Source organism: Larkinella soli (genome assembly GCF_003703975.1).
In the GTDB taxonomy this organism is placed as follows: domain Bacteria; phylum Bacteroidota; class Bacteroidia; order Cytophagales; family Spirosomataceae; genus Larkinella; species Larkinella soli.
Genome location: NZ_QTJY01000001.1, coordinates 1 through 115,343 on the forward strand (window position 1 = coordinate 1; position 115,343 = coordinate 115,343).

At 56.5% G+C, this 115,343-nt stretch carries 92 protein-coding genes, 1 tRNA gene and 1 riboswitch (1 of these 94 running past the window's edge); of the genes, 42 read left to right on the top strand and 51 right to left on the bottom strand.

Features of this window, described 5'->3' with window-relative positions; genetic code table 11:
- The first annotated feature begins 239 nt into the window (after positions 1–239).
- On the top strand, positions 240–629 hold the full coding sequence (locus DX909_RS01865) for a response regulator (protein ID WP_128543354.1): 390 nt from the start codon (positions 240–242) through the stop codon (positions 627–629).
- A gap of 269 nt (positions 630–898) precedes the next feature.
- Here the strand turns inward: DX909_RS01865 and DX909_RS01870 are convergent, their stop codons facing one another.
- Entirely contained in the window at positions 899–2,041 is a 1,143-nt protein-coding gene (locus tag DX909_RS01870) for a sensor histidine kinase (RefSeq protein ID WP_229310913.1), read from the bottom strand.
- Positions 2,042–2,344: 303 nt separating this feature from the next.
- Here DX909_RS01870 and DX909_RS01875 point away from each other — a divergent pair, with 303 nt between their 5' ends.
- Positions 2,345–2,740 (top strand): response regulator, encoded by a 396-nt coding sequence (locus DX909_RS01875; protein ID WP_128543356.1) that lies wholly within the window; start codon positions 2,345–2,347, stop codon positions 2,738–2,740.
- Between the two features lie 25 nt (positions 2,741–2,765).
- Here the strand turns inward: DX909_RS01875 and DX909_RS01880 are convergent, their stop codons facing one another.
- Positions 2,766–3,245 carry a response regulator gene (locus DX909_RS01880; protein ID WP_128543357.1) on the bottom strand — a complete coding sequence of 160 codons (480 nt, stop codon included), beginning with the start codon at positions 3,243–3,245 and terminating at the stop codon, positions 2,766–2,768.
- Between the two features lie 864 nt (positions 3,246–4,109).
- Between DX909_RS01880 and DX909_RS01885 the strand changes: the two genes are divergently transcribed.
- Complete coding sequence (locus DX909_RS01885) at positions 4,110–5,252, top strand: FAD-dependent monooxygenase (protein ID WP_128543358.1); 1,143 nt, start codon at positions 4,110–4,112, stop codon at positions 5,250–5,252.
- A 196-nt stretch (positions 5,253–5,448) separates the two neighbouring features.
- Here DX909_RS01885 and DX909_RS01890 read toward each other — a convergent pair whose 3' ends face one another.
- The 3 genes from DX909_RS01890 to DX909_RS01900 form a co-directional block, all read right to left on the bottom strand.
- A complete protein-coding gene (locus DX909_RS01890; protein ID WP_128543359.1) occupies positions 5,449–5,946 on the bottom strand; it encodes a hypothetical protein in 498 nt (165 codons plus the stop codon).
- Between the two features lie 47 nt (positions 5,947–5,993).
- Positions 5,994–6,269, bottom strand: a complete 276-nt coding sequence (locus DX909_RS01895; RefSeq protein ID WP_128543360.1) for a hypothetical protein — start codon at positions 6,267–6,269, stop codon at positions 5,994–5,996.
- Positions 6,270–6,493: 224 nt separating this feature from the next.
- On the bottom strand, positions 6,494–6,793 hold the full coding sequence (locus DX909_RS01900; protein ID WP_128543361.1) for a hypothetical protein: 300 nt from the start codon (positions 6,791–6,793) through the stop codon (positions 6,494–6,496).
- Between the two features lie 530 nt (positions 6,794–7,323).
- On the opposite strand from DX909_RS01900, the gene DX909_RS01905 reads away from it, so the two are divergent.
- From DX909_RS01905 to DX909_RS01915, 3 genes are read left to right on the top strand one after another with little or no spacing between them, the layout of a single operon-like run.
- Positions 7,324–7,653, top strand: coding sequence for a winged helix-turn-helix transcriptional regulator (locus DX909_RS01905; RefSeq protein WP_128543362.1), 330 nt, complete (start codon positions 7,324–7,326; stop codon positions 7,651–7,653).
- A gap of 9 nt (positions 7,654–7,662) precedes the next feature.
- Complete coding sequence (locus tag DX909_RS01910; protein WP_128543363.1) at positions 7,663–8,745, top strand: fatty acid desaturase family protein; 1,083 nt, start codon at positions 7,663–7,665, stop codon at positions 8,743–8,745.
- Positions 8,746–8,770: 25 nt separating this feature from the next.
- Positions 8,771–9,673, top strand: a complete 903-nt coding sequence (locus DX909_RS01915) for an SAM-dependent methyltransferase (protein WP_128543364.1) — start codon at positions 8,771–8,773, stop codon at positions 9,671–9,673.
- Positions 9,674–9,726: 53 nt separating this feature from the next.
- Here the strand turns inward: DX909_RS01915 and DX909_RS01920 are convergent, their stop codons facing one another.
- Entirely contained in the window at positions 9,727–10,221 is a 495-nt protein-coding gene (locus DX909_RS01920) for a lipocalin-like domain-containing protein (protein ID WP_128543365.1), read from the bottom strand.
- A gap of 389 nt (positions 10,222–10,610) precedes the next feature.
- On the opposite strand from DX909_RS01920, the gene DX909_RS01925 reads away from it, so the two are divergent.
- From DX909_RS01925 to DX909_RS01935, 3 genes are all read left to right on the top strand, one after another.
- Positions 10,611–12,896: a PAS domain-containing protein gene (locus DX909_RS01925; RefSeq protein ID WP_164851176.1), complete on the top strand. Its 2,286-nt coding sequence runs from the start codon at positions 10,611–10,613 to the stop codon at positions 12,894–12,896.
- Between the two features lie 115 nt (positions 12,897–13,011).
- Positions 13,012–13,587 carry a hypothetical protein gene (locus tag DX909_RS01930; protein WP_128543367.1) on the top strand — a complete coding sequence of 192 codons (576 nt, stop codon included), beginning with the start codon at positions 13,012–13,014 and terminating at the stop codon, positions 13,585–13,587.
- Between the two features lie 12 nt (positions 13,588–13,599).
- Positions 13,600–14,805, top strand: coding sequence for a hypothetical protein (locus tag DX909_RS01935; RefSeq protein ID WP_128543368.1), 1,206 nt, complete (start codon positions 13,600–13,602; stop codon positions 14,803–14,805).
- 111 nt (positions 14,806–14,916) lie between these two features.
- Here DX909_RS01935 and DX909_RS01940 read toward each other — a convergent pair whose 3' ends face one another.
- The 3 genes from DX909_RS01940 to DX909_RS01950 all read right to left on the bottom strand — a co-directional run bounded on the left by DX909_RS01940 (position 14,917) and on the right by DX909_RS01950 (position 18,458).
- Positions 14,917–15,312 carry a response regulator gene (locus tag DX909_RS01940; protein WP_128543369.1) on the bottom strand — a complete coding sequence of 132 codons (396 nt, stop codon included), beginning with the start codon at positions 15,310–15,312 and terminating at the stop codon, positions 14,917–14,919.
- 95 nt (positions 15,313–15,407) lie between these two features.
- Positions 15,408–16,340, bottom strand: coding sequence for a zinc metalloprotease (locus tag DX909_RS01945; RefSeq protein ID WP_164851177.1), 933 nt, complete (start codon positions 16,338–16,340; stop codon positions 15,408–15,410).
- Between the two features lie 144 nt (positions 16,341–16,484).
- Positions 16,485–18,458 carry a KUP/HAK/KT family potassium transporter gene (locus DX909_RS01950; RefSeq protein ID WP_128543371.1) on the bottom strand — a complete coding sequence of 658 codons (1,974 nt, stop codon included), beginning with the start codon at positions 18,456–18,458 and terminating at the stop codon, positions 16,485–16,487.
- A 398-nt stretch (positions 18,459–18,856) separates the two neighbouring features.
- Between DX909_RS01950 and DX909_RS01955 the strand changes: the two genes are divergently transcribed.
- From DX909_RS01955 to DX909_RS01975, 5 genes are all read left to right on the top strand, one after another.
- Positions 18,857–19,831: a dienelactone hydrolase family protein gene (locus DX909_RS01955; RefSeq protein ID WP_229310914.1), complete on the top strand. Its 975-nt coding sequence runs from the start codon at positions 18,857–18,859 to the stop codon at positions 19,829–19,831.
- A 111-nt stretch (positions 19,832–19,942) separates the two neighbouring features.
- Complete coding sequence (locus DX909_RS01960; protein ID WP_128543373.1) at positions 19,943–21,538, top strand: sensor histidine kinase; 1,596 nt, start codon at positions 19,943–19,945, stop codon at positions 21,536–21,538.
- 130 nt (positions 21,539–21,668) lie between these two features.
- Positions 21,669–22,907, top strand: a complete 1,239-nt coding sequence (locus DX909_RS01965) for a sialidase family protein (protein WP_128543374.1) — start codon at positions 21,669–21,671, stop codon at positions 22,905–22,907.
- Between the two features lie 153 nt (positions 22,908–23,060).
- Positions 23,061–23,330 (top strand): hypothetical protein, encoded by a 270-nt coding sequence (locus tag DX909_RS01970; protein WP_128543375.1) that lies wholly within the window; start codon positions 23,061–23,063, stop codon positions 23,328–23,330.
- A gap of 106 nt (positions 23,331–23,436) precedes the next feature.
- On the top strand, positions 23,437–24,756 hold the full coding sequence (locus DX909_RS01975) for a hypothetical protein (RefSeq protein ID WP_128543376.1): 1,320 nt from the start codon (positions 23,437–23,439) through the stop codon (positions 24,754–24,756).
- A 320-nt stretch (positions 24,757–25,076) separates the two neighbouring features.
- Here the strand turns inward: DX909_RS01975 and DX909_RS01980 are convergent, their stop codons facing one another.
- On the bottom strand, positions 25,077–25,385 hold the full coding sequence (locus DX909_RS01980) for a hypothetical protein (RefSeq protein ID WP_128543377.1): 309 nt from the start codon (positions 25,383–25,385) through the stop codon (positions 25,077–25,079).
- A 31-nt stretch (positions 25,386–25,416) separates the two neighbouring features.
- Between DX909_RS01980 and DX909_RS01985 the strand changes: the two genes are divergently transcribed.
- A complete protein-coding gene (locus DX909_RS01985) occupies positions 25,417–25,644 on the top strand; it encodes a hypothetical protein (protein WP_128543378.1) in 228 nt (75 codons plus the stop codon).
- Between the two features lie 270 nt (positions 25,645–25,914).
- Here the strand turns inward: DX909_RS01985 and DX909_RS01990 are convergent, their stop codons facing one another.
- Together DX909_RS01990 and DX909_RS01995 are read right to left on the bottom strand one after the other, a co-directional pair.
- Positions 25,915–26,289: an SPW repeat domain-containing protein gene (locus tag DX909_RS01990; RefSeq protein WP_128543379.1), complete on the bottom strand. Its 375-nt coding sequence runs from the start codon at positions 26,287–26,289 to the stop codon at positions 25,915–25,917.
- Positions 26,290–26,309: 20 nt separating this feature from the next.
- Entirely contained in the window at positions 26,310–27,188 is an 879-nt protein-coding gene (locus tag DX909_RS01995) for an SDR family oxidoreductase (protein WP_128543380.1), read from the bottom strand.
- 309 nt (positions 27,189–27,497) lie between these two features.
- Here DX909_RS01995 and DX909_RS02000 point away from each other — a divergent pair, with 309 nt between their 5' ends.
- Positions 27,498–28,502, top strand: a complete 1,005-nt coding sequence (locus tag DX909_RS02000) for an SDR family oxidoreductase (protein ID WP_128543381.1) — start codon at positions 27,498–27,500, stop codon at positions 28,500–28,502.
- 85 nt (positions 28,503–28,587) lie between these two features.
- Positions 28,588–29,076, top strand: coding sequence for a YciE/YciF ferroxidase family protein (locus tag DX909_RS02005; RefSeq protein WP_128543382.1), 489 nt, complete (start codon positions 28,588–28,590; stop codon positions 29,074–29,076).
- 170 nt (positions 29,077–29,246) lie between these two features.
- On the opposite strand, the gene DX909_RS02010 is transcribed toward DX909_RS02005, so the two are convergent.
- Both DX909_RS02010 and DX909_RS02015 read right to left on the bottom strand, forming a co-directional pair.
- On the bottom strand, positions 29,247–30,107 hold the full coding sequence (locus tag DX909_RS02010; protein WP_128543383.1) for a manganese catalase family protein: 861 nt from the start codon (positions 30,105–30,107) through the stop codon (positions 29,247–29,249).
- 102 nt (positions 30,108–30,209) lie between these two features.
- Positions 30,210–30,701, bottom strand: a complete 492-nt coding sequence (locus tag DX909_RS02015; RefSeq protein WP_128543384.1) for an Lrp/AsnC family transcriptional regulator — start codon at positions 30,699–30,701, stop codon at positions 30,210–30,212.
- 126 nt (positions 30,702–30,827) lie between these two features.
- Between DX909_RS02015 and DX909_RS02020 the strand changes: the two genes are divergently transcribed.
- Positions 30,828–32,255 carry an MFS transporter gene (locus DX909_RS02020; RefSeq protein WP_164851178.1) on the top strand — a complete coding sequence of 476 codons (1,428 nt, stop codon included), beginning with the start codon at positions 30,828–30,830 and terminating at the stop codon, positions 32,253–32,255.
- On the opposite strand, the gene DX909_RS02025 is transcribed toward DX909_RS02020, so the two are convergent.
- The gene (locus DX909_RS02025; protein WP_128543386.1) at positions 32,194–34,032 is read right to left on the bottom strand and encodes a serine hydrolase domain-containing protein; all 1,839 of its coding nucleotides are present in this window, start codon (positions 34,030–34,032) and stop codon (positions 32,194–32,196) included. The genes DX909_RS02020 and DX909_RS02025 overlap by 62 nt on opposite strands.
- A gap of 141 nt (positions 34,033–34,173) precedes the next feature.
- Between DX909_RS02025 and DX909_RS02030 the strand changes: the two genes are divergently transcribed.
- From DX909_RS02030 to DX909_RS02040, 3 genes are all read left to right on the top strand, one after another.
- Positions 34,174–35,799 (top strand): Na+/H+ antiporter, encoded by a 1,626-nt coding sequence (locus tag DX909_RS02030; protein ID WP_128543387.1) that lies wholly within the window; start codon positions 34,174–34,176, stop codon positions 35,797–35,799.
- A 492-nt stretch (positions 35,800–36,291) separates the two neighbouring features.
- Positions 36,292–37,566, top strand: coding sequence for an exo-alpha-sialidase (locus DX909_RS02035; RefSeq protein WP_128543388.1), 1,275 nt, complete (start codon positions 36,292–36,294; stop codon positions 37,564–37,566).
- A gap of 8 nt (positions 37,567–37,574) precedes the next feature.
- Positions 37,575–38,786 (top strand): GDSL-type esterase/lipase family protein, encoded by a 1,212-nt coding sequence (locus DX909_RS02040; RefSeq protein ID WP_128543389.1) that lies wholly within the window; start codon positions 37,575–37,577, stop codon positions 38,784–38,786.
- Between the two features lie 4 nt (positions 38,787–38,790).
- On the opposite strand, the gene DX909_RS02045 is transcribed toward DX909_RS02040, so the two are convergent.
- Positions 38,791–39,138 (bottom strand): hypothetical protein, encoded by a 348-nt coding sequence (locus tag DX909_RS02045; protein WP_128543390.1) that lies wholly within the window; start codon positions 39,136–39,138, stop codon positions 38,791–38,793.
- Between the two features lie 211 nt (positions 39,139–39,349).
- Between DX909_RS02045 and DX909_RS02050 the strand changes: the two genes are divergently transcribed.
- Complete coding sequence (locus DX909_RS02050; RefSeq protein WP_128543391.1) at positions 39,350–42,865, top strand: PAS domain S-box protein; 3,516 nt, start codon at positions 39,350–39,352, stop codon at positions 42,863–42,865.
- A gap of 34 nt (positions 42,866–42,899) precedes the next feature.
- On the opposite strand, the gene DX909_RS02055 is transcribed toward DX909_RS02050, so the two are convergent.
- Positions 42,900–43,877 (bottom strand): nitrilase family protein, encoded by a 978-nt coding sequence (locus tag DX909_RS02055; RefSeq protein ID WP_128543392.1) that lies wholly within the window; start codon positions 43,875–43,877, stop codon positions 42,900–42,902.
- A 101-nt stretch (positions 43,878–43,978) separates the two neighbouring features.
- Between DX909_RS02055 and DX909_RS02060 the strand changes: the two genes are divergently transcribed.
- From DX909_RS02060 to DX909_RS02075, 4 genes are all read left to right on the top strand, one after another.
- Positions 43,979–46,003, top strand: a complete 2,025-nt coding sequence (locus DX909_RS02060) for a PAS domain-containing protein (protein ID WP_128543393.1) — start codon at positions 43,979–43,981, stop codon at positions 46,001–46,003.
- A gap of 39 nt (positions 46,004–46,042) precedes the next feature.
- The gene (locus DX909_RS02065) at positions 46,043–46,792 is read left to right on the top strand and encodes an NUDIX hydrolase (protein WP_310589815.1); all 750 of its coding nucleotides are present in this window, start codon (positions 46,043–46,045) and stop codon (positions 46,790–46,792) included.
- Between the two features lie 128 nt (positions 46,793–46,920).
- Complete coding sequence (locus tag DX909_RS02070) at positions 46,921–47,391, top strand: hypothetical protein (RefSeq protein WP_128543394.1); 471 nt, start codon at positions 46,921–46,923, stop codon at positions 47,389–47,391.
- Positions 47,392–47,481: 90 nt separating this feature from the next.
- Complete coding sequence (locus DX909_RS02075) at positions 47,482–47,727, top strand: hypothetical protein (RefSeq protein ID WP_128543395.1); 246 nt, start codon at positions 47,482–47,484, stop codon at positions 47,725–47,727.
- A 20-nt stretch (positions 47,728–47,747) separates the two neighbouring features.
- Here the strand turns inward: DX909_RS02075 and DX909_RS02080 are convergent, their stop codons facing one another.
- Entirely contained in the window at positions 47,748–47,966 is a 219-nt protein-coding gene (locus DX909_RS02080; RefSeq protein WP_128543396.1) for a hypothetical protein, read from the bottom strand.
- A gap of 82 nt (positions 47,967–48,048) precedes the next feature.
- Positions 48,049–50,355, bottom strand: a complete 2,307-nt coding sequence (locus DX909_RS02085) for an efflux RND transporter permease subunit (RefSeq protein WP_128543397.1) — start codon at positions 50,353–50,355, stop codon at positions 48,049–48,051.
- Between the two features lie 219 nt (positions 50,356–50,574).
- Between DX909_RS02085 and DX909_RS02090 the strand changes: the two genes are divergently transcribed.
- The 6 genes from DX909_RS02090 to DX909_RS02115 are packed head-to-tail and all read left to right on the top strand — an operon-like array spanning position 50,575 to position 57,352.
- A complete protein-coding gene (locus DX909_RS02090) occupies positions 50,575–51,957 on the top strand; it encodes a glycoside hydrolase family 88 protein (RefSeq protein ID WP_128543398.1) in 1,383 nt (460 codons plus the stop codon).
- Positions 51,954–52,802: a sugar phosphate isomerase/epimerase family protein gene (locus DX909_RS02095; protein ID WP_128543399.1), complete on the top strand. Its 849-nt coding sequence runs from the start codon at positions 51,954–51,956 to the stop codon at positions 52,800–52,802. The genes DX909_RS02090 and DX909_RS02095 overlap by 4 nt, the downstream gene beginning before the upstream one ends.
- A gap of 3 nt (positions 52,803–52,805) precedes the next feature.
- Entirely contained in the window at positions 52,806–53,957 is a 1,152-nt protein-coding gene (locus DX909_RS02100) for a Gfo/Idh/MocA family protein (protein ID WP_128543400.1), read from the top strand.
- Positions 53,954–54,724 (top strand): 3-ketoacyl-ACP reductase, encoded by a 771-nt coding sequence (locus DX909_RS02105; RefSeq protein WP_128543401.1) that lies wholly within the window; start codon positions 53,954–53,956, stop codon positions 54,722–54,724. Before DX909_RS02100 ends, DX909_RS02105 begins: the two co-directional genes overlap by 4 nt.
- 54 nt (positions 54,725–54,778) lie before the next feature.
- Positions 54,779–56,083 carry a Gfo/Idh/MocA family protein gene (locus DX909_RS02110; protein ID WP_128543402.1) on the top strand — a complete coding sequence of 435 codons (1,305 nt, stop codon included), beginning with the start codon at positions 54,779–54,781 and terminating at the stop codon, positions 56,081–56,083.
- A 24-nt stretch (positions 56,084–56,107) separates the two neighbouring features.
- Complete coding sequence (locus DX909_RS02115; protein ID WP_128543403.1) at positions 56,108–57,352, top strand: MFS transporter; 1,245 nt, start codon at positions 56,108–56,110, stop codon at positions 57,350–57,352.
- A gap of 406 nt (positions 57,353–57,758) precedes the next feature.
- On the opposite strand, the gene DX909_RS02120 is transcribed toward DX909_RS02115, so the two are convergent.
- From DX909_RS02120 to DX909_RS02135, 4 genes are all read right to left on the bottom strand, one after another.
- A complete protein-coding gene (locus tag DX909_RS02120; RefSeq protein ID WP_128543404.1) occupies positions 57,759–58,217 on the bottom strand; it encodes a cold-shock protein in 459 nt (152 codons plus the stop codon).
- Between the two features lie 56 nt (positions 58,218–58,273).
- The gene (locus DX909_RS02125) at positions 58,274–58,555 is read right to left on the bottom strand and encodes a hypothetical protein (RefSeq protein ID WP_128543405.1); all 282 of its coding nucleotides are present in this window, start codon (positions 58,553–58,555) and stop codon (positions 58,274–58,276) included.
- A gap of 544 nt (positions 58,556–59,099) precedes the next feature.
- Positions 59,100–60,302 carry a glycine C-acetyltransferase gene (gene kbl / locus DX909_RS02130; protein ID WP_128543406.1) on the bottom strand — a complete coding sequence of 401 codons (1,203 nt, stop codon included), beginning with the start codon at positions 60,300–60,302 and terminating at the stop codon, positions 59,100–59,102.
- A gap of 5 nt (positions 60,303–60,307) precedes the next feature.
- The gene (locus DX909_RS02135) at positions 60,308–61,270 is read right to left on the bottom strand and encodes an NAD-dependent epimerase/dehydratase family protein (protein ID WP_128543407.1); all 963 of its coding nucleotides are present in this window, start codon (positions 61,268–61,270) and stop codon (positions 60,308–60,310) included.
- Positions 61,271–61,478: 208 nt separating this feature from the next.
- On the opposite strand from DX909_RS02135, the gene DX909_RS02140 reads away from it, so the two are divergent.
- Both DX909_RS02140 and DX909_RS02145 read left to right on the top strand, forming a co-directional pair.
- Entirely contained in the window at positions 61,479–61,943 is a 465-nt protein-coding gene (locus tag DX909_RS02140) for an Lrp/AsnC family transcriptional regulator (RefSeq protein ID WP_128543408.1), read from the top strand.
- A 252-nt stretch (positions 61,944–62,195) separates the two neighbouring features.
- A complete protein-coding gene (locus tag DX909_RS02145) occupies positions 62,196–63,233 on the top strand; it encodes a sugar phosphate isomerase/epimerase family protein (protein ID WP_128543409.1) in 1,038 nt (345 codons plus the stop codon).
- Between the two features lie 36 nt (positions 63,234–63,269).
- Here DX909_RS02145 and DX909_RS02150 read toward each other — a convergent pair whose 3' ends face one another.
- From DX909_RS02150 to DX909_RS02185, 8 genes are all read right to left on the bottom strand, one after another.
- Entirely contained in the window at positions 63,270–65,744 is a 2,475-nt protein-coding gene (locus DX909_RS02150) for an ATP-binding protein (protein ID WP_128543410.1), read from the bottom strand.
- A 175-nt stretch (positions 65,745–65,919) separates the two neighbouring features.
- Positions 65,920–66,693: a 3-keto-disaccharide hydrolase gene (locus tag DX909_RS02155; RefSeq protein WP_128543411.1), complete on the bottom strand. Its 774-nt coding sequence runs from the start codon at positions 66,691–66,693 to the stop codon at positions 65,920–65,922.
- Between the two features lie 59 nt (positions 66,694–66,752).
- Positions 66,753–69,092, bottom strand: coding sequence for a glycoside hydrolase family 3 protein (locus tag DX909_RS02160; protein ID WP_128543412.1), 2,340 nt, complete (start codon positions 69,090–69,092; stop codon positions 66,753–66,755).
- 247 nt (positions 69,093–69,339) lie between these two features.
- Positions 69,340–69,777, bottom strand: coding sequence for a response regulator (locus DX909_RS02165; protein WP_164851179.1), 438 nt, complete (start codon positions 69,775–69,777; stop codon positions 69,340–69,342).
- 701 nt (positions 69,778–70,478) lie between these two features.
- Entirely contained in the window at positions 70,479–72,038 is a 1,560-nt protein-coding gene (locus DX909_RS02170) for a carboxylesterase/lipase family protein (protein ID WP_128543414.1), read from the bottom strand.
- A gap of 7 nt (positions 72,039–72,045) precedes the next feature.
- Positions 72,046–72,921: an alpha/beta hydrolase gene (locus DX909_RS02175; RefSeq protein ID WP_128543415.1), complete on the bottom strand. Its 876-nt coding sequence runs from the start codon at positions 72,919–72,921 to the stop codon at positions 72,046–72,048.
- 84 nt (positions 72,922–73,005) lie between these two features.
- Complete coding sequence (locus DX909_RS02180) at positions 73,006–74,568, bottom strand: sensor histidine kinase (protein WP_128543416.1); 1,563 nt, start codon at positions 74,566–74,568, stop codon at positions 73,006–73,008.
- 65 nt (positions 74,569–74,633) lie between these two features.
- On the bottom strand, positions 74,634–76,160 hold the full coding sequence (locus tag DX909_RS02185) for a PAS domain-containing sensor histidine kinase (protein WP_128543417.1): 1,527 nt from the start codon (positions 76,158–76,160) through the stop codon (positions 74,634–74,636).
- A gap of 731 nt (positions 76,161–76,891) precedes the next feature.
- On the opposite strand from DX909_RS02185, the gene gyrA reads away from it, so the two are divergent.
- Together gyrA and DX909_RS02195 are read left to right on the top strand one after the other, a co-directional pair.
- A complete protein-coding gene (gene gyrA, locus DX909_RS02190; protein ID WP_128543418.1) occupies positions 76,892–79,444 on the top strand; it encodes a DNA gyrase subunit A in 2,553 nt (850 codons plus the stop codon).
- Positions 79,445–79,516: 72 nt separating this feature from the next.
- Positions 79,517–80,953 carry a tetratricopeptide repeat protein gene (locus DX909_RS02195; protein ID WP_128543419.1) on the top strand — a complete coding sequence of 479 codons (1,437 nt, stop codon included), beginning with the start codon at positions 79,517–79,519 and terminating at the stop codon, positions 80,951–80,953.
- 312 nt (positions 80,954–81,265) lie between these two features.
- Here DX909_RS02195 and DX909_RS02200 read toward each other — a convergent pair whose 3' ends face one another.
- The 5 genes from DX909_RS02200 to DX909_RS02220 form a co-directional block, all read right to left on the bottom strand.
- A complete protein-coding gene (locus DX909_RS02200) occupies positions 81,266–82,003 on the bottom strand; it encodes a Dph6-related ATP pyrophosphatase (RefSeq protein WP_128543420.1) in 738 nt (245 codons plus the stop codon).
- Between the two features lie 6 nt (positions 82,004–82,009).
- Complete coding sequence (locus DX909_RS02205) at positions 82,010–83,116, bottom strand: DUF5074 domain-containing protein (RefSeq protein ID WP_128543421.1); 1,107 nt, start codon at positions 83,114–83,116, stop codon at positions 82,010–82,012.
- Positions 83,113–85,032: a TonB-dependent receptor plug domain-containing protein gene (locus tag DX909_RS02210; protein WP_128543422.1), complete on the bottom strand. Its 1,920-nt coding sequence runs from the start codon at positions 85,030–85,032 to the stop codon at positions 83,113–83,115. The genes DX909_RS02205 and DX909_RS02210 overlap by 4 nt, the downstream gene beginning before the upstream one ends.
- Before the next feature lie 58 nt (positions 85,033–85,090).
- A riboswitch (cobalamin riboswitch) is annotated at positions 85,091–85,311 on the bottom strand.
- Between the two features lie 28 nt (positions 85,312–85,339).
- The gene (locus DX909_RS02215) at positions 85,340–85,747 is read right to left on the bottom strand and encodes a helix-turn-helix domain-containing protein (RefSeq protein ID WP_128544251.1); all 408 of its coding nucleotides are present in this window, start codon (positions 85,745–85,747) and stop codon (positions 85,340–85,342) included.
- 164 nt (positions 85,748–85,911) lie between these two features.
- The gene (locus DX909_RS02220; RefSeq protein ID WP_128543423.1) at positions 85,912–86,730 is read right to left on the bottom strand and encodes a 2,3,4,5-tetrahydropyridine-2,6-dicarboxylate N-succinyltransferase; all 819 of its coding nucleotides are present in this window, start codon (positions 86,728–86,730) and stop codon (positions 85,912–85,914) included.
- 1,010 nt (positions 86,731–87,740) lie between these two features.
- On the opposite strand from DX909_RS02220, the gene gap reads away from it, so the two are divergent.
- Positions 87,741–88,733, top strand: a complete 993-nt coding sequence (gene gap / locus DX909_RS02225; protein WP_128543424.1) for a type I glyceraldehyde-3-phosphate dehydrogenase — start codon at positions 87,741–87,743, stop codon at positions 88,731–88,733.
- Between the two features lie 36 nt (positions 88,734–88,769).
- Here gap and trmB read toward each other — a convergent pair whose 3' ends face one another.
- From trmB to DX909_RS02255, 6 genes are all read right to left on the bottom strand, one after another.
- Positions 88,770–89,429 (bottom strand): tRNA (guanosine(46)-N7)-methyltransferase TrmB, encoded by a 660-nt coding sequence (trmB, locus tag DX909_RS02230; protein ID WP_128543425.1) that lies wholly within the window; start codon positions 89,427–89,429, stop codon positions 88,770–88,772.
- Between the two features lies 1 nt (position 89,430).
- On the bottom strand, positions 89,431–90,720 hold the full coding sequence (locus DX909_RS02235) for a bifunctional folylpolyglutamate synthase/dihydrofolate synthase (protein WP_128543426.1): 1,290 nt from the start codon (positions 90,718–90,720) through the stop codon (positions 89,431–89,433).
- 8 nt (positions 90,721–90,728) lie between these two features.
- Complete coding sequence (locus DX909_RS02240; RefSeq protein ID WP_128543427.1) at positions 90,729–91,664, bottom strand: hypothetical protein; 936 nt, start codon at positions 91,662–91,664, stop codon at positions 90,729–90,731.
- 145 nt (positions 91,665–91,809) lie between these two features.
- Positions 91,810–92,904, bottom strand: coding sequence for an HU domain-containing protein (locus DX909_RS02245; protein WP_128543428.1), 1,095 nt, complete (start codon positions 92,902–92,904; stop codon positions 91,810–91,812).
- Positions 92,905–92,927: 23 nt separating this feature from the next.
- Positions 92,928–94,631 (bottom strand): TonB-dependent receptor, encoded by a 1,704-nt coding sequence (locus DX909_RS02250; RefSeq protein WP_229310916.1) that lies wholly within the window; start codon positions 94,629–94,631, stop codon positions 92,928–92,930.
- Between the two features lie 19 nt (positions 94,632–94,650).
- Positions 94,651–97,680 carry a tetratricopeptide repeat protein gene (locus tag DX909_RS02255; protein ID WP_128543429.1) on the bottom strand — a complete coding sequence of 1,010 codons (3,030 nt, stop codon included), beginning with the start codon at positions 97,678–97,680 and terminating at the stop codon, positions 94,651–94,653.
- A gap of 106 nt (positions 97,681–97,786) precedes the next feature.
- Between DX909_RS02255 and DX909_RS02260 the strand changes: the two genes are divergently transcribed.
- Positions 97,787–99,640, top strand: coding sequence for a M61 family metallopeptidase (locus DX909_RS02260; RefSeq protein ID WP_128543430.1), 1,854 nt, complete (start codon positions 97,787–97,789; stop codon positions 99,638–99,640).
- 18 nt (positions 99,641–99,658) lie between these two features.
- Here the strand turns inward: DX909_RS02260 and DX909_RS30020 are convergent, their stop codons facing one another.
- The gene (locus DX909_RS30020) at positions 99,659–99,790 is read right to left on the bottom strand and encodes a hypothetical protein (protein ID WP_310589817.1); all 132 of its coding nucleotides are present in this window, start codon (positions 99,788–99,790) and stop codon (positions 99,659–99,661) included.
- A gap of 174 nt (positions 99,791–99,964) precedes the next feature.
- Between DX909_RS30020 and DX909_RS02270 the strand changes: the two genes are divergently transcribed.
- Positions 99,965–101,011, top strand: a complete 1,047-nt coding sequence (locus tag DX909_RS02270) for a tetratricopeptide repeat protein (RefSeq protein ID WP_128543432.1) — start codon at positions 99,965–99,967, stop codon at positions 101,009–101,011.
- Here DX909_RS02270 and menD read toward each other — a convergent pair.
- From menD to DX909_RS02300, 6 genes are all read right to left on the bottom strand, one after another.
- Complete coding sequence (gene menD / locus DX909_RS02275; protein ID WP_128543433.1) at positions 101,008–102,753, bottom strand: 2-succinyl-5-enolpyruvyl-6-hydroxy-3-cyclohexene-1-carboxylic-acid synthase; 1,746 nt, start codon at positions 102,751–102,753, stop codon at positions 101,008–101,010. The two genes, DX909_RS02270 and menD, sit on opposite strands and share 4 nt — an antisense overlap.
- A 106-nt stretch (positions 102,754–102,859) precedes the next feature.
- Positions 102,860–103,723, bottom strand: coding sequence for a sigma-70 family RNA polymerase sigma factor (locus DX909_RS02280; RefSeq protein WP_038118528.1), 864 nt, complete (start codon positions 103,721–103,723; stop codon positions 102,860–102,862).
- A gap of 120 nt (positions 103,724–103,843) precedes the next feature.
- The gene (gene pnp, locus DX909_RS02285) at positions 103,844–105,988 is read right to left on the bottom strand and encodes a polyribonucleotide nucleotidyltransferase (RefSeq protein WP_128543434.1); all 2,145 of its coding nucleotides are present in this window, start codon (positions 105,986–105,988) and stop codon (positions 103,844–103,846) included.
- A 164-nt stretch (positions 105,989–106,152) separates the two neighbouring features.
- On the bottom strand, positions 106,153–106,428 hold the full coding sequence (rpsO, locus tag DX909_RS02290) for a 30S ribosomal protein S15 (protein WP_128543435.1): 276 nt from the start codon (positions 106,426–106,428) through the stop codon (positions 106,153–106,155).
- 91 nt (positions 106,429–106,519) lie between these two features.
- Complete coding sequence (locus DX909_RS02295) at positions 106,520–108,022, bottom strand: LptF/LptG family permease (protein WP_128543436.1); 1,503 nt, start codon at positions 108,020–108,022, stop codon at positions 106,520–106,522.
- Between the two features lie 13 nt (positions 108,023–108,035).
- Positions 108,036–108,428, bottom strand: coding sequence for an START-like domain-containing protein (locus tag DX909_RS02300; protein ID WP_128543437.1), 393 nt, complete (start codon positions 108,426–108,428; stop codon positions 108,036–108,038).
- 110 nt (positions 108,429–108,538) lie between these two features.
- Here DX909_RS02300 and DX909_RS02305 point away from each other — a divergent pair.
- From DX909_RS02305 to DX909_RS02315, 3 genes are all read left to right on the top strand, one after another.
- Positions 108,539–108,615 (top strand) — tRNA-Met (locus tag DX909_RS02305).
- A gap of 78 nt (positions 108,616–108,693) precedes the next feature.
- Positions 108,694–109,875 (top strand): acyltransferase family protein, encoded by a 1,182-nt coding sequence (locus DX909_RS02310; RefSeq protein ID WP_128543438.1) that lies wholly within the window; start codon positions 108,694–108,696, stop codon positions 109,873–109,875.
- A 184-nt stretch (positions 109,876–110,059) separates the two neighbouring features.
- A complete protein-coding gene (locus DX909_RS02315) occupies positions 110,060–114,232 on the top strand; it encodes a hybrid sensor histidine kinase/response regulator (RefSeq protein ID WP_229310917.1) in 4,173 nt (1,390 codons plus the stop codon).
- A gap of 11 nt (positions 114,233–114,243) precedes the next feature.
- On the opposite strand, the gene holA is transcribed toward DX909_RS02315, so the two are convergent.
- Both holA and DX909_RS02325 read right to left on the bottom strand, forming a co-directional pair.
- On the bottom strand, positions 114,244–115,263 hold the full coding sequence (holA, locus tag DX909_RS02320; protein WP_128543440.1) for a DNA polymerase III subunit delta: 1,020 nt from the start codon (positions 115,261–115,263) through the stop codon (positions 114,244–114,246).
- 48 nt (positions 115,264–115,311) lie between these two features.
- Positions 115,312–115,343, bottom strand: the 3' end of a protein-coding gene (locus tag DX909_RS02325; protein ID WP_128543441.1) for an acyl carrier protein phosphodiesterase. Its footprint extends 565 nt past the window's final position; 32 of the gene's 597 nt are visible here — the last part of the coding sequence; the start codon falls outside the window, past its right edge; its stop codon occupies positions 115,312–115,314.

Genomic DNA, 115,343 nt, shown 5'->3' on the forward strand with positions numbered 1-115,343 from the left:
AAGAACTGATCACTTAGTAGGGTATAGCACAAATTCAGGTAAATCACATAGAATACCCAGCTAAGGAAAAGCTGATTCAGTCCATAGAAAGCTCTCTTCCTTCGTAAAGAAGCCGAATCAACAAGATTTCGGATGAGAGCAGTGTTTGTCATTCTGGCAGGTAGGAGGCCGCTATAACTTAATCCCACCAATTTGGTTTTACAAACAGGTGGCTCATTTGGTTTGCTACCCCCTTCCTCATGAATAAAAGTGGACCCATTATTGTCATCGAAGACGACGATGACGATCAATTACTGCTCCAGCTCGTCTTTAAAAAGCTTGGGCATCCCAACAAAGTGATCTTTTTCTCAGATGGGGAGGTTGCCCTGGATTACCTGAATCAGATGCACGATGTGCCGTTTTTAATCCTTTCGGACATCAATATGCCCAAATTGGATGGGTTTGCATTGCGAAATAAAATCCATACCGACAGCCAGTTAAGCATAAAGTGTATCCCGTATTTATTCTTTTCGACAGCCGCCGATCAACGCATGGTCGTTGACGCCTATAGCTTATCCGCACAGGGCTTTTTCATTAAGCAAACCAATTATAAGGAACTGGAAGAAACCATGTCGATTATCATTGAATAATGGAAACGATGTGCGGCTCCCAATAGCTTTTAATCTCACCTACGTCGGCATGGGAGAAATGACACCTTTGAAGTTAACCGGAAGGACGAGCAAAATTTTCCTTCTCATTTTAAAAAGTTTGTCACCATTGAATTTCGGATCAATATCTGACCGGGAGAGGATATTGAAAAAGATTCAATTGTCTTACGGACCTGGAAAGCCCGACTTAGGGCTCGAGTTTAATACAATTGAGGGTTAAATCAGGTCCGGGTTCAAAGGATTCTCGTTCCCTACCCCGGAAGATAGATGACGAACGTAGCGCCTTCCCCCGGGTTGCTGTAGGCCGTGATGCCTCCCCCGTGATTTTCAACCACTTGCCGGCAGATCGCCAGGCCGACTCCCGTGCCGGGGAACTCGTTCTGGCTATGCAGACGATGGAACACCTGAAAAATCCGGTCCCGGAATCTCATGTCGAAACCGACGCCCTGGTCGCTGATACTAATCTGGTGATAGAAGGGAACGGATCTGTTCGGGCGAATTTCCGGGGGCAGTTCGCCGGGCTTCCGCTGATCATACCGGATCTGAATCAGGGGAACCTGATGCACCGGCGTGAACTTGACGGCATTGCTGATCAGGTTCTGAAACAACTGAGCCAGTTGTGACTTATCGCCATTGATCTGGGGGAGTTCATCCAGAATAATCCGGGCTTTGCGCTGTTCAATGTCGAGCGACAGATTGTCCAGAACACCCGCCACCACTGCCCCTAACGAAAGAGGCTCGAACGCTTGTTGCCGGATGGAAGCCCGGGAGTACACCAGGAGGTCCCTGATCAGACTTGACATACGGGCGCTGGCGCCGGTAATCCGGTTCAGGTAATCCCGGGCCGACTCATTGAGCTGGTCTTTGAACTGTTCGCTGAGCAGCGTACTGAACGCCTGAATTTTACGAAGGGGCTCCTGCAGGTCATGGCTGGCCACATAAGCAAATTGCTGCAGATTCTGATTGGAACGCAGCAGGTCCGCATTGGCCGTCGCTAATTCTTCTGTACGTTGCTGCAGGTGCTGGGCCGTAACAACTTTCTGGGTGGTCTCGTGGACAATGGCCAGGATACCGCCCACCTCCCCGGCTTCGTCGAGAACGGGCAGGTACGTATAGGTCCAGTAGGCCTCCTCCTCCCGGCCATTCCGGTAGATAGGCACCAGCTGATCTTCACTGAAGACGGATTCGCCGGACCGGCGAATCTGGTCAAACAGCGGCTGAGCAAAGGTATACCAGATCTCCGGCCAGCACGCGGGGCCGGCCTTTCCCAGGGCGTTCGGATGTTTGCCTTCCTGACCCAGGCTTGGCCGGTAGGCGTCGTTGTAGAATTGAATATATTCCGGACCCCAGAAGAGGACCATCGGGAATTTCGACCTGAGAACGATGTTCACCATCGAACGCAGGGACTGAGGCCATTGCCGGGGCGGGCCTAACGGGGTCTGTTGCCAATCATATCCTCTAATTCGTTCGCCCATCTCACCACCACCGGCCAGGAAAGCAAACTCGGAAGGAACCGCAGATGCATGCATCGTTAAATTTAGATATAAACTAAAGGAGGCCAAGGCCCGGCGTACTATTTTTACTGTAGAGGCCGGCCGCTCCTTACTTAATCTCGTAACCTTTACTTCTTCTTCACCTCCAGCAAAGAGACCTCAAAACGGGTTGTTAAGCAGGAATGTTTCCGTTTACCTGCTGAGATGAAGCCCCTTGTGTTGGTTGCGGATGATGAGGAGGAGGTGTGGCTGATCGAGCGGGCGCTGGCGGATCTGGAATGGCCGTGCCTGATTCAGACTTTTTTGGACGGAGCTTCCGTCATGACCTATGTGCGGTCCTTACGGGAACCGCCGGCGATGGTGATCCCGGATCAACTCATGCCGGATCTGGAAGGGCTACAGGGGCTGAAACGTTTTCGGTGCCTGCCGCTTTGCCGGAACACCTGGATCGTCGTGATGAGCGGGACGCTGGACCCGGACCAGTCGGCTCACGTGTTTAAAGGCAGGAGGGAACGCCTTCCTGACCAGCCATCGGTTTTTCTGGAATGGAAGGCAGCCATGCACCGGATGGTAAGCAGTATTGCCCCCGAGTTTCGTTGATCGGAACACGATTACCTCTATACGATCAACCCGGGAAGCAGGACTGGGAATCGGGAAGCATCACGGCCTGCCACCAATATTCCCGGAGCGTTTGAAAATAGGCCATCCAGTCATCCTGATTCAGTGGTTTGGCAATGTAGGAATTAGCACCCAGATCATAAGCCTCCCGGATATCCACCGGACTGTCGGAGTGACTGAGAACCACAACCGGGCATTGCCTGGCCGGGTTGGTCATTCGTCGGATGGTGCCCAGCATGTTCAGGCCCGTCTCCCTTTCGGGTAGGTAGAGGTCCAGCAGAATCAGTTGCGGGTAACTGCCGGCATCGGCACACTCTTCCAGAAAGGTGGTGGCCGCGGGTGCGCTCGACTTCCAGATGGCCTGAACTTCGGGGAATTGACTTTCAAGAGCCTGCAGGATCAGGGTCCACTGATCCGTCTGATCCTCGATAACCAGGATTCGGGCATTCTTTCTGTTCTTCCTGTATTTGTTCTGGGGAAAAGCCATACGCTGACTGGGTTGAGGGTCGGATTGGGAATCGCTCTTAACCCGCGGCCGGTTCGTGACAGGAAGAAACGGCCGGACGCCGGAATTCCTGATTGCCCTACCGGTCCGAATGGAACGTAGTTCCGTCAGATTCCTGCCCGGGGGTCTGACCTCCCGGTGGAATCGAAAAAATCAATAGATGTTGCTTTTTTAATCAAAGATAAGCCGTGATCCGATTAGTCGGAAGAGAAGCAGCCGATTGTAAGGCAATGGCCCCACCGGCTTTGACGATTAAAATTGAAAAAGATGGTGTGGGCCGGTTTTAGATAACTTCCTGAATGTTAAAAAAATACCGAGTTTTATAGATTCTATTTTCCTTTCTTTCAATGTAACCGGTTACGACACCGGGAGGAATTCCGGCCGCGGCATCAATCCAATCCCTCTAACCGCCGGATCAACCGCATTTCCGGTGACCGTTCGTCCATCCTGCCCGGGCCATAATCAGCGGTAACCGGGGAGAGCGAAAGGTTCGGATGGAGCATGCCAAGCTGACTCCGGAGAATCATCGGCCGGAAGATTTCACCCTTAATAATTCTCAGAAGGGTGATCTGAGAAGCTTTAAGAAACGCCGGAAAGCCGGAGCTTCGAGTGGTTGTCATTTCGTTTTTGGGTTGAAAAGTAAATGAAAAGCCAGGTCGGGAAGGGAATGCCTGCCTGTTGGCCTGGTGAAAACGGATTCCTATGCCATGTGGACAGGGGAGATCAGGTGAACTTCCGGGGAAAGATACCTGAGTACCGAAACCGTTGGAAGGGAAGCAGACTTTAAATTAACGCCAATACCGCGGAATAGTTATCTTTAAGAGAAATATATTTTCCTGACCCGATATGAATCCCATACCAACCTACGACGCCATCATAGTGGGTGGCGGCCCGGCCGGAAGTACCTGCGCTGCCCTTCTGGTCCGGGCGGGTCTGCGTTGCCTTGTCCTCGACGGCGCTCGGTTTCCCCGCGTCAAACTGTGTGCGGGCTGGGTTTCCGCCCCGGTCTGGGACATCCTCGGCATTTCACCCCGGGAGTATTCCGGGGGCCTCTGGGAGTGGGACCGGGTGCATTTTAGGTTTCGGGGCAAAAACTATACCGTAAAATCCAGGGGATATTTCGTGCGTCGCTATGAGTTCGATGATTTTCTGCTCAGACGCAGCAACGTGGAGGTCCGGGAGGACTTTTTTGTCCGGCAGCTCGAACGGGACAGCGAGGGGTTCTGGGTGGTCGATCAGCAATACCGGGCCAGGTTCCTCATCGGGGCCGGGGGCAGCCATTGCCCCGTAGCCCGATTATTGTTTCCCAAACCGGACAATATACCCTGCGGAACCCAGGAAAGGGAATTCGAAGGAAACCTGGAAGAAATAGCCTCCTGCCGGGCCGGAGAGGACGGCGAACCGGAAATTCTGCTGCACGACGATATGAAAGGATATTCGTGGAATGTGCCTAAAGGGAACTGGCTGAATGTCGGCTCCGGTACCACGGTCGCCCGGGAGGTCCTGCCGGCCTGGCGCAAAGCCCGGGCGTTCTTCGAAGGAGACGGACAAACCGGAACCATCCCGGTTTCCTCCCGCCCGATGCTGGATAAAATGAAAGGGCACGGCTATAGTGCTTTCCATCCGAACCGCCTGGCCATTTGCCAGAAGGACAATGTTTTTCTGGTAGGGGATGCCCTGGGGCTTGCGCAGCCCATGACCGGGGAGGGCATCCTGCCCGCCGTGCTCTCGGGAAGATGCTGCGCTGCGGCCATTGCCGCAGGAACACCGGAACGATATCGGGAAAGCCTGACCTCCGATCCGATGATCAGTGATTACCGGGTGCTGCATTTCCTGCAGACGCAGATAAAAAAAATACTGAACCGAAACGGGTCGGGCCTTCAACTGAAATCCCGGCTTTTGGACAAGCTGATCGTGTCCATTTTCGCCTATCTGTTTTCCGGAAAATCCATCCCCGGAGGCCGTCTTATTGCCAAAATGAGAAAATAAAATAAGCTTATCTCTGAAAGCCGTTGACGGGCAGCCTGACGGGATTCATGCGGAAAGAAGCTCCTTATTTGAAAGGGATAATGACGGGTTGAAAAGGGAAGGGAGGGGTCCGGCGGTCCGGCGATCCGGCCCGTTCGGTTCGGGCATGGTCCGGAAAGCGCTCCGGACCGGATGCAATGGGCAGTGGTGACGGCTGTCACCTGGAAAGAAGTGGGTAGAGTTTCTGTAAATTCAGATATACTTCGCCCACCGCTCTTTTGATGTGACGTTCGAGGTAAATTCTCAGGTTGTCGACAAAAAAGGCCGTTTCCCCTTCGTAGTCGCAGGCGAAAAACGCCCCATTGGTAAAATAACCGGCTCCCCGGTCCTGGTACCGATGAAAGCGGGGATCGGAAAAAGGGGTCGTCTGCTTCCCGGAAAATTCTGAAATCTTTTGGCGAACTTCGGCCACCAGAGCGGTAATGTCCTGGATCCTGCCTTCCACGCCGACCTCCTCGAAAAAATTGACCCGGTACCCCATCCGGTCGGACTGGCGGAGTAAATCATCCAGGTGATCAATGACTTCTACAAAGGCCGTTTCCAGGCCATCTTCCGGGCTGTTCGGGGCATCGAGAACCCCGGAATCGAGGATCGTGCGAATCCGCCCAAGGCGCAATTTAATTTCCGGTTCGGTAAAATTCAGCGGTGCGTTCATGGTAGGGCCGAGTCAGGGTAAGGACCGGAGTTCTTTAAAAGAATGCCTCAGGATTCATCGGATAGGGTCCTCGCCGATCCCGGTTCGGCAGCGATCGGGTGAGCGCCGGACAAATGATCTTCACCGAAGGAATCGTTCTCTTCGGAAAGGGGGCCGAAAATTTTACGGAGAATCGTTTCGGCGTTCATACCCTCAATAACGCGGGTAAATTTCGAAAGCAGGCTGGTGTGTGCGTTTTGCATACTGGTTCTTGGATAAAAGGAAAAGGTTACCTCAGACTGGCAGGACAGAATGCTTCGGCGGGTTGCCGATAACGCGTTCATGAAAGCAAGGCGGATTAACGAGCGGTCTCGAGGAATGGCCCCGGACAGGAAACAAGAGCCGTTAAAGGAGAGGCATGTAGAAGTATAACGGTTTCCTGCCCGAAAAGTTGCCCCGCCGAAAAACTTATTTACCTGGCGGATCAAAGGCTCGAAAAGGAGGAGCGAAGCGGGATTGACAATTAAAGTTTTCCATATATTAGGGCTCCCAAAGGCCTGTAAAGGGGTTACCAGCCCGGCCCGCGGTCTTCATAGGGAAACACTTCGTAGATCATGGCTGTCGAGGTACCGTCCGGAAAGCTGATCGATTTCAGAAGCCGCAGAACTCCCTGGGAGTAATCGGTTGGCCCCGAGTTGAAGGCTAGATAAAACTGCCGGACCAGGAATGTTTCTTCCGGATCAGTTTCAAATACAAGACTGACCTCATACCCATCGGTTTCAACCCCCGATAATCGGGCATCCTGAGGCAGGGACACTTCATTGAATCCCGGAAATAGCACGACGGTCATGGAGGACTCGGAAGACATGGACGAAAAATCCCGGTTTTCTGACGAGATCTATTCATTGTAACTTTTTTCCGACGATTCTGGTCAAAAACTGAGGGATTTGAGTAAAATAATTTTCATTTCTCCGGATGGAAGGAAGGCGGGCTTCGGGCGCCTGAATCGGAAATTCTCCACAGATGGTCAATGTAAAATCTGTTGATATCTAAATTTGCGTCACTTTAAAAAAATTTATTTGCACTTGTTCGTAACTTACACAACAGTTAGTCAGTTACAATTATGATAGTCTTTATGTCCATTTTTTTGTACCATTCAAATGCACCTGTTCCATCCCTTGCGGGCGAAGATCGCCTGCCGGTTTCACGTCTTACCTTCCAATTATTTTCGGAATTTCTAACCTATTTCCTGGTTTCTTTTCCATCCCGGGCCGATTTTATTCTCAGGAGGACCCGGCCAATCGAAACGTATTGTCCGGCGACTTTCTTTTCCGACTTCTCTGCTGCTCATGCCGGGTGATTCCCCGAATCGACTTCCATTGATCAATCCCCATTTTGATGCAGAAAGAAGAAAGTACTTCCTTCACTCAACCGGATTATACGCTGATCCGCAAAGCTCTGGAAATCGTTTCCGGCAAATGGCGGCTGTATATCATCCTGTTGGTAGGGGAGGAAACCTGGCGGTATAGCCAGATCAGCGACCGGATGCCTGCGGTTAGTGAAAAAGTGCTGGCCGGTGAACTGAAAGCACTGGTGGCCCTCGGCGTAATGGACCGCAAGGTATATGCCCAGATTCCGCCCCGGGTCGAATATTCCCTTACCGCCAAAGGGCTTCAGGCCTTACCGATTCTGGAAAAACTCGAGAAACTTGGTCAGCTTTTTATTTAAACATTAAGAATTCAGATGCAACTCAAATTCGTCAATATAAATAAGTCTTCCTTCCATGCAGAGGTGCGCCGTCGGGTCGATGCCTATTTCAGGGATCAGAAAATTTCTCCGCATGCCAACCGGGCCATGTGGTTCAAGGCCTTTTTTTTCCTGGGAGGGTATGTGCTTCTCTACGTCCTGCTGATGTCCAACCAGTTCGGTCTCTGGACCATGCTCGGAATGGCGATCGGCCTGGGTTTATTTGCGGCCTTCATCGGCTTCAACGTATCGCATGACGCCCTGCATGGCGCTTTTTCGGACCGCCCGTGGGTGAACCGGCTGTTGGGCGACACGTTTTATCTGCTGGGGGCGAACCCGTATGTCTGGAAAATAAGCCATAACGTCGTTCATCATACGTACACGAACATCCCGGGCCACGACGAAGATCTGGAAATCGCACCGGGTCTGATCCGGGTCCACGACGACGAACCCCATCGTCCCTGGCAGCGGTTTCAGCAGTGGTACGCCTTTCCGCTGTATGGCCTGGCCTCGCTTTCCTGGGTGTTCCGGAAGGATTACGTCAAATTTTTCAATTCGAGGATCGGCCAGCATGCCAACACCGGCCATCCGCGGAAAGAATACTATAACCTCTTCATCAGTAAGGCGCTTTACTATTTCTTTTTTCTGGTATTACCGTACCTGGTGCTGGACGTGACCATCTGGCAACTACTTATAGGTTTCGTGTCTATGCACCTCGTGGAAGGGCTGGTGCTGGGGCTGGTCTTTCAGCTGGCCCACGTCGTGGATGGAACCACCTTCCCGGCGCCCGAAAACGGGGTTTCCATTCAGGAAGCCTGGGCGGTTCACCAGTTGTGCACCACGGCTAATTTTGCTCCCCGGTCGGCCACGGCGGCCTTCTTCTGCGGTGGCCTCAATCGCCAGATCGAACACCACCTTTTTCCCCGGATTTGTCACATCCATTACCCCGCCCTGACGACGATCGTCCGTCAGACGGCCGATGAGCATGGGCTTCCTTATCTGGAAAATCCAACCTTTTTGACCGCGCTGCATTCTCATTACCGACTTCTGAAAAAAATGGGTAAAGCCTCCTAAGCGACCGCCCTTAACCTTAACTGCCATGGCATCACAGCAAGACCTGGAGTTTACCTACTCCACCATCGACCAAATCTTTCGCCTGAGTGTCGGCCCAACGGGAGACTATAGCGGAGCCATGTACAACGGAAACTTTGCGCTGACGCTGGAACAGGCCCAGCGTCAGAAACATCGCTTCATCGCCGAGAGTCTGGGCATCACCAAAGGCTCCCGGGTGCTGGATATGGGCTGCGGGTGGGGGCCTTTTCTGACCTATATCAAGGAAAAGGGAGCCATTGGCCGCGGGGTGACGCTGTCTTCGGCCCAGGCCGCAGCCTGCCGGGAAAACGGCCTTGAGGTGGAGGTAAAAGACTGTCGGCAGATTACCCCCGCCGACTACGGGACCTTCGATGCGGTCACCTGCATCGGGGGGATGGAACATTTTTGTTCCATCGAGGAATACCGGGCCGGCCGGCAGGACGAAATTTATGCCGAGTTTTTCAGGAAAGTAGCCGACCTGCTGCCGGTGGGCGGCCGGTATTATATGCAGACGATGGTATTCGGAAAGAACATGATTCCCCTGGAAGAGATCAGCCTGAAGGCCCCCAAAGGTTCGCCCGCTTACGCCCTGGCCCTGATGATCGCCCAGTTTCCCGGCTCCTGGCTTCCCTATGGTTACGAGCAGGTGGTCCGGAACGCCAAGCCGTATTTCAAACTGATTTCAAAGAGCAGCGGCCGGCTCGACTACATTGAAACCATCGGCCAGTGGCGCAAGCGGTTCCGGGCCTTCCATCTGAAAAAATATGCCCTGTATGCCTCCCTGCTGCCTCGTATCATGACTAAAAAGGAATTCCGGGACCTGGTCGCGGTGTTCCGGGTGAGCCCGAACCGGGTCTGTTTCCAGCAGGAGACGATGGACCATTTCCGCCTGGTTTTCGAAAAAGTATAGTCCGGACGCCGTCCGGAAAGCCGAATGCAGACCCTCTGCCCGACAGGCGTATCCTACAGCTTGTTGAAGGTCGAGGTATACGTATGCCCGTCGATCACCGTTTCGAGGGTCATCTGCGTGTCCTTCTTTCCGGCCACACCGGGTTTGTAGGTATAGGTAAACTCCTGTTTTCCCCCGGCTCCGGATACCGTCAGCTTGTTTCCGTTCACCGACCAGGTATTGAACTCCTCCTCGATGTCCACTGTTTTCCGGCCGTTGCAGTTCATTTCCGTCCAGGTCTTAAAGGTCCGGTTCTCGTACAGCTCGTAATAAAAATTGATGTCGGAGCAATTGAACATGTACAGCTGGCGCAGGTAGGCCAGCAGATCCGCGATCCCGTTCTCGGGCGGGGAAACGATGTAACTGACCATTTCCCAGCGGCCCACCAGTTGGCCCTGGGGCGTTGGGGCATCCGATTTATTCTCTTTTTTGGGGCAGCCGGTCAGCAGAACCGGGACAGACAGCAGGAGAAACAGCCGTAGCATTCGGGAAGGCAGAGAAGGTTTCATGGCTTGAAAGGGAAGATTTATGATGAATTGAAAATTTGTAACTTGCTGACTACGAGCATATTTTACGTTGGATGAATCAAACGGGTAGTTAAAAAATTTTGGGAAGGTATCCCGGAAAAGTTTTTGCACCGGGCTGACTTTTTATTTCCCGTTGGCAATCTATCGCGGCTCCAACGGCACCGGGTGCCCCCGAATCTTCAAACACAGCCGGGGAACGCCCCCTTTCTCCACCGGGTTGGATTCGGCGTCCGGCCGGTTCCAGAGTAAGAAAATGAGGCACTGGTATTTTTTCCCGCAAATCGTTTCTAAATTGCCGGATTCCGGACCGGTTTCAGAGGTTCGGTAGCCTTGTCGCTTTGCTTGCCGGTATGCATTCATCCTCGACCGAAGTGTCTGGTTCCTTACTCAGGGCCCTCCTGGATCGTTCTCCCTCGCCGGTCTGTGCGGCAGAAGCCGTGCGGGATCCGGCCACCGGGACTTTCCTGGATTTACGAATTTTATACGGGAACCGGTGTTTCCGGGATCTGGTGGCCCGGGTGCGGCCTTCCGCCGATACCGGTTCCCTCCGGGCGATCCTGGCCGGCCCGGACCCAACTCCGCTCACAAGACTGTTCGGCGTGATGGAAACCGGGACCCCGTTTCGGGGTATTCAGGAATGGGATGGAGCGGAGGGGCGCGTCCGGTTCGAAATATGGGCGGAAAAGGTTGAAAACACCCTAATCCTCAGCCTGACCGAACTCGGCCCGACCCAGGACCTGACGGATGCCCTGGCGTTGTTGACGGGAGTGCTGGACGCTTCCCAAAGCATGGTGACCTATTGTCAGGCCGTCCGCGGCCCCTCCGGCACCGACGGCCGCGGGCCGATCATCGATTTTCAGTACCGCTTCGCCAACGAGAATGTGGCCCGGCTGATCGGCGCTCCCCTGGCCGAGATTCTGAATAACCGCATGACCCGGTTTTTCCCTTCGGTAAAGGAAATCGGCTTGTTCGACCTGTATGTGCAGGTGGTGGAATCTGGAAACCCGCAATCGTTTGAATTTCCTTATCGGCAGGATGGCTACGACGGCTGGTATCTCATTCAGGCACAGCCGCTTGGCGACGGGTTCGTGCTTTCCTTCATCGATATTACCCGGCGGAAACGGACGGAACTTGAACTTCAGCAGGCCAACAGCATTCTCAATGCCGTACTGAACGCAACGGCCGTGGCCGTAACCGCCTTTCGGGCGGTCCGGGAAGCCGGGGGCCGCATCAGCGACTTCGACTGCGTATCCGCCAATGAACGGGCCAGCCAGATTCTGAACCGGCCCGTGGATGAACTAACCCGGTTTTCCCTTCTCACCCTGTATCCGGCCTTACGGGAGCGGGGGGATTTCGATCAGTTTGTGGAGGTGGTCGAAACGGGCCGAACCCTGCGGTACGAGACGCTGTACCAGGCCGACGGGCTGGATGCCTGGTTCGACGTGACGGTCACCCGGCAGGACGACGGTTTCGTGCTGACCTATCTGGACATCAGCGACCGGAAAAAGGCCGAACTTGCCATCGGCCGGCACGCCCAGCAACTCCAGGCCATGCTCGATGCCTCCATCAGCAGTATTCTCGTGATGACGGCCATCCGGGGTCCGGGTAACGGCACGGAAACCGGACCGATCATCGATTTCCGGATGGACCTTGCCAACCGCTCCGTGGAGCGAAGTCTGGGTAAAACCCCCGCAGAACTCGAAGGCCGGACCCTCCTGGAAGTGTTTCCCGGGAATGTGGAAAACGGTTTCTTCGACCTCTATGCCAAGGCCGCCGATACCGGTATTTCGCAGCAGGCCACCCTTCATTATACCGACATTAACGGCTTTGAAGGCTGGTTTGAAATATCGGCCGTTCAGATGGCCAAAGACCAGATCGTGCTGACGTTCATGAACGTTACCCAGACCAAGCAGACGGAACAGCAGCTGCGGGAGTCCAACGCCAGCCTCGACCAGTTTGCCACGGTCGCCAGCCATGACCTTCAGGAGCCGCTTCGGAAAATAAAGTCGTTCGGTGACCTCCTGGCGGCCCAGTACGGCCCGGTACTGGGCGACGGAGTGATGCTGCTCGAACGCATGCAGTCGGCCTCCAGCCGGATGCAGACCCTCATCCGCGACCTCCTGGCGTATTCAAGGCTTTCTACCCAGCGGCCGCTCGCCTTCCAGCCGGTGGATCTGAACCGGGTCGTTGCCGAAGTGCTGGTGGATCTCGATCTGGCGGTGTCCGAAAAAGGAGCCACGGTGGAGGTGGGTCGGCTGCCCACCCTTCAGGGCGAACCGCTACAAATTCGGCAGGCGTTCCAGAATCTGCTGAGTAATGCCCTCAAGTTCTCCGAACCCGGCCGACCCCCGGTCATCACCGTGAAAAGCCGCCTGGTCAGACGCGCCGATCTTCCGGCCGCCGTCAAACTCTACGGCACGAAGTACTGGGAGGTTCAGGTGGCCGACAACGGCATCGGTTTTGAGGAAGCCTACCGGGAACGCATCTTCGGGGCTTTCGAACGGCTGCACGGCAAAAACAGCCGATACCTCGGCTCCGGCATCGGTCTCGCCATCGTGCGCCGGGTAATGGATAACCACCAAGGCGCCGTGTCGGCCCAGGGTGAAGTGGGTATCGGCTCCGCCTTCAGTCTGTTTTTCCCGGTCCACCTCTCCTGATGCCGTTTTTCCGGCATCAGAAACGGCAGTGATTCCAGCGAATAATTCGCGTACTTCTACTCTAAAATACTAATTCTTAGGGTTTTAATTTCGGTATATCTGTCCGCTGCCGATTATGAAACCTTCCCTCCATTGCTGGAGCCTGTTGTTGTTCTTGCTGTCCGCGCCGGGTGGATTGCAGGCCCAGGATTCGCTCCTGATTCCGCTCCCGAAAGATCTCCGCCAGGCCGTAACCCTCGATCTGGGCGGCCCGGTGCCGGTATTCGGAGCAAGTTACCGGCACCGGATCATCCGTTTCCAGAGTGCGGACCGGCGCCTTTCCGGAGGATTTGAACTGAGCGCCGGACTGGGGGTGGTCCCCACGATTTGCCTGTTTTCCAGATGTCCCCCCACCATCTCCACCCACCATGCTCTTCTGTTCCTGTACGGAAACCGCTTGCAGGGGGAATTCGGGTATCACGGTACCTATGTCAAATCTTACTTTTTATTCTCCGACGTAGAGGGCTATCTCCCCGGGGCGGGAATCGGACTGCGCTACCATACCACCCGGCGCTGGTTATTCCGCCTTTCCGTTTCCGGCTGGATTTACGACTCCCGGGATTTCGGAGCCAACGCAACCGGGGATCTGGTCTGGAGAAAAACGAGGTATCTGGTTTTTCTGCCCGGTATTTCGGTAGGCCGACCATTTTAACCCCTGGCACCCATGAAATCGCTGCTCCGGCTCCTCCCGCTTCTGGTCCTGCTTTCCGGTTGTGTGAACCGGATCGAACTCCAGTCGGTGGAGACCCCCGTGGAAGACCGGGACCTTCCCTTCAAAACGCTCCGGAACATCGGCGGCTTTGGTGTGTCGGCCGATGGGGGGGTAGGCATCGCACTGGTCCGGACTGCTTCGAGCCGGAACCCCGGTTCGACCGATTACAGCCGGCCCTTTCTGTCGCGTTCCGAAGTGCTGGTGGTGAAAACCGACTCCCAGGGGAGGACGCTCTGGCGGAAGGTGGTTCTGACGGCCCTGGACCTGAACGAGAACGTGCCGCTGGTTCACCCGGTTACCGACGGCGGATTTCTGGTATTTATTTCCACCGATGTACCCCAGCCCAAAAGGTTCCTCCTTCAGCTCGACGGCCGGGGCGAGGTGGTGTGGAAGCGGGAAGTACAGACCCCGGAAGTGAAAGGCCCCCTGCTTTCGCCCGCGATCTATTCGGTCCCCGGCCAGGGCTTTGCGGTCGTCGGGCGGACCGTTACCACCGAAGGAACCGGGTATTCGATGGCGCTCCTGCGGTTCGATGACCGGGGAACGCTTTTGTGGAATCACGCTTACCCGCTGGATCATACAATCTTCGAACTGGCAGGAGTCGCTCCGGCACCGGATGGCGGGCTGGTGCTGTCCTGGTTTTCGAACAACAGTCCCGACGTTTCCTGGCTGATGAAAACGGATGCCTCCGGCCACCGGAAGTGGCTACGACGCTATGCACTGTTCTCGGCCCGCTGGGTGCAGCCTACCCCGGAAGGAGGATTTGCGCTGATGGCGTTCATGACGACCAGCCGGCAGAACGTTCTCTTTTACAGGCTCAGCGATGCCGGTGATATCCAGCAGGTTCGGTCTTTTTTACCGGCAGAAAACGAATCGGTAGCCGGCCTGCTGGGTTTCTTTCCCGTTCCATCCGGTTTTATCCTGAACGTCAATACCTACCCCGCCGGAATCCGGCAGGTCATGATCGACTTCAGCGGCAGGGAAACCGGCCGGCACCTCCTTGAAACCCCTTCTACCTTTTCACCCACGGCCGTTTTGAACGGGCCGGACCGGTCCACCTTCGTGCTGGGCCGGGGTTCTTCAGGTTCCGTTTCCCTGATGCGGGTCGGCCCGGAAGGCGTCCGGCAATGGCTGACCGATATTCCTGTCGGTGACTGACTTCCCCGGCGAAATCTTTTTTGGCCGAATCCGGACGTTGCCGATGTCCGGGCCGCAGGCGACCGCAATCCTTAAACGATCAGGACCAACGAGGAAGATAGCCGCTGGGGTTCAGGCGGCCAGAGCCTTCACGATGCCGCGGAGTCGCTCGACCAGTTTGTCAAAGTGTTTTTCGGCCGGGAGAACCAGACCGTAGCCGGCTTCGAGGCATTGTTTCTCATCGACGGACGGTTTTTCGCGGTCGATGATGATGACCGGGATGTGCTGCCACGCAGGGGACCGGCTCAGGATTTGAAGCAGCTGATAGCCCTTTCGGGCGGCCATGTCCCAATCGAGCAGGATCAGAGACGGGTCGGGATAAACGGGACCTTCCAGCGCCGGAAGCAGTTCTCCTTTTTCGGCAAAGAAGTACAGGACGGCCGTCGGCCAGGCTTCCTGAAATGCCTGCCGGTAGGTAAACGAGTCGTTCGGCTCGTCACTGGCCACATAAATCACCACCGGGTCCATGGCCGTAGGGGTAAGTTGATCCGCTCCTGCTCTCCCTGGAGCAGGGCTTTCAGAGGCAACATCGATCGGTAAACAGTTGTTTTTTCTGGTTAGGATCAGTTCCCGGCGGCCCGGACCGACCGGTAGAGAGCGTGTCGTCCGCCGGCGGGAGCAAAAACGGCCCGCATCCGGTCCCGCTGGCCTTTGGTAAAGAGGTGCATGGCGCCGTCGTCGACCAGTTCCATGAAATTCATGAACATACTGCCGGTTCCGCAGGACTGCTGCGGGTAGGAGGGCGTTCCGGTATAGGGTTCGCTCGTGGGGGGCGTATCCGGCACCAGGTCGGCATCCCGGCACTGGCCGGTTCCGTCATACAGGTGCAGCAGGTTCAGCCAGTGGCCGATTTCGTGGGTGGCCGTCCGGCCTCCGGAGTGTTCGGAAGCCAGCGGAGGCAGGGTGCCGAACACGCGGGGGTCGATCACCACCCCGTCGATGCGGGCATCCGAGCCGGGGAAATGGGCATAACCGGCGAGGGCAAGGTTACCCTCCCGGTCGGACAGTTCGGCTACCCAGATGTTCAGGTACCGATCGGTTGGCCAGGCGTCGTGGCCGCCTTTGCCGGTAAAGTAAAGCGGAAGGTCTTCTACCGGCACCCGGCCGGTCAGGTCCCGGCCGGCAAAGCCGTCGACCGGGCTGAAAGTCCGGGTGATACCGGTCGTCGGGTGGCCCTGCGGGTCAACTTTTGCGAGTTCAAATTCGATGCCGGTGTCGGCCGCCAGGCCGGCAAACTCCTCCGGAATGCGGCTGCGGTCCGGATTCCGGTTTCGGAAATCCTGGTTCAAAACCACGATCTGCGAAGTGATTTTAGCATCACTAACGTTGAAGTCGATCCGGCTGTAAAGCACATGAACGACCACCGGAATCCGGATGATTTCGGCTGAGGCCGGGTCGGAGGCAGGAATCGTCCGGTCCTGACGGCACTGGCTGAGGGTGACCCAGACCAGCAGCCCGCGGGCCATGGTCTGAACGGTGTTGAGAAATCCGGGCATGAGACGGAAATGGAACGATCCGGTGCGGAAGGTTACGGATGGATGACCCGGCGGCCGGGGGCGGGGTTGGAACCGTTCCATCAAACCCAAAGAAGCCCGCAGGCGGCTGTGAACGGCCTGCGGGCTTCTTTGGGTTCCGGGCCGTCAGGGCAAATGGGCCGCTTTCGCGGCCGGGTGGGAGTCGATCCGGGTAAGTTTGACGTTCTCGACCGGGCGGATCACCAGCGGCACTTTTTCGATTTTCACCGAGCTGCTGTCCAGTCCGAACCAGCGGTCTTCGGAGGTGGTGAAGCTCTTGACGAAAAAATAGATGTTCATGATGATCCGTTCCCGGAAAGGAAGGTCGTTTTCAAACGACAGGAATTTTTCCATCACCACAAAGCGGAAGTCGCCGATGACGTTCTGACGGTTGAGCGATTCGTAGCGGCTGGTGATGTCCACTTCCTTGTTTTTTACCATGTCTTCCAGCACTTTCCGGAAGAACAGGTTGATCCGTTGTTCGACCCGGAACCCGAGCCGGAAGGTGATCTTGTAACAATCGTCCACGGCCAGGGTATTGACCTTGTATTCCATCGTGTAGGGGTCGTCGGTGGTATCGACGTGAATGAACCAGTAGATGTCGGCGCGTTTGGGCCGCTTCTGGAAAATGGAATAGATGGTTTTCGTCTCGATCTCCGACTGCCGGGCGGCATTGCTCATAAAGACCAGGTGGGTGGCGTATTTCGGAATGCTGATGTCCCGGCTGAGTTCCTTGAAAGCCGTCAGATACTGGTCGATGCGCACGTATTCGGTCAGCCGCATCTTGATGACGTAAGCCTCCAGCCAGACGTACATCACCCCGGCGATGAGCGATCCGATTACCAGCGATACCCAGCCGCCGTGCATGAACTTAACGAGGTTGGCAACCAGAAAAGCCCCTTCGATACCGAGATATACCACCAGGAACAGCACGATGCCCCAGGTCGGAAACTTCTTGATGAAGAGGTAATAGGCCATCAGCATCGTGGTCATCAGCATGGTCAGGGTGATGGCCAGGCCGTAGGCACCCTCCATGTTGGACGCTTCGCGGAAGTACAGCACCACCCCGACGCAGCCGAGCCACAACAGGAAGTTCAGACTCGGTACATACAGCTGCCCCTTATGAAGGGACGGAAAACGAAGCTGCACCTTCGGCCAGAAATTGAGCCGGATGGCCTCGCTGATGAGGGTAAACGACCCGGTAATCAGGGCCTGGCTGGCGATGACCGTCGCAGCCGTGGCGACGATGATCCCGGGCAGCAGAAACCATTCGGGCATCAGACTGTAAAACGGTTTGCGGTCGCCCAGCGCCTGGCCCTGGATGGTCAGCAACCAGGCGCCCTGCCCGAAATAATTGAGCAGCAGGCAGGTTTTGACCAATCCCCAGCTGAACCGGATGTTGCCCCGGCCGCAGTGGCCCATGTCGGAATACAGGGCTTCGGCCCCGGTGGTACAGAGAAAAACCGAACCCAGCAGCCAGAAACCGCCCGGATACTGGGTAAGCAGCTGCCAGGCGTAGTAGGGGTTCACGGCGGCCAGAATGGAAGGCGCGTCGGCAATGTGGATGGCCCCCAGCACCCCCAGCATCACAAACCAGATCACCATGATCGGGCCGAAAGCAGTCCCTACCACGCTGGTTCCGAGGGCCTGGATCAGGAACAGGACGGTCAGGATAGCCAGGACGATAGGCACGGTGGGAATGTGCGGATAAAGCAGTTCGAGGCCCTCGACGGCGGAGGAAACGGAGATCGGCGGGGTGATGACCCCATCGGCCAGCAGGGCACTGCCGCCCAGAATGGCCGGAATCGTCAGCCAGCGGGCGTGCCGGCGCACCAGCGCATACAGCGCCAGAATACCGCCTTCCCCGCGGTTGTCGGCCCGCAGGATCAGCACGACGTATTTGATGGTGGTCTGGAGCGTCAGCGTCCAGAAAATACAGGAGATGGCACCCCGGACCATGTTTCCGTCAATCGGAAGGTCAGGGCCTAATATCGCGGAAAGGACGTATAGGGGAGAGGTGCCGATGTCGCCGTAGATAATTCCTAAAGCTACCAGTAAACCTGCTGGTGTCACTTTGTCCAGGTGGCGGTTGTCTTGCATAAACGGGGTAGACCTTCTGACCGAAGCAGCTCCAGCCCGATGCGGGTTTTCGTCTTCGGTAAAAAGGCACAAAAAACCTTTGCGGCTGCAATGGTAATGAAATTCTAATTACGTTATTCTCCCCACCAGCAATTTAATCCTGATTTAAAACCGGAGTGAAATTTCTTCGGAAAAGAGTACAATTCCGGAGCGCCGGGCCTGCATTTTTGATTGGTACCCAACCCGTTACAAATGCGGCCGGAGCGTTGTTGTCGTTACTCGCTTTCTGCCGTTTTTTATTCGGCGGTTTTGTGATAATTTCATCATTTCCTACCTGAACCGCCATGAACAACCCGAACCGACGGAGGTTTCTGAAAACCCAAATACTGGGCACTGTAGCTGCCCTTTCTTCTACCCGAATGACACTTCCCACTCCTGACATGACCGGTGAAGGCCAACCGGCCGGAACCCAGCTCGAACAGTATCAAACCTGCCTCGGCGGGCCGTTTCCGGACCCGGTTCCCCTGGCCCCCCGCATCCGTGAAACTCTCCGGAAAGACGGCTACCGGATCGAATCGCTGACCTATGCGGTGGAAGAAAACGACCGGGTGCCCGCCCTGCTGCTGATACCGGATGCCGTCACTCCCGGGCAGCCGGCCCCTGCCGTGGCCGTCTGGCACCAGCACAACGGCGAATACCACCTCGGCAAGTCCGAACCCGCCGGGCTGGCCGGCAATCCGATGCACCACACGGCGGTGGCGCTGGTCCGGGAGGGCTACGTGGTACTTTGCCCGGATGCGCTCTGTTTCGAGGAGCGGCAGGACCCGACCGGCCGGCTGAAGAACGGCGAGTACGAACGGTTCGAGTTTCTCCGTCAGGTAGTCCGGGGACGGAGCCTGGCCTGGAAAAACGTCCTGGAGATGCGCCGGGCCATCGATTACCTGACGTCCCGGCCCGAAGTGAAGCCCGACCGGATCGGTTGTTACGGCCACTCGATGGGCTCGACCCACTCCTGGCTCGTCGGGCCGCTCGAACCCCGGCTGAAGGCCATCGTCGGCAACTGCTGCCTGCCGACCTACGCGGCCATCGAACACGAACACCTGCTTCACTGTTTTCCCAACTTCGTGCCGGGCTGGAAGGAGTTCGGCGATACCCCCGACATTGCCGCCCTCATCGCTCCCCGGCGCCTGCATCTGAATTTTGGCGAACGGGATTCCGGCTCCCCGATCGCCTTTGTCCGCCAGGGCATTCGGACCATCGCGGAGGCCTATCGGAAAGCCGGCGCCCCCGACCAGTTTACGGCCTTCATCGAACCCGGTAAGGAACACGTTCTGTCGGAAGCCATGTGGCAGAAAACCAGGGAAGTGTTTGAAAGACAGTTGAAACAGGCCTGACGAGCCGGTATCGAAGAAAAAGGGACCGCAGGCTTCTAAAATAAATTTTTTAGAAGGAAGGCGACAGATTTGTTATATACTGGTAATCTTCGAAAACATAACTGTCCCTGAATGAATACGGCTTTTTCGCCAGATCACCTGTTGGAAAAAATGTTCGGGTCCGTGCTGGAAACCATGCTGGACGGCCTTTCGGTGTACCGCATCGTTCGGGACGAGAACGGTGCACTGGCGGACCTGGTTTATGAGTATGTCAGTGATCAGATGCTGAAGGATATCGGCCTGACCCGGGAGCAGGTGATCGGAAAGACTCAGCTGCAACTGTTTCCCGGAGTACGTCATTCCAGGTTCTGGAGTGCGTACATCACCGTAATGCAGACGGGTGAGAGTCAGACGTTTGAAGACCACTATCATTACGATGGTGTCGATAACCACATCCGCGGCCGGGTATCGTTGGTGGACGCCGACCATCTGATCAGTGCCTATCAGATCCTCAACGAGGTCAAATCCGCCCGGATCGAATCGGAGGAGCAGGCCCGGCTTTTGTCCAGCGTCATCCATAATTCACCGAACGGCATCATCCTGGCGGACCCCATCCGGAACGCCGAGGGGCGCATCGTGGACTTCACCTACCGGCTCACCAACGAGTTCAACGCCCGGGTGGTCGGCATGAAGCTGGAAGACATGATCGGCAAGCCCATCGGGACGCTGTTTCCGGGCTGGCAGGAGATCAGCCTGTTCAAATCCATGGTGCAGGTGTGTGAAACCGGCCGACCGATCCAGTATTCCGAGAAATATGAAAGCTTCGGAATCAACGCCTGGTTCAAATATTATTACGTGAAACACGGCGACAGCGTACTGATGTCGTTCCTCGACGTAACGGCCATCAAGCAGGCCCAACTGGAGCAGGAACGCCAGGCGCAGGCCCTGGCCCTCGCCAACACCGAACTGAAACGCTCGAATGAGTACCTTCAGCAGTTTGCCTACGTGGCCTCTCACGACCTGCAGGAACCCTTACGGAAAATTCAGTCCTTCAGCGACATCCTGACGACCGAATATGCCGACGGTCTGCCCGACAAGGCCCGGCAGATGCTGAACCGGATCCAGAGTGCCGCCGGCCGGATGTCCCAGCTGGTGCGCGACCTGCTGACGTATTCCCGGCTTTCCATGATGCCCTCGGAGTTTCAGATGCTCGACCTCAACGAGGTCGTCGACAGCATCCGGTTCGATCAGGAACTGGCCATCGGAGGGAGCAGTGCCAGCGTGAAACGGGGTCGCCTGCCCTCCCTGCCGGCCGATCCCGCGCAGATGTACCAGCTTTTTCAGAACCTGATCGGGAATGCCCTGAAATACGTCGCACCGAAACAGGCGCCCCGGGTCTCGATCGAAAGCCGCCTTCTGCCGTATCGGGAAGTGCCGGAAGGGCTGCTGCCTGATTTGCCGCCGGGAATGCCCGAGCGGGATTACTGGGAAATTGCCGTTTCCGACAACGGGATCGGCTTCGATGAAAAGTACCTCGACCGGCTCTTTCAGATGTTTCAGCGACTGCACGGAAAAACCGAGTTTCAGGGCAGCGGCATCGGGCTGGCCATCTGCAAGCGGGTGGTCGAAAACCATCAGGGCGCCATCACGGCCCGCAGCCGGCCGGGCGAAGGGGCCACCTTTCTCATTTACCTTCCCGCCGGAACCGAACCTGCCGATCCGGTGTGACGCCGGTCGCCGTTGCCCTGTTCAGCAGGGGTCGGTGACCTGACCAACCGGTTTCATCGATCCGCTCCACCCTCGCAATTTTTCCGTAGCTTTGCCGAATCATATTTAATCAGTCTAACTATAATTTCGGATGAAATCATTCTTTCGCTGTCTTCTGGCGCTGGTGCTGCTTGGGCAGGCTTCCGGTCTGCTCCGGGCAAAACCCATCTTTGCGGATACCACCCGGAGTTTTGCCGTTCCCACGCTTACCAATACCCCCAAAGGAACCGTGGCGCTCTCCTGGACGGAAACCGACCCGGCCGGGCAGATGGCTTTTTACTGGGCGGAATCGGCCGACCAGGGCCAGACTTTCGGTGCCAAAAAACTGATCTTCGCCGGGCAGGGGATCGGCAACTCGCGGCTGATGCGGCCGAAAGTGCTGTTCCGGCCGGACGGTTCGGTAATGGCGGTTTTTGCCCTGCGGGGAGGACAACCCGCCCAGGCCGACGGGCATCATGAGCACGGAGCCGCCCCGGCCCGCTCCGAAAACCGTGGAGGTGGCCGCCCGACGGACCTTCAGATCGTTTTCTGCCGGTCTACCGACGGCGGCACGACCTGGTCCCGGCCCGAGCCGGTTCACCAGGACAAGACGCCCAATGTCGTTCGCGGCTTTTTCGATGCCGTCGTCCTGGCGAATGGGGAGGTGGGCGTGGCCTACCTGAACGATATTCCGGGACGGCCCCACGAACGCGACCTGCGGTTCGTGACCTCGGCCAACGGGACATTCGGGGCCGGGCAGGTGCTCGACCCCTTCGTCTGCGATTGCTGCAACATCAGCCTTCTGGTCGACGGCAAGGGGACCCTCCACATGTATTACCGGGAAAATACCGACAACATCCGCGACATCGCCCACATGAGCTCCACCGACCACGGCCGGACCTTCACCAAATCCGCCATCTTCTCGGTCGATAACTGGAAAGTCAACGGTTGCCCGCATTCCGGACCGACCTCCAGTAGCGGGGGAGGGGCGACGGTGGTTGCCTGGTATTCCGGTACGAACGATGCCCCGGGCATCCGGGTAGCCGATCAGGCGGGCAAACGGCTGTTCGTTCTGGAGGATGCCTCCGCCCGGAACGCGTGGCTGGTTCCGACCCCGACGGCATCGGTCCTGCTCTGGGAACAGAACCAGATGGCTGAATCCGGCCCGCTGTCCGTAATAGCCTACCGGAGCATTCAGTCGTCGAAACCATCGGCCACCCGGACTGTCGACCACTCCGTCAACGGCACCAACGCCACGGGTCTGGTCAGTGGCGGCAAACTGGTGGTGGCCTATGAGGTCCGGAATGCCAACAACCGCAATTCCATGCAGGTCGCCCGGATCGATCTCTGATCGCTTTCAGAGTTTCTTTAATAATTGGCCCCGATTCTCCTGCCGGAGGGTCGGGGCCGTTCGTTTGGGCGACCGGAAACGAACATTTTACAAACCTGGAAACATTTTTGATTGAACAGAAAGTTAGTCGCTTAAAAAAAAACGCCTACCGGTATGTTATTGATCATCAATGGTATCTACAGAGGACAAACCTGGAGCAATCTGGTTTTGAACGTCAAGGATTTTTCTTCCGCCATCGAGCAGGTCGGGCGGTTCGTGGAGTTTGGACTGACGCTGCTGTCGGTTCGGGTCCGGCTAAAGGAAAAAATGCTTTTCCTTCCCGTCGAAGTTTTTGACGGCCAGCCTTTTGAGAAGCCCGTAGAGAGTATGCGCAGGCATTGGGAGGAAGTTTTAAGGACCACCGTCCTGCCGGATATAAACTGATTTCGTTCCGTTTCATCATTTCGAACTGCCGGTTCGTCGGGTTGATGGCTGGCCGGGTCCAAATCCCTTCCGAGATTTGGGCCTGTCCACCACCAACTCGAACACCATGAGACGGATTTTCAAGCAATTCCCCCTGCTCTGGGGGCTGGCCCTGCTGGCCTGCAACGATCCCCGGCCGGTCGATCCCGGCACCGACCCGCAGGTCGGCGGCCCCGTAAAAGGCTATCCGACCGAAGCCGGCAAACCCATCGGCGCTCCCTCTTCCAAAACCATCGGACCGGACGGTGGTACGCTCACGTCCGCCGACGGGAAGCTGACGCTGACGATCCCGGCGGGCGCCCTTTCCCGCGAAACCCTGATTTCGGTGCAGCCTTCGGAAAACAAGGCCCCCAACGGCGCCGGCCCGGCCTTCCGGTTCGCCCCCGAAGGAACCCGGCTCGCGAAACCCGCCCTGCTTTCGTATCGCTACGAGCGGGGAGAAATCTCCGGGCCTGTTCCGGGAAACCTCAATCTGGCTGCCCAGGCCGAATCGGGCGTCTGGAACCTGACGCGGGCGGCAGCCGCCGACACGACGAAGCAGACGGTTGCCGCCGAGGTCGATGAACTGGACCCGTTCGCCTTTATCGAGAAATACAAGCTTTCCCCGGAAAAGCTGGAGGTCATTCCCGGCGAGAAACGGCGGCTGGCGATTTATTACCATCCCCAGGGCTTTTTTCCTCCGGGCGGGAAAGGGGCCGAGCGCCCGCTTTCCGAAGCCGTGATAGCTCCCCAGGGCATTGTGCAGGAGGTGACCATCAACGGCCTGAAGGCGCCGAACCCGAACGAATGGGGAACCTTCTGGTTTGCGGGCCAGACCCGGCAGTCGGAATTCGATTTCGTCGCCCCCAGCAAAGTTCCGGTCAAATCCCGCAACCCGCTCGCGCTGGGGGTCCGGCTGTATGACCCCAACGGGAAAATGTACTTCCAGCTGGTTTCCAATGCGGAAGTGTTTCCGGCCGGCGAACTGACCGTCGACGGGAAAAGCTACGATGATCCGGTGGTGGTTTTCATGCCGATCGACAACCATTCGGTTCATATCCAGGTCACCCAGCGGCTGGCGCAGGTGGGCACCTCGGCCCCCTCGCAGGTGACGGCTTCCTTCAATTTTTACAAAGGCACCGGCACCTACACCCTGGACGGCGGCAACCTCGGCGACTACAGTGTCGGGGCTACGGTGGAAGGGAAAAAGGGATTCTACAGCAATCACTACCTGGAGGAAAAGGGAGGAACGGTTTATGTACCCGTCCGCGTCAGCATCACGGAGGTGATCAAAGAGGGTAAAAAGGTATCGGCGCGCGGGTCGATCACCGGTACGCTCTACAACGGAAAGAAATCCGATGCGATCAGGGTGGAGGCCTATTTTCTGGTGGCTTTCCCGCAGTACTGATCCGGCGTCTGACCGGACCATACCCTCACCGGTTCAGAAACTTTCGGGGTGCCGGCCCGACTTCCCGGTTTTATAAACAAATATAACTGAGGTCAATTATTAGGTTTGTGAAAAGGAAAGCCGGACATCGCTGATGTCCGGCTTTTTGTGGTTTACCGCCGGCCGAAAAATAATCAGACCGGCAAGGTGCCGGTCTGATTTAAAACCCATCATTCAAATAATTCAAGCATTTATTCCGACACCTTCTCGATCCGATTTTAAAGTCAGGTTCCCCGGCCACTGAGGAGCGCCGGAGAACTCAACGACGGAAAAGGCCGGGCTCAGTTCTGGGGTCCGCTGCCGGTGGCTGACGAACTGCGGTTTTTCCGGTTTTTCCGGTTTTTCTTACGGGTAGACGTACCGTCCTGGCTTCCTGAGGAGCTGCCGGTGCCCATGGTGGCATCGGAATTCCGGCCCTGACGGTCCTGCTGCATGGTGCCTCCCTGGGTGCCGGTGGTTCCTACGCCGGAAGTACCTGAACCCGTCGTGCCGGACCCCACGGTACCTGAACCCGTCGTGCCGGAGCCGGTTGATCCTGAACCCACGGTGCCGGAGCCCGTCGAACCTGAACCCGTCGAGCCTGTACCCATTGTACTTGAGCCCGTCGAACCGGATCCGGTCGTGCCTGAGCCCATAGAACCTGACGTTCCGCTGCCGGAGGTCGAACCGCTGCCGGATCCCGTCGTCGATCCGCTTGAACCGGAGCTGCCGCTCGTTCCGCTTTGGGTTCCGGACCCGCTTTGCGTACTACCGCTCGTTCCGCTCTGCGTACCGGATCCGCTCTGGGTGCCGGATCCGCTCTGCGTGCTGCCGCTTGATCCACTCTGCGTATTGCCGGAAGAAGTCTGAGCCTGAAGATGGAGCGTACCGGCCGCCATCATCATTGCTACTACCATCACTACCTTTTTCATAAGGAATATTTTTAGCGTTATCAATTGGTTTTGGTACGGAAAGCACCAGCCCGGCATTCAACGCTCGGTTTCAGGGTTCGACTTTCCGCTGTTTCTTTTTGTTTAACAGGCGCCTAACCGGATAGTATGAACCTTTTTCCAGATAGTGAGCATTCGGTCCCCGAGGTTCCGGTTTCCGGCTGGAAGCCGGGCTTTCCGTTCAATCCGCTCAGGCGGGGGGACGATGCGCCCGCGACGGCGTTGACGACTTCTGGGTCACCAGGCCGGCCACGATGGCGAATACACCGAACACGATGTGAGGCATATACACCTTGTTGGCAAAGCCGAACAGCCAGGGCGAAGCGATCAGAATGACCCCTTCCAGGATGTCGAGCGTCAGGTGGACCGGCATCGGGATGACGCGGAAAATGCCGTATTCATAGTCGGTCAGGAGGGAAACCACCACCACGAAGGCGCCGATGATGAAAGGAACCCACTGGCCCGCATCCTTCCAGGCAAAGCCGAACAGCCAGGGCGAGGCCATGAACAGAAAGGCACTCGCGAAATCGAGAATTCCGTGAATTCTGGTTGGGATGAATCGCATGGTTTTTTATCGGGTTTGGGTTAAACCATCGGTTTTCCGCCGGTGGCTCCGTAGATCATGCCGGTGATGTAGCTGGCTTCCTGGGAGGCCAGGAGTACAAAAATCGGCGCCAGTTCGACGGGTTGGGCGGCCCGGCCCAGCAGCGAGTCTTCCCCGAAGGTTCTCGTCTTCTCTTCGGGCATGGTCGAGGGAATGAGCGGAGTCCAGACCGGACCCGGTGCAATGGCGTTGACCCGGATGCCCAGCTCGATGGCTTCTTTCGCCAGCGACTTCGTGAAGTTGGCAATGGCGGCCTTGGTGGCGGCATAGGCCAGCAGGGTGGGTTCGGGCTGGTAGGCCTGGATGGAGGTCGTGTTGATGATGGCGCTGCCGGGTTTCATCTGAGGCATGGCCGCCTTGCAGAGGTAGAACATGGCAAACACGTTGGTCCGGAAGGTCATTTCAAACTCTTCCGACGACATTTTCTGAATGGAATCGTGGGTCATCTGGAAGGCGGCATTATTGATCAGGATGTCAAGCCCGCCCAGATCGGCCACGGCCCGGTTCACCAGTTCCTTACAATGGGTCTCCTCCTGAATGTCTCCCCGGATGGCTACGGCCTTCCGGCCGGTCTTCTCCACCTGCTTCACGGTTTCCTGCGCATCCCGGTCTTCGCTCAGGTAGGAGATCAGCACGTCGGCGCCTTCTTTGGCAAACGCGATGGCCACCGCCCGGCCGATGCCGCTGTCGCCCCCGGTGATGAGAGCCTTGCGGCCGGCCAGCTTTCCGCTGCCCTGGTAGGAACTTTCACCGTGGTCGGCATGGGGAGCAAGTTGTTCATCGCTTCCCGGATGATCCTGAGAAGTGGATTGGTAGGGAGGTTTCGGGTATTGTTCACGAGGGTCCTGAATGTTCTGCATCGCGTTGAGAGTTGTTATCTATGAAGGGTAACTCTCTGTACCGGTATTGTTTTCCGATCCGCCGGTTGAAATGAGCCAACGGGAACGGAAACAAGGCATCCGGCAGCAAATTCCAGGGGGCCGCCGGCGGCTGTTCCCGGCATCGGTCGCTGAAGGGTTCGGCAGGGGCCGGGGACCGTATCCTTGTTTTTCCGGTTCATTCCCGGTTTCCCTCAACCCCCCGCCGATTGTCCGGTTAAAGGAGCAGAGACCGGAAGCCGGAACACGGGTTTCCGGGTTTGCTTTCGAGAGAAAATCATCCCAGAACGTATGAAAGTAACATTCAAGCCGCTCAGCCAGCAGGTGATGGTGATTACGGGGGCTTCGAGCGGAATCGGCCTGGCCACTGCCCAAACCGCGGCTGCCCGGGGCGCCCGGCTGGTGTTGGCCGCCCGAAACGAAACGGCCCTCGCCACCGTAACGGACCGGATTCGGGCGGAGGGCGGACAGGCGATCTACGTGGTGGCCGATGTGGGGAGCCGGGAGGACGTCCAGCGCATTGCCGACCGGACCATGCAGGAATTCGGAACCTTCGACACCTGGATCAACGATGCCGGTCTTTCCATCTGGGGTCGCCTGGAGGAGATCAGCGATGAGGACCACCGGCGGCTGTTCGACGTCAATTTCTGGGGAATCGTGTATGGGTCGCTGATTGCGGTGGGCCATCTGAAAAAGCATGGCGGTACGCTGATCAACCTCGGCAGCGCGGCATCCGATGTGGCATTTCCGCTGCAGGGGATGTATAGTGCCAGTAAACACGCCATCAAGGGCTTTACGGATGCACTCCGGATCGAACTGGAGGAGCAGGACGCCCCGGTTTCGGTGACGCTGATCAAGCCGGCAGCCATCAATACGCCGTTCCCGCACCATGCCCGGAACTATATGGAATCCGAGCCGAAACTGCCGCCCCCGGTGTATCATCCGCAGGAGGTGGCCGAAGCCATCCTGTATGCCGCCACTCATCCGGAACGGGACATCTATGTCGGCAGCAGCAGCAAAATGTTCAGTTCCATCAATAAAACCGCACCCCGGGTGATGGACTGGGTCAGCCGCAACCTGATGGTCGACCTCCAGAAACGGGAGGAAACGCCCCGAAACCCGGTCGGCACCCTGTTCGAAGGCGGCTCGGGAGGGTTCGTCGACGGCGATGAGCCGGGATACGTCATGAAAACGAGTCTCTACACCCGGGCTTCGCTCCACCCGCTCCTGACCGGGGCTATCGTGGCCGGGTCCGCCCTCGCCATGATGGCCTGGCTCGGCCGGGAGCGCGGCTGAGGTCAGCCGGTCCGAAAAACCGCATAGCATTGAAATTACCCATTCTATACCTGATTACTAACTCTAACTACAAATTTCAACGAAGATGAAAACCATGCAGGATTTTATGGAGCACACGATCCAGGATCTGTACTCCGCCGAACAGCAGGCCCTCGAAATTATGCCCGAACTGGTCGAACGGGTGACGAACGAACAATTGCGGACGGCCTTCGAAACCCACATCCAGGAAACCGGCCAGCAGGTCCAGCGGCTGGAGCAGATCGCCCGGCAAATGGGCATCGAACCCGAAGGCGAAACCTGTATCGCCATGCAGGGGCTGATCGACGAAGCCCTTGAGCTGCTCGACCAGCTGGACGACGACCAACTGGCGGATGCGGCCATCATCGCAGCGGCCCAGAAAATGGAGCATTATGAGATAGCGGCCTACGGCACCGCCCGTACCCTGGCCCAGCAGGCCGGACAGGATCAGGTGGCCCAGCTCCTGGAGCAGACGCTCAGTGAAGAAAAATCGACGGATGAGAAACTTACGCAGATCGCCATCGGCAGCGTCAACCAGCAGGCCGCTCAGGCCTGACCCTCCCGCACGAATTCCGTACCTGAAGAAAAAGGACAGATGAGATTCTGTCCTTTTTCTATTGTCAGGGATCTGGTTTGGGAGCCGACTCCGCACATCAGGAAAAAACGCAGCCGAAAAAGTTCAGCTGCGTTTCGGGACAAATGGCTCGTTTTATAGTTCAGATTCGCTCACTTTTTCTCATTAGTATCCATCATCTGCTCGGTTTGAGCGAAAGCCTCGGCCGCCGGCGGACCCAGTTTCGGTTCCTCGCCGAACGGCTGGGCGAATTCCTCGCGGAAGGTCGATTTTCCGTCGATGGAAGCCCCTTCCGTCCAGCGCCGGTTCATGCCCACGGAAGCTTCCCGGTCGATGTTGGTGTTGACGAAGGTGTAACTAAACTCCTGCTGTTCATTGGCCTGCGGGAAACTGTTCGGGATGGGATGGACATTGCGGAGGTCGCCGTGTCCGAGTTCTTCCAGTACCGCCAGCCACTGGTTCTGGTGCATGGTGTCCCGGGCGATGAGGAAGGACAGCATATCTTTCATTCCCGCATCGTCCGTCATTTTATACAGGCGGGTGGCCAGCAGCCGGCCCGTGGATTCGGCCATGACGTTGGCATACATGTCGGCGGCCGTATTCCCGGAGCTGACGACCCAGGAGCCGTTGAAAGGCACCCCGTTGGCGTCGGCAGCCATGGCGCCCAGACCGCCCGAGAGGTAATGGCGGGGGTCCATGCCTCCCATGATGGCTTTTACCATCGGATTTTTTCCGACAAGATCATCGACCAGGTCGTTCGAGGCCCCTTCCAGGTTGAGCGCCACTGCGGTAGCCAGCATTTCGATGTGGGCGATTTCCTCCGTTCCGGTGTCCAGCAGCATGTCGCGGTAGCGAACCGGCCCACGGGAATTCCAGGCCTGAAACAGATATTGCAGGCAGACTCTGATTTCTCCCTCAATGCCGCCGATGGCCTGCTGCAACGCCCGTGCAAACTGCGGATTCGGTTTTTCGACCCGGACCCGGAACTGCAATTTCTTGTCGTGATAAAACATGATAGATGATGTATTTTAGTTTAATTCAAAACAGGACCGCCGGGGAGCCTATCGGAAAATTTCGTTACAAATGAGAATCCGGTCCATCGGGCCCGTTTCCCCTCAGATCAGCCGGTGCGTCTGTTTGACCGTATCCATCACAAAACTGCTTTTCGTCTGGCCGATGCCCCTGATTTCGTTCAGGTGATTGACGATAAAATGGTGGTAACTCTCCATGCTTCCCGTCACGATCTTCAGCAGAAAATCGAACTCCCCGGAGATATTATAGCACTCGATTACCTCCTCGAACTGCATAACGGCCTCGATGAAGCCACGGGCGGTTTTCCGGTCGTGATCTTTCAGGGTAATCTGACACAGGACCATGATACCCCGGTTCACCATCCGGTGATCCAGCAAGGCCGCATACTGCCGGATCACCCCCAGTTTCTCCAGCCGTTTGATCCGCTCGTGGGTAGGCGTCGCGCTCAGGTGTATCCTTGAGGCAATATCCCGAACGGTCAGTTTGGCGTCGTTCTGGAGAAGCCTCAGGATCTCCAGGTCTTTTTCATCCAAGGCCGGCGGGCCGGGCGTCGTTTGTTCCAAAGGGGTTGCCATTTGATCGGTGATTTGTTATTTTGTTCTATACAAGTTAAATAAAATTGTATTTTGTGCTAAAATTGGCATTAAAGATAGAAATTGTTTTCAGGTAAGGTAGTTTTGTGCAGCACAAATACGATGACCATGCCGCCTGTAAGAAACCACCTCATCCTTTTCATCGCCTGTACGGGGGTGTTTGTCGAAGCCCTCGACATTGCCATCCTGAACCTGGCCCTGCCCTTGATTCAGGACGACCTGAAGGTCGATCCGGCCACCATTCCCTGGCTTCAGACGGTTTATGTTCTGCTCTACGGCAGCTTTCTGGTCATCGGGGGGAAACTGGCCGACACCCTCGGCCGCAGGCAGATTTTTCTCAGCGGCATTCTGCTCTTTCTGGTAGCCTCGTTCGGGGCAGGGGTATCAGGCAGCTTCTGGGTTCTGGCGGTTTTCCGGGCGGTGCAGGGCCTGGCGGCCGCACTGGTGATGCCGGCGGCCCTGTCGCTCATCACCAATACCTTCACGGACCCGATCGCCCGCGGAAAAGCCATCGGCATCTTCAGCGGCTTTGCGGCCATCGGGTCAGGGAGCGGCCTGTCGGTCGGGGGGCTGATCGCGACCTGGCTGGGCTGGCAATGGGTCTTTTTCATCAACGTCCCCATCCTGCTGGTCCTCCTCGGGCTGACGATCCGCTTCATACCGGCCGACCGGCCCGACCGCTCGCCCTCCGTCCCGGACCTGCCGACGGCCCTGCTGCTGGCCCTTACCCTCCTGGTGCTGACCTACGGAGTCCATGCGCTTGGGGATCCGAATACCCCGCTCGGGCTTCTGCCTGTCCTGGTCGTGCTGTTGGCCGCCGGCTTTCTGAGCATTCGGTATCGGCTGGAGCGCCACCCGCACCCGCTGATCCATCCCTCGGTCCTCCGACCGTCGGCGGTTCGTAACGGACTGGGGGTGACGCTGCTGCTGGGAGCGGTTTTTACGGGCTATCTGCTCCTGATCTCGCTGCTGCTGCAACAGCATCTGCATTTTTCGGCGGCCCGGGCAGGGTTGCTGCTCTTTCCGTTCAGTCTGTTGTCGGCCGGGGTGGCCCGGTGGCTGATTCCGTCCCTGTTGCGTCGGTTTTCAGTTCTCCAGGCCGGGGTGCTGGGTATGGGCCTGATGGCCCTCGGATCGCTTGCCCTGCTGTCGGCCCTTCCGCTCGACAATCCGCTTCCGGTGCTGCTCCTGGCCGCGGCCTGTATAGCCGGTCTGGGCATTGCCGTTTGCTTTACCAGCCTGACGGTTCTGGTGGTGAGCGGGGTGCCCGCCGAACACCATGGTCTGGCGTCCAGCCTTGGGACCACCGCCTATTTCATCGGGGGAGGGCTTGGCCTTTCGGTCCTGAGTCTGCTGATTCCATCGGAGGGTTCCGGCCCGACCCGGCTGACCGGCCCCGTGCTGAGCCTGCTCTTGTTTGCCGGAACCGGCACTTGCTGGCTGGCGGTGTATCAGGCCCGGAAAGCCGCCCGGACTAAGGCTTTTGCAAAGCCGCCAGCTTCTCCCCGGTTTCTGTATCGGCAGGGTCAAGACTGAGCACCCGGCGATAGGCCGTAATGGCCTTCTCTTTCTCCCCCCGCAGCCGGTGCAGGTCGCCCCAGCGCGCAAAGACGATGGCCGAGCCGGGATGCTGTTCCTGGGCCAGCTGAAGAATGGCCTCGGCCGCCCGGAGCCGGGCCGGCCGCCCGTACATCAGGTTGTAGGCCATGTAGGTGAGCTGGTATTCATTGAGTTTCTGGGCGCGATAGCCTGCAACGGCTTCGGGAAGCCTTTCCATCCGCAGCAGTTCGTTGGGCAGGAAGGCGTTCTCCGGAAGCCGGGGCATGGCCTGGGCCTGCCCTTCGATCCGTACGGAATCGATCCGGCCCGACGGCCCGCGGAGGAAGTACCCTTTCAGGACATAATCCGTAAAAGCCACCGTGTCCCGACCGGTCGGAAAACAATAGATCGGGTGGCCGCTGTTGATGGTCTCGACGAGGTAGCCGTTCTCTTTCCGGAACTGGACCACCTCGTCGGGGCCGCGACGGTAGCGTCCGGCATAGGCCGAGAGGACCGAATCCGGCAACGACACCGGTCGGATCGGGTCCGGCAGGAAACCGGCCCAGCCGTACACCCGGGCCACGGCCCGCCGGATTTCCCGGCCCAGTTCGCCCGCTCCGCCGTCGTTGTTCATCGTGATGACCACCCCGTTTCCGCCTTTCAGGCTGCCGATGAAATAGGCCAGAAACCCGGCGTTGACGCCGGTATGCTCAAAATAGATTCCGGCCGAATCCGCGTTGTCGTTCCGGCGGATGAGAAATGGCCCCAGCCCGATGTCTTCCCGGTAAAAGCCCTCCGACACCTTTGCCGTCGGCCGCATCATGGTCCTGACGGCGGCCCGGGAAAGCAGACCGCCCCGGCCTTCATGGCTGTTCTGCAGGTCGATCATCAGCCGGGCGAGGTCGGAAGGGGTGCTGTAGAGTCCGGCCGGGGCCTGCTGCGGATACACGTAAGGCATTCCCTTGAACCAGGCATTTTCGGAATAGGCCCAGGACGCCCGGGTTTTAAAATTTGCGGGCAGCGGCTGGGCAAAGGTCGTATGTTGCAGGCCGAGTTTCCGGAAGACCGCCTTCTCAGTAAAGTCGGCGAACTCCTGACCGGTTACGTCCATCATGGCCTGCTGCGCGACCAGATAGCCCCCTCCGGAATACCGGAATTCCCGGCCGGGTTCGCTGTTGACGATGACGGCCCGGGTCCCGGCTTTCGGGTCTCCGGATAAAATTTCCCTGACCGTCGGCAGGGCCGAGGGGCCGGGCGGAAAGCCGAAATAGGACGACTGGCTGGTGCCGCCCCGGTGGCTCAGGAGCATGGCAAGCGTCACCGGGGTTTTCCGGGTCGATTCGTTTTCCGGCAGCTGCCAGGTTCTCAGATACCGGTTGATGGGCGTATCCAGTGCCATCCGGCCCTGGTCCACCAGCGTCATGGCGGCCACGGCAGCCACCAGCTTGGAAACCGACCCGACCGAAAACGGGGTTTCGGTCGTAACCGGCCGGCGGGTGGTCGTGTCGGCCAGGCCGTAGGATTTCGCCCAATCGATTCGAAAATGATGGACCACGGCGATGCTCAGGCCGGGAACACGGTGGTAGGCCATGCGCTCCCGGAGGTTCCAGGCCGGGCGACCGGCGACCGGGACGTAGGGCATCAGGCTGTTTTCGACCTGGCGGATCCGGTTTTCCACCGGGCCGGGAGACTGAGCCGGAGCCGTGAAGGGAGCAAGGGGGCAGAGCAGGAGGAGGGTGGCCCGGAGGGCGGCCCGGCAGGAAATGGGAGGCATGAATCGGGTCTGGTAACGGGTGGAATGCCACCGGAGGTCCGGTGTCCCTAAATTTAACCGAAGTACGGAATCCTTTCACGGGTTTTCCCATTATATTTCACCGGCCTGCCACCCAAAGGTCGGTTCTGTCCCTGTTCAGCTATGCAAGAGACCTTTCTGCTTTGTCTTTCTCTGGTACTCGGTGTTTCCCTGCTCGTCATGGTGGGTCAGCGGCTGCGGATTTCGTACCCGATATTTCTGGTCCTGGGCGGGCTTGCCATCAGCTTCCTCCCCGGCATTCCGCCCATCGCCATCAACCCTGAGCTGATCTTTCTGATATTTTTGCCGCCCCTGCTGTACGAAGCAGCCTGGTTTACCTCCTGGCGCGAATTCTGGAAATGGCGCCGGGTCATCATCACCTTCGCCTTCGGGGTCGTCATTTTCACGGCCGGCGCGGTGGCTCTCGTGTCGAATGCCCTGATTCCCGGCTTCACGCTGGCGCTGGGCTTCCTGCTGGGCGGTATCATCTCTCCGCCCGACGCGGTGGCTGCCACGTCGGTGTTTCGGGCGCTGCCCGTTCCCCGGCGGCTGGTGTCGGTGGTGGAAGGGGAGAGCCTGGTTAACGATGCGTCCAGCCTGATCGTGTTCCGGTTTGCCCTGGGCGCCGTCCTCTCCGGAACATTCGTGTGGCAGGATGCCGCCACGAGTTTTGTCTGGGTGACCCTGGCCGGAATCGGCGTCGGCATGGGGGTTGCCCTGGTTTTCTACGTCATTCATCGCTGGATTCCCACCACCCCAAGCATCCATACCGTTCTGACGCTGGTGACGCCTTACCTGATGTATATCACCGCCGAGCTGGCCCATGTATCCGGCGTCATGGCGGTGGTCAGTGGCGGTTTGTTCCTTTCCTTCCAGAGCACGACCATATTCACGGCCCGCAACCGGATGCAGGGCCTGCACACCTGGGCGACGGTCGGGTTCATGCTCAACGGTCTGGTTTTCATCCTGATCGGGCTGCAGCTGCCGGTGATCGTCGAAAGTCTGGGCGATTATTCCCTGAAGGAGGCCATCGGCTACGGACTCGTCATCACGCTGGTGATTACGGTGGTCCGGATGGTTTCCGCGCTGGGAACCTCGCTGTTTACCCGGTTCATCAGCCGCTATATCCGAACCAATGACTCCAACCCGGGCTGGCGAATGCCCTTCGTGTTCGGATGGGCGGGTATGCGGGGCGTGGTGTCGCTGGCATCGGCCTTTTCCATTCCCCTGCTGGGCAGCGACGGGCAGGCATTTCCGCAGCGTAATCTCATCCTGTTCATCACCTTCATGGTCATTCTGATCACGCTGGTAGTGCAGGGGCTGACGCTGCCCATCGTCATCCGGCTGGTTCATCCGCCCGACAAGGACGGCCTTCTGCCCGAACATGAACAGGAGGCCGAAATCCAGTTGCATCTTTATAAGGCGGCCCTGCATCGCCTGCGCGATCAGCACTCCGGCCAGATTTCCGAAAACGACCTGGTGGCGAACCTCGAAGACCGGCTGGAAAACGACATCCGGCTCACTACCCAGTGGCTGGAGGCCGAAGAATGTGACGAACATGAGCAGGAAGACCTGAACCGTTACCACGCGGTATTCACCGACCTTGTCCGGGCCCAGCGACGCGAACTGGCGCGACTCCGGCGAAACGGCAATTATGACGACGAGCTGCTGCGCCGGCAGGAAGCGCAACTGGACCTGGAGGAGGAGCGGGTTCACCAGTTCAGTTCGCTGATTGCCGTGAAAAGCTGACCGGCTGTCCCAAATCTTACAGATTTTGTCCCAAACCGGAACGTCGCAGTTCCGGCATTCGCGCATCTTTGTAGCGAGTTTGTAGTTTTCTCTTTTTAGCCAGTACGCGTCCATTCAAACGATGGAATAATTGCCGGTTAGTCCTGCCTGTTGTGATTTTTAATGTGTTCCCGTATGTTACCTTAGGTTAATTATTATATCCATAATTCACGTAGATAGATAGTCGATGATCAGTTTTTACATTCGTATTTTATATAATACCGGCATTTATTCCATCCTTTCGATCCGGTGATTCCGCACCGGATCTTCCCGTTTGCACCCCTCTTTTTGATGCTTGCACCCTTTCTCTGAAACCCCTGTAATCCAGGGGACGATCGGTTATTTGTCCTTTTGTATCAATTACTTTTTTGCACGATGGATCTGTCCTCCTCTTACTCCGGCTATTACGGAAAGAGAAGCGTTAAGCTCGTTTTCACGCTTCCCGCCTTTTTGATGAATGTGTATCGCACCGGGAAACTCATTGAGTTGATTTCCTTCATGATCTGGGAGCTTCAGCATTTTTTTGGTCTGATCGAAAAGGATAACTACCTGAAATTTACCGGCTCCCCCTATTATCGCCTGAAAAAAGGAAAGATCGAAGGGCTTCAGGCGGTCGACGCGGCCGGTGAGGGAAACCGGCCGGCGTTTACCCTGAAACCAACCGATACGGCCTGGAAGCTTTGCTTCATTTCGGTCGATCAAACGTATTGGGGAACGGTTCACGGGCAGGACAACATCCTGGTTTTCAGTCGGGACCAGGGCCGGACGCTGGAGCCCGCCCACGTTTTCAACCATCCGATCACTTCCCTGTTCATTTCCCGGAAAAACCACCTTTTCGTCTGTTCCGACGGGGGCCTGTGGCGGTCCGAAACCGGTACGGAGTTTAAACCCGTTCTGTCCTTTACGACCCGGATCAGTTACTTCCTGTTTAACAACGGCATGACCGAACTGCCCGACGGTACGCTGCTGATCGGCGAATACGGGTCCCTGTGGCTGGGCAAAGCCTGGAAAAATCTGGCCTATCTCTATTCGTCCGACTCCGACGGCCGCGAGTGGAAGAAGAACGATTTCCTGATCCGGTACGGGGTCAATAAGCACATCCATATCGTCAAATACAGCCCCCTCCTGAAGGCCGTGGTGCTGACCGACGGCGACAACAAAAAGCGCATCTGGCTGAACCGTTCGCTGCAGGATTTCGGAATTCTGGGGAAGACCCGGGAAAGCGGCTGGAACCTGCTGCACTCCTTTCATATCCAGACCGGCGGGTATACCTCCATGGTGGAAGCCGGCAATACCGTCCTGCTGGGCAGCGATTACCTCGGCGGTACCAATTTCCTGATGTCCACCGTCGACGGCCTGAACTACCGCAGGCAGGTGATTCCGGACCCGTACCGGCGCTGCCCGCTCATCAACATGGTGACCCGCAAAACCGCCGGCGGTACCGAAACCTGGGCCCTGCTGCACTGTAGTATATCTTCCGGTACGCGCTGCCTGCTGATGGTTTCCTCCGACGAGGGCCGGACCTGGAAACGGGTGCTGGACTACGACGGGAAAAAGGCGGAGGTCCGGCTGGTCAGTTCGTCGGACCGGCCGCAGGAAACCATCCTGATTTCCGTCATCACGCAAGGTCGGGATGGGGACGTACACCGGGTGTATACCGTCAGCGATCACCCGGAAGAGACGGCGGCCGAAGTCAATCAGGACGACTTTTCCTTTCACCCGTACTAACGCCCGCCATGACCAGAATTCAGGTTGCATTGACCGGCCTCCTGGGCGGGGTGTTGTTCCTGAGCATTGCTCTGTTCCGGTATGAAATGCTGTTCCGGTTTCCGGCAGGTACCTATCTTTTCCCCTTATGTATTCTTCTCGGATTCAGTGCTTTGTATACGGGGATAGGTCTCCTGTTCCGCTGGGACCGGTTCCGGTTGTTCGTTTTCATTCTGATGGTCGAAGGGCTGACCTGGGGTTTCATTTTTGACGCCGGCCGGAGCCGGTCGACCAACGGGCTGGGTCACTTTCTGGGCAGCTGCGTCTACCGGGGCCGCGGCTACGGCCTGCTGCAGAACGACGCCATCCAGGTCAACCCCGCCCTGAGCCGCTACGACCCCCGGCTGATCTACCGGCTCAAACCCGGCCAGGGCCACTTCCGCAACCTGGAGTTTTCCACCTCTCTGCGCATCAACTCCCGGGGCCTGCGTGACGATGAAGCCTCGCTGCACCAGCCGGAGCTGATCGTGCTGGGCGACTCGTTTTCGATGGGCTGGGGCGTCGAGCAGGAGGAAACCTTCCCCCAGCTGCTGGAGCATCATACCGGTCGGAAGGTGCTCAATGCGGGCATCTCCTCCTACGGCACGGCCCGCGAGTACCTGCTGCTGCAGGAGCTCGACCGCTCGCATTGCGGCACGCTGGTGATCCAGTACTGCGACAATGATCTGAGTGAGAACATGGTCTACCGGCACACGGGTACGCTGGACTACAGCCGCAGCCGCTATCAGCAGACGGTGCGGATGAACACGGTCAACCGCTGGCTGTTCCCCTTCAAACTCTCGTTTCTGGTGCTTCAGCGGCTGGAGTATCTGATCGAAAATCAGCTGGCTTCCAGGCCACCCGGCTCGAGCCACTCCGGTAAAGGCGTGACGCCGGCCGGGGACGGCCAGAATCAGCATTTGGATCACTTTATTCCCATCCTGAAAAAGATCCGGAAGGTGTATGCAGGCCCTATCGTGGTGACCGAGCTGTCCTCCCACGGCATCCAGTCCTGCTTGAGTGCCGGCCTGCGCATGCGGCTACGGGAGGCCGCGCTTTCAGGCATCTACTATTGTGACCTTTCCGGCCACCTTTCTACCGAGGATTATTTTCGAATCGATGGGCACCTGAATCCGGAAGGTCACCGCAAGGTGGCCTTCTGGCTGGGTGAGTTCATCCGGCAGCTTCCGCCCGGGTTCTGACTCTTCAGGCGATGCGGGCTAAGTAACTGTTCGGTTTCAGAAGCTGGAGGTGCAGATGGAAATATTCCTCAAAGTGATCCTGAAGTTCATGAACGAACTGCAAATATTTTCGGGTCGTCACGCAGAGCCAGCAGTTCATCCCGTTTACCAGCCGGGCGTCCTCCAGCGACCAGGAGGTGGCGGTGGCGTCCGGCAGAAAGCCGAAGGCCGCCAGCCAGTGTTTGGTCAGGCGAATGGGCTGGGGTAAGGCGGCTGCGGGGTCGGGAGCATGCTGGACGGTTTTCAGGAGTTCCTCCGTTAACAGGGTGGGCTGGTGACGGATGTAATAATATCGATTGGGACGGGGTGCCATCGTCATGAGAACGCAGTTGAGATAAAAGTGGGGCAACGGACAGAAAACATGCAAGTTTCCTTTCAGGTGCGAACGAAGCCGATTTGCGGGATATTGTCCCAAATCATCCGGATGTTTTAAAAACTTACTTTAGCCGTCAACCGGTAACAAATCTTCCCTCTCTCCGCTTTTATCGTTACCTTTATAGGTTCCGTGAAAATGTCCTTCCCGCATGAGGAGTGAAGAGCCGCCCATTGAAAATACCCCCCCAACGATTACCAGCCATTCGGGAGCGATTGAAAAACGATTGATCCGGGATGTCCAGTGGGACTGGAATCTGGAAACGGATGCTCTCTGGTGGAGCGACGAATTTTACCCCCTGTTCGGCTATCGGCCCAGTGAGGTGGAACCCGACAGCCGCTCGTGGACCAGCCGAATTCATCCGGACGACCGGGACCGGGTGGTGGAGGAAGTGAATGCCGTCATCCGGGTCGGCGGTCGGCACTGGTCAGGTGAATACCGCTTCCTGCGCAGCGACGGTACCTACGCCTACGTGTTCGACCGGAGCTTTACCGTTCTGGAAGACGGCCGGGCCGTCCGGCTGATGGGCGCGCTTCAGGATATTACTGAAAATGTTCTGTATCAAAGGAAAATCGAGGAAAGCGAGGAGCGGATGCGGTTTGCCCTCCAGTCGGCCGACATCGGCACCTGGGACCTCGATCCGGTACGGGGCATGCTCGATTTCGACCACCGGACCCGGGCCGCCTTCGGGTTTCCGGAGGAAAAAACCATCCACTATTCCCGGACGTGGGATTATGTTCATCCCGACGACCGCGAACGGGTAAACGGGCTGATCCGCCAGGCCCTCGACCCGGCTTCGGGCGGTTTTTACGAAGCAGAATTCCGCACCTACCAGCCTGATGAATCCAAATTCCGGTGGCTGCGCTGTCGCGGCAAGGCGTACTTTGACGAAAAGGGCGTCGCCTACCGGTTTGCCGGAACCTGCCTCGACATCACCGAAGTGCGACGGAAGGACGAGGCCCTCAGGAATGTCGAACTGCGTTTTCAGATCGCCTTCGACAATGCTTCCGTCGGCATCGCCCTCACGGACTTCGGCGGCAACCTGCTCCTCATCAACCAGGCGTTCTGCCGCATGACCGGCTATCCGATGGACGAACTCATGAACGCCAATTTCAGCCTGTTCACCCATCCGGACGACCTGCCCCGCAACCGCGAGCTGCTGGCCGGCCTCATGACCGAAGGAAACACCTCTTTTTCTTACGACAAACGGTATATCCGGAAAGACGGCACCCTGCTTTGGGTCAATATTCATACGACCATCATCGAGGATGCCGCCGGCCGGAAAGATTGCTATTTTACCATCATCCGGGACCTGACCGACCAGCTGAAACTGCGGGAGGAGCAGCTCAAGCTTCGCATTCTGGTAGAAAACAGCGTCGAACTGATGTCCATTCTGGAACTGGACGGCAAAAACTCCTACCTCAACAAGGCCGGCCGCGACATGCTGGGCTTCGACACCGAGCAGGAAGTGCTGGACACGCCGATTTCCGAACTCCACCGGGCCGAAGATTTCGAACAAGTGAGCCGGGAAGTGCTCCCCGCGGTGATGAACGAGGGCCGGTGGTCCGGCACGATGCTGGTCCGTCACCGGAAAACCGGCGAGGTGTTCCCCGTCAACAACCACACCCACCGCATCGATGACCCGAATACCGGGCAACCGATCGCCGTGGGTGCGGTCATGCGGGATCTCCGGCCTGAACTCGCGGCCCGGCAGGCCCTCGTCGAGAGCGAGAAGCGATTCCGAAGCATGATTCTGCAGGCGCCCGTTGCCATGGGCCTGTTGCGCGGGTCGGACCTGGTGATCGAATCGGCTAACGATCCCGTCCTGCTCCTGTGGGGGAAAGACCCGTCGATCATCGGCCTGCCGTTGCTCCGGGCGCTCCCCGAAATCGAAGGGCAGGGGTTTAAGGAACTGCTGGAAGGCGTAATGGCCTCGGGAGAATCGTTCTACGGGTACGAAACCGTGGCCCTCCTGGTGCGGAACGGCCGGCTGGAGGAATGTTTCTTCAACTTTGTTTTCGCGCCGGTTCGGGAGGCCGACGGCATCGTCAGCGGGGTGATGGTCATCGCTACCGAAGTCACCCAGCAGGTACGGGCCCGACGCGAACTCGAAGAAAGTGAAAAACGCTTCCGGAACCTCATTCTGGACGCTCCGATGGCGACGGCCGTGTACGTGGGCCGGGAAATGCGGATCCAGTTGGCCAATGAAGCCATGCTGACCCTCTGGGGCAAAGACGCTTCCGTGATCGGCAAGACCCTGAAAGAGGGCATCCCCGAGCTGGAAGGTCAGCCGTTCCTTCACCTGCTGGAGGAGGTGTTTGCTACCGGCGTCGCCTACCAGGGCAAGGAAGACCGCGCCGACCTGATCGTGGATGGGGAGCTTCGGACTTTCTATTTCAACTTTACCTATAAGCCGCTCCGGAACGCCGACGGCGAGGTGTACGCCATTCTGAACATGGCGGTTGACATTACCTACCAGGTCAATGCCAAACGGCAGCTGATGGAGGTGGAAGAAAACCTGCGGGAAGCCATCAATCTGGCCGAACTCGGTACCTGGACCATCCACCCCCGGACGGGGGTGGTGGACTGCTCGGATCGGGTGCTGCAATGGCTCGGCCTTTCAGAGAATCCGGTCACGACGGATGCCGTCAACCGCAGTTTCCACGAAAATGATCTGGAACGGGTTCAGCAGGCCTTCCTGGCGGCCATGGACCCGGCTTCTCCCGGAACCGTCAACCTCGAATACACCCTGGTCAATCGGTCGTCCGGCCGGGAGCAGGTCATGCATACCCAGGCGCGGGTGCTTTTCAACGAGCAGGGAGAACCCGTCGAAATCCGGGGCACCTCGCAGGACATCACCGCCCGGCGAATGACCGAGCAGGGGCTGGAACGGGAAGTGCAGCGCCGGACGGAAGAACTCAATCAGGCCAACCGGATCCTCCGGCAGACGAACGACAACCTCCAGCAGTTCGCGTATGCCGCCAGCCACGACCTTCAGGAGCCCTTACGGAAGATCCAGTCGTTCAGCGACCTGCTCGAAGCCCAGTACGGACAACAGCTCAGTTCGGACGGCTTCCGGCTGGTCCAGCGCATGAACTCGGCCGCCGAGCGAATGTCCCGGCTGATCAAGGACCTGCTGGCCTTCTCCCGGCTGACGACCCAGCAGGACGAATACGGCCCCGTAGATCTGAATCCGCTGATCAACGACGTGATCATGGACCTGGAAATCCAGATTCAGGAGGTGAATGCCGTGGTCGAGGTCTCTCCGCTGCCCCGGGTGTGGGGGAACGGCCGCCAGCTGACCCAGCTGCTCCAGAACCTCCTGACCAATGCGCTGAAATACCGGGTGCCGGACCGAGCGCCCCGGATCCGCGTGGCCGGGCGGATTCCGGACCTGACGGAAATCCGGGAACTGCCCGAACTCGACCCGAACCGGTCGTATGTGGTGGTGGAAATAGCCGACAACGGCATCGGCTTCGATGAGAAATACCTGAACCGGATTTTCCAGATGTTCCAGCGGCTTTACAACAAAGACCAGTATGAAGGCACCGGCATCGGGCTGGCGCTGTGCCGGAAGGTGGTGGAAAACCACCAGGGACACATCACCGCCCGCAGCACGCCGGGGGTCGGCAGCACCTTCCAGGTCTACCTGCCGGTCCGGCTGTAGGTGGTGGTCCGGTTCCGCACGATACGGGGCGGCTTTACTTAACTTCCCGGGGAGCCTCCCCGGGTCCGGGGTTCAGCCAGACTACTTTCTGTTCGGGTTGGTGTTCCTGTCCGAGCACCTCCCGGTAAAGGTCCGGACGGCGGGCTTTCCGGTACCGGTATCCGCCGGCCTGTTCCAGCTTTTCGGGGGAAAGCGTGGCCGTAACGACTTCATCGCCCAGTTTCCGGCATTCGGCCAGAATATCCCCGAAGGGGTCCAGAATCATAGAACAGCCGTTTTTCAGCTGGTCGTCGTCCATTCCGATGGGATTGGAAAACACCACGAACACCCCGTTGTCATAGGCCCGGGCGGGGAGCCATTTCATGAGCCAGGCGCGGCCCTTCAGGCCGTCGAATTCCAGCCGGAGGGAAGTGGGGTCGTTTTCGCGGTGGTGCCACAGGGCCGGATCGGCGAAACCGGCACCCGGCCGGGTCGATGGCGTCATCATGGTCACGTGGGGCATGAAAATGATGTCCGCGCCGAGCAGGGCCGTGGCCCTGACGTTTTCCACTACATTGTTGTCGTAGCAGATCAGAATCCCGCATTTCCAGCCCAGCAGGTCGAACACCACGTATTCGTTCCCGGGCAGCAGGTGAGGGTTGATGAAAGGATGCAGCTTGCGGTATTTGGCGACCAGCCCGTTTTTATCGACGCAGACGTACGCCTTGAAAAGCCGGTCTTCCCGGTCTTTCTCGAACAGACCCGCCAGCACGACGATGTCGTTATCCTGCGCGATCCGGGTCAGTTCCCGGATGCTCTCGCCCTCCGGAATCAGTTCGGCCAGGTCGAGCATCTGTTCCCGGGAAAGATGCCGGGCAAAGGTATATCCGGTGATCGAACATTCGTGGAATGCGACTACCTGGGCGCCCTGACGGGCGGCTTCGGCGGAGAGGCTGCGGATGACGGCGAGGTTGCCGGCTTTGTCGCCACTGGCATTTTCAAACTGGGCGGTTGCGATGCGAAGGGGCTGCATAACGGAGTCGGATTTTGGCGTTAAAGGTAGTCAGGAAATAGTTTAATTTGGACGGATGAAGAAATAACGATAATTTTCTACTTCGGCAGATTCATTCAACCATGCCCTTTGATCATCACTTTTCGGCGGAGATAGACCGTCTCCGCTCCGCCCTGCAGGCCGCAGGGGTGGGCACCTGGGATTACAACTTTCATTCCGGTCAGGTCCAGTACTCCGCCATCTGCCGCGAACTCTTCGGCCTGCCCCCGGACGCGGAAGTGACCCCGGAGGCTCTGCTGGCTCAGGTCCATCCCGACGACCGGGAACGGGTGGCGCAGGCCAATCTTCAGGCCGTCGACCCCAGAAACGAAACCGAACACAATCAGGTTTTCCGGACGCTGACGCCCACGGGCGCCTACCGCTGGGTGCAGGCCAAAGGCAGTACGATCCGGGATGAAGCAGGGGAGGTGGTACGGTTCAGCGGGATTGTTCAGGACGTGACGGAATCCGTTCTGGCCCGGCAGCAGATCGAGGAGACGCAGCGGCAGATGCTGGCCACGTTCGAACAGGCCCCGGTGGCCATCGCCGTGATTTCCAACCCCGGCCTGACCTTCCGGATGGCCAACCCGTTCTACGGGGCCCTGGTGGGAAGAACGCCCGGGCAGCTGGTCGGCCGTCCGCTGCTGGAGGTGCTGCCGGAGATCGAAGGGCAGGGCTTTCGCGAATTGCTGGAAGGGGTGATGACTACCGGGACTCCCTTCTCGGCCAAGGAAGTGGCCGTTACCCTCCTCCGGGGAAGCGGCCCGGAAACCATCTACGTCGATTTTACCTATCAGCCCTGGCACGAGGAAAACGGCAATGTCGGCGTTCTGGTCGTGGTGGTCGAGGTGACGCGCCAGGTGCTCGCCCGCCGGGAGGTGGAAGCCAGCGAAGCCAGACTGCGGTCCATCATCGCCACCGCCCCGGCCGCCATGGGCCTGTTCGTGGGGCCGGACTTGGAGGTCCAGCTCCCCAACCAGGCCTTCATCGACATTGTCGGCAAAGGGCCCGATATCGTGGGGAAACCGTTGCGGGAGGTGATGCCGGAACTGATCACCGAAAACCAGCCCTTCCTGCAGATTCTCGAAAAGGTCTACGCCACCGGTAAAACCTTCCATACCTACGGCGCCCTGGTCAAGGTCGTCCGGGATGGGGTGCTGACCGATAATTATTACAACTTCACCTATTCTCCCCTGTTCGATTCCGAAGGCCGGGTCTATGCCATCCTCGATATTGCCATCGACGTGACGGGGCAGGTACAGGCCAGCCAGCGCGCCGAGAAAAGTGAGAACCGCTACCGCGAATTATCCGAAGCACTCGAAGAACGCGTCGAGCAGCGGACCCAGTCGCTGGCCGAGGCCAATACCAACCTGACCCGGCTCAACGAAAACCTCGAACAGTTTGCCTTCATCGCCAGCCACGACCTCCAGGAGCCGCTCCGGAAAATCCAGGCCTTCAGCAGCCTGCTCAGGGAGGAATACGGCCCGGCACTCGGACAAAAAGGCAGCGACCTGCTGAACCGCATTGAAACCGCCGGCCACCGGATGTCCCGGCTCATCCGGGACCTGCTGACTTATTCCCGGATTTCGACCCGCCAGGTGCCGACCATTCCGATCCCTCTCGGAAACGTGGTTGAAAACGCCATGGAAAACCTCTCCATCGCCATCGAGGAAACCGGGGCGCAGGTGATGGTCGGGCCGCTGCCGGTCGTGGCGGGAGATCCGTCCCAGCTGGTGCAGCTTTTCCAGAACCTGCTCAGCAACGCCATCAAGTTCAGCCGGGTGAACCTGGTCGGCGAGCCGATCATCCCGCGCATCCGGGTCGATTCCCTGAAAATTCTTCCCCCCGACCTGCCGCTGGAACTGATGGGGGGGCGGAGCGGAGACTTTTACCGCATCGATGTCGCCGACAACGGAATTGGTTTCGATGAGCGGTATTCGGAACGAATCTTTCAGGTATTCCAGCGGCTGCACGTGACGAAGGAATTCGCCGGAACCGGCGTCGGCCTGGCCATCTGCCAGAAGGTGGCGACCAATCACGGCGGGCTCATCACCGCCCGGAGCCGCCCGGGCCAGGGGTCGACCTTCAGTTTGTTCCTTCCGGCCTGATTCCCTGAAACCGGCTGAATTCCCTAATTTTGCCACCGTATGATGGAACCTTCCGAACCCCGCGACACCCTGCTGATTGAACTGGTCGAAAACGGTGACCGTTTTCTGCCCCACCTGTCCATCGACTGCGTCGTCTTTGGATTTCACGCCAGCCAGCTCAAGGTTCTGCTCCTGAAGCTGACCAATGCCGACTTGTACGCCCTGCCCGGCGGATACATTTATCAGGAAGAAGATACCGATCAGGCCGGGGCCCGCATCCTGGCCGAACGCACCGGACTCACCCGCATCTACCTGGAACAGTTCGGCGTTTTCGGGCGGCATGACCGGACCAACAACCGGGTTCATCAGCAGATTTTCGAAAGTTTCGGCATTCCCTTCGACCCGGACTTCTGGATGTGGAAGCGTTTCGTCTCCATCGGCTATTATGCCCTGGTCGATTACGATCAGGTAACGCCCACCCCCGACCTGTTTTCCGACCGCTGTGACTGGCACGACGTCGGCACCCTGCCGCCCCTGCTGTTCGATCACGCCCGGCTGGTGGAAAAAGCCCTCGAAACCCTGCGGCTGATGCTGGACCATAAGCTGGTCGGTTTCAACCTGTTACCGGAAATGTTCACGATGGCTGAGCTGCAGGGCGTGTACGAGACCATCCTGAACCGCAAGTTTCAGCGAACGAATTTTCAGCGGAAGATGCTGAGCCTCGGTATCCTTGAACGGGTGCAGAAGAAGTACGGCGGAGGCTCCCACAAAGCGCCTTACCTGTATCGTTTCGATACGGGAAAAGCCTAAGGGGACTAAGGGTTAGGCGATTAAACCGGGCCGGATTTTCACTTTTCAAATAGCCTTTCGGCGCGGCTTGGTTTCGGCAGCGGGAGACCGTAATTTCAGGGTCGGAAACCACCGTACCTGATTGTTTCATGGATGAATTGAATCCCGCCCAGCTTGCCCGGAAAGTGGAGACGCTATCCGGTTCGACCCTCTACCGGTTGCAGGCCCTGCTGGAGAAAGAAGTGGGCCGACGGAAAGACCTGTTCCGGTCGGTTGCTCCGGTAACGCTGGACCAGATTCCGCTGCGCGTCCAGACCCGGCTGGCCCTCTACGGACTGGTCCGCCGGCGTCGGCTCTGCGATATTGCCGAGGTGGGGCGGCTGCCGCTGTCGGAAGCCCTCGTGGTGCTGAAGCCGGCCGACGTTCAGACTCTGAAAAGCGTTTATCCCAGGCAGCTGGAGGAACTGAAGGACCGGCTGGCCGAACTGAACGCTTCCTTCGATCTGGTCGGAATGGTGGACCCGCGAACGATGGGGCAGGAAACCTCGCCGGAGGTGACCGCATCGGGACGGTCGTCCCGCAGACCGGCTTCTTTCCCGGTCGATTCGGGAAACGAATAAAATGCCCGTTCGCCCGCAATGGCGTCGCAGACTCCCGGCGGTCTCCCGGACCGGGGCCGCTTGAAATCAGTATATTACGAAAAATTCCGAATGCATCCTGAATCGTCTTCGGCCGAAGAGTTCGGACCGGAATTCCTCATCACGATGATCAACGAACAACTGGAAAGCTGGGCGGAGGTCATTGCTTCGGGCGCCCGGATCAAGGTGGCGGTATTTGAAAGCCCGTACCTGGAATCCGTCCTGAATGCGTTTCGAACGGAAGGCTGGGATATTACGTTCAGCAGCCGGCTTAAGGGGTCTCCGGCCCGCGTCTTTTATCATTTCTGCCTTTCCTGAACCGCTGTCGGCCCTTTGTCCTACAGGCTGGGGCTGCTTTCCAGGATCATGATCCGGAGCTGACGAAAGACCGTCGGGCCGACTTCATCATCGGCCAGCAACTCCGAAACGGCTTTCGATACGTTCAGTTTTTGATGAAACAGAAACGCCTGGTTCCCCTCCAGGGTCGCATTGACGACAACGTCATAACGGGTTTTGATTCCTAACTTTAAAAAGTCCGCACCGGAAATAATCAACATTGCTTTCTCCTCCCCAAATCTCTGTGAAGTTAACAAAACGGGAGGGCAAAAAAAAGCGGACCGCCCGGCCCGCTTCCTCTTTTTATACCCGGTATCGCTTCAGCGACAGCAGCAGGGCCGGCAGCAGCACGAGGTTGGTCACACAGGCCATCAGGACCGTCGTCGCCACCAGCACGCCCAGCGCGGCCGTACCCCCGAAGCCGGAAGCGGCAAAAACCGCAAAGCCGCCGGCCAGGATCAGCGCCGTGTAGATCAGGCTCACCCCGGTTTCATGGATGGCCCCCGACAGGGCCGCCTTCGGCGCCTTCCCGAGGCCCAGATGGCGCCGGTAACTGGTCAGAAAGTATACCGTGCCGTCGGAGGCCAGGCCAAAGGCGATGCTGAAGATCAGGATGGTCGACGGTTTGAAGGCAATGTCCACGTAGCCCATGATCCCGGCCGTCACCAGCAGCGGAATCAGACACGGAAGCTTGGAGAGCAGAATGATCGGGATGGACCGGAACAGCACCATGCCCACCAGCGCGATCAGCACGATGGCGATCAGGAGGCTTTCATACAGGTTGCCGAGCAGGTAGTCGTTGCTTTTCAGGAAAACCAGGCTGTGGCCGGTGAGGCTGACCTCGTAGTCCGTATCGGTAAACAGCGAATCCAGGCGGGGCCGGAGTTTCGACAGCAGTTCGCCGAGCCGGATGGAGCCGATGTCGGCCATCTGGTAACTGATGCGGGTCACCTGTTTCCGGGGATCGACCAGCGACTGGACCAGCGAGGAGGAGCCGCTTGGAGAACCCGTCGAAATCGGGGTTTCCCGGGACAGTTTCTGGAGTTCCAGGGCCGGGGGAAGCACGTAATACCTGGCGTCGCCCCCCCGGTAGGCCTGGTAGGCGAACCGGATGGCGTCCACGATGGACCGGGGTTTCGAAATCTCGGGGTAGTCGTCCAGAATCCGCTCCATCGCCCGGATTTTATACAGCGCCCGACCGGCGTCGGCAAACAGGCCGTTGGGTTTCCGGGTGTCGATCATCACCTCCAGCGGCAGCGCCCCCTTGAATTCCTGTTCAAAAAACCGCAGGTCGGTGTAGACCGGGTCGTTCTGGGGCAGGTCGTCCACCACGAAGCCTTCCACCCGGATGCGCGTCAGGCCCAGGGCGCTCACCAGCGTAATGGCGGTAACGAGGCCGTAGATGACCGGCCGGCGGTGCTGCACCCAGCCGTCGATGCGGTTCAGCAGTTTACTCCAGCGCCCTTCCCGCAGCACCGTCCGGTCGGTTTGGGTCGGCACCGGCAGGTAACTCAGGATGATCGGGACCAGCAGGAGACAGATGACGTACAGGGCCAGGACGCAGAGGGCGGCCACCACCCCGAACTCCATCAGCAGCCGGCTGTTGGTAAAGTAAAACACGCCGAACCCGATGGCGGTCGTAACGTTGGCGAGGAAAGAGGAAAGCCCGATTTTCCGGATGGTATTTTCCAGCGCCCGCTGTTTGCTGCCATGTTCGGCCAGTTCGGCGTGGTACTGATTGATCAGGAAGACGCAGTTCGGCACCCCGATCACCATCAGCAGGGGCGGAAGAAGGCCGGTCAGCAGGGTGATCTCATAGCCGAACGCGGCCAGCGCCCCCACGCTGATGCAGACCCCCATCAGCACCACCGTCAGCGAGATCCAGACCACCCGGAACGATCGGAACATCAGCCAGACCATGCCGCCCGTGACGAGGGCGGCCAGCGCCATGAACAGCTTCATCTCCCCCGAAACCTTTTTCATCACCTCGGTCCGGATGGAGGGCAATCCCGAATAGTGAACCTCCAGCCCGGTCCCTTTCGCAAATTCGGCACCGTACTTCCGGATGGTTTCCACCAAGCCGATGCGCTGTTTGGAATTCAGGGTTTTTTCGTCCAGTGAAATCGCCATCAGGGTGGCTTTGGACCCGGAGTTGAACAGCAGCCCCTCGTAGAAGGGCAGGTTCATCACGGCTTTGTGCAGGCTGTCGGCCTCGGCCTGGGTGGCCGGTCTATGCGGAACGACGGCTTGGGCGGCCCAGGCGGAGTCGGTGCGCTGCAGGGTGTACAGCCGCGCAGTGGAGAGCACTTCCTTCACGCCGTCGAGTTCCCGGACCTGGTTGGAAAAGTCGTACCAGCGCTGGTAAACCGGCAGATCGAACCACTGCGAACTCCGGAAGCCGACCACCATCAGCGCCCCGTCGGCGCCGAACCGCTTCTTAAACTCCTCGTAATGCAGCTGGGTGGAGTCCGACAGGGGCAGCACCCGCGCAATCTGATAAGAAAGCTGGAGCCGGGTGCCCAGAAAGCCCATCAGGGCCGTCGTAATCACTAAGAAGATAAGCCAGTAAATCCGGTTGGAAAGTATGATTCGTGAAAGCCACGTTCCCATGAGAATGACACTACAGAACTGAAAATGAAACCGGCTTCGGTGAGCAGGAGGCCGGATTAAGGGGCGAAATTCGCTCTTTTTCGTGGATATATCAACCAAACCGCCCGATAAGTCACCCGATAGTCAACTTATTTTACCGGGAAACGGTAATTCCCTGCGCCTTTTCTCTTTGGGTTATAAACGTAGTTTTTATCCTTCCTTTCGTTTATTCCCTGTCAAATGATTCACATCGACGAGGCCCTGACGCCGGCCGATTTTACCTCTCTTCTTCAGCAATTCTGGGAGTTGTCCGCCCAAAAAATCCGCCTGATCGACCAGCATTATGACCCCGCCAAGGGGTCCCCGGTGTTCACCGTCCAGGGCCGCTACACCACCCGCGGCTGGACCGAATGGACCCAGGGTTTCCAGTTCGGATCGGCCATTCTCCAGTTCGACGCCACCGGCGATGCTGAATTCCTCGAAAGGGGCCGGGCCAGAACGGTCGAGGTCATGGCTCCCCACGTCAGCCATATCGGCGTTCACGACCACGGCTTCAACAACGTCAGCACCTACGGCAACCTGCTGCGCCTGATGCACGAAGGAAGAACCGAAGCCGTGGAGTGGGAAAAGAACTTTTATGAACTGGCCCTCAAGATTTCCGGCGCCGTTCAGGCCGGCCGCTGGACCGTCACCAAAACCGGCGGGTTCATCCACTCCTTCAACGGCCCGCACTCCCTTTTTGTCGATACCATCCGCTCGTGCCGGGCAGTGGTTCTGAGCCACAGCCTCGGCCATGTGTACCAGGCCGAAGGCGACGCCCGGATCAACCTCCTGGAGCGGGCCCTCCAGCACATGAAAGCCACCGCCGACTACTCGGTCTTCTACGGCGAGGGCCGCGACTCCTACGACCTGTGGGGCCGCACGGCCCACGAAAGCGTCTTCAACACGAAAGACGGCAACTTCCGCTGCCCCAACTCCCAGCAGGGCTACTCCGGCTTCACGACCTGGACGAGGGGGCTGGCCTGGGCCATGTGCGGTTTCGCCGAACAGCTCGAATACCTTCAGACCATCGACGACAACGAACTCCAGCCCTTCGGGGGCCGCGAAGCCGTCGAGGACTTCTGCCTGAAAGCCGTCACCGCCACCTGCGACTTTTTCATTGAACATACGCCCGTCGACGGCGTGCCTTACTGGGACACCGGCGCCCCCGGCCTGGTCCGTCTGGGCGATTACCTCGACCACCCGGCCGAGCCGTTCAACGAGGCCGAGCCGGTCGACAGTTCGGCGGCCGCCATCGGGGCGCAGGGCCTGCTGCGGCTCGGAAAATACCTGACCGAAAAGGGCCGGAATGAGGCCGGCAACCGGTATTGGCAGGCCGGTCTGACCGTGTTGAACACCCTCTTCCGGGAGCCGTACCTCAGCACCGACCCCAACCACCAGGGCCTGCTGCTGCATTCCATTTACCACCGGCCCAACGGCTGGGACTACGTGCCCGCCGGGAGTGCCATCCCCTACGGCGAATCGAGCATGTGGGGCGATTATCACATCCGGGAGGTGGCGCTGTATCTCCAGCGGATCATCCGGAACGAACCGTATTACACCTTTTTCGGAGCCCTGCAATGAGCGATGCACCTACCACCGCAGCGCCCCTGACCGACTTTTCAAGGCTCTGCGTTCATACCATCACCACCAAACCCTGGACCATCGAGAAGGCCGCGCAGCATTTCGCCCAGGCCGGCGTGAAGGGAATTACGGTCTGGCGGGATACGCTGGCCGGGAAAAACATCCGGCAAACCGGGCAGATGCTCCTCGACGAGGGCCTGAGCATCGTTTCGCTGTGCCGGGGCGGCTTTTTTCCCCATCTGAAAGAAACCGGCCGACAGGCCGCTATCGACGATAACCGCCGGGCCATCGACGAAGCCGCCGAACTGGGCGCTCCGCACGTAGTTCTGGTCTGCGGGGCCGCCGTAGGCCAGCCGCTGGCCGAATCCCGGAAACAGATCCGGGACGGCATCGCGGCCCTGCTGCCCCAGGCCGAGGCCGCCGGGGTGAAGCTCGCCATCGAGCCGCTCCACCCGATGTATGCCGACAACCGCTCCGCCGTCAACACCCTCGGCCAGGCCAACGACATGGCGGAGGAACTGAACTCCCCTTTCGTGGGCGTGGCGGTGGACGTATATCACCTCTGGTGGGACCCTACACTCGAACAGGAAATCTACCGGTGCGGTAAAAACGGCCACCTGCTGGCTTTTCATATCTGTGACTGGCGCACGCCGACCGTCGACCTGCTGAACGACCGGGGGCTCATGGGCGAGGGATGCATCGACCTTCGGCAGATCCGGGGCTGGGTGGAGGCCACCGGCTTTTCCGGTTTCAACGAGGTCGAGATATTTTCCAACCGGCTCTGGGCCGGCGACCAGCACGAATTTCTTGAAAACATAAAAAAAGCTTACCTGGAACACTCGTAACGAATGAAAGAACACAAGATCGGCATCATCATGAACGGCGTCACCGGCCGTATGGGTACCAACCAGCACCTGTTGCGCTCCATCGTCGCCATCATCAAACAGGGGGGCGTCCGGGTCGGAACGGACGAAGTCATCCTGCCCGACCCCATCCTCGTCGGCCGCAACGCCGACAAGCTGGAGGCCCTCTGCCGGCAGGCCGGTATTTCCCGAATGACCACCAACCTGGACGAAGCCCTCGCCGACCCCTCCAACCAGATTTATTTCGACGCCCAGACCACGGGTCGCCGGGCCGAAGGCGTCCGGAAAGCCGTGGAGGCCGGCAAACATATCTATTGCGAAAAACCCACCGCCGTCAGCACCGAAACCGCCCTCGAACTGTATACGCTCTGCAAAACCGCCGGGCTGAAAAATGGAGTCGTGCAGGACAAACTCTGGCTGCCGGGCCTCCTGAAGCTGAAACGACTCATCGAGAACGACTTCTTCGGCCGGATTCTGTCCGTTCGGGGGGAATTCGGGTACTGGGTGTTCGAAGGGCACAGCATCCCGGCGCAGCGGCCTTCCTGGAATTACCGGAAGGAAGACGACGGCGGCATCATCGTGGACATGCTTTGTCACTGGCGGTATGTGCTCGACAACGTGTTCGGCAAGGTGAAGGCGGTTTCCTGCCTCGGCGCCACCCACATCCCCGAACGCATCGACGAGCAGGGCAAACCCTACGTCTGCACCGCCGACGACGCGGCCTATGCCACCTTCGAACTGGAAGGCGGCATCGTGGCCCATTTCAACTCCTCCTGGACGGTGCGCGTCCGTCGCGACGACCTGCTGACCATCCAGGTCGACGGAACGAAGGGTTCGGCCGTGGCCGGGCTGCGGGAGTGTTATATCCAGCACTACGGCAACACGCCCAAGCCGGTCTGGAATCCGGACATCGAGCAGCCGATCAAATTCTACGAAGGCTGGGCGAAAGTGCCGGAACAGGAGCCGTTCGACAATGCCTTCAAGGTGCAGTGGGAACTGTTCCTGAAGCACGTCGTGAAGGACGAGCCGTTCCCCTGGTCGCTCTACGAGGGCGCCAAAGGGGTTCAGCTGGCGGAAAAAGGGATTGAAAGCTGGTCGAAACGGTGCTGGGTCGATATTCCTGAATTACCGCAATGAAAAAGGTCGCCTTCGTGACCGGCGGAAGCCGGGGCATCGGATACGGGATTGCCGAACACCTGGCCGGGGCCGGTTTCGACCTGGCCATCAACGGCGTCCGGCCGGAGGAATCCGTCCGGGAAGCGCTGGACGGCCTGCGGGCCAAAGGGGCCGGGGTGCTGTACTGCCCCGGCGACGTGGCCTCGGCCGAAGCCCGGGCCGACATGATGGAACGGATCCGGTCGCATTTCGGGCGGCTGCACGTGCTGGTCAACAATGCCGGGGTGGCCCCGAAGGAGCGCCGGGACATTCTGGAAGCCACCGAGGAAAGTTTCCGGCACGTGCTGACGACCAATCTGCAGGGGGCTTACTTCCTGACCCAGGCGGCCGCCAACTGGATGATCCGGCAGAAGGAGGAAGACGGCACGTTTACCGGCTGCATCGTCAACGTTTCGTCCATCTCGGCCACGGTGGCCTCCGTGAACCGGGGAGAATACTGTATCGCCAAAGCCGGGCTGAGTATGGCTACCCAGCTGTTTGCCGCGCGGCTCGGCGAGTTCGACATTCCGGTATATGAGGTTCGTCCGGGCATTATCAAAACCGACATGACGGCCGGGGTTACCGGAAAATACGACAAGCTGATCGGAGAAGGGCTGACCGTTCAGAAACGCTGGGGCTTTCCCGACGACGTGGGCCGGGCGGTGGCCTCCCTCGCCCGAATGGATTTTCCCTATTCGACCGGGCAGGTCATCATGGTCGACGGCGGCCTGACCCTGCCCAGATTGTAACCCGACGGCAATCCTACACTCTCCAACTCCCAACCCCTTAACCCCCAAACCATTATGAGCAACCAGTCAGATTCCCGCAGAAATTTCATCCGCACCGCGGCCACGGGTTCGCTGGCGGTGCTGGGGATGCCGGCCATCATTCCGGCCCATGCCTTCGGCGCCAACGACCGCATCCGGGTGGCCGTGATCGGCGTCAACGGACGGGGCAAAGACCATATCGCCGGCTTTTCCAGACTACCGAACGTCGAGGTCGTGACCCTCTGCGACGTCGACAAGGTGGTATCGGCCGAGCGGGCCGCCGATTTCGAGAAGACCTACGGACGCAAGGTGCAGACCATCCAGGACCTGCGCCAGGTGTACGACGACAAGAACATCGACGCCGTCAGCATCGCCACCCCGAACCACTGGCACGCGCTGGCGGCCATCTGGGCCTGTCAGGCCGGGAAGGACGTGTACGTCGAAAAGCCGGGGTCGCACAACCTGTCGGAAGGCCGGAAGCTGGTCGATGCCGCCAACAAATACAAGCGGATCGTTCAGCACGGCGTGCAGCTGCGGAGTTCGACGGCTATTCAGGAAGCGATTCAGCACCTGCGGAGCGGCCTGATCGGACGGGTGTATATGGCGCGGGGCGTGGTGTACAAGTGGCGGCCCGACATCGGCAACAAAGGAACCTCCCCGGTGCCGGAGGGGCTGAACTGGGATCTGTGGCAGGGGCCGGCCAAAACCCGTCCGTTCAGTCAGAACTACGTTCACTACAACTGGCACTGGTTCTGGGATTACGGCAACGGCGACATCGGGAACCAGGGCATCCACGAAACCGACCTCTGCATGTGGGGCCTCGACGTGGGTTTTCCGGAAGTGATCTCTTCCTCAGGCGGTAAATACCTCTGGAAAGACTGCAAGGAAACGCCCGAAACGCTGTCCTCGACCTATAATTACCCGAAGGAAGGCAAGGTGATTCAGTTCGAGGTGCGGCCCTGGATGACCAATAAGGAGGACGGGGTCGAGATCGGCAACTTCTTCTACGGCGACAAGGGCTACATGGTCGTCAACGGGTATAACGACTACAAGACGTTTCTGGGCAAGGAACGCACTCCGGGACCGGCGGGCCACGCGGGGGGTGACCATTACCTGAACTTCATCGAGGCCGTCCGGGCGCGCGACAAGTCGAAGCTGAACGGGCCGGTGGAAACGGCGCACCTGTCGTCCGGTATCGCCCACCTCGGCAACATCGCCTACCGGCTGGGCCGGACCCTGAAGTTCGATCCGAAGAAAGAGACGTTTATCGGGGATACGGAGGCCAACGCCCTGCTGACCCGACCCTACCGGGCCCCCTATACGGTGCCCACCCAAGTGTGATTTCCAACCCAACCTGAAACATTCATGATCGATCAAGTCAAAACGGAGGAACGCCTGAGCCGCCAGATTTTCCAGTTGCCGGTTCTGGTGGCCGCGCTGGGCTACCTGGTGGATATGTACGATCTGTTCCTCTTCAGCGTGGTTCGGGTGCCGAGCCTGAAAGACCTGAACGTCCCGGCCGACCGGCTGCTGCCCGACGGCATCCTGCTGCTCAACATGCAGATGGCGGGCCTGCTCCTGGGCGGTATTTTCTGGGGGGTGCTGGGCGACAAGCGGGGCCGGCTCTCGGTCCTGTTCGGGTCGATTCTGATCTATTCGCTGGCCAACATCGGGAACGGTCTGGTGACCAGCCTCGAGCAATACGCGATCCTGCGGTTTGTGGCCGGGGTGGGGCTGGCCGGCGAGCTGGGGGCCGGAGTCACCTTAGTGACTGAGGTCCTGCCGAAACAGATCCGGGGCTACGGAACCACCATCGTCGCCACCATGGGGGTTCTGGGAGCCATCATGGCTTATTTCGTAGCCGAGCTTTTTGCCTGGCGCCTGTCGTATTTCATCGGCGGGGGGCTGGGCCTGATGCTGCTGGTGCTGCGGGTGAATATCTTCGAATCCCGCGCGTTCGAGGCCGTCAAGCAGAAACAGGTACGCCGGGGCGATCTGATGATGCTCTTCGGCAACCGGAAACGGCTGGCCAAATACCTCCAGTGCATCCTGGTCGGACTGCCGATCTGGTTCGTGGTCGGCATCCTGATCACGTTCTCACCGGAGTTCGGGCAGGCGATGGGTCTTTCGGAACCGGTCATGGCCGGAAAGGCCGTGATGCTGGCCTTCGCCGGGCAGGTGGTGGGGGACGTGGCCAGCGGCCTGCTCAGCCAGACCCTGAAAAGCCGCAAGCAGGCCATCCGGGGTTTTATCTTCCTCTCCCTGATTTTCATCCTGGTTTACCTGCTCTTCCCGATGCGCGACACGACGCTGTTTTACGGCGTCTGCGTCCTGCTGGGCGTCGCCAACGGCTACTGGGCCCTGTTCGTCACGATTGCGGCCGAGCTGTTCGGCACCAACCTGCGGGCGACGGTGGCTACCACCGCCCCGAATTTCGTCCGGGGCGCCGTCATTCCGCTGACTTCCCTGTTCCTCCTCGGTAAATCGTACTTCGGTGTCCTGTACAGCGCCCTGGGCGTTGGGCTCCTGACGGTGGCGGCTGCCCTGATTGCCCTGGGATACATGGAGGAGACGTTCCAGAAAGATCTGAATTATATCGAAACCGACTGACCCTCGTCCCCGGCAGGTGCCGGAAAAAAAGAAGCTTCCCGAAAGACACGGTCTGACGGGAAGCTTTTTCCGTTTTTGATGATTCCGTTTTAGAAGGGAGGGGCTTTCAGAGGTCGGGGCCGTACCCGGTTGAACACATGCCGGTGGTGCCGACCGTTGGTCTGCCGCAGGAGTTAAAAGGAATACCAGACCACCAGGCCCGGCTTCAGGGAGGCCGTGAACCAACAGGGGACAAGAGGAGGCAGGCCCGGCCGGGGGAACGGGCAGACGGAAAGGCAGCCGGTACGGCCTGCCTTCATTCCATGAAAGCTACGAAGTGCAGTGGTTCGATTCCGCCCCCGTCGAAGACGGCGAACTCATCGAATGCATTCGGCAGGTCCGTCCGCCGGGTACCTTCCGGATGACCTTATCCTTCCGATTTGCGGACGTTGACGGCGTTGGCGCCTTTCGGGGTCATTTCCACCTCGAATTCCACCTTGTCGCGCTCACGGATCGGCTCCTTGACGCGGGAAACGTGGACAAACAGGCTTTCCTGGCTCTGGAGGTCACGGATGAACCCGAAGCCTTTGGACTCATTGAAAAGGGTAACGATGCCTTTCCGGATGGGGTCGGCCTCCGGGATGTCCCGCTGCCGGGGAACCCCGATTTCAATATCTTCGGCTTTGGTCGCCTTCCGCCGGTTCGGATCGGGCGGGGTAGAAGTGATATTGCCGTTTTCATCGACGTAGGCGAACATTTCTTCCAGGCTCTGGTTTTTGCCTCCGCTGGCTTTGCGGGCCTCTTTCTTCTCTTCCTTCTCCTGTCTTTTCTTCAGTCGGTTTTTTTCTTTTTCTTTTTTGTTGAAAGTTTCCTGGGATTTAGCCATGCTGTTTTTTGGGGTTGGTTAAAATTAGATCTAAAAGCTGGGTGGACGATAAGATACTATTTACCGGTTAAAAATCCGATTACTTCGTTGCAGTCGGTAAAAGAATACTGCTCGAAATCCTGATCCGGGTTCTTGAAGTCGACGACGAACTGGCCGGCATAATGAATCTTTACGTCGAAAGAGGACGGTTTCTGACTTTGGTCCCGTTTGAAGTGGACGCGGAACAGGGGAGAGCCGTTGTAGGCGTTGGACGTGTGAAAGTTGGAAATGTAGTAACCGCCTTCCGTTCGGGTGGAGTATTCCTGAATCCTTTGCAGGAGAGTAGCAAGCTGGTTCATAAATAAGAGTGGAAACCGTTGAATGTATAATGTAAAAACGCGTAACGATCAGGTCCTGTTGTGAAGGGGTACGGTAAAGTGGGGAAAACCGCCTGAAGGTACCGATCCGAATGATGGGGCTGACTTATTAATAACACCACCCGTACGGTAAGGTTCCGAATCGATTCAAATCTTTCTTCAGAAAATAAAATAATCTACCACCCCCCAGCCCCCTCCTTGCCAAGGAGGGGGTGGCTCCGCAGGGTTTGAATCTGGCAGCGCACTCCCCCTCCTTGCCAAGGAGGGGGCTGGGGGGTGGTCCGGCCGGCCTTGTTCCCCCGGAGGACCATCCGACCTGGAAGCAAAACCCCTTATTTAAACAACCTTTCAGGGGGTTGGGGGTGTTTTGTCATCCCGACGCAGGAGGGATCCTGAGCTTAGGCGCCCGGTCAGATGGTTTATTCAGCCGCCAGTTCCCTCGTTCCTCGGGATGACAAACCGGTTGGGAAGAAAAACCGCTTCCCCCACCAGCCCCCGGTTTGGTTTGGGGCAGGTGGGGCGCCGGTCAGCCGAGCTGCTCCTGCAGAACGCCTAGTTCCTTTCCGATTTTGGTGAAGGCCGCCACCGCTTTTTCGAGGTGGGCGGGTTCGTGGGCGGCCGAGATCTGCACCCGGATGCGGGCCTTTCCGTTCGGCACCACCGGGTAGAAGAAACCGATGACGTAGATGCCTTCTTCCAGCAGCCGGGCCGCAAACTCCTGAGCCAGCGGGGCCTCGTAGAGCATAATCGGCACGATCGGGTGCTCGCCCGGCAGAATGTCGAAACCGGCTTCGGTCATGGCCGTCCGGAAATACCGGGTATTGCTTTCCAGTTTGTCGCGCAGTTCGGTCGAAGACCGCAGCAGTTCCAGCACCTTCAGGGAAGCCCCGACGATCGACGGGGCCAGGGTGTTGGAGAACAGATAGGGTCTTGACCGCTGCCGCAGCAGGTCGACGATTTCCTTCCGGGCGGCCGTAAACCCCCCGGACGCCCCGCCGAGGGCTTTGCCGTAGGTGCCGGTGATGATGTCGATGCGGCCCAGCACGTTCCGGTATTCCGGCGTACCCCGGCCGGTTTTGCCCATGAACCCGCTGGCGTGGCACTCGTCCACCATGACCATCGCTTCGTAGCGGTCGGCCAGGTCGCAGATCAGGTCGAGCCGGGCGATGGTGCCGTCCATCGAGAACACCCCGTCGGTCACGATCAGCTTGCGCCGGCTGCCGGCCGCAGCCTGGAGCTGCGCTTCCAGGTCGGCCATGTCGTTATGTTTGTACCGGAACCGGCGGGCCTTGCAGAGCCGGATGCCGTCGATGATCGAGGCATGATTCAGTTCGTCGGAGATGACCGCGTCGGCTTCACCCAGCAGGGGTTCGAAGACGCCCCCGTTGGCGTCGAAGGCGGCCGCATACAGGATGCAGTCCTCTGCCCCGACGAATTCGGCGGTCTGCCGTTCGAGTTCCTTGTGAATGTCCTGGGTGCCGCAGATGAACCGCACCGACGACAGCCCGAAGCCGTGGGTGTCGAGGGCTTCGCGGGCGGCTTTGATCACCTCCGGGTGCGATGACAGCCCGAGGTAGTTGTTGGCGCAGAAGTTGAGCACCTCCCGCCCGTCCTGAATGGCGATCACCGACGACTGGGGGGACACGATGATGCGCTCCGATTTGTAGAGCCCCGCTTTCCGGATACCGTCGAGCTCTTCCTGTAATTGGTTCTGAATGTTTCCGTACATGGCTGTCAAAGGGAATGAACGGTCGGATGGTAGATTTCCGACAGGTGGCTGATCATTTCATGGGTCATCCGGGGCAGGTCGAAGGCCGGTTTCCAGCCCCAGTCCTTCCGGGCCACTGAGTCGTCGATGCTCCGGGGCCAGGAATCGGCGATCTGCTGCCGGAAATCCGGCGAGTAGGTCACCTTAAAATCAGGGTAATAAAGTCGGATGGCGTCCGCCAGCCGGGCCGGAGTGAAGCTCATCCCGGCGAGGTTGTAGGAGGTCCGGACCCGGATGCGTTTCCAGGGAGCCTCCATCAGTTCGAGGGTGGCCCGCAGGGCGTCGTCCATATACATCATGGGCAGCAGCGTATCTTCCCGCAGGAAACAGTCGAAGGGAAGGTCCTGCACGGCATGGTGAAAGATGGATACGGCGTAGTCGGTGGTGCCTCCCCCCGGCATGGACTGGTAGCTGATCAGGCCGGGATAACGGAGGGAGCGGACGTCGAGGCCGTAGCGTTTGTGGTAGTAGAGCGACCAGTTTTCGGCCGCCACCTTGCTGATGCCGTAGACGGTGGAGGGGTCGAGCAGGGCCGTCTGCGGGGTTTCGTCTTTGGGAGCATCCTCGCCGAAAGCCGCAATCGAGCTGGGTACGAACACCTTTCGGATGCGGCACGTCCGGGCCACTTCAAACACGTTGAGCAGGGTCTGCATATTCAGGTTCCAGGCCCCGATCGGGTCGGCCTCGGCCCGGGCGGAAAGGACGGCCGCCAGGTGGTATATCTGCGTGACCCGATGCCGGTGGACCACCTCGGCTAGATCGAGCGCCCGGGTGGCGTCCACCAGTTCGAAGAGGCCGGTCGCCCGTTCCGGACGGCGAATGTCGGCCGCCACGACGTGGTCGATTCCGAAAAGGTCCTGGAGCCGGGGCAGGAGGGCCGTGCCGATCTGTCCGTTGGACCCGATTAACAGGATGGTATCTCGTTTCATGGGATGGAAGTCGTTCCGAAAAACCGGTTGCCCAGGTGCTTTTCAGGCTGGATCGGTCACCGTGTTTTTCCTGACAAAGGTATTTTTTAAAGCGAAATCGTTGCATATTTGTCGGCGAGGCCGTGAATATTGTTGAGTTGTTTAAAATTGGCAGAAAAAACACGGGAAAAGGCCGCCGGGAAAATCCTCCGGCAGAAAATCTTTCTTCATGGAACATCTGGACGAAACCGACAAAACGATCCTTCGCATCCTGCAGCAGGATGCGAAGGTGACGACGAAGGAACTGGCCGGTCGGCTGGGGCTGACCATTTCGCCGGTCTATGAGCGCATCAAACGGCTCGAAAGTCTGGGCTACATCCGGCAATATGTGGCCGTTCTGAACAAGGACCTGCTCAGCCAGCCCATCACTACCTTCTGCCAGGTATCGATGCGGTACCACGACAAGGCGTTTATCGAAAAATTCGAGGAGGAAATTCAGAAACTGGAAGAGGTGCAGGAGTGCTACCACATGGCCGGCGAGGTCGATTTCCTGCTGAAGATCAACATCGGCAGCCTGCCCGAGTACCACGACTTCGTACGGAACAAACTCTCCAAGATCGAGAACATCGGCACCCTCAACAGCACCTTCGTTCTCAAGGAAATCAAGCACACGACCGGCTACCACATCGCCTGAAGGGATTGGAAAACCGGCGGTTCCGTCGCCCGGTGGGGGAGGAGTCCCGGAAGACGGACGGGGCCGCCCCGTCGGGACCGAAATCCCGCCATCCGGCCCGGTTTTGCCGCCCCTCGCCGGGCAGGCTGATCGGTAAAAATACCCGGCCGATCGGGAAATTCGGGGAGCCGGCCGATTGCGCAGGACAAAACGGGGAGATTTTTGTAATCTAAGGCTTTCTTTGACAAGTTCACGCACAGAAGCAATCGCCTTATGAAAGACCAGTATTCCCGTCGTCATTTTCTCGGTGCCTCCGCGGCCCTCGTCGCCGGCGCCATGGCCGGAACCTCCCGGGTGTTCGGAGCGCCGGCCCTGATCCGAAACCTGAACAAGCCGAACTCCCTGATCAACGGCGTTCAGATCGGAGTCATTACGTATTCCTTCCGCGATATGCCCGATCAGAGCGCGGAGGCTACCCTGCAATACGTTCTCGACAGCGGAATCAGCGCCATCGAACTGATGGGCGGTCCGGCCGAAACCTTCGCCGGCGCCCCGAAAAATACGGTGGATATGAAGACGGTTTTTCCTCTGATGCGAAAACGGCGGGAAAACCAGACCCTGACCGAAGACGAACAGAAACTGCTGGCCGATGCCGATGCCCAGATGAAGGCCTACCGGGCCGAGGTATCGAAATGGCGGCAGTCGGCCTCCATGGCGAAGTTCGAACAGGTCCGCAAGATGTACAACCAGGCCGGGGTGACCATCTACGGCTTCAAACCCGACGCCTTCGGGATGCAGAGCACGGACGCCGACATCGACTACGGGATGCGGGCCGCCAAAGCCCTGGGAGCCAACCAGGTGACGCTCGAACATCCGGCCAACGACGCCCACACGCTGAAACTCGGGCAGGCCGCCCAGAAGCACGGCATCCGGGTCGGTTACCACGGCCATGAACAGCAGACGCCGACTTTCTGGGACACCGCCCTGGCCCAGTCGCCGGGCAATGCCATGAACTTCGACCTCGGGCACTACATAGCCGCCGGCCAGCCCGACCCCCTGGGGCTGATCCGCCGGAAACACGACCGCATCGCCAGCATGCACATCAAGGACCGCCAGAATCCGGCTCACGGGAAAGGCAACCTGCCCTGGGGTCAGGGCGACACTCCCCTGACCGAGGTGCTGAGTCTGATGCGGAAAGAGAAGTATGCCTTCCCGGCCACCGTCGAACTGGAATATAAGGTACCGGAAGGGTCCACCGCGGTTGCGGAAGTCAGAAAATGCGTGGAATATTGCCGGAGGATTCTAAGCTGAAACCGGCTTTTACATAAGGAACCCACCCGGAAGAGGTCAGCTCGTCGGGGTGGGTTTCGTGTATTTCAGAATGATCCCGAGCAGGTCGTTCGGGTTGAATGGTTTCACCAGAATGCCGTTCATGCCGGAAGCCCGGACGCGGTCGCCGATTTCCTCTTCGAGGCTGGCCGTCAGCGCCAGGATCGGCAGCGTTTCGCCCCGGTCGCGGAGCCGGCGGCTGGCTTCGTAGCCGTCCATGATGGGCATCTGGAGATCCATCAGAATCAGCCGATGCCGGGCGGTATCCAGCTTTTCGAGGGCCTGGAGGCCGTTGTTGGCTACGTCGAGGGTGGCGCCCATGCGGGTCAGGAGTTTGGTCGCCAGCAGCACGTTCATGGCATTGTCTTCCACCAGAAGCAGGGAAAGGCCCTCCAGGGGCTTCCCTTCCCAGATCGGTTTTTTATCCTCCGCCGGCTGTTCCGCGGGGGTATCGACGGTCGGAAACGTCTGGGTGAAATAAAAGGCCGAACCCGTTCCCGGGGTGCTGGTGAGCCGAAGGCTGACGTTCTGGAGTTCAAGCAGCCGCCGGCAGATGGAAAGCCCCAGACCCGTACCCCCGTAACTCCGCGACATGGAGGAGTCGGCCTGGGTAAACCGGTTGAAAATCAGTTCCTGCTTATCGGAGGCAATGCCGATACCGGTGTCCTGCACCTTCAGCGTAACGGTGATCTGATTCGCCCGCCGGTCTTCCACTGCCAGGCTTACCCGCACTTCGCCGGTTTCGGTAAACTTGATGGCATTGTGTACCAGATTGGAAACCACCTGCGTCAGCCGGGTGGGATCGCCGACCACCCGGGTCCGGAACCCCGGATCAAGGTCCAGCTTCAGGTCGATTTTTTTCTCGTCGGCCGACGTCCGGTAGCCGGCGACGATGTTCTTCAGGATGCCGGCGAGGTCCATCGGAATGGCTTCCAGCTGAATTTTTCCGGCTTCGATCTTATTGAAATCCAGGATGTCGTTGACGATGTTCAGCAGGTTATTGGCCGAGAAAAGCAGCACGTCCAGATGTTGTTTCTGGTCCGGACGGGGCTGGTCTTCCAGCAGCAGGTGGGTCATGCCGATGACGGCGTTGAGGGGCGTCCGGATCTCGTGACTCATCGTACTGAGAAATTCACTTTTCGCTTTCAGCCCTTCCTCGGCCTGCTCCTTGGCGGTCCGGAGCGCGAAAGCGAACCGGTAGGACAGCACCAGCGACTGGAGGAAGAAGAAGCCGAGGTACCCGGTGAACAGGACGGTATTTTCAGGGAAGGCAATGCCGAAGTATTTGAAAATGATAATGATGAACACGGCCAGCAGCACCCCCGTACTCATCAGGGCGTATTCCGCCCCCGGCCGCTTTCGGCGGGCGGCCAGCTGGTACACGTAGAAGGCATAACCGATGTACAGGAACATCAGCACCAGAAACAGGTTGATCAGCCGGGTGAAAATGACCGGCGGAGCCGCCAGGGTAACCGCCGAAAAGGTATAACACAGGCCCGCCATGGCGCCCATGATCCGATGGTTCACATCCTCCGGATAAAGCGAAGCCGTGTACCGGACGAACAGGGCCACCCCCAGGAACAACGACAGATACTCCAGGTGAACCGTAAGGTTCCAGCCCGAGTCCCGGAGCAGCGTATGCAGGACGTAATGATCGCTGCCGATGATGCGGTAACTGTAAACGAGGCAGAACAGGGAAAAATACAGAACCGATTTTTCGTGGCGGCCGAACAGATACAGACCCAGAAAAAACAGCCCTCCCATAAACAGACACCCGGTCAGAATGAAATCGAGGGCATAATTCACGTTCAGACCCTGCTGAAGGCGGTCCGCATCGCCCAGAATGATCGGTTTGTTCGGTCCGCCCTTGGAGTGCTGGAAGTTCGCTACCTGCATCAGCAGATGGAGGGTGTCGGTGTCGGCAGGCAGAATTTCCAGATGCGTCGACCAGAAAGGCCTGGTGGTTTCCGCGCTTATGCCCGGGCTCCCGTTCCGGGCGGCTTCCTTTCCGTTGAGATAAATCCGGTAGGCGGTATACAGATCGGGGATGCGCAGGGCCAGCGGCCGCTCGCGGGGCCGGACCAGGATGATTAACTCGTAGGTGGCATATCCCTGATTTCCAACGGGCTGCCCGCCCCATTTGCTTTCGCTCCAGAGTTTCGGAAATGAAATTAATTCAGAGGGAGAGGGAGGGTCACCCGGTTTTCGAAGCTGCTTCCAGTACCATTTCCAGGTTCCTTCGAGGGCGATTTCCTGTTCCGCCACCGGGACATTTCGCAGGTCGATGATTCCGTTCCGGGCCTGAACCGTCTCCTGACTCAGGGGGTTGAGGCCCATCATCGAACAGCCGGATACCAGGCCGGCCAGCAGCAGGACCAGGGCGGCCCAGGGTAAAATCCGGCCGAAACCCGGCCCATACGGAACCGCCCGCCCGGCAACTATTCCGGAGAGCAAACGGCGGCAGGAGAGGAAATATCGTAAAAGAATCGTCAACGGTTTGTCAGACAGAGCGTCCGGGTAGCTACAACCGATCAGTTACAATTTTAAGTCCAAAATGCCGCGTTCGGCCCGGTTTTTTTACGGCCCCCGGCGATCTGCCTTTTGCCATAAAAAAACGGGGTGAAATCCAGTGATTTCACCCCGTCGGTAGGTGGCATGCAGTCCGGGCCTACAACTCGCGCACCCAGATGTTCCGGAAGCTGATGGGTTCGCTCGGGTCGCCGTGCGACTGAAGTTTGATCGGCGCCGATTCGTATTTTTTGTACGACGGTTTTCCGATGTAGAGCGTTTCGCCTTTCAGCTCGAAGTTGTTCTGGATCAGGGCGCCGTTATGAAAGGCCGTAATGTGGGCCGGGGTTTTCACCGAGCCGTCGGCGTTGAAGGTCGGGGCCGTCCAGACGACGTCGTAGACCTGCCATTCACCCGGTTTTTTCGTAGCGTTGACCAGAGGGATGCCCTGTTTGTAGATACTTCCGGCCTGGCCGTTGACGTAGGTTTTGTTCTCATACGAGTCCAGAACCTGCATTTCATAGCCGGCATCGCCCGGGCCGGTCGACGCCAGGAAGATCCCGCTGTTGCCGCGGCCCTGGCCGGTGCCGTTGATGGTCGGCGGAATGCGCCATTCGATATGGAGCTGGTAGTTTTTGAACGACCGCTTCGTTTCGATGTTCCCCGTCGATTTGTCGACCGTCAGGACGCCGTCGGCCACTTTCCATTTGGCGGGCGATTTGTCTTTGACCGACACCCATTCGTCCAGGTTTTTTCCGTCGAACAGGATGATGGCGTCCGAAGGCGGGTCCATCGGGGTTTTGCCCGTGCTGACGACCTTCGGAACGGGTTCCCAGACCTCCGTATCCTGTGGTTTGGGTTTGTCTTGGGCCTGCATACTCAGGGCCGATACGGTTAATAGGGAAAGGGTCGGAATGAAAACGCTTTTTCTCATACAGATTCGTAGGGTTAAAAGCCAAAAATAGAAAAATACCGGATGGCTTTTCAAGTCTTCTATTTCAAACTTACGGCCGCTTTTTTGTAAGTGGCTGTCCTTGAATCCCGAATGATTCCTTTCCAGTTTAGCCCGAAGGCAAAATCGTAGGTATTTCCTTCCGAATCGACGTAACATTTCATGTCGCGGGGGACGTCCTCGAACTGGCGCTCCACGGTGTTCATGTCCGCCGGAAGCTGGAACGGCAGCAGGGCCGAGGGCTCGCTGCCGCCCGTCAGTGTCTCCAGAAGGGCCTGATCCTGCACGCCGAAATGGGCCAGGATGGCGTTCGACTGCGGCTCGAATTCGCTGAATACCGCCGGATTGGCCATGTTCATCGCCACGATCACCGGTTTTCCGGCCATTCTGGCGTAGGTGTCGGTAACCATCGACAGATCGGTATTATTGATGGCTTTGGTCCGTTTTCCGTTATAGGACCGGTTCGGGGAGGTTTCGAATTTGTCCCCGCCCGCCAGACTCGGGTTACGCGCACCGGTCGCGGTGTATTCGCCGAATTGCAGGCTGAGGGGCACGTAGCCCGAACCCCCGGCTTTGGCGGCTTTCGCATCGTATCCCAGGCCGGAGTTGGGGCTGTGGATGACCACCAGCGCGAAGTCGGCCTCCGCCGGGTTGTCGGTGGTTTTGAAATACTTCCGGACGATATCCATGCTGACCGGGTAGTCGAGTTTTTCCGGAGTTTCGATACCCAGAAAATTGCGGCCCGCCGGCGTGAATTTCTTCGGCACATACACGGTTTTGTTTTTCGCCAGCGGCAACACTCTCCCCCTGTTTTTCAGCATCACGACCGACTGGAGCTGGGCTTCGAACCCGGCCAGCATGAATTCCGGGCTGCCCACGGCGGCTTTTGTCTCCTCGGGTTTCAAATACGGATTTTCAAACAGGCCGGTGCGGAACAGGTTGCGCAGGAGCCGCACCGCCGACTGTTCGAACCGTGCCCGCATGGCTTTTTCGCCCTGTTCCTTCACCCCGATCCGATAGGCTTCGATCACCGGGGCGGCCTCGTTGTTCCCGCCGAACTGGTCGGCCCCGGCTACCAGGATTTTATAATGCCGCTCGGCCACCGACAGTTGGTCGACGCCCCACGGTTTGCCGGTCAGGAAAATATCCACCGCCGTTTCGTCGGCCGTAATGTTCCAGTCGGTGCAGACCACCCCGTCGTAGCGGTATTTGCCCCGGAGGAGGTCGCCGATGATGTATTTGTTATAACTGTTCCCGACGTTCTCACCGTTTTTCCGGTCCTGATTCCAGGAGATCGTATAATACGGCATCACCGCCGACGCCATGCCGGTTTTTCCGCCCAGTTTGAAGGCGCCTTCCGTAAAGGGCAGGAGGTGGGTTTCAAAATGGTTACCAGGGTATACGGCATACTTCCCGAAGCCGTAGTGCGCATCCCGTCCGCCTTCCCCGGAACCTCCTCCCGGCCAGTGTTTGACCATGGCGTTGACGCTGCCGTAACCCCATCCGCCGGCAATTTCCCGGCTTCCGGTCGAAGTCTGAAAACCGTCGATGTAGGCCCGGGCCAGGTCGGTCGCGAGTTTCGGATCTTCGCCGAAGGTGCCGCTGAACCGGTTCCAGCGGGGGTCCGTCGCCAGGTCGATCTGGGGGGATAGGGCCGTCGTCAGGCCCAGCGCCCGGTATTCGGTGGCCGCGATCTGTCCGAACCGGCGGACCAGGTCGGGCGAGAAGGTGGCCGCCAGACCGAGCGAACCGGGCCACATGGAAATCGACCCGCCGGCCCCCGCGTTGAACTCGGCATCGGCCCGGGTGCCGTGCCGGGGGTCCGAACTGCTGTTGATCGGTATCCCCAGCCCCAGCCCTTCCACGAGCGCCTGGGCGTTATTGTTCCAGCGGGCGGCAATTTCGGGACTTTGAACCGAGGTGATCAGAACATGCCGGACGTTGTCGCGGGTTAGAAATTCGCGCTGCTGGTCGGAGAGGGAGGCCGGGTCGAGTCCGCTCTGCGCAAACGGTTTGCCGTTGTAGGTTCCGGCGAAAGGCCCGCCGGGTGCGGCCGGAATGGGTTGATGGCGGCTGTAGAGCATCAGCCCCGCCATTTGCTCGACGGTCATTTTCGACGCAAGGTCTCTGGCCCGGGCATCGACCGGAAGCCGCCAGTCCTCATACGGGTCGAGTTTTCCGTTTTTGTTGAGGTCCTTGAAGGACTGGCCCTCGACCGTCAGCAGCCGGAGGCCGGAGGAAGGCGAGTAGGCCAGGGTTCGGCCGTCTTTGATGGACACCCGGACGACCGGGTCCGTTTTACCGTCCGTGGAGGGCTGAGCCACCGCGAACATGGCCGGAGCCAGACCGATTACGGCCAGACCCGTCAGAAATTGTTTCATGCAGACAGGGATTGGTTAGAAGAAAGTTCCCCCATGGGAATCAGGAATTATTGTACCAAACTGATACAATATTAGGAAATTATCCCGGTATTCCCAGCAATCCTTTGGAAAAGAACAAGATAGGGGAGAGCCTTCCGGTGAAAGGACATGGCAAGTCCACTTTGCCGCTTTGAGGCAGGGTCGGAGAGTACGCCGGCAGGAAATGGAAAAGCCGTAACCGGCCGTTCCGCAATGGGGGCAGTTGGATTCAGAGACTGGAAACGAACTCGGTATTGGCCGGAATCTTGGCCGTGTCCAGCCAGAAGGCGCGCAGCTGACGAATCAGCTGGGTAAGCTGATGGTAACCGGATGGTTTGGTCAGGAATGAATTGGCTCCCATCTCATAGCACTGGGCGATATGTTCGGGCAGCGAGGAGGTGGTAAAGATGATGACGGGCACGGTTCGGTAGGCCGGGTTCGAACGGAGTTCCCGCAGGGTCATGAAACCGTCCATGCGGGGCATGTTCAGATCCAGAAAGATCAGGGCCGGCAGTTGGGAGGCTTTCCCCAGAGTATCCAGCAATTCTACCCCGTCACAGGCAAAGGTTACGTCGCAATCCAGCCAGGTCGTATCGAACACGGACTTAAACAGAAGCCGGTCGTCCTCGTCATCGTCCGTAATAATGATTTGATATTTACGTGCCATCAGCCGGATTAGTTTAAAGAAGGGCATTGCCTGTTGTAAAGGTAATCAATATACGTTGAATAAATATTCAACAAATCAGACATTTAATCCATTCTTTTATTTTTTACGAAATGGAGCAGGATAAGTTCCGGACTTCGCCGTTGAGGCCTTATCCAAAGAGTTGGATATAGCGTCCCAGAACCCGGTTTGGCAACTTTCGCAGCAGGATTCACGCCCGATTGTTTTCCGAAATCCGGCGATTTAAAGTTATTATACGGGCTTCCTGAACACACTATTCGCAGGGCGGGCTTTCGTTTAATTTTACTGAATAATTTTTAAACAGGCAGGAGAAGGGTAGCTATCATCCGATTAGAAAGAAATAACCATTATATAGATTTTGTATACTTAAGTAATAACTACTAAAATTTTAATTGGCATTTAATTGATATTTAAATTCCTTTTTTCATCTTTACTCCGAGAAAAGTTTTTCATAACGTTGAGTAAACCGGATAAAAACCAGCGGATCCGCTGGTTTTTTCTTTTTCCTTCCGACCCGCCGGACTCCCCCTCAGGACCGGTAACTACCCACATTCCTCCGCGGGTTCTGGTTGAAAACCGTCGTTGTCCGAACCACCCGGAACGTGGGTAGGAATAGGTCCGTTTGGGTGAACTCTCCCCAGTATTTTTGCCGAATTTGTTGAGGCCCGGTGAATTTTCCCAGGTTATCTCGGAGCGGTAAGCGACAGGAGCAGGTCCAGGGCCGTGGCGTCCGGTAGCTTCCGGGCAGCCGGGCGGTCGCCCAGATCCATGATCTTTTTTCCCTTTACCGAATACGGCGGCCAGTTTGGGAGACCGTTGCCGTTCGGATCCCCGGTTTTGATGAAATTGGCCCAATAGGCGGACATAATACCGGCCAGTTCCGTATCGGTCCGGTTCAGGGGCCGGAGGCTGTGGTCGATGAATGAAAGGTTGTCCCAGGCGTAGGCGACTTCCCCGGTATGAAAGGCGCCGTAGGCCGCATATTGCCCGGTGGCCGGCACGTTGCGCGTAAACCGGTACACGTAGGCCCGGCGGCCCAGACCGGCCTGCACGTTGGCCCAGGCATAATTCTGGACCCCGAAAATCAGATCCCGGGAAAGATTTTTCTGGGACGCAGCCGCTTCGGCATCGGTGCCGGCAGGATAGGCTTTCAATAATTGAGGGGCTGCCGAGCCGTACTCCTGTTCGGCCTGACGGCGAAAATCGGCGGCCGTTTTGACCGGTCCCATCAGGATGCCTTCGTTCTCGTTCCAGCCCGTCAGCAGGACTACCGGGTTCGACCGGCCCGATGAAAACAGTTCGGAGACGGAAGCCGGCAGGACGACCCCGTCGACAATCGGCCCCCGCATTCCCTGCGCTTTCTGCAGAATCTCGGACGCCGGGCTGCTCCGGAGGTCGGCCAGGCTTGAAGCTCCCACGGACTGCATGAGTTTGAGGCCGGCTTCTTCGGCCTGTTGAAGCCCTGGCTGGGGCCGGGTAAAATTGGCTCCGCTCTCTGCGATGGCCTTGGTGAACAGCCCGGCCGCCAGCGGGGAGGCCACCAGGCAATTGACGCTCATGGAACCGGCCGATTGCCCGGCGATGGTTACATTTTCCGGGTCACCCCCGAAGGTCCCAATATTTTGCCGGACCCACCGGAGGGCGGCCACCTGGTCCATCAGACCGTAATTACCGGAAGCATTTTTCCCGGATTCCTTCGTCAGCTCCGGGTGCGCCAGAAATCCGAACGGCCCGACCCGGTAGTTGATACTGACAAACACGATGCCTTTTTTCGCCGTAGCTTCCCCGTCATAGATCGGTACGGCGCTTCCTCCGCTGTTGAAGCCACCCCCGTAAATCCAGACCAGCACCGGCCGTTTCTCCCGGGCGGTTTTCGCCCCGGTCCAGACGTTCAGATACAGACAGTCTTCGCTGATGGGCTCTTTCGGAATCAGGAATTCGGCGCTCCACATGCTGAACGGCGCCGGGCTGCCCTGCATCGGACTGGGTCCGTACTGTTCGCACTTCCGAACCCCGGTCCAGGGTTTCACGGGCTGGGGGGCTTTCCATCGGTATTCACCCACGGGCGGAGCGGCAAACGGAATGCCTTTGTAGATGCGGAGGCCGCCGTCCGGGGTAATGGTACCGGAAATCAGGCCGCCGGTTACCCGGACGGGTTCGGGCGTCTCCCGGACCGGATTCATGGCTGCCAGCCCGACCAGACAGGACAGGGCCGGAATCAGGAGAAAGCGGGTTATCTTCATGGACGGTTCAGTGGATAGTTACCTGATTGTTCTTCAGAATGTTGTGAAAAAACAGGACCTGGTAGGGGAGAGCGTTCTGCCAGTATTCCCAGGTGTGCGCACCGGGCCGTTCCGTATAATCGTGGGGTGTTTTGTTTTCCGTCAGCCGCCGGTGGAGGTCCCGGTTCGTTTCAATGAGGAAATCGTCGACGCCGATGTCCAGGATGAGGGGTAGCTGGTTGGCTTTCAGCCGGTCGGCCAGGGTAACCATCGTATAGCCGGGATAGGGCGCATCGCCCTCTTTCGGCGGCCCCAGCAATTTGACGAAGTTCTCGGACCGGGACCGCGCAAACTCCGGCGGTACTTTCCAGGTGGCGGTATTGATGTTCATGACACCGCTCATGCTGCCGGCGGCGGCATACAGGTCCGGATGCCGCGACGAAATGAACAGGGCCCCGTGACCACCCATGGAAAGCCCGGCGATGACCCGCCCTTTGCGGTCGCGGACGGTTCGGAAGCGGCTGTCGATCACCTCGACCAGCTCCCGGGAGATGAACGTCTCGAACTGGCTGGTTTTCTCCAGCGGGCTGTCGAAGTAATAACTGGTCGGGTCACCGTCCGGGGTGACGATGATGAGATTATATTCGTCGGCCAGCCGGTGGAGCAGGGTTTTGTCGGGCGTTTTGGTGAGCCAGTCGCGGAAGCTTCCCGTGCCTCCGTGCAGGAGGTACAGAACCGGAAACGGCCGTTTCGTTTTTCGATACCGCTCCGGCAGAACCACGGCGGCCCGGAGGGTGCGGTTCATGGAAGCACTCGGCACCTCCAGCGTATCGACGCGGGCGCCCCAGCCGGCCAGCGGCAGCAGCGCCAGGCTCAGGCGAAAGAAAAAAGCAGGCAGGGTCATAGGATGAATAAACGGTTGGGAATGGGTCCCTCCGGGTCAAAGGTACGCAAAGATTCAGAAGGTAGGGACGCCTTCTTTACCGATTCAAAACGAAGAGGAAGCCGTCGAATAGCCGTCCGGCAGCCGGGGAAAATAGACCTGGAAGGTGGCCCCGGCACCCGGTCGGCTGCTGGCGGAAATGTAACCGTTATGGTTGTCGACCACCTTTTTGCAAACCGCCAGGCCGATGCCCGTTCCGGGAAACTGCGACCGGTTATGCAGGCGCTGAAAAATGGTAAAAATGCGGTCGAGGTATTTTTCGTCGAAGCCGATGCCGTTGTCGGCGATGCTGATTTCCCAAAAATCCCGGGACTGGTCGGCGGGTCGGCGTTCGGGAAGGATCACCTCCGGAAGGTCGGCGCCGGTTCTCAGCCGGCTGCTGATCCGCACCTCCGGTTTCACGTTGGGTCCGATGAACTTCAGCGCGTTGGTGAGCAGATTCTGAAAGAGCTGCCGCAGCTGGGTCGGGTCGCCGGAAACCACCGGAATGTCCCCGACCCGGACGAACGGCTGGAGCGCGGGATCGAGGTCGCTGATGACCTCCCGGCAAATCACTTTCAGATCGACGGGCCGGAAGGGATCGTGACGGGAGGAAACCCGGGAAAACGTGAGCAGGTCGTGGATGAGGTTTTTCATGCGCTGGGCCGCATCCTGCATCCGGGACACCAGCCCGGCGGCCTGCGGTCCCAGGTCGGCTCCGTGGCGGTTCAGGAGTACGTCGCCGAACGACTGAATCTTGCGCAGCGGCTCCTGAAGGTCATGGCTGGCTACGTAGGCAAACTGTTCCAGTTCTTCGTTGGACCGCTTCAGATCCCGGACGTTGGCTTCGAGCTGAAACTGGGTCAGTTTCGACTGGGTAATATCGAGATAGGTCAGCAGGATGCCGTTGCTGTTGTAGCGAACCATCGAAAAATCAAGCCAGCCGGTAAACCCGTCCGCATCGTAGAAATGCTCGAACCGCTGCACCTCTCCGGTTTCGATGGTATGGACATATCGGTCAAAGAGGCCGGAGATCCGGACCCCCGGAAAGAGGTCCAGTATTCTCCGGCCGATCATCTCTTCGGCCGGCAGTCCTTCCAGAATTTCGGCGGCCCGGTTGGCGGTGGTATAGACCAGATCGACGATCCGGCCCGCATCGTCCCGAACCGCTTCGAGGGTGGTGATGCAGGCCAGCGAGCCGTCGAGCAGGCTTTGCAGCTGGATGGCCGCTTCCTGGAGCTGGAGTGAAACCACCTTGGCCGGGGTAATATTCAGAAAGGAAACCGCCACGCCGTCGCCCAGCCGGGTGATGGACACGTCGTACCAGGTATTCACGAAAAGAGCCTGTTCCTCGAACCGCCTGCTTTCGCCGGTCCGGATGACGTCCACAAAATGCTGAAAAAAGGGGTGGCCGTGGGGAAAGCGTTCGCCGGCCGTCCGGCTCAGGATGTCCTGCCGCGACTGTTTGGTCAGGTCGGCCATCGCCTGGTTGCAGTACCTCGCCTGAAAGTCGATGATCTGGCCGGCCCGGTTCCGGATGGCTTGGTAGATCACACACCCGGTCATCGACGATTCCAGAACATCCTGAAGTTCGGAAGGAGTCAGGGCGGGAGGGGCAGAGGAGTCCATGAAGGTCGGTGGTTCGGCTTATTTCCGGAAAAATACTTAATCCTTCCGAAAAAAGACTATCCGGCTCAGGCGGGCAGAAAAACCCGGAACGTGGCTCCTTCCCCGGGACGGCTGCTGGCGGTGATATAACCCCGGTGATTGTCAACGACTTTCTTGCAGATCGCCAGGCCGATACCGGTTCCGGAATACTGGCTGCGGCCGTGCAGGCGTTGAAAAATGGTAAAAATGCGGTCGAGATATTTTTCGTCGAAGCCGATGCCGTTGTCCGTGAAATCGATCTGCCAGAACGATTCCGGCCCGACCGTCATGCCCACCGGCCGGATTTCGGTGGGCAGTTCGGCCCGGCCGACCCGGCGGCTGCCGATGCGGAGATAAGGCGTGGAATCGGGATAGGTGAACTTCAGGGCGTTGCTGATCAGGTTCTGGACCAGCTGTCGGAGCTGCAATCCGTCGCCCAGAATTTCCGGGAGCGGATCGACGTCGATGATCGCCTTTTTTTCCTTCAGGGCCACATCGAGGTCCGATAAAACCTCACCGACGATGCCCGACAGGGCGTATACCTGAAAGGGTTCCTTCTGGGTCGACAGCCGGGAATAAGACAGCAGGTCCCGGACGAGCGTCTGCATCCGGTTGGCGGCCTGGTGCATCCGGTTGATGAGGTCGGCGCCGGCGTCGTCGAGCAGGGGACGGTACTGGCTCGTCAGCACCTCGCCGAACGACTGAATTTTCCGCAGCGGTTCCTGCAGGTCATGGGACGCCACATATGCGAACTGCTCCAGGCTCTGGTTGGAACGTTTGAGTTCCGTAATGTCGGCGAAGGAAAGCACGATGCCGCCCCGGTGCCGGGTAACCGAAAAGTCGAACCAGGCGTTGTAGCCCTCCCGATGGTAGAAATGGTCGAACCGCCCGGCCTGGCCGGTGCGGGCCGTGATCAGGAGGTGACCGTAGAGGCCGTTCCGTTCCGCTTCCGGGTAAATGCTTTTGATGGTACTGCCAACCAGCGGTGTTTCCGGCAGCCCCAGAAAGCCGTTGGCGGGCTGGTTGGCCAGGGTAATCCGGAAATCCGTGATCTGCTCCCGGGTATCGAAAACGGGTTCACAGGCCAGAACCCCGTTCATCGAGCAGTCGAGGATGCCCGTCAGCAGGTCATTGGTGGCCTGGAGTTCGGCGGTGCGGTCGGCCGCTCCCGGATGCCCCGGGAGCGGGCCGGTCGGGCGGACGGTGGGAGCCAGGAAAACCAGTGCCCCGTCGGCCCAGGGGGTGGCCGTCAGTTCCATCGCCGGCCGATCCTGCGGAGAAAACGTTTCTGCAGCCGTTTCCGACCCCGATCTGACCACGGCTTCCAGAATGCGGAGGAGGGCCGCCGGCAGGGGATGAGGGTATTGCTGCCGCAGGGTCAGTTGAAATAACTGCTCGGGGTTTTGCCCGAGGATGCGGCAGGCCGTTTTATTGGCCTGAACCGCTCTGAAATCAACGCCCTGTTCGTTCTGGTCACGGAGGGTTCGGAAAACGACGATACCGTCCTGCGACGACCGGAGCAGCGTCTCAAGAAAGAGGGAAGAATGGATTTCGGAGGTTAGGCCAACGCTCATTCCGGTATGAAAAAAGGACAATCCCTTTGGTATACTAAACAACGAAAATACCGCCCTGGAATGGTATACGGTTAAAAACTTACTGATTGGTCCATGGCCTGATTTCGTGTTTTGGGCCTTTTGACTTTAAGGGAGTGTTAATCATGATTTAACCTTCTTTTAATCCGGTCAACCGATATTCGTCTGCGAAAGAGATGTTCAACGAGCCTCCCGTGGGGTTGATCCCACGGGGAGGGAGATGGTTCCCTACACGCGTGATCCGACGATTCGAAGCTCCAGGAAAGAAGATGGTAAGGTATTGGCAGGGTTTCCGGCGCACGTTGGTCATGATTGCCCTGCTGCTGGCCTGTTGTGCCGGGCTGTTCCTATGGGAATTCTACCGGAAAAATCATTCCGGCCTTCATCACGGCGGAGCGGTGCCGCCAGCCCGGAAAGCAGTGCGAGTCGTCAATGACTGAATCCGGCCGGTTCCCGCCTTCCCGTTCTTCCCTTTTATTGCCTCGCCACGGCCCGGCTGCTTCCCGGCGCCGGCTTCTTTATTCTTCCTTCCAATCCTACTTATAATAGCACTTAATGCGGTAAATGCTTTTATTTGTCGCGATTTTTTTGCATATTTGTATGATAGGCAAATCAGTATACCTGCTGGTTTCCACTCATCAGACTCCCGTATTGTGAGCCCACTTTTTTAACTAACGTTGCGGCCTATTCCATCGGCCGTCTACTGACTTCCTATGGCAGAAGAGACAGAAGAACAGAACAGTACCGACAACATTATTCCAATTAACATTGAGGATGAAATGCGCGGGGCCTATATCGATTATTCGATGTCGGTCATTATCTCCCGTGCGTTGCCCGATGTCCGCGACGGTCTGAAACCCGTGCATCGCCGGGTTTTGTTCGGAATGGCGGAGTTAGGGGTAAATTATAACAAACCGTTCAAGAAATCGGCCCGGATCGTCGGGGAGGTGCTGGGAAAGTACCACCCGCACGGCGACTCCTCCGTCTATGATACGATGGTGCGGATGGCCCAGGACTGGTCCCTCCGGTATCCGCTGGTCGACGGTCAGGGTAACTTCGGTTCGATCGACGGGGATTCTCCGGCCGCCATGCGGTATACGGAAGCCCGTCTGAAGCGCATCGCCGAGGAAATCCTGACGGATATCTATAAGGAAACCGTCGATTTCCAGCACAACTTCGACGACTCGCTGGAAGAACCGTCGGTGATGCCCGGTAAACTGCCGAACCTGCTGCTGAACGGTTCGTCCGGGATTGCGGTCGGGATGGCGACCAACATGGCGCCCCACAACCTGACTGAAGTGGTGAACGGTATCGTGGCCTACATCGACAACCACGACGTGACCATCGACGAACTGATGGAACACGTGCTGGCTCCCGACTTCCCGACCGGCGCTACCATCTATGGAATGGAAGGCGTCCGGAGTGCCTTCCGGACCGGCCGCGGCCGCGTGGTGCTGCGGGCACACGCCACCATCGAAGAGAATCGGGGCAAGACCCAGATTATCGTTACCGACATTCCCTATATGGTCAATAAAGCCGTTATGCTCGAAAAAACGGCCGAACTGATCAATGATAAGAAAATTGAAGGCATCTCGGCCTTCCGCGACGAGTCGGACCGCGACGGTCTGCGGGTGGTCTATGACCTGAAGCGGGATGTGGTTCCCAACGTCGTTCTCAACAATCTTTATAAATATACCCAGTTGCAGTCCTCTTTCGGGATCAACAACGTGGCGCTGGTGAAAGGCCGGCCCATGCTGCTGAACCTGAAGGACATGATCCGGTATTACGTCGAACACCGCCAGGAGGTCGTCACGCGCCGGACCCAGTACGAACTGCGGGAAGCCGAGAAGCGGGCCCATATCCTGGAAGGGCTTCTCATCGCCCTTGACAACCTGGATGCCGTTATCGAACTGATTCGCAGCTCCCGTGACCCGGACGTGGCCAAATCGGGACTGATGGACCGCTTCCAGCTGAGCGAAGTACAGGCCAAGGCCATCCTCGAACTGCGGCTGCAGCGACTGACCGGCCTGGAACGCGACAAGATCATTGCGGAATACGAAGAACTGGCGAGACTGATCGCCGACCTCAAAGGCATCCTGGCCAGCGAAGACCGCAAACTCCAGATCATCAAGGAGGAACTGCTCGACCTGAAGGCCCGGTACGGTGACCCCAGGCGGACGGAGATCAACATGCTGGGCGACGGCAACATCAGCGATCTCTCGCTGATTGCCGACGAGGAAATGCTGATTACCATTTCGCACCAGGGTTACATCAAACGGACCGCCCTGACCGAATACCGTACGCAGAGCAGGGGAGGAGTCGGTTCCCGCGCGGCCAAAACCAAGGAGGACGATTTTACCGAGCACCTGTTCTCCGCCACCATGCACAACACCCTGCTGATTTTTACGCAGAAGGGACGGCTGTACTGGCTGCCGGTTTACGAACTGCCGGAAGGCGCCCGTGATTCCAAAGGCCGGCCGCTGGCCAACTTCATCAATATCGAATCCGACGATAAGGTGCGGGCGGTCATCAACGTCAAGGACCTGAAGAACGCCGACTATATCAATAATAATTATATTGTCATGTGTACCGAGCAGGGGACGATCAAGAAAACCCTGCTGGAGGCTTACTCCCGCCCGCGTCAGAACGGGATCATCGCCATCACGATCAACGAAGAGGAGGGAGACCGCCTGCTGAACGTTTGTATGACCAACGGTGACAACGACATCGTCATTGCCTCGAACGCCGGGAAGGCCGTTCGCTTCAACGAGAGCCGGGTGCGCCCGATGGGCCGTACGGCCGCCGGGGTGCGCGGGATCGACCTGAGCGAACCGGGCGACCATGTGATCGGGATGGTTTGCATCGGCCGCGAAGACGCCCAGCTGCTGGTGGTTTCGGAGAAAGGCTTCGGGAAACGTTCGCCCATCGACGAATACCGGATCACGAACCGGGGCGCCAAAGGGGTCGGGACGCTGAAGGTAACCGAGAAGGTCGGCAATCTGGTCGGCATTCTGGAAGTGACCGATTCCGACGATATGATGATCATTACCCGCTCGGGTACCGCCATCCGGATGCACGTCGAAGAAGTGCGGGTGATCGGCCGGAACACCCAGGGGGTCCGACTGATCAACCTGCGGGACGGTGACGAAATTTCCTCCGTGACCCGGATTGCCCGGGAGGAGGAAGAGGAAATCGACCTGATCGACCCGAGCTCCGAGACGCCCGCCGGGACGACGGAAGAAGGGTCATCTGATTCTGTAGCTTGATAATCCGGGAAATTATACGGTACTTTCCCGAAAATTCGTTTTAAAAAAACGTTCAACCCTAATTCAAGTCCCATGAAAAGACTCTCGTTCTTCCTGCTGGCGGGATTATTATCAGCAGGTGCATTCGCCCAGCAAGGCCTCGACGCAGTGACGGAGAAAGCCTTCCTTAGCGAAAAAGAGAAAAGTGATAAAGCAATCACGGACGCTAAAAATTCTGCCAAGGCCAAAACCTGGATGGACCGCGCCCAGACGTACGAAAAGATTGCGACTCAGGCGATAAAGCTTGATTCCAATGCCGCGATTGTTGCCTACGAAGCCTACGGAAAAGTTGTCGAAATGGACAAGGACAAGAACGGCGGACCGGGTAAACTGGCTAAGGAAGCGCAGGAGGCTCTGAAAGGGCAGAACATGTATTCGGCCATGATGAATGCCGGTGCCGGGAAGTATCAGGCGAAGAAATTCGACGAGGCTGCCAAGCTGATGGGCATGGCCGGCCAGATCAATCCGAAAGATACGACGGCTGCGCTGTACACCGGTATTGCGGCCCAACAGGCCCAGCAGCTTCCGATGGCGAAGGAGCAATTCGAACGGTATATCGCCAACGGAGGGAAGGACCCCAGCGTTTTTTATACGCTGGCGAACCTGTACCGCCAGGAGAAAGATATCGACAAGGCGGTTGCCACCCTGGACAAGGGTCTGGCCGCTCTGCCCGGTAATAAGGACCTCGCTGCCGAACGCGTCAATGTTCTGGTGCAGTCCGGTCGTTCGGATGACGCCATCGCCAGCATGAAACAACTGGCCGAGAAAGATCCGAACAACGCCACAAATCTCCTGAACCTCGGTATCCTGTACGACAACAACGTCATCCGGGAAGCCGATGAACTCCGGAAACTGAACGAGTCGGTGAAGAAGGGTCCGGATGCCACCAAGCAGCTGGCCGACGAGAAAACCGCCCTGACCACGATGCAGGGTGAACTGAGCCGCCTGAATGCCCGGGCGAAGAAGGAACCCAAGAATGCGGATGTGAAGCGGCAGATCGCCACGGTCACCCAGATGATTGCGGATTCGAAAACGAAAGTTTCCAACCTGGAGAAAGACGTCCAGGCGCAGGCTCAGCAGAGCCAGGGGGCCGGAAACTCCGAGCAGAAAATTGCGGATCTTACCAAGAAGCTGAGTGAAGACCGTGCACTGGCCCGCGAGTATTACGGTAAAGTGCTGCAGCTCGATCAGAACAACTACGACGCCAACTTCAACCTCGGTGTTTCTCACTTTAACGAAGCCGTTGAAATGAAGAAGCAGGTGGACGGCATGGACATGAAAGAATACCAGGTCCGCGGCAAAGAAGTCGAAGGCCGGGTTTGTGGTAAGTTCAAACAGGCGCTGCCGTATTTTGAAAAAGCCAAGACGGTCCGGGATGCGGATGCGGATCTGAACGAAAACCTGACGAACCTCCGGAATATCCTGAAGCAGTTCGAGGAGAAAAAGATCGCCTGCATCGATCCGAAATAATAGTAAACTAATTCAGTACCAAAAAAGGCAGAGGTCGATCAGACTCTGCCTTTTTTGTTTTCAGGAATCGGTCGAGACAAGGAGAAGGAAGGCGGAACCCAAGGCCGTTAAAAACGTTAGTTAACATAATATAAATTATATAACAAATATTCCATGTGGATAAAGTGTGGATGATTTGTGGATAAGATGTTGATAGACAGGGTATTATATAATATACTGTCTATTAATGATTTATGGATTCACGTGGAACAGTTTGTGGAAAAATTGTGGATAATGCAGCCTGAATCCACATGATCCACATTTTGTAGCCGACTAATCCACATTCGGAATCAAATCCTGGAAGATGAAACCTGTATCCCAGCGTTGCCGGGCTTCCGTATCCGCATGGCAATCGGTCGATCCGCTGGGCTCGTAGGTTCTCCGGATCACTTCACCTTTAATAAATTTCACCGGCCGGCTGAAAGTGGGTCCGTCGAAAACGAACGTATGGTATTCTCCGTTTTCCCCACAGGGATCCACCGAGGCCGGCAGTTCCTGAACGGCCGACAGATCCAGTTCACGACCGGCCCAGGGCTCAGGCAAATGATTTTCGTTCAGGCAAACCAGCACCGTTCTGAAACCAAGTGCCAGGAATTCTTCCATTATATTACCGGAGTCTTTTTTCCACAACGGAAAAACGCCCTGAAGACCTGCCCGTTCCAACTGCCGTTCCCGGTATTGTTTCAGATCCTCCAGAAAAATATCACCGTAAACTACCCGGCTGATTCCTTCATCGCGGAGGGCCGCAAAGGTTTTCTGCATGGTGGCGTTATAGATTTCCAGGGAAACCTCGCCGGAAAACCGGACGAATTGAAGCGGTAGCCGAAGTGCGTCCGCCTGAGCCTGAATTAATTTCGTTCGGACGCCGTGCATACTTACTCGACCGAACCGCTCATTCACTGAGGTCATGAGGCCGACGATCTCCAGTTCAGGATTTTGTTGCGCATAAAATAAAGCGAGGGCCGAATCCTTGCCCCCGCTCCAACTGACAATCGCTTTTTTTCGGTTCATCCTGCTTTATTTAAAATAAAATCCGGACGGTCCGATCTCCGCTTTGACCGAATCGATCAGCGTTCCGTTCGACTGATACCGGTAAACGTAACCCGCCTGGGCCAGGGATGGAGTAAACCCGGCGTAGAGGATTCCGGTCTGGGGGTCGACCCCCAACCCCGAGAAAAGGCGGTTGATAAAGGGGGTTGCCGCCGGGATGGACGTATCGTTGATGGAAAAGCGGTAGGTTTCTCCCTTTTGCCTGAAATTGTCGGCCGCATCATAGAACGAGTATACGAAATACACCGTCTGCAAATCGGGACTTAACCGAAACGTACCCGGTGATTTCGTCGTGCTGGTTCCAACCTTTAGCCGGTTTTCGATGGCTTTCGTCTGGGGATTGACCCGGATTACCTCCCTCCCGGAACTGATCCATAATTTACCGTTGGCATCCAGGCCGATCAGATTCGGATTATTACCGATTTCGATCGGCGGTTTCACCTGATCGGTGGCCGCATCGATAACCGTTACGTTTTTTACCCCTCCCGCTGATCCGACAAAGATTTCCGTACCGGCCATGACCATCGTTTCCGGCCCTTTCGGAACCTGAATTTTTTTGGTGACGGTGTTGGTTCCCAGGTCGATGACGGCAATATAGCCGGGATCCTTATAAAAGGTCCCGTTGTTGAAATCCCCCGAAACATCCCAACAGGACACATAGGCTTTATTGGCGCCGACCCTGATGGCATAACGGGGGTTTTCGATGTCGGGTGATTTCAGCGTCGCCAGCGACTGGAAGGTATTGCCGTCCACAATCTCGACCTTGTCCTGGCCGGCCGTACTATTGTCGACCAGGATCAGGCCCTTCCCGTCCACTTCCGTATACCCATGAACCCCACCGGTCAGCGTCCGCTGGTTGGCCTGGCTGAAAATATCGTAGGTGGCGGTTTTAGCATCCCGGTTCAAAAAAGAAAGGGAGCCGTTATTTTGAGAAAAATTGCCTTCATTCCGAATGATGACCCCGGAGCGGTACGGTTGCGCGGAAGGAGAACCGGTATCGTCATTGTCGTTACAGGACCAGTTGACGACGGCCAGCAGCGCAAGGGCCAGCTTCCAGGTTTTTGTTGAATTCATGATTTTCGTGTATTCAGATGGATGATTAAATTAACTGCAAAATTCCGGCCCGGCATCGCGTTGCGCTTGACGTTCAGATAGAGCGTATCAAACAGATTGTTGACTTGCCCCTGGATGCGTGTTTTCATGATTCCGGTGGTAAGCTGAGTTTCCAGAATAAGATTCGTCAGCTGGTATCCTTTTAAATACTGGATGTTATCGAAGGTGGTATACCGCCTGGAGACCGCCTGGTGCCAGACCGTCAGCCGGGTGCTGCCCAGGGCCGCATACACGGAGATGCGGGCAGAGTGCAGGGGAACGAAGGCCAGTTGTTTCCCCACAATATCCTGTGCGTAGGTATTGTAAACCCGTTCCTGGCTGGAGCGCGTATAGGCATATCCGGGAGTTATCCCGGCCTTCCATTTCTGGTGAACATACTGAAGGTTCGCTGACCACTCGATACCCCGTGCTACTACCAGTTGGAGATTTTCCACCCGGTAACCGAATTCCGGGTTCCAGTAGGACCAATCGTCGATGCGGTTTCGAAACCCGGTGAGTTCACCCGAGATTTTCAGCCGGTCGCCGAGGGACGATTCTCCGCTCAGACCGGCTTCCGCATTGAAACCGTTTTCGGGCCGGAGGTTGGGGTTGCCGAGGTCCTTCCAATACCGTTCATTCAGGGTAGGAACGCGGTAACTCCGTCCCAGGGAAATTTTCCCGGTCAGGGAATGCCGGTTTTGACGCAGGAGGAGGTACTCCGCTCCGACCGACGGAGCCGGAGGAGGATCAAACCGGGAAACGAAAGCCTGGCGGACATTGAGTGAAAACCGCCAGCGGTCGGTCTGAAGCCGGCTGAGGAGAAAAAGATCCGCCCGGTCTTCCCCAATGGGCGAGTCGTGGTAGCCGTCGACCCGGGTTTGGTAGTGGGAGAATTCAACCCCGCTTCGGACGGTTAGTTCCCATTTACCGCCGTTCCGGCTGAACTCATGTTCGGCCCGGCCGATATAGCGGTCGGTTTCGGAATGACTCGGCCGGTTGAAGTTCCCTCGGGCAAAATCGATCACGTCCCTGATCCAACCCGCCCGGATGGTCAGGCGTTTGAATTCATAGGTAGCCAGCGCCCGCCGGGATTGCGACCGGGTTCGCTCCCGGACAACCGTATCGAAAGGCGAAACGATCAGATCATTATCAGTAAACCATAGGTTGAGGGAAATCCGGTGGTTTTTATCGTTCCTAAAATAAAAGTCCTGTATGAAACCCTTCTGGTCGGTATTTGATTGCTCAACGAAGTAATGACCCCGCTCCCGGTACGGATACCGGTTTGGAAATCGGTAGGTATAAAAGAAAGTTTTACCGGCCACCTGCCACCTGTTCGACTGCCTGGAGGAAAAACGAAGGCCGATCTGAGAATTGCGGTTTTGGAAACTTCCGAATTGCTGCGCGGCCGTGACGGTCAGACCTGGTTGCTTCCAGTCCGGGGTATCGGACAGAAGAACGCTGCCGCCCACCGCATCCGAACCCAGGCAGCTGCTGGAGGCACCGTATTGAACCGAAAGCTGATCGAATCCCGCCACGGGAAGAGTCGAGAAATCCGTCTGGCCAAGCGTAGGCTGGTTAATGTTGATCCCATTCCAGAGAAGGGCGGTATGATTGGCCGACGTTCCGCGAAAGGAAGCAGTGGATAGCTGACCGGGGCCATACACTTTGAAAGCGATGGGGGTTGTAGCGGATAAAAGCTCGGTCAAGGTCTGGAAGCGAAATTGTTCCAGCGAGACCGAATCGATCCGCTGTGATTTCTGGCCGGCCAGAAACCGTTCAGGAACGGCCCCCCGAACGGTTACGACAGGGAGTGCACGCCCGGAATCGTCCGTTTGTCCAAAAACTGGCGAAGAAGCAACGGCCAGTATGGACAGGAAGACCCCGTCTCTAAACCGCATGATTACCCGGATTAAAAAGTTCGCGATTTCCTTTCCCTTCACCCGAAAGAAACGAAATCTGATGAATGGCAATCAGGCAGGTCTCCTGGCTCACCCACTGATTTCGGCCTTCCCATCCATTCTGCCGGAAAAAACCGATGGCAGTCGGACAGTGGCAAGAGGAAGAAATCAGCTTCTATGGGTTTACAGTTGCGGGGACAGCGCCGGTTTTTCACCGGCTTCCCTTTTAAGCCATCACTGCCGGCATCGGCAGGCGGCACCCGTTACCGGATCAAAGGTAATCAGTATGGTCGGGACCTGCAAATAGTCAGGCCGGCGCATATTCGCGAAAGGTACCATCCGTATAAAAAATGAGAATCCGCTCTATGGTTTTTGATTCGTTTTTTTTCGCTACGGACGATTCTGGCTGGACGGCAGGCAGGAACGGTTCTTCCACAATTTCCGGTTGCCGGGATGGTTTTCCGTTTACAACCGGCTGAATCTCCCGGGATCGCGACTCCCCTGCAGATACAGGTTCGTCCTCTTCCATGATCCAATCGTAACCCAGGTCGGGAAACCGGCGAATGATTTTCTGAATAATGTCGAAACTCGGTCGGTTCCTGCCGGAGAGAATATGGGAAATGCTGGAGCGCTGAATGCCGATCTCATCGGCGAACTGGGAAGGACTTAAGTTCTTGTCTTTCAGAATCTGTTTAATTTTGTCATTTACATTCATAACCAAACCTGTTTTTACAAACGTATATAATTTCACAAAATTAAACAAGCATCGTGTTTTACAAATGTCAACATGATTACAATATTCAATTTACAAAAATAAACAAAAGCCAACCTTACAAATGTAAAATTGGCTTTTGTTAAATGATTTAAAATTGTAAACCGTTAAACGGTGACGTTATTTTCCCGGAGGGCTTCATTCAGTGATGTTTTCAAATCCGTGGATTCTTTGCGCTGGCCGATGATCAGGGCGCAGGGAACCTGGTAGGCACCGGCGGAAAATTCTTTAGTAATGGTTCCGGGTATGACAACGGAATTTGCAGGAACGTAACCCCTGTATTCCACCGGTTCCGAACCTGTCACATCGATAATTTTGGAACTTCCCGTGATGGTCACGCCGGCTCCGAGAACGGCGCGTTTGCCGATGTGAGCACCCTCCACTACGATGCAGCGCGAGCCGATAAAGGCACCGTCTTCCACAATGACCGGCGAAGCCTGGGGTGGTTCCAGCACGCCCCCGATGCCGACTCCCCCACTCAGGTGAACGTCCTTACCGATCTGCGCACAGCTGCCGACCGTAGCCCAGGTATCGACCATTGTCCGTTCATCGACATAAGCCCCTACGTTTACATAGGACGGCATAAGGATAACTCCGGGGGCGAGGAAAGATCCAAAGCGGGCGACTGCGGGCGGTACAACCCGAACTCCCCTACTTTTGAAATCTTTTTTAAGAGGAATTTTGTCATGAAATTCAAAGATCCCAACGGTCTCCGTTCTCATCGATTGAGAAATAAAATAAAGCAGGATGGCTTTTTTCACCCAATCATTCACTTTCCAATCTCCCTCCTTCTCAGCAGGTTCAGCTACTCTTAATCTGCCCTCGTCGAGCGCATGGATTACTTCTGATATGGCATTCAAATGACTCTGCTCCTGCAGCAAAACGCGGTCTGACCAAATGGTTTCTACCAAATTCTGATACTCCATAAATTCAAAAAGGTGTTACAAGTGAATATTTAGGATGAAAGATGTAAGTTACTCATTTCAAGGGTGTTATACATCAGCTATTAATATCATTTGCCTTTAAAAAATTATACGGATTATAAAGAATTTTTGGCTTACCGCCAGACCGTGGAACAGTTAGAAAACAACAATTGTCGGGTGGCTCAAATGAGATTAATAGGTTAGAAAAGACTCCCATTTTTTTGATATATTTTACTTTAAATATATTGTTTTTTCTCCTTATTCAAATAACCAGATCCAGGTTAGGACGGTTTTAGAAATTTCCTCTTCTCTACTTTCTCCATCTGAAAAAGATTGTTATCGGCTGACCTTATTCCTTTCGTACAGGGAATCGTGTTATTAAATGAAGGGAGTGTAATCGGGAACGTAAATTTATCAAACCTTTCATATTTATTAGTTTCTTCAGGTGCCCTCTTTTCATCCTCATCCTGTATTAAAGGGTTCGATTGTCAGCCTCTCTTTCAGTCAAAGTTCCCAAATTTTACTTAGGGTCAAATCCTTGAAAGCAATTGCGAAGCCAGAGATTTAGATTAAAAAATAGCCCCTTATCTGATTTGGCCGGAACAGAATTCTTGTCGTCAAGGGAATAAAAACAGGCAAAACATTTAACGATAAGATCTGCTCTTTCTAATTAGGTGTACGGCAAATTATGATGGAATTTTTCAATTAATTGGATGACTGGTCAAAAGTATGGGAAATCCATAAGCAACAAGTAAGTAATAGTTAAAATATTTCGTTTAGTAATTAACAAATAATATACTATTAAATTTAGTAAATATAAAATTCCCATTAGCTGATTACTAAAATTAATACTAATAAAACCTAAAATCCCGTGTGTTTTACTAAATTTAGTTATAATTTTCTTTTTCTTTTACTAATATAAGTAACATTCTTTTTGTCCTTACTTCCTGCCTTTCAATTTCTATTTCTATTAATAACTTTGCGGCTGACTTTACAACCTATCGATTTTTACTATGGGCAAAATTAGAGTAGCCATTAATGGATTTGGCCGGATTGGCCGTCTGTCTTTCCGGAGACTTCTTGAAAAAGAAAATGTCGAAGTCGTTGCCATTAACGATTTAACCGATAATGCAACCCTTGCGCATTTATTAAAATATGATTCAGTTCACGGAAGATTCAATGGAACGATCGGTTCCGATAATGAAAGTATTACCGTCAATGGAGTTAGAATTAACGCCTATGCCGAACGGGATCCCAAAGCCCTCCCCTGGTCATCACTTAATGTGGACGTAGTTCTTGAATCGACGGGGAGATTTGTGGATGAAGCCGGAGCCGGTCAACACCTGACGGCGGGCGCTAAAAAAGTGGTCATTTCTGCTCCTGCGAAAGGAAATATCCCTACCATCGTTCTGGGCGTAAATGAAGATTCTCTGAACGGAAGCGAAACTATTATTTCAAACGCTTCCTGTACGACGAACTGCCTGGCTCCCATGGCAAAAGTGCTTGACGATACATTCGGTATCGAAAAAGGATACATGACTACGATTCACGCCTATACGGCGGATCAAAACCTGCAGGATGCCCCTCACTCCGACCTCCGTCGGGCGCGCGCAGCCGCTCTTTCGATCGTGCCGACCTCTACGGGCGCTGCTAAAGCCGTTGGCCTGGTGCTTCCGCACCTAAAAGGGAAACTGGACGGAAATGCCATGCGGGTTCCGGTACCGGACGGATCGGTAACGGACCTGACGGCCATCCTAAAACGGGAAGCGACCATTGAGGATATTAACAACGCCATGAAAGCCGCAGCGGAAGGCCCCTTGAAAGGTATTCTGGAATTTACGGAAGACCAGATCGTTTCTACGGATATCGTGGGCAATCCTCACTCCTGTATTTTCGACTCAAAACTGACTTCCGCCAATGGAACGCTGGTAAAAATCGTGGGATGGTATGACAACGAATTCGGATATTCAAGCCGGGTTGCCGACCTGATTACCCGCCTTTTTTAAAAGAAATTTTCATTTATTTATGCAAAAAAGCGGTCGTCAGACCGCTTTTTTGCATTGTAGATATTTGATTGAGAATCCTTTCTTAAAGAAGATTTCCTCAAATTTGGTTTTAATTCCGAGGTGAACCCCATTTAATTCCGAATTGTATAAATCCCGGGTACTGATCACATCCTGAAAACCGGAGGCCGGAAGGTGCCCCAGGCTAAAATCAAAGAAATCGTCGTTGTCCGTTTTCAGGTGGAGCGTCCCTCCTTTCACCAGAATCTGCCGATACAATTCCAGATACCTGGGATGAGTGAGCCGGTTCTTGGACTGCTTAATTCGCGGCTGAGGGTCCGGAAACGTAATCCAGATTTCATTCACCTCACCTTCATCAAAAAATTCCTGGATTCGATGAATATCCGTCCTTAGAAAAGCCACGTTAGAAAGGCCCTCTTCCATCGCCAGCTGGCTCCCTCGCCCGATCCGATCTCCTTTCCGGTCGACGCCGATAAAATTAAGATCCGGAAACCGGCGGCCAAGTCCAATGGTGTATTCGCCTTTCCCACAGGCCAGTTCCACGACGATCGGATGGTTATTTTTAAAAAATTCCTTCCTCCAGTTCCCTTTGATCGTCCTGTAAATTTCTTTTTCCGGTTCCAGCACAATCGGGCTTTCCCGAATGAACTCAAACCGCTCCAGCTTTTTCCTGCCCACTCTATAAATGATTTATTTCAGCAATCACGTAGGTACTTCCGGTAATTAAAATAATATCTTCCGGGCCAGCGAGTCGTTTTGCTTCGCTAAGTGCCTCGTTTACATCACTATATACCTTCCCAAAGATACCATTTTGGTTAAAAAGTCCGGCAAGCTCGCCGGAAGGCAGAGCCCTCGGGATGGTCGGCTCACAAAAATAATAGGTTGCATTGAAAGGAAACAAAACCAGGACCCTCGTTAAATCCTTATCCTTAACGAAGCCGGTAATGATATGCAAATTCTTAAACTGCTGCTTGGTCAATGATTGAAAAATGCTCCGGAGCCCGGGCTCATTATGTGCGGTATCGCAGATAACGGTAGGATGATGCTGAAGAATCTGCCAGCGTCCCTTTAAACCGGTAAGCCGGACCACATTTTTAAATCCGTTCTCCACGGCCGCATCCGATATCGGTAAACCGGATTTTTCCAACATCTTTAGGGCGGTTAACACTCCGCCGACATTTTTCAGCTGGTATTCCCCCAACAGCCCGATCGTAAGGTCGCTGCTCTTCCCCTCCCGGGTCGTCACCCTCAGTATCCTGCCTTCGGAGGTCAACCCGCCATCGGCAACTTCCAGGGCATCAGGACCAAATCGAATAGGAGCATCACAATCTTTCGCTTTCTCCAGGAACACGAAATCCACTTCCGGATTTCGTTCACTGATCACGACCGGCGTCTCCGCTTTAATAATCCCGGCTTTTTCGTACGCAATTTTTTCAAGTGAATCCCCCAGAATATCGCTGTGATCCCAGCCGATATTGGTTATCAAAGATAAAATCGGGGAAATGACGTTGGTGGAATCAAGACGGCCGCCCAAGCCTACCTCTATAATCGCTATATCGACCTTCTGGCGGGCGAAATAGTCGAAAGCCAGGCCAACAGTCACTTCAAAAAAAGAAGGGCTTAAATCTTCTATAAATGCTTTGTGCTGCCCGACAAAGTCCGCCACCTCCTCCTCGGGTATGGGAAATCCGTCGATGCGAATCCTTTCCGTAAAGGATTTAAGATGTGGAGAGGTGTACAGACCAGTCCGGTAACCTGCTGACTGCAGAACCGCAGCCAGTAAATGGGAGGAACTTCCCTTGCCGTTGGTTCCTCCCACATGGATGGTTTTGAATTTTTCCTGAGGATTTCCCAGGTATTCGCAAAGCCGGATGGTATTTTCCAGCCCTGGCTTGAGTGCTTTGGCGCCTACTCGGTGAAATACCGGTAACTGGGCATACAAATACCCAATGGCTTCCGAATACGTCATTCAGCGAATTAATTGGCCCTGATATTGATCGTATAAGTTCCCGTTGAAATGGGCGGGGCCGAAGAAGCCTTGGGAACAAGCTGCAGTTTATAGACCTGCTGTTTATAAAATTCGGTAACGGTCGGACTCACACGGGTTTCTCTTACCCGGACATTGATGACGTCCCCTTTATCGTCTACTTTAATTTCGAACACGATTTTTCCGCTTTCCCCGGAGTTATCCTGGGCAATGCGGTTACTGGCCAGACGCCAGCCCGCCATATTCAGGGAAACACCAGAACCTGTTCCGCCGGGCGTTCCGTAAAATTGCTTGGCATTGATATCCCCGTCGGGATTACCCTTATCTCCTACGCCGGAGGCATCATCGCCATTGTTATTTCCTCCCGTACCGGCCGCCTTTCCGACGGTGCCGTTGCTGCCCCCGGAGCCGGACCGCTTGAAAAGAGCGTTCGGATCGACTTTCTCCACTTTGGCGACGGGTTCCGCTTTTGGGGGAGCGGGAGTCGGTTTAGGAGCGGTAGCCTCCACCTTTTTTGGTTCGGCCTTTTCAGGTACTGAAACCGGGCTTTCCAGTTTACTGGCAATATCCGGCTTTTCGGTGACCACTTTACTGGGTTTTGCCTCCTCGATCTTCGGAACCGGGGTCACCGGCGTTTTTTCAACTCGGGGCGTCGTAGTGATTTTGGGATTGGGTTTATCTTCCGCCCGCTTCACCTCCTCCTTATTTTTCGAATCGCTGGCTTTATTATAGGTCTGTATATTGCCGCTGCCGATCAGGTCGTTTCCGAAATTGACCTCCACTAAATCGATCGGGGGAGGCTGAGGAACCGATTGCCAGAGCCGGATATAAAGCAGCAGGAAAAACAGCATTGCGCAGATCGCAAACGATACGGCGAGGGCCGTAACCCGGTATTCGTTTTCGTTTTCCAGTGTGATTCGGTTCATCTGCAACTCTCTTTTGCCAATAACGGATGGAATGGTGTTCTCTATTGTTTCCCGAAGGCAAAAATATAACGATTACCAGTATTTTAAGGTTCAGAACAAAAAAAGCAGCTCAATTGCTGCTTTCTCGAACCTATTTGAATGACAGTCAGTGCTTTTTCATGATCCAGGGTCGGGAGCCTGAATATTTGGCGATGGCGCCCAGAGAAGCCAGGACCTCTTCCCGATCGTTGGAACCCAATGCGGCCACTTTGATCAGCTCTCCTTTTCGTACGGTCGGCAGAATGAAGGCGGAGGTAAACCCTTTCCGATACAGGGAACGAACGAGTCGTTTCGCATTCCGTTTACTGGCAAAACTTCCGGCAATCGCCATATACTGGAAGTCGGGTGAAGCCGTCGTCAGAACCGGTTTAACGGCATCGACCGGGTTACTGGTTGTGACTGGAGCAGGAACTGGAGCTACTACTGGAGCCGGAGCCGCTTCGACAGAAGCCGGCGGTAAAGCCGGAGACACCTTTTCCGGTGAAACTTCCGCTTTCGCCACCGGTTTTTCGACCGGAGCCGGAGCGGCTTCCTCCCGGTTCATAAAAACTTCAAACGGGTTCAGGCTGCTGAAAGCCTGGGAGGTGGACCGGTTGACGGTCATGAAACTCATCACACCCAGCGATCCGATCACCAGGATGGCGGCTGCCCACTGAAGGTAATTCCGCCCAGTGGAGACCGGCATTTTCCGAACCAACGGCTCGGCCGTTTCGGCCGGAACCAGGACCTCCTCCAGCGGCTCCAGTTCCTCGACCGGAAGCTCCGCTATTGGTTCAGTCACGGAAGCCAGATGCGCTTCGATGGCCTGAAAACCGTACGATTCGCCCTGGAAATTATGTCGCAGTTCGGGATCGAACTGAAGTTTCCCTTCCTCATTCTCGGAAAACAGCCCCACTCCTTCCACCGCAAAACTTCCCTGGGTCCGTAACTGCTGTTTCAGCTCTTCCACAAAGGCCCGGACTCCCTGCAGAACTTCCTCCCGCGTCAGCTCCTCATGAAGCATCATGTAGTTGACCAGCAGGCCGTCGTCCAGTTTCAGCGCTTCGTTGAACGCAATTTTCTTCCGGGGAGGAAAGTATTGCCCTGAGGATTCACTGAAGGTAGCCGGCACAGAATGCAGGATGAAACCGCCCAGTTCCGGAACGACGATGCAGTCGTATTGATACAAAAGCTTTTTCAGGTAATCCGATACAGCTACCATAGTACTCAAGGGTTGTGGTGGTGTCAGAAGGAGTAAGACAATCCTCCGAGAAAGTTAAGCCCTTGCTGTGGATAATACAAATAGCGCTGATAATTACCGCCGAAAATGTTATTCAACGAAACAAAAGCTGAAACCTGTTTTCCTAAGAAATAGTCAATTTTCAGGTTCATATCCCAGATGGGTTTCAGCGTAAAAACCTGCCCTGAAACGAAATTTTTGTTTTGCATTCCCTGGTAATGGTACAAATCCGCCGTCACGAATAATTTTTTATTGACGATGACCGAATTGGACCATGACCCCGAAATGGTCGGGCGGCTCCATGCCGCTTCCATCCGGCTCAGGCTGTAGTCATAGAAGTTGGCCCGCAGCGTCGACCGGAAGAAATCTTTAAAGGTATAGCCGATCTGCCCGGAGATCGTCAGGACCTGCGCCCGGTTGCTGTCATAGACTACAAAAAACTTGGAGGTGTCGGGCCAGGTGTTGTTGAACCCGTAAAAATTCCGGTACCGGGCATAGGAAACCTTTCCCTCGTAGGAAAAACCACCGCCCAGTTCGCCCTTGCTCCCGCCATACAGATCCCAGGTTTTCTCCGTATTCGCCAGAACCACCTTAGGCGCCAGCCAGCGGTTTTCCGTCAGGAACGTCCGCAGGGTATTTCGATTGATGTCTCCGTCGACCCCCGCAAAAAAGTGAATATTCCCGGCCGGCACTATATCCAGATCGAGAACCGGAAAAGCCCGCGTACGGTTGATATTCTGCCGTTTATCAGACTCGTTCACGGCGTTTACCCCGGCCGTAATGGTGAGAAAGGAGGTAGAATATTTGAAAGTCGGCTTGACCCGGAACAGATTGCGGTTATCCACCGGCCCGTCGGTTCGCTGGGTCACAAAGGCATCGGCAGCAAAAAGGGCGACCAGACTTTCCGAAATCCCGACCGAACCTTTCAGGTTGGTGCCCCAGTCGAACTCCGACGCATCGTAGTTGTCCCGGAAGGTGGTAATCCCCGTTTTCAGGGAATAATCGATGTTTTTCTCCGGATCGACGTTTTCGATTCCCACGCGGAATTGGGTGGTATTCAGCCGCTGTTTGATGGTTTCCCGGTCGATTTCGCGGGGCCGACGGTAGCCGTAGAAATAAAAAACATCCCGGTCATAGGCCAAGTTGGCGGAAAGTTTGAAGGCATCGGTCTGGTAATAGCCGTTCAGTTTCAGCCGGTTTTCACTCGTTGCGGAGTTTTTCCCGTCCACCGGCCCCAGAGAAGAGGACAGATGGCGGAAGGAACCGTCCACCGAAATGTTTTCCTGAACCTGACCGCTTCCGAAAGCTTCCCCGTAAAAAGAGCCGTAATTCCCGGCCCCGGCCTTGATGTAGTTATTGAACAGGGATTGCTGTTCCGCCTGGGCGGCCGGGATGTCGAGGGCCACCGGGGATAGTTTGGGATCCCCCACCGTCAGCGTCCGGTCGTTAAATTCATAGGTCAGTTTCCGCTGGTCGCTGGAAGGCTTGACGGAGGGTATTTTGTTGAAAAGCCGGTTGGCGGGCGGCAATTCGATTTTTCGATTTTTTTCAATGGTGATTTCCTGATCGTCTACTTCCCCTTCCCGAACCGGCGGGGTGGTCGGTCGCTGGGTTTGCTGGGCCACCGTTCCGAATGGTCCGAGCAACAGACAGCCGGCGAAGACCGGTATCCAGGCGTATTTACCGATAAGACATTTCGGCTTTATCATGAAGAGTTGACTTTTCTGATTAATTGCGGTTGTCCAGGGCACTGAGTTTCTGCTTGGCTTCGGTTACGATTTCCGGATTTTCGGCATTTTCGATGATCGAGTTCAGAACGGCCTTCGCCTGGGCGATTTCGTTCTGGGCCACATTGTTGTCGGCGACGAGGATAAATGCTTTGCCTTTCCAGTACTCAGATTGAGTGAAGTCGGAATTGAAACGGAGCAGAACGTCGATGGACTCCTTGTGCTTTTTCGACCGGTACAGAATGTCCCCGATCCAGAAGTTGGCTTCCGCTCCCTGCTCATCCTTCGCCAGAGCGATGGTTTTTTCAAATTCCGTGGTCGCCTGTTTGTAGTCCCCCTTCGCGTAAAACACCTTGCCGAGCATCAACTGGGCGCGGTTCTGGGCTCCGGGAATTACGTTACCGATGGTCAGAACTTCCCGGGCGGCAATCAGGGTGGAGTCGTAGTTGCCCGTAGCATAGTACGTTTCCATCAGACCGATCTGGGCCGAAGCCTGCTCGTTCTTGCTGTTCGACTGGCTCAGCACCGTCCGGTAGTTGCGGATGGCGCGCGGATAATTCTTTTGCTGACGTTCCACCTCCCCGGCGCGGGCTGCGGCCCGGGTTACGAATTCCGATTTATTGTCTGACATGACCAGGTAGTAATACCGCAGGGCATTGGTCGGATCCCCCGAACGGAAATAGGAATCCGCCAGATAGTACCGGGCTTCGTAAACCAGGGGGCTTCCGGCATTATCCTCGATAAATTGAAGGAGAGCGTTCACAGCCTGAGGATATTTCTCATTGAAATATAGGCTTTTAGCGTTTTCATACTCAACCTTTTGTACATCCGTACTGCCCGGGTTGCTTTTCTTGTAGGAAGACAGAACACTGCTGAACTCTTCCGAACGGCCGGCATCACTCAGGGCATTCTGCAAACCCAGCAGGGCGCCCGAAGCCGAGGGGCTGCCCCCGAATTCCTGGAGAATTCGCCGATAGTCCTGGATCGCCTGTTCATACGTCTGAAGGTTGGAATACGCCGTCGCCCGTTTCAGAAGGGCGGCAGGAATCAGGTAACTTTTCGGCTTTTCATTGATCAGCCGGGAAAACCCCCGAATCGAAGTCTGGTACGAGCCTTTCTCGAAATCCACGTTGGCCGCCTGATATAAGGCATCATCGGCATAACGGGAGTTCGGGAACTGGGTGAGCAGTTTTTCAAACTGCGCCCGGGCCTCCACGTCCCGCTCCATAAAAGCGAGAATTACCCCTTTCTGAAAAGTGGCATAGTCACGGTCGATACGGCCCTGGGCAATGGCCTGGTCATAATACCGCATCGCTTCGTTATAGTTCTTGTTGGCGAAGTAGCTGTCGGCCACCCGAACCGTCGCATCTTCGATGGCCTGTTTATCCTGACTGCCGGATTTGCTGATGAAATCCCGGAAATAAGTTACCGCCTGGGCGTAGTTCTTTTTATTGTAGGAAGCATAGCCGAGGGCATACAAACTCTTGCCCTGTAATTCGGCCGACGGCGTTTTCAGGACCTGCTGATACAGGGGTATGGCTTCGTCGTACTTTCGCAGGGCCGAGTAGGTTTCGGCCTTCCAGAAAAGCGCGCTGTTCCGCAGGTCGTTATCCACCGGGGCCTGAAGCGATTTATCGAAGTTGGCAATAGCCTCGGCATACCGCTCCGCGTTGAAATCATTGACGGCCTGGTTATAGGTAATTCGCTGATAGGAAGCGTTGATCCGGGGGGTCCGGCGTTTCAGGCGCTCGATGTAGGAGATGGCCGCCGTGTAATTATTCGAAGAGAAGTAGGCCTCACTCAACAATTCATTGGCCTCATTCTCAAAGCGGCTGTCCGGGTAGCGACGCAGAAAATCGGTAAACTCCTTCACGGCATCTCCCCCATTGTTCAGGTCGAGCTGGAGCTTGGCATGATTGAACGCCGACTCCTCCTGAATGGGTTTATTGAAGCCCAGCCGGGCGGCCTGGTCAAAGGCGTTCAGGGCAAAGGAGGGGTTTTGGGTCTGCAGGTAACTGATTCCCAGCCGGTAGGCCGAATATTGGGCGACGGTATCCTTCCCGGCCGAAACGTTTTTCAGGGCGTTGATGGCCCCGGCATAGTCGCCGGTTTTAAACAGGGCGTCGCCATACCGGAACTGGACGGCCGCCGGCACACTTCTCCCCTTCGTATTACTATATAGTTTATAGTAGCTGGCGGCTTTGGCATAATCAGCCTTTTTATAGAAAACTTCGGCAGTGAACAGAGCCACTTCGGCCATCGGGCCGGTATTGGTCCGATTCCGCTGAAGAAGCGGCTGGGCGTAGCTCAGAAGTTCATCGTACCGACCGGCTTTATACAGGGACTGGACGATCCAGTTCGGGACCTCGTTCTGGTAGGTGGGGTTCTTTTCCACCCGACGGAAATCCGAAAGCGCTTCCGTAAAATTGCCAAGCCGGAAATTGATGACGCCGGCATAATAGGAAGCCGAAGCCGCCTGTTCAAGACCGGGGTCCTGCTTGATCTGGTTCAAAAGCGGAAGCGCCTGCCGCAGATCCTGCTTGGAATAATAGGCCATCGCCAGCAGGTATTTGCTTTCCGCCTGCTTCGTCGAATTCTGGTTTTGCCGGATGGCTTTTTCCAGGTAGGTGATGGAGCGGTCGAAGTCGCCTTTGTCGAAATAATACTTCCCGAGGTCGCCGTAAAGCAGGTTCGCCTTCGGATGCTCGCGGTGGCTTTTCACAAACCGGTCCACCTGGACCTCCGCTTCCGGAATATCCATATACAGGCCGGAAAGGGCAATGTAATATTCGGCGGTAACGGCATCCGGATCATTGGCAGACTGGATCGGTTTTTTCCGGTCGAGGTACTGCATGAATTCCTGACGGGCTGCCGCGTAATTATTCTTCTCAAACCATTCCATCCCGTTCCGGAAATGAACTTCCGGTTCGGTATGGCCCAAAGTCCGCTGGGCCGTTGCCGTCAGGGACAGCGTTGAACAGGTGATCAGAACCGATAATCGGAATGCTTTTCCAAACAGGGTCGGACGCATACGTTGGGGATGAACAGATTTTCTATATCGTAGTTACCTTATTACTTTTGTAAGATAAGCGGGTCGGCTTTCTACCATCAAAAAACGAAAGTACACGCATTTCCGTATGAAAAAAAATCATTGGCTTTTCTTTTTACTCTGGTTACCCAGCCTCGCCATAGCGGGCCCTTCGGCGGCAAAAACCGACCAAACGGCCCCATTTGCGGCCCCTGCACCGATCAGTTACGTGCTGTCGATGCCCCAGCCGCAGACGCATTATTTTGAAATAGAGATGCGGGTTTCGGCTCCGACCGCCCTGACGGATCAGGCCGGTAACGGTTATATCGATATTAAAATGCCAGTTTGGACACCCGGTTCCTACCTGATCCGGGAATATGCCAAAAATGTGGAAGGTTTCCGGGCCCAGGCCGGCGATCGGATGGTCCGGTCGGAAAAAATCCGGAAGAATACCTGGCGGGTGTACACCAAAGAAGAATCCCTCGTGATCCAGTATCGGGTTTATGCCTATGAGCTGACCGTCCGGACGAGCTTCCTCGACCAGTCCCACGGTTACCTGAACGGCGCGAGTCTTTTTATGTATGTCGATCCTCTCCGCAACCAGCCCCACCGGCTGACGGTCCAGCCCTTTAAGGACTGGAAAAAGATATCGACCGCGCTGCCCGCCGTCGCCGGGCAGGCGAACACCTACGAAGCTTCCGATTACGACGTTCTGGTGGATTCTCCCATGGAGATCGGTAACCACGAGGTGCTGACCTTTACCGCTGCCGGTGTGCCGCATACGGTGGCCATGTACGGCGAAAAAATCTATAACTCGACCCGGCTGGCCGAAGATATGAAGCGGGTCTGCGAAACCGCTGCGACGGTGATCGGTGAGCACCCCTGTAAGGAATATACCTTTATTGTTCATCAGACCCCGACCGGGGGCGGTGGACTGGAGCACCAGAATTCCACCACGCTTCAGGTAACCCGGGATGCCTTCATCACCGCCAGGGCGTATCAGAATTTTTTAAGCCTGGTGGCTCATGAATATTTTCATCTCTGGAACGTCAAACGGATTCGCCCCAAAGCGCTCGGTCCGTTCGATTATGAGAATGAGAACTATACCCACCTGCTCTGGGTCGCCGAGGGCATTACCAGCTTTTACCAGAACTATATCCTCCGCCGGGCCGGTTTCACGACCGCCGACGAGTACCTTCGCAACTTCGCCTATGAAATCAGCGGGATTGAAAACCTGCCGGGCACCCAGGTGCAGTCGGTGGCCGAAGCGAGCTGGGACGCCTGGATTAAATATTACCGGCCGAACGAAAATTCGGTGAACAGCACCGTCTCGTATTACAGCAAGGGGAGCGTGCTCGGGGGCTTACTCAACCTGTCTATCCTTCAGAGTACGGGGGGTAGAAACAACCTGGACGACGTTCTCCGGCTCTTGTACGATACCTATTATAAGAAATTGAAACGCGGGTTTACCGACGAGGAATTTCAGCAGGCGGTGGAAAAAGTAGCCGGGCGGAAGATGGACGACTTTTTCCAGAAATATGTTTTCGGAACCGAAAAGATCGATTACAATGGCTTCCTGAACCCGGTCGGCTTGCGGATGGTAGATGCCAGCGCCGGCAAACAGGACCCGTATCTGGGGGCAATAACGAAACTGACGGAGGGAAAACTGATCGTTTCGGCGGTGCGCCGGGACTCCCCGGCCTGGAACGAGGGAATCAACGTGAACGACGAAATTCTGGCGGTGGGCGGCCTGCGGGCCGGTGCCGACCTGGAAAAACAGCTGGCCACCTACAAACCGGGGGATTCGGTTGAATTTACGGTCAATCGGGGCGGGTACATCAAAAACTTGACGGTCAAGCTGACCGGAAATCCGCTGGCGGCTTTCCGGATTGAACCGGTTTCCAGTCCGACGCCGGAACAGCGGGCCCTGTATGCCCGGTGGCTGTATCTCAAAACCACCTGACCCGAATCGGGAGTGGTGTTACCAATCCAGCTCATGCCGCTGCATGGATTCGGTAAAGTCGTTGTGCATCTGCCGGAAGCGTTCGTCGACCCGAAGCAGGAAGGGTTCATCGATCAAACGGATAACGTCCTCTTCCGAGGCTATCTCCATTTCACTGATTTTATAGGTCTGTTCGTAAAGGCCCGTTTCAATCTTGAGAATGTATTTGCCGTTCCAGCTATAGAGGCCAATCCGAAATGTTGGATGAGAAATATCTTTAATATACCGCATTTCGTTAAAATTTAACACTGTTAGGCAATGATATTATTGCCGATTTCGCAACGCATGTTCCAATGGCGGAATAAAGGTAGTTCAATTTTCCGGATCCTTCCGCTGCTGATCCTGATCGTTTCGGCCTGCTCGGATCAGGATCGGGAAGATTCTGTCCGGTTTTTCCAGCGGGCCAACCGGACTTTTCAGACCGGGGAATACCGGGAAGCCATCAAATTTTATAATGAAGCGCTGGAGAAAAACCCGAACTTTGCGGACGCTTATAATAACCGGGGTTTGGCAAAATACCGCATCGGCGACCGGCAGGGAGCGCTGGAGGATTATACCAGGGCCATTGAAGAAGATCCGAAGTTTTGGCAGGCTTACTTCAATCGATCGGAAGTCCGGCTCGATCAGAACGACCTGAGCGGAAGCCTCGATGACCTCGATCGTAGTCAGTCGGCCTACAGGGATTCGTCCTTCTATTATGTACGGGTTGGAGACGTTCGGGTGCGACAGAACAACCTGCCGGCGGCCCAGGCGGCCTACGAGCAGGCGCTCCGGCTTCAGCCCGCCAACGCCGATGCCCTGACGAACCGGGGTGTTCTGTTTTTTAACCAGAAACAGTTCGACCTGGCCCGGAAAGATTTTGAGCAGGCTCTCAAGGTCAACCCCCGGCAGGATTTTGCACTCAACAACCTCAGCCTGATCCTGATGCGGGAAGGAAAAAACCGGGAAGCGCTCGAATTGATCGAGAAAGCCCTCCAGACCCGGCCGGCCCAGCCGTATTATCTCAATAACAAGGGTTATCTGCTTTTGCAGAGCGGCAAAGACGAGGAAGGGGTGCAATTGATCCGGCAATCACTGAAACTGGATGATGCCAATGGCTGGGCGCACCGGAATCTGGGTCTATACCACCTTCGGAGGAATGAAATCGATCTGGCGCTGGCGGCATTCAAAACCGCCGAAAAGCTGGACCCGGCGGTGGAACATATCTATGCTTACCTGGGATCGGCTTACCAGAAATCCGGCCAGTTCGACTTGGCCTGCCGAATCTGGGCCACCGGCCAGACCGCGGGCGACGACCTGGCAAAAACCTTCCGAAGCCGGTATTGCCGTTAATCGTCCGCAGGGAAGGCTTTTCGAATAAGGGATTTGTAATCCCTGAACCGCGCGGCATTCTCCCGACGGTCAGTTTCGATTTCGAGTAAGGCGGGGCCTTCTCCTTCCGGATAGAATTCTCCCAGCGCGGCTTTTAGGGAAGGAAAATCCGACACCCTCCGGTAACGAATACGGGCATCCCGGGCTGTGTTCTCCGCCGAAAGCGGCTGGCTGGTTTCAAAAAAGACATCGAGTTCCGGCTGGCCGGCCGGTCCGTCGATGATCCGGAAGATGTTACCCCCGTGATTATTCAGAAGGACAATCCGGAGGTTTTTGGGTATCAGGTTGTTCCAGAGGGCATTGCGGTCATAAAAAAACGCCACGTCCCCGATCAGGACGGTCACGATTTTATCCGTCGCCAGGGCTGCTCCGACGGCCGTGCTCAGGCAGCCGTCGATGCCGCTGGTTCCCCGGTTGGCAAAGACCTCGATGTTCCGCCGGGTTTCCAGCCCGCAAAAATTGGCATACCGCACCGGCATACTGTTGGCAAGATGCAGCTGACTTCCTTCCGGCAGGGCATCCAGCACCCTGCGGACGGCGGCCCATTCGTGGAACTGATCTTCCGGGACCAGGAACTGGTTGAGGGTCCGCTGAGCTAATCGGTCGGCGCTCTGCCACGCTTCCTGATACCCGGCTTCCCAGACTTCCTCTTCATTGCCGACAAAGTGCTGGAAATCAATATCCGAAAAGAGCTTTTGGAAAAACGAAACCGGGTGGTGCGGAATCTGGGTCGTCAGAGACTGGAACGGATCGGCGAGCCGGTCGTGGGGCTGAATATGCCAGTGCCGCCTGGGCCGGTATTTCCGAAGAAAAAGCTTGAACGATTTGGAAAGGAATGATTTACCGATAGTAACAAGGAGGTCCGGCTGAAGACGTTCGGGCAGCGACCCGCCGGTGGTGCTCAGGAAAAGGTCGTGCTGGGAGATGAATTCACCGTTCTGTCCCAGATTGGAAATAATGTCACCAAGAACCGGAATCCGCCATTCACCGCTGATTTTCTCCAGAATTTCCAATAGGGCCGGATCGTACGGTCCCTGCCCCACGGCAATCAGTTTTCGTTCCGCAGATTCCCACTCTTCCTGAAGCCGGTGCCAGACCTCGGGCGGCAGGCCCGGTTCTGCCGGAAGGCGGTCGATGATCCGTGCCGGGCCGAACCGAAAGGTTTCTTCCGAAGTAGGATAAAGGGGTTCCCGGAGCGGAATATTGATGTGTACCGGCCCGAATGGAGGTATCAGAGTAAGGTTCAGGGCCTCGTTCCCGATGCGCTCGGAAAACCAGGTGGCGTCAGGATGGGTAAAGTCGGAGGGAAATTCAAAACCCTGTTTGACGTGCTGCCCGAAAATACCAGATTGGAAGATGGTCTGACCGTCCTGCTGGTGAATCCATTCTTTCGGCCGGTCGGCCGTCAGGACCAGCAGCGGGATTTCCTGAAAATAAGCCTCCGCCACGGCCGGGGCCAGATTATAAACCGCACTGCCCGAGGTACATACGACAATAACAGGCTTTCGGGTCTGTTGTGCCAGCCCAAGGGCAATAAAACCGGCGGAGCGTTCATCGGCTACGACCCGGCAGTGCATTTTGGGATGGCGGGCCAGGGCAAGGGTCAGCGGGGCGCTCCGGGAACCCGGAGAAATGACGGCATTGGTAACGCCTTTCCGGACGCACAATTCCACTACATTCAGAACGGCCTGGTGAATCGCCACGAAGGGAAAGGGATCAAAAAAAGTTCGCAGGGAGAAAACCGGTCGGACGCCTGAAAATCCTGCGCCACCTGCGTTTGCCCGCTGCGAACTTTAAAAAATGGAACAACTATCCTAAATAAGTCTTCAGCGCTTTGGAACGGGAAGTGTGACGCAGACGGCGGATGGCTTTTTCCTTGATCTGCCGGACACGTTCCCGGGTCAGGTTGAATTTTTCCCCGATTTCCTCCAGCGTCATGGCGTGTTCACCGTTCAGCCCGAAATAAAGCGTGATCACATCGGCCTCCCGCTGGGTCAGCGTGGAGAGCGCCCGTTGCACTTCTTTCCGGAGCGAATCGTTGATCAGGCCGGAATCCGGCTTGTCTTCCCCATCGTTTTCAAGAACGTCGAGCAGGCTGTTTTCCTCACCCTGCACGAACGGAGCATCCATCGACACGTGGCGGCCTGAAATCTTCAGGGTATCGACCACTTCGGCGGCAGAAATCTCCAGCACGGCAGCGAGTTCTTCCGGTGACGGCTCCCGCTCAAACTTCTGTTCCAGATCCGAGAAGGTCTTTGAAATTTTGTTCAGAGAACCGACCCGGTTCAGCGGAAGGCGCACAATCCGCGACTGCTCGGCCAGGGCCTGCAGGATCGACTGGCGAATCCACCATACGGCATACGAAATGAATTTGAAACCGCGGGTTTCGTCGAACCGCTGTGCCGCCTTGATCAGTCCCAGGTTGCCTTCATTGATCAGGTCACCCAGAGAAAGACCCTGGTTCTGGTACTGCTTGGCGACGGAAACGACAAAACGGAGGTTGGCTTTGGTCAGCCGCTCCAGGGAAAGTTGATCCCCCTCCCGAATTTTCTGTGCCAGCTGTACCTCTTCATCAGGGGTCAGCAGATCCACTTTACCGATCTCCTGGAGGTACTTGTCCAGGGACTGGCTTTCGCGGTTGGTAATCTGTTTTGATATCTTTAGCTGTCTCATGTACTGGATACCGCACGACGGCGGCCCGGTTTAATCCACCCGTACCGACGTCTGTCGGTCGTTACGGTTTAATTGGTTAACGAAATCAGGACTTGATTCTGTACACAAAAAAACAACAAATCAGGCCGGATTTTTGTTCACCGGTTTCGGCAGCATCACCTTCCTCGAAAGGCGGTATTTTCCGGTTTTTTTGTCCACATCGATCAATTTTACCCGGACTTCCTCGCCTACTTCCAAGACCCCGTCCATGGTTTCCAGCCGCTCCCACTTGATCTCGGAAATGTGCAATAAACCGTCTTTTCCCGGGAGGAATTCGACGAACGCTCCAAACGGCATGATGGTCTTGACCTTGCCGTCATAAATTTCACCGACTTCCGGAACCGCCACGATCCCGCGAACCCGGGAAACCGCCTTGTCCATCCCTTCCTGATTGGTAGAGAAAATGTTGACGAAACCGGCATTGTCCTTCTCTTCGATGACGATCGTCGTACCGGACTCTTTCTGGATTTCCTGAACGACCTTCCCGCCCGGCCCGATCACGGCGCCGATGAATTCGCGGTCGATCTTGATGGTAACGGCCCGCGGAGCGTGCGGTTTGAGATCCGGACGCGGAGCTTCCAGGGCCTTCTTCATTTCGTTCAGGATATGCAGACGACCCGCCCGGGCCTGATCCAGCGCTTCGGCCAGCACCTCGTAGGAAAGGCCGTCGACCTTGATGTCCATCTGGCAGGCCGTAATCCCTTTCTCGGTCCCGGTCACTTTGAAGTCCATGTCTCCGAGGTGATCTTCATCACCCAGGATGTCGGACAGAACGGCGTATTTGCCGGCATTGTCCGTGATCAGTCCCATGGCAATCCCGGCGACGGGAGCCTTGATTTTTACTCCGGCATCCATCAGGGCCAGCGCACCGGCACAGACGGTTGCCATCGACGAGGAGCCGTTGGATTCCAGAATATCCGAAACCACCCGGATCGTATACGGGTTCTCCGCATCGACCGGCATGACCTTTTTCAGGGAGCGGTGAGCCAGGTTACCGTGTCCGATTTCCCGACGACCCGGACCCCGGTTCGGTTTTACCTCACCCGTCGAAAAGCCGGGGAAGTTGTAGTGCAGCAGAAATTTGGAATAGCCCTGGTACATGGCCTGATCGACGATCTGTTCGTCCATCTTCGTGCCGAGCGTCACCGTCGTAAGGGATTGCGTTTCTCCCCGGGTAAATACCGCCGATCCGTGAGCCGAAGGCAGGTAATCCACATCGCAGTTGATCGGACGGATCTGGTCGAGCTTCCGGCCGTCGAGCCGGTACCGTTCATCGAGAACCAGCCGGCGGGAGGCTTCCCACTGAACGTCGTGAAAATAGGTTTTCGCCAGGGATAGTTTCAGCGGATCCGCTTCCGTTCCTTCCGGGAACAGGGATGCCTTGAATTCCTCGAATACGGCCTTGAACGATTCGCTGCGTACCTTCTTGTTCTGGTTGGCCTGCATGGCGACGGCATACACCTTGTCGTAGGTCTGCTGACGCACCAGCCGGCGCAGTTCTTCGTCGTGATTTTCGTGGCTGTAGATGCGCTTCTGTTGTTTGCCCGCGGCCGCTTCCAGTTCTTTCTGAACGCGGCATTGGATTTTGATCACTTCATGCGCCACTTTAAGGGCTTCGACGACCTCCTGTTCGGAGCATTCGCTCATTTCGCCCTCTACCATACAGATATCTTTTTCCGTCGCACCGACGATCAGGTCCAGGGTCGCCCGTTCCAGTTCGGAGGTCTTCGGATTGACTTTATATTCGCCGTCGATTTTGGCCACGCGGACTTCGGAGATCGGGCCGTTGAACGGAATATCGGACACTGCCAGGGCCGAGGAAGCGGCCAGTGCGGCCAGCGCATCCGGAAGCACCTCGCTGTCGGCCGAAATCAGGGAGATCATCACCTGCGTATCCGCATGGTAATCTTCCGGGAAAATCGGACGCAGCACCCGGTCGACCAGGCGGCTGATCAGGACTTCGTGATCGGACAACCTGCCTTCCCGGCGCTGAAAGCTCCCGGGAATCCGGCCGGCGGCCGCAAATTTTTCCTGATAATCAACGGATAAGGGCAGAAAATCGACGCCTTCCTTGGCTTCTTTGCTGGATACGACCGTTGCGAGCAACATCGTATCGCCCAGACGAACTACAACCGAACCGTCAGCCTGGCGGGCCAGTTTTCCGGATTCTATCGTAATCGTACGTCCGTCAGGGAGTTCAATGGATTGGGAGATGATTTGTGACATAATACTTTTTAAAACACACAACAGCTTTCTTCTTACTTGCTAAACCGCATTTTTTTATTCTCGCCGACCGCTTTCCAGTAGATCGTCCGTTCCTGATGGTTACAGACACCAACATAAAATCAGGGAACCTGTTTGACGGGGTTCCCTGATTTCGCAAATTTCGATTACTTCCGCAGATTCAGATCCGCAATAATGGCCCGGTAACGGGAAATATCTTTCTTCATCAGATAATCCAGCAGCCGCCGGCGCTTTCCTACCAGTTTCAGCAGGCCCAGGCGGGTACCGTAATCATGCTTGTGTTTTTTCAGATGCTCTGTCAGGTGGTTGATCCGGTACGTGAACAGTGCAATCTGAGATTCGGCCGACCCAGAATCATCCGGAGCTTTCTTAAAACCCTGGGCAGCAAAGATTTCTTGCTTTTTCTCGGTATTTAAATACATCGTCAGACAGCTAATAATAGTTGAAAAATTTGAATTAAGCGCAAAAATACGATATTTATTCTTACGAAAGGAAAACAGGGGCGGGAATATTTCACACCATGGCGGTCTCCCGGCGCTCGGAACGGCGTTTTTCGAAGCGTTTTTTCATCCGGTCCCACCAGATGATATAGACGTCCTTATCGAACAGCCGGGAGTCGTTCCGGGCCTGTTTCATCAGATATAGACCGATGGGCAGCAGCAGCACGTTGGCCAACCACGCCCCGACGGGTACCCACACCAAACCGTCTTTGGCGTACTTGTCCCCGGTCAGCGTCAGGACGTACAGGAGGATGAAGAAAAGGATCGAGACCAGCACGGGCACACCGAAGCCGCCTTTCTTGATGATGGCCCCGAGCGGTGCCCCGATCAGGAACATGATGAAACAGGAAATGGCCTGGGTAAATTTATGGTGACTCTCCAGCTCATACCGGAAAACGGTTTTCTCCTTTTCCTTCAGATAGGTGTCATTGGATTCCGCATAGGAAAGCATATTCCGGGCCTGGGCCAGCGCGGCATCGGCCAGTTCGGTCCGGTTGCGGGCATCGGTGCGTTTAGCCAGGAGCGAATCGATCCATTGGCCTTCCTTCACGGGTTTGACGGCCGGAACCGCCGGCGCCTTGAACTGGTAATTATAGTACTGGCGCGAGGTCGAAGCCACCGACTTCCGCGAGGTGTTCAGTTCTTTTTTCAGCGAATCGGACAAAAAGGCCAGTTCGTTGAGATTCTTCATGTACTCGTGATATTCGAACTGCTGTTCGTCGGTCCGTTTCAGCCCGAACGACTCCAGGCTGATTCTCAGCTTATAATGCTGAAATCCATTCCGGAGGAATTTGGCCAGTTTGTTCTGGGGACCGCTGCTGGCGTAGGAAACCGTCCCGCTGGTATTGTCGGTATATTCGGTATAGTCGTTCCCGTTATACAGCTCAAAAATCAGGTACTGCTTGTCGGGCGTGGTGAACATCCGGCCCGAATCGGCGAGGATGATCTCCCGATTGCCGGTTTCCAGGCCGCTTTCCTGGTGCTTATAAATAACCATGCCTTTCAGAGTCACCCCGTCCGGCATCTTTTTATCCACCTTGATGCTGTACCCCGGCAGGTCGTTGTAAAAAATTCCTTCCTTCAGGTTCAGCGTGGCTTTGGCCGATTTGATGTCCCAGAGCAGGCTATATCCTTTCAGGTTGGCCCAGGGCGCCACCTTATTATTAAACCAGAAGGAAAAGAGGGCAATCCCCGCGGCTACGACCAGGATGGGGCGCAGGGCCCGGGTCAGGGAAATCCCGGCGCTTTTGAGGGCCGTAAGTTCAAAGAATTCACCGAGGTTGCCGAAGGTCATCAGCGAAGAAAGCAGGACCGCCAGCGGCAGGGCCACCGGTATAGTTATCAGACTAAAATAGAAGATAATTCGGGCAAAAACCGTCAGCTCGATGTCTTTGGAAACGAACTGATCGATGTAGAACATCATCAGCCGCATCAGGAAGATAAAAATCACCACACAAAGCGTCAGTACGAACGGCCCCCAGAAAGACTTCAGTACGAGCTTATCAATTTTCTTCATTCGGCGGAACGGGTCAACTCCCCACGATCTCTTTCAATTTGTCAATTAAACCGTTCCAGAGGGATTTAAGTTCGTCGGCGTCGGCGTTGGTGGAGTAGTCGGTGATGCGGAGAAAGGTGGACTGGGTCAGTTCGCTGACGTCGACCCGGAAGTCGATGTAGTTATGCTCACTCTGCATATCGGACCCATTCAGAAACTCAAATCGTACACTCTTGTTCTGCCGCATGGAGACCTGCCGGGCCAGATGGCTTTCGTTATCCCAGAAAAAATCATAGATGTGATCCGGACGGATGTTGACTTTGCTGGCAAACCACTGAGAGAGCCCGGAGGCAGTGCTGATATAGGGAAATAGAACTTTGGGAGAGGCTCTCAGTTCATATTCCGCGATAAATTTAAACTTCTCCATATCAGAAAAAGAAAAGAGGGTATGCGGCAAAGGTAGCAGAATTTTGATACGCAACTCAACATGTATGTTGGAGATACTATTTTTTTCCCTACTTTTGTGGCATCAAATCCGGCGGGGTAGCTCAGATGGTTAGAGCGCAGGATTCATAACCCTGAGGTCACGGGTTCGATTCCCGTCCCCGCTACCAATTCGACCCAAAGCTCTGCATCGTCAGGGCTTTTTCCGTTTTCGGAACTTCCTGATTCTGACCGCTCTCTGCCTGCTTATGACCAAAAAAGCCGTCCGCCCCCTCCCCGGTTATCTCTACTCGCTGGACATTCTGAGGGGACTGGCGGCACTGGCCATCGTGTTCTTCCACTGGCGCCACTTCTTCTATACCTGCCGAACCGCCGACGGCTTCCGCCCGGCCGCGCAACCCCTTTACCGGATTTTTGGCTTTTTTTATGAACAGGGCGATCAGGCCGTCGACTTTTTTTTCAGCCTCTCCGGATTCATCTTTTTCTGGCTTTACGCGGATCGCATCCGGTCCCGGGAAACCAGTTTCCGGACGTTTGTCATCCTGCGAATTTCCAGACTGTATCCGTTACATCTTATCACCCTCCTGCTGGTCCTGATCCTTCAGTTGATCTATGTCTCCCGCACGGGATGCTTCCTGATCTATCCGGCCAACGATCTTTATCATTTTATCCTTCACCTTTTTTTTGCCTCGAACTGGGGCATTCAGGAGGCCTTCTCGTTCAATGGCCCGGTCTGGTCCGTTTCGGTGGAAGTCTTTCTATATCTGCTCTTTTTTGCCGTGTGCCGGTCCCGGCTGGATTCTCGGGTCATGCTGGTCTTTCTGGCGCTGGCAGGTTTTGCGGCCTATAACCGCCTGGGGTGGAGCGTCGGCCAGGGCATGCTGTCCTTCTTTGCGGGCGGCCTGACGTTCCGGCTTTTCAGAGCCATTTTGAACCGGTTCAAAAGGCGGCTTCCGGTTCCTGAACTGGCCGTGTTAACACTGTTAGCCTGGATCATTGGCCTCACCGTCAAGCCTTTGCCTTTTGACCTTGCTCAGGCTCCCTTCCTCCCCGGTTTACCGCCTGCGGTGTTCAGCAAGCTTAAATTTTTGCAGGAAGTGAGCGGTTCCCTCTACACGAAGGTGATATTATTTCCGCTGACGATCCTTTTCCTGGCCCTCTGGGAGAAACGGTCCGGGATCGATTTCCGAAAACCGGCGATCCTGGGCCATCTGAGTTATGCGTCCTACCTGCTCCATTTTCCCCTCCAGTTTCTAAGCATCCTTTTCTTTCGAAAAACCGACGGCACGAACGACCTGTTCACGGCACCCTGGTTTCTGTTTCTCTTCTTCCTTGTCCTCATCGGATTAAGCCTTCTGTCCTACCGGTTTATCGAAACGCCCCTGCAAAACCGGATCCGGCAGAAATTTTTATCACCTAATCCGAAATAAACGGAATCAAAACCCTAATTCATGCACCAAAATCTCCGATTCTTTCAAAACGATCGGAATTATGCACGGTTTTTGATACCTGTTTTCCGGACATCGATACAGTTTTTCCGGCAACTTTGTGGTACAACTAAACGCTCTCTTCAGGAATTTTTTACGGATCCTCTTTCTGGCCCTTACCCTCCCGGTGGCATGGGCGCAAACGGGTTCCGAACGCTTCAGGCACCTGACCACCAATGAAGGGCTTTCCCAGAACAACGTTACTTTCATCCGGCAGGACAGCCGGGGCTTCATGTGGTTCGGCACCCTGGACGGTCTGAACCGCTTCGACGGCTATTCCTATGTCGTGTTCCGCAATGACCCTGAAAACCCCCATTCGCTGAGTCACAATTATATCCGGACCATTTTCGAAGATAAAAAAGGCACCCTGTGGGTGGGGACGGACGACGGTGGACTGAGCCGCCTGGACCGGAAAACCGAACGGTTTACCAACTATACCAACCGACCTAATGACTCTAAGAGTTTGAGTCACAACCAGGTCCGGGCCATTGCCGAAGACTCCCAGGGCCGGCTCTGGATCGGAACGTACGGGGGCGGCCTCAACCGATTCGATCCGGCCACCCAGACCTTTACCCGTTTTAACCAGACGAACGGCCCCGGCAGCCTGAGCAACGACCACATCACCGACCTGAAGGTGGACCGGAAAGGGCGGATCTGGGTCGGTACGTACGGGGGCGGTCTCAACCTGCTCGACCTCCAGACCGGGACCTTCCGCCATTTTCTGAACAACCCGGCCTCCGAACAATCGCTCAGCAACAACGCCGTAACCGACCTGTTCCTCGATTCCAAAGGCAGACTGTGGGTCGCTACGGAAGGTGGGGGCGTCAACCTGCTCAACCCGGACGAAAAGTCGTTTATCCGGTACCGTCACCACCCTTCAGATCGCAATTCCGTGTGCCACGACGACGTCATCGTAATGGAAGAAGACGGCCGGGGCAATATCTGGATGGGAACCCGAAACGGGGGCATCAGCCTCCTGCACCCCGATCTCCGCCGTTTTACCCATTTCCCGTATGACGAAAACAAACCGGACGGTCTGAACAACGGCTCGATTTATGCCATTGAACGGGACAAGTCGGGAAACATGTGGGTCGGCACCTACAGTGGCGGAGTCAATTTCTACGACCACGAACCCCGGAAATTCAGCCTGTTCCAAAAGAATAAATTCAATCCCAACAGCCTCAGTAACAATAATATCCTTGCCATTACCGAAGACCATCAGGGGAACCTGTGGCTGGGCACCGACGGGGGCGGCCTCAACCGATATTCGCCGACGCAGGACCGGTTTACCCATTTCCTCCATCAGCCCGGCCAATTCCGCAGCATCGGAAGCAACTACGTCATGAGCGTTTATGAGGACCGGCACCGGAATCTGTGGACCGGAAATTACAAGGGGGGCCTGAGCCTGCTCAAAAACGGGACCGGTGAATTTGTAAATTACAAGATGGGCGGGGATGCCGGCTTTTTATGCCAGGAGAGCATCATCACCATTCTCGAAGATGACAATGAGGACCTCTGGCTCGGTACGATCGGAGCCGGTATCTGTCGTTTCGAGAAAAAAACCGGTAAGTTTTACCATTTCATGCCGGACCCCAACCGCCCGGGAAGCATCAGCCACGGCTTCGTCCGGTCCATGTACTTCGATCGTTCAGGAACGCTTTGGGTCGGCACCGAAGGGGGCGGCCTCAACCGATTCCATGCGGAAAGCGGCACCTTTACCTGGTATCGCAACCAGCCCGGAAACCTCAAAAGCATCAGCAACAACCTGGTCAACTGCCTTTTTGAGGACAGCCGTGGCCGGCTCTGGATCGGAACCAACGGCGGACTGAACCAGTTCGACACTGACCGCCGTCAGTTCACCGTATTCCGGCAAAAGGATGGTTTGCCGAATGAGGTCATCCAGGCGATTGCCGAAGACGGGCAGGGGAATTTGTGGCTGAGTACCAACAAGGGCCTCTGCCGGTTTAATCCCGATACCCGAACGGTGATGTCGTACAGCGTCGAGGATGGGTTACAGGGTAATTCCTTCAACCGGTCGGCGGCCTACCGAAGCCGGGCCGGACAGTTGTTTTTCGGCGGCACGAACGGTCTGAATGCGTTCTTCCCCGACCGGATTCGGAAAAATGGGGCCTTCCCTCCCGTCCGGCTCACCAGCTTTCTGGTGATGAACAAACCGGTTACCCCCGGCGACGAAGGGTCTCCGCTGCGGGAAAGCATCGCCGAAGCCAAAGAAATCACCCTGGACTACGAACAGGCCATATTTTCGCTGGAATTTGCTGCCCTGAACTACTCCCAGCCGGAAAAAACGCAATATTCCTATCGGTTGGAGAACTTCGACCCGGACTGGAACTACATCGGCAACAAACGGGTGGCTACCTACACGCACCTCGACCCTGGCACCTATACCTTCCGCGTCCGGGCCTCGAATAACGACGGCGCCTGGAACGACCAGAGTACATCCATACGGATTGTTATCCTTCCTCCTTTCTATATGACCTGGTGGTTCCGCACGGCGGTTTTCCTGCTCCTAGTCTCCATCGGATACGGTTATTACCGGTTTCGGATGAATGAAATCAACGCCCGCCAGCGATTACTGGAAGGGGAAGTAAACGAGCGGACCCGGGAGATCAGCCTCCAGAAAGAGGAACTCCAGACGCAGGCCGAACACCTTCAGGCGCTGAACGAAGAACTGAATGAACAGCGGGTTCAGGAACAGCAGGCCCGGGAGGAAGCCGAAAAGGCCAACAAGGCAAAAAGCGTCTTTCTGGCCATGATGAGCCACGAAATCCGGACTCCCATGAACGGGGTCCTCGGCATGGCCTATCTGCTCCAGGAAACGGAACTGTCGGAAGAACAGCGCGAATATGTGGAAACGGTTCTTCAGTGCGGAGTCAACCTCCTCGGGGTCATCAACGACATCCTGGACTTCTCGAAAATCGAATCGGGCAGCATGGAGCTGGAATACCACGATGTCGACCTGCGCCATTGCGTCGAGGACGTCCTCGACCTGTTCGCCGGGAAGGCCGCCAAATCCGGTATCGACCTGGTCTACAAGATCGATCATCAGGTTCCCAACAACATCATCGGCGACAGCCTTCGTCTGCGCCAGATCCTGATCAACCTGGTCGGAAACGCCATCAAATTTACCAGTGAAGGGGAGGTTTACGTAGAAATTGCCCTCGGCAGCCGGCCGACGGATCAGGACCTGGAACTTGTTTTCCGGGTGCGCGATACCGGGATCGGGATCCCCCAGGACAAGCTTCAACGGCTGTTCAAAGCGTTCTCCCAGGTCGATTCGTCCATGACCCGGAAATACGGCGGGACGGGTCTGGGCCTGGTCATCAGCGACCGGCTGGTTTCGCTCATGGGCGGCAGCATCTCCGTCGAGAGTCAGGAAGGGGTCGGCACCACATTCACGTTCTCCATCCAGTGTCAGGTCAGCCAGGAAGCCCGCCGGCAATATGTCCTGTTCAATACGGCCGGAAACGAAGGAAAGCGCGTACTGATCGTGGACGACAACCAGACCAACCTCACCATCCTGAAAAGCCAGCTGGAGCAATGGAAGCTGGTTCCGATCACGGCCTCCTCGGGCGATGAAGCGCTCCGGCTGCTGGTTTCGGAGTCTCCGCTGCACCTGGTCATTACGGATATGCATATGCCGCAGATGAACGGCGTTCAGCTGGCGAAGGTCATCCGGGAGGAGGCTCCCCACCTGCCGATCATGCTCCTGAGTTCGGTTGGAGAAGAAAGCCGTAAGAACTATCCTGACCTGTTTTCGGCCATTCTGACGAAACCGGTCAAGCAGCAGCAGTTATTTGATCTGGTCCAGAAACAGCTCAAACAGCCCGGCGATACGAAAGTCAACGCCCCGAAACCGGTCCAGCATCTCCTGTCCGAGGATTTCGCGGTGGAGAATCCCCTGAAAATTCTGGTGGCGGAAGACTATCCGGCCAATCAGAAGCTCATCCTGAACGTCCTTTCCAAACTTGGATATCAGCCCCATCTGGCCCAGAACGGACAGGAGGTGCTGACGCTGATGCAGCACCAGTTCTATCAGGTGATTCTGATGGATGTCCAGATGCCCGAAGTAAACGGGCTGGAAGCCACGACCCTGATCCGGCAGCAGTCCGGGGTGCAGCCGGTGATCATTGCCATGACCGCCAACGCCATGAAAGAAGATCAGGAAGAATGCCTGCGCGTGGGAATGGACGATTACCTGTCGAAGCCGATCCTTCTGGAAGAATTGAAAAAATCGCTGCGGAAAGCCGCCCAGCACTGGAAAAGAAACGCCCTGGTTTGAACCGGTCCGGGTCAATGGAGGATTTCAAAGACCAGCTGCTTCAGAATTTCCCCTTCGGACAAGGTCGGCGCATTGATTCCCTTCGACAACGCATCGGCCCGCCGGATGGAATGAATGGCCCCCGCCACCTTCCATAAGGGATAGGCCCGGGCCGTCTGAAGATAATCTTTCACAAAAAACGGGTTGACCCCGAGCGTAGCCGCCAGGCTCTTTTCCGACTGGTCGCGGGACGCCTGGACCATCAGCACTTTGGAAAAGAACTGGTAAAGCAGGATCAGCATGGGCGGCAATGGGTTATCTTTCGGATTCCGGCTGAAATAATCCACGATCCGGTTGGCCTTTACCACATCCCGCTGGGTCAGGGCTTTCTGTAGCTCGAAAATGTTGTATTCCTTACTGATACCGACCAGGCGCTCCACCGTTTCGGCGCTGATTTCTTCCTCAACCTTCAGGTTGATCAGGATTTTGTCGATTTCCCCGGCCAGCCGTTTCAGGTCGTTGCCGATGTAATCGAAAAGCATCTGGATGGCTTTCAGGCTGATTTTCGCGCCCTGCTGCCGGCAATACTCCCCAATCCAGTCGGGCACCTTGTTGTCATACAGCTTTTTGGACTGGATCAGCACCCCCTTCTGCCCGAAGGCTTTGGCCAGCCCCTTCCGCTCGTCGAACGGCCCGGTATGGCAAAGCACCAGGATCGTGGACGGCAGGGGTGATTTGGCATACTCCTCCAGCAGGGATTGGGCGGCTTTTTCCCCGAATCCGTTGATCTGCTGCGCTTCCTTCACGAGCACGAGCTGTCGTTCCGCCATGAAGGGATATCGGCGGGCCATATTCAGAACCGCTCCGACATCGGTATCCTTCCCGAAAACCATAAACTGGTTGAACCCTTTCTCCTGAGCAGGAACTGCCACCTTTTCGATTTCATCCGCAATCGTTTCAATATAATAAGGCTCTTCCCCGTGCAGAAAGTAGAGAGGCTGTAACTCCTTCTTTCGGATCGATTTCAAAACCTGTTCGATGGCGGGTGTCATCACGCTTAGGTATATACGTAAAAGATTATTTCAGGAAGCGCGTCAGGATCAGGCATTTTCCTTCAGGAAAAGGTCCACGT

Bases quoted from the DNA above. Each gene is read 5' to 3' on its own strand.
- DX909_RS01945 (WP_164851177.1), bottom strand. From the start codon at position 16,340: ATGCCCGGATTTCTCAACACCGTTCAGACCATGGCCCGCGGGCTGCTG.
- DX909_RS02055 (WP_128543392.1), bottom strand. From the start codon at position 43,877: ATGCAGCCCCTTCGCATCGCAACCGCCCAGTTTGAAAATGCCAGTGGC.
- DX909_RS01865 (WP_128543354.1), top strand. From the start codon at position 240: ATGAATAAAAGTGGACCCATTATTGTCATCGAAGACGACGATGACGAT.
- DX909_RS02010 (WP_128543383.1), bottom strand. From the start codon at position 30,107: ATGTTTTATCACGACAAGAAATTGCAGTTCCGGGTCCGGGTCGAAAAA.
- DX909_RS02015 (WP_128543384.1), bottom strand. From the start codon at position 30,701: ATGGCAACCCCTTTGGAACAAACGACGCCCGGCCCGCCGGCCTTGGAT.
- DX909_RS02095 (WP_128543399.1), top strand. From the start codon at position 51,954: ATGAGCGATGCACCTACCACCGCAGCGCCCCTGACCGACTTTTCAAGG.
- DX909_RS02105 (WP_128543401.1), top strand. From the start codon at position 53,954: ATGAAAAAGGTCGCCTTCGTGACCGGCGGAAGCCGGGGCATCGGATAC.
- DX909_RS01890 (WP_128543359.1), bottom strand. From the start codon at position 5,946: ATGAACGCACCGCTGAATTTTACCGAACCGGAAATTAAATTGCGCCTT.
- DX909_RS01980 (WP_128543377.1), bottom strand. From the start codon at position 25,385: ATGGGTACAGGCTCGACGGGTTCAGGTTCGACGGGCTCCGGCACCGTG.
- DX909_RS02005 (WP_128543382.1), top strand. From the start codon at position 28,588: ATGAAAACCATGCAGGATTTTATGGAGCACACGATCCAGGATCTGTAC.
- DX909_RS01970 (WP_128543375.1), top strand. From the start codon at position 23,061: ATGTTATTGATCATCAATGGTATCTACAGAGGACAAACCTGGAGCAAT.
- DX909_RS01975 (WP_128543376.1), top strand. From the start codon at position 23,437: ATGAGACGGATTTTCAAGCAATTCCCCCTGCTCTGGGGGCTGGCCCTG.
- DX909_RS01995 (WP_128543380.1), bottom strand. From the start codon at position 27,188: ATGCAGAACATTCAGGACCCTCGTGAACAATACCCGAAACCTCCCTAC.
- DX909_RS01965 (WP_128543374.1), top strand. From the start codon at position 21,669: ATGAAATCATTCTTTCGCTGTCTTCTGGCGCTGGTGCTGCTTGGGCAG.
- DX909_RS02020 (WP_164851178.1), top strand. From the start codon at position 30,828: ATGCCGCCTGTAAGAAACCACCTCATCCTTTTCATCGCCTGTACGGGG.
- DX909_RS01875 (WP_128543356.1), top strand. From the start codon at position 2,345: ATGAAGCCCCTTGTGTTGGTTGCGGATGATGAGGAGGAGGTGTGGCTG.
- DX909_RS02200 (WP_128543420.1), bottom strand. From the start codon at position 82,003: ATGAACCGAAAAAAAGCGATTGTCAGTTGGAGCGGGGGCAAGGATTCG.
- DX909_RS02185 (WP_128543417.1), bottom strand. From the start codon at position 76,160: ATGAGCGTTGGCCTAACCTCCGAAATCCATTCTTCCCTCTTTCTTGAG.
- DX909_RS02135 (WP_128543407.1), bottom strand. From the start codon at position 61,270: ATGAAACGAGATACCATCCTGTTAATCGGGTCCAACGGACAGATCGGC.
- DX909_RS02250 (WP_229310916.1), bottom strand. From the start codon at position 94,631: ATGATAAAGCCGAAATGTCTTATCGGTAAATACGCCTGGATACCGGTC.
- DX909_RS01905 (WP_128543362.1), top strand. From the start codon at position 7,324: ATGCAGAAAGAAGAAAGTACTTCCTTCACTCAACCGGATTATACGCTG.
- DX909_RS01930 (WP_128543367.1), top strand. From the start codon at position 13,012: ATGAAACCTTCCCTCCATTGCTGGAGCCTGTTGTTGTTCTTGCTGTCC.
- DX909_RS02220 (WP_128543423.1), bottom strand. From the start codon at position 86,730: ATGGAGTATCAGAATTTGGTAGAAACCATTTGGTCAGACCGCGTTTTG.
- DX909_RS02120 (WP_128543404.1), bottom strand. From the start codon at position 58,217: ATGGCTAAATCCCAGGAAACTTTCAACAAAAAAGAAAAAGAAAAAAAC.
- DX909_RS02240 (WP_128543427.1), bottom strand. From the start codon at position 91,664: ATGAACCGAATCACACTGGAAAACGAAAACGAATACCGGGTTACGGCC.
- DX909_RS02210 (WP_128543422.1), bottom strand. From the start codon at position 85,032: ATGCGGTTTAGAGACGGGGTCTTCCTGTCCATACTGGCCGTTGCTTCT.
- DX909_RS02195 (WP_128543419.1), top strand. From the start codon at position 79,517: ATGAAAAGACTCTCGTTCTTCCTGCTGGCGGGATTATTATCAGCAGGT.
- DX909_RS02045 (WP_128543390.1), bottom strand. From the start codon at position 39,138: ATGGCACCCCGTCCCAATCGATATTATTACATCCGTCACCAGCCCACC.
- DX909_RS02270 (WP_128543432.1), top strand. From the start codon at position 99,965: ATGTTCCAATGGCGGAATAAAGGTAGTTCAATTTTCCGGATCCTTCCG.
- DX909_RS02125 (WP_128543405.1), bottom strand. From the start codon at position 58,555: ATGAACCAGCTTGCTACTCTCCTGCAAAGGATTCAGGAATACTCCACC.
- DX909_RS01935 (WP_128543368.1), top strand. From the start codon at position 13,600: ATGAAATCGCTGCTCCGGCTCCTCCCGCTTCTGGTCCTGCTTTCCGGT.
- DX909_RS02030 (WP_128543387.1), top strand. From the start codon at position 34,174: ATGCAAGAGACCTTTCTGCTTTGTCTTTCTCTGGTACTCGGTGTTTCC.
- DX909_RS02075 (WP_128543395.1), top strand. From the start codon at position 47,482: ATGCATCCTGAATCGTCTTCGGCCGAAGAGTTCGGACCGGAATTCCTC.
- DX909_RS02140 (WP_128543408.1), top strand. From the start codon at position 61,479: ATGGAACATCTGGACGAAACCGACAAAACGATCCTTCGCATCCTGCAG.
- DX909_RS02100 (WP_128543400.1), top strand. From the start codon at position 52,806: ATGAAAGAACACAAGATCGGCATCATCATGAACGGCGTCACCGGCCGT.
- DX909_RS02090 (WP_128543398.1), top strand. From the start codon at position 50,575: ATGATTCACATCGACGAGGCCCTGACGCCGGCCGATTTTACCTCTCTT.
- DX909_RS01870 (WP_229310913.1), bottom strand. From the start codon at position 2,041: ATGGTGAACATCGTTCTCAGGTCGAAATTCCCGATGGTCCTCTTCTGG.
- DX909_RS02065 (WP_310589815.1), top strand. From the start codon at position 46,043: ATGATGGAACCTTCCGAACCCCGCGACACCCTGCTGATTGAACTGGTC.
- DX909_RS02295 (WP_128543436.1), bottom strand. From the start codon at position 108,022: ATGAAGAAAATTGATAAGCTCGTACTGAAGTCTTTCTGGGGGCCGTTC.
- DX909_RS02255 (WP_128543429.1), bottom strand. From the start codon at position 97,680: ATGCGTCCGACCCTGTTTGGAAAAGCATTCCGATTATCGGTTCTGATC.
- DX909_RS01955 (WP_229310914.1), top strand. From the start codon at position 18,857: ATGACACTTCCCACTCCTGACATGACCGGTGAAGGCCAACCGGCCGGA.
- DX909_RS02035 (WP_128543388.1), top strand. From the start codon at position 36,292: ATGAATGTGTATCGCACCGGGAAACTCATTGAGTTGATTTCCTTCATG.
- DX909_RS02155 (WP_128543411.1), bottom strand. From the start codon at position 66,693: ATGAGAAAAAGCGTTTTCATTCCGACCCTTTCCCTATTAACCGTATCG.
- DX909_RS01885 (WP_128543358.1), top strand. From the start codon at position 4,110: ATGAATCCCATACCAACCTACGACGCCATCATAGTGGGTGGCGGCCCG.
- DX909_RS02070 (WP_128543394.1), top strand. From the start codon at position 46,921: ATGGATGAATTGAATCCCGCCCAGCTTGCCCGGAAAGTGGAGACGCTA.
- kbl (WP_128543406.1), bottom strand. From the start codon at position 60,302: ATGTACGGAAACATTCAGAACCAATTACAGGAAGAGCTCGACGGTATC.
- holA (WP_128543440.1), bottom strand. From the start codon at position 115,263: ATGACACCCGCCATCGAACAGGTTTTGAAATCGATCCGAAAGAAGGAG.
- DX909_RS02235 (WP_128543426.1), bottom strand. From the start codon at position 90,720: ATGACGTATTCGGAAGCCATTGGGTATTTGTATGCCCAGTTACCGGTA.
- DX909_RS01900 (WP_128543361.1), bottom strand. From the start codon at position 6,793: ATGTCTTCCGAGTCCTCCATGACCGTCGTGCTATTTCCGGGATTCAAT.
- DX909_RS01940 (WP_128543369.1), bottom strand. From the start codon at position 15,312: ATGGACCCGGTGGTGATTTATGTGGCCAGTGACGAGCCGAACGACTCG.
- DX909_RS02215 (WP_128544251.1), bottom strand. From the start codon at position 85,747: ATGAATGTAAATGACAAAATTAAACAGATTCTGAAAGACAAGAACTTA.
- DX909_RS02180 (WP_128543416.1), bottom strand. From the start codon at position 74,568: ATGGACTCCTCTGCCCCTCCCGCCCTGACTCCTTCCGAACTTCAGGAT.
- gyrA (WP_128543418.1), top strand. From the start codon at position 76,892: ATGGCAGAAGAGACAGAAGAACAGAACAGTACCGACAACATTATTCCA.
- rpsO (WP_128543435.1), bottom strand. From the start codon at position 106,428: ATGTATTTAAATACCGAGAAAAAGCAAGAAATCTTTGCTGCCCAGGGT.
- DX909_RS01880 (WP_128543357.1), bottom strand. From the start codon at position 3,245: ATGGCTTTTCCCCAGAACAAATACAGGAAGAACAGAAAGAATGCCCGA.
- DX909_RS30020 (WP_310589817.1), bottom strand. From the start codon at position 99,790: ATGGAGATAGCCTCGGAAGAGGACGTTATCCGTTTGATCGATGAACCC.
- DX909_RS02145 (WP_128543409.1), top strand. From the start codon at position 62,196: ATGAAAGACCAGTATTCCCGTCGTCATTTTCTCGGTGCCTCCGCGGCC.
- DX909_RS02050 (WP_128543391.1), top strand. From the start codon at position 39,350: ATGAGGAGTGAAGAGCCGCCCATTGAAAATACCCCCCCAACGATTACC.
- DX909_RS02175 (WP_128543415.1), bottom strand. From the start codon at position 72,921: ATGACCCTGCCTGCTTTTTTCTTTCGCCTGAGCCTGGCGCTGCTGCCG.
- DX909_RS02025 (WP_128543386.1), bottom strand. From the start codon at position 34,032: ATGCCTCCCATTTCCTGCCGGGCCGCCCTCCGGGCCACCCTCCTCCTG.
- DX909_RS02080 (WP_128543396.1), bottom strand. From the start codon at position 47,966: ATGTTGATTATTTCCGGTGCGGACTTTTTAAAGTTAGGAATCAAAACC.
- DX909_RS02040 (WP_128543389.1), top strand. From the start codon at position 37,575: ATGACCAGAATTCAGGTTGCATTGACCGGCCTCCTGGGCGGGGTGTTG.
- DX909_RS02110 (WP_128543402.1), top strand. From the start codon at position 54,779: ATGAGCAACCAGTCAGATTCCCGCAGAAATTTCATCCGCACCGCGGCC.
- DX909_RS02245 (WP_128543428.1), bottom strand. From the start codon at position 92,904: ATGGTAGCTGTATCGGATTACCTGAAAAAGCTTTTGTATCAATACGAC.
- DX909_RS02060 (WP_128543393.1), top strand. From the start codon at position 43,979: ATGCCCTTTGATCATCACTTTTCGGCGGAGATAGACCGTCTCCGCTCC.
- DX909_RS02260 (WP_128543430.1), top strand. From the start codon at position 97,787: ATGAAAAAAAATCATTGGCTTTTCTTTTTACTCTGGTTACCCAGCCTC.
- DX909_RS01915 (WP_128543364.1), top strand. From the start codon at position 8,771: ATGGCATCACAGCAAGACCTGGAGTTTACCTACTCCACCATCGACCAA.
- gap (WP_128543424.1), top strand. From the start codon at position 87,741: ATGGGCAAAATTAGAGTAGCCATTAATGGATTTGGCCGGATTGGCCGT.
- DX909_RS02205 (WP_128543421.1), bottom strand. From the start codon at position 83,116: ATGAATTCAACAAAAACCTGGAAGCTGGCCCTTGCGCTGCTGGCCGTC.
- DX909_RS01895 (WP_128543360.1), bottom strand. From the start codon at position 6,269: ATGAACGCGTTATCGGCAACCCGCCGAAGCATTCTGTCCTGCCAGTCT.
- DX909_RS01960 (WP_128543373.1), top strand. From the start codon at position 19,943: ATGAATACGGCTTTTTCGCCAGATCACCTGTTGGAAAAAATGTTCGGG.
- DX909_RS02300 (WP_128543437.1), bottom strand. From the start codon at position 108,428: ATGGAGAAGTTTAAATTTATCGCGGAATATGAACTGAGAGCCTCTCCC.
- DX909_RS02115 (WP_128543403.1), top strand. From the start codon at position 56,108: ATGATCGATCAAGTCAAAACGGAGGAACGCCTGAGCCGCCAGATTTTC.
- DX909_RS01990 (WP_128543379.1), bottom strand. From the start codon at position 26,289: ATGCGATTCATCCCAACCAGAATTCACGGAATTCTCGATTTCGCGAGT.
- DX909_RS02280 (WP_038118528.1), bottom strand. From the start codon at position 103,723: ATGAGACAGCTAAAGATATCAAAACAGATTACCAACCGCGAAAGCCAG.
- pnp (WP_128543434.1), bottom strand. From the start codon at position 105,988: ATGTCACAAATCATCTCCCAATCCATTGAACTCCCTGACGGACGTACG.
- DX909_RS02170 (WP_128543414.1), bottom strand. From the start codon at position 72,038: ATGAAGATAACCCGCTTTCTCCTGATTCCGGCCCTGTCCTGTCTGGTC.
- DX909_RS02000 (WP_128543381.1), top strand. From the start codon at position 27,498: ATGAAAGTAACATTCAAGCCGCTCAGCCAGCAGGTGATGGTGATTACG.
- DX909_RS02310 (WP_128543438.1), top strand. From the start codon at position 108,694: ATGACCAAAAAAGCCGTCCGCCCCCTCCCCGGTTATCTCTACTCGCTG.
- DX909_RS02165 (WP_164851179.1), bottom strand. From the start codon at position 69,777: ATGGCACGTAAATATCAAATCATTATTACGGACGATGACGAGGACGAC.
- DX909_RS02160 (WP_128543412.1), bottom strand. From the start codon at position 69,092: ATGAAACAATTTCTGACGGGTCTGGCCGTAATCGGTCTGGCTCCGGCC.
- DX909_RS01920 (WP_128543365.1), bottom strand. From the start codon at position 10,221: ATGAAACCTTCTCTGCCTTCCCGAATGCTACGGCTGTTTCTCCTGCTG.
- DX909_RS01950 (WP_128543371.1), bottom strand. From the start codon at position 18,458: ATGCAAGACAACCGCCACCTGGACAAAGTGACACCAGCAGGTTTACTG.
- DX909_RS02085 (WP_128543397.1), bottom strand. From the start codon at position 50,355: ATGGGAACGTGGCTTTCACGAATCATACTTTCCAACCGGATTTACTGG.